Source organism: Microcoleus sp. FACHB-SPT15 (assembly GCF_014849525.1).
Lineage (GTDB): Bacteria > Cyanobacteriota > Cyanobacteriia > Cyanobacteriales > Coleofasciculaceae > Symplocastrum > Symplocastrum torsivum.
Genome location: NZ_JACJNU010000056.1, coordinates 1 through 84,419, shown reverse-complemented (window position 1 = coordinate 84,419; position 84,419 = coordinate 1). Strand labels below are relative to the sequence as shown.

The window sequence follows — 84,419 nt, the reverse complement described above, 5'->3', positions numbered from 1 at the left end:
AATGCGCCTCATCTGTCAATGTCAGTCAGGGTTTGCTCACTCTTAGATACACTAAATTTATCTCTTCTTTTCTTGTTTCGCTATATATTTAGCATACTAAGTACTGAAGAACCATAATTAATTATCAACTATTTTCATAAACTTAATCTTCTCGTTTTAAAATTGCTAAATTCAGAAAAACTATTCATTTAGTTTAATTGATTCAACCCATGGCTTTGGCAATTCTTCTTGCTAAGGCTCAATTGATTGTGCGTCTAACATAGATACGTCAGTGATGCAGGATACTTCCAAGCTAATCAGCATTTTAGTTGCCTGCTTGAGGTAATTCCTTCTTTGTCATCAACAAAAAGCGATCGCGTTACTTTTGTACAATTTCTTAATCTATTTTTTTCTGCAAAAGCTGCTTTGCTCTCAGGACTTCTGAGTCAGTTACATAGTACTGTTGATAGTTGTAGTAGGAGCTAGTTGTATAGCCCTTAACACCGTTAGCGACTACGCCTAAGACCGTCGCATTGGAAACTTTCATCCCATCCAAGGCTTGCATTAGCACTGAGCGGTCAGTTCTCCCTAGTCCTGCAACCATAACCACACCATCAGTGTGGGCTGCTAAAAGTCTTCCATCAGCAAGCCCCAGTGTTGGTGGAGTGTCATAGATAACCAGGTCAAAAACAGCGTGAAATTGTTCCATCAAATACTGCATTTTCCTGGAACATAAAAGTCGAGTTGGATCAGGTGGTAGCTGACCAGCGGTCAATACATACAGGTGATCCCACATTGGCAATCGCTGAATTGCCTGTTTAGCAGTAATTCCAGTCGCAATAACGTTACTTAGCCCCACCTTATTTTCTAAGCCCAAAATCTTATGCACCTGGGGACGGCGCAGGTCAGCATCGACCAAAAGTACCCGTTGACCCATTGCGGCGGCGGCTTGAGCTAGGTGAACGGCGATAGTCGATTTGCCGTCTGCGGGAGTGGCTGAGCTAATGACAATCGAGTGGATTGGCGTATCACTTCCGAGAAAGCGAATATTAGTGTGCAGGGAGCGGAACGACTCTAAGAAGGGAGAAGCTGTGTACCACTGTGGCTTACGGCGATTTTTCTTCTCAGTTGTGGAGTCTTCAGCAGGAACCATTTCTGCTACCGTAGCAACTGGTGTTATCACTTTGAGTTGCTTGTTGTACGGGATAACACCCAGTAGTGGCAGTTTGCTGCGGTCTTTCAGTTCATCGGGTGAGTGGAATACATTATCGAGGCGTTCAACTAATAAAGCGGCTCCTATCCCCAACAACAACCCCGCAACCGCGCCCAACAGGATGTTCCGTTGAGTATTAGGAGACACTGGAAATTGGGGTTCTTGGGGTTTGAGAATGATTTGCCAGGGGAGTGCTTTTTGAGCAACTTCAATCTGAAGACCTTCCCGAAATCCCAAAAAGCGGTTTAAGCTCTCTGTAGCAACGTTGAGTTCTCGTTGTAAATCGGTGTATTGACGCGCAATCACCGGCATCTGTTTTACTTGGAGGTTGAGGCTACGTTCTGCCTGGGCGATCGCATTTTGTCGCACTTGCAAAACTTGTATTTGGTTGGTTGCATCAACCAGTTGCTGAGTCAGTTCTAAGCGAATCGAATTGGGGGAATCATTCGAGACATTAACCTGTGAAAGATTTGCCCCCAGCACCCGTTGGGATTCTTGCTCTAGCAGTGGCAAGAGATTTCGCTGTTCGTTGCGTAGTGCCTGGACAGTTGGGCTTTCTTCGGTAAAGCGTGATAACTCAGTCGCGATCTTAGCTTCAACTTCTTGTAACTTATTGAGTAACTCTTGGTAGCGAGGGGCTTCACTGAGAGCCGCTGTTGCCAAGGCTTCGTTTGGTGATAGACCAAGTTGGGAAGAGATTGTTGTATAGAGGGAGCGAGCTTCTCTTAAACCAACCTGAGTTTGCAATTGCTCCTGCTCAATAGCACTCACGCGAGTTGATAGCTGTTGCGCTTGAGTTTCGGGGTCGAGGAGATTGTTCTGCTGCCGGAATGCTTGTAGTTGTCCCTGAAGTTTGTCTACGCGATCGCGAAGTTGTGGCAACTGACCTTCAACAAACTGAATCCCTTTTTTTAGATTAATTTGCCGCTCTTGAAGCGAGTACCGCAGATAGCCTCTAGCAACCTGATGTAAGACAAATCGAACTTTCTTCGGGTCTGTATCGCGGTAGCGAACTTCCAAAATCTTGGTTTCTGCTAAGCGCTCAATGTTCAGTTCACTACTCCCAATCAAAGAGTCGTAGCTGACATCTTTGTAGTCCTTTTCAATCTCCTCAAGGATAGGAGCCATTAAATTCGGGCTGCGTAAGACTTCAATTTGCGTGTCGTAATCTAGGATAGAACCGGGACTTTCGCTGACACCGGGTACTTGTGTCAGCTTGTCCAAGTTTCCTTCCTCTGTAACCGGCTCTACTAAGAGCTGAAACTTCCCTTCATACTTGGGTGTCTGGCTGAACGTCCAAAAACTGATCGCCGAGGTAACTGCGATCGCCACACCAGCAATTACAACAGCACGACGCCGTACCACACTTACGAGATGGCGCAGATTTAGCTCATCCTGCTCTTTGTCCACAGGTTGAGTCAGGGGGATTGGTGACGGTAAATATAAATGTTTCCCATTCCCATTCCCATTATTAGATGATAACGGCTGTTGAATATTGCCCCTCTCCATCGTGCCCCTCGTCCTTGTGTGTTTGATTGAGAGCTATCAGAAAAATCCGTTTGCTGTTGAATTTTGTATCTGGTATGTACAGGATAGTATACAGAAACTAGATCGATTGGAAACTCCTTTTAATAGGACTGTACTAATAGAGTCTCCAACCCTGCTGATGAATGCGATCGGGAACTTGACTATTAACGACATCTTTCAAAAAGACAAGGGGAAAGGAAGTGTCTCATTCCCTCTCCCCTTTTAGCTTTCCCCTGTTTCCTTCAAGGAGGAAATGCTTAAGCTGACGCTGCCCTAATCACCAGTAATGGTTCTAAATATGCCAAGTATGTTTAAAAAGCTGCCAACGGGATTTAGGGCGTTCCCTAGAGTATCCCCAACGCTGGCAAGGGTATTGCGTCTGATCACAACGACATCATTATTTCGGAGAGTAGGATTGCCTTCCTCATTAATTCCCTGAGCTAAATCCACTGAAATCCGGCGCTTGGAAACAGTTCCATTGTCGTTAAGACGAATCAGATCAACGGAACTCCTACGGGAACGAGGATTGAATCCACCAGCCGCTAGTACAGCTTGATTTAAAGGGGTGTTGGGTGGCACCGTGATTGCTCCTGGAGCTTCAACTTCCCCAATTACGTTCACGACAATTTCATTAGGAGCAAAGCTCGCCTCTGCCAGTTGGCCTGCCTCTGCTGGGTCGAGTGCTGTTGCTGTCGGAATAATGATTGTGTCTCCATCTTGCAAGAGAAAATCTTCATTAAGGTCACCTGAACGTAAGAGTGCCCATAAGTTGATTGGAATCACACGGGTTCCACCTGTGCGGGTAGCGCGGGTGATCGTGATTTCGCGAATATTAGCAAGGGCTGTAATACCACCAGCAACTTGAATTGCCTTAGTCACAGTAGGGGGACCAGCGTCGCCTCCACCAGCACCGACTGCGCCTGTTTCAGAACCTGTGATTGCACCCGTCGCACCACCAGTCCCTACGCCGCCTCCTGACACGGAATAAGGGCCTGGGCGGGCGACTTCGCCAATTATGGCAATATTAACTGGCTCAATTTGTTGTGGAGCGAAACTAGAATCCACCAGTTGACGAGTTTCAGCGGCATTGTAGCTGCCGACGGATGGGATAAAAATTGAGTCACCATCTCTCAACGCAACGTCTTGAGCCAAGTTGCCTTGTAGTAATTCCCAAAGGTTGACGTTGTAGACTTGCTCTGTTGTCGGGGAGGTGCGACGCCGAATTTGCACATCACGAACGGCAGCAGATTGAGTAATGCCCCCAGCTAGGGTAATTGCCTGTGTCACTGTCGGAAACTGTCCTCCAGTTGCCCCAGCGCCACCTCCTCCTACGGCGACGGAATAAGTTCCAGGGCGTTGAACTTCGCCTGCCACCGCGATAACAACGGGGCGAGCTGCTATTAGACTAATTGTGATCAGGGGGCGTCTCACAAAGCGGGCATATTGAGAGGAAATCACGTCTGTCGCTTGTTGAAGCGTTAATCCCCGAACAGATATGCTACCGATGACAGGTAAATTGAGGCTGCCATCAACTAAGACCACATACTCACCGCTATATTCTGGAACATCAAAGACCGCTACTTGAACGCGATCGCCTGCTCCTAGGGTATAGGGTGTTGCAGGAGGTGGACTACCCACTCCAGTTGCTCCAGGTGTTGCCCCAGGAGACAAACCAGGGATTTGTGCCTGGATCGGAGTGGCAACCGTAACGGCGAAAAACGCGAGTAGAGTTAAACTTGCGATCGGTCGATTCATACGTCTTCTTAAACCACTACTCGTCACACCAACTCGACCAACTATCTCAGAACGTCTTTTTGCGCTCACTTTAAACAGTATCCCTTACAGAAATGTTGACTCTCTCTACTCAAAGTCAGGCTAACTTTGGAGAAAGTTCCGGTAGAAGTGTAATGATATAAAGTCCACTAAACTCGTGTAACCTTTGAATAATCAACTCAACTTCGGAAGAGTAGGAAAGGTGATGAGGATAGCGAGATGCACGGGTCATTTCTATCAATTCAACAAGCATATCCGCTACTGGGGATATATTTTAATCGGTTCAATCTTGAGTAGTACTATGCTATCCGCTGCCGCAGGTCTTGCCAATCCTGTCGCAGCGAAGCCAACTAGCACGACTGCCAATGCTAATTATGGGGGTTCACTGGGTCAATCGCTCTTGGATACGATGCTAGGAGCGGAGGCTCTTCGTCCCCAAAAAGCCTCTCCAGGAGGGCAAAAACCTGCAACGGGTACAGCTGCACAACTGGCTCAACGCAGAACTTTTCCTGATATTCAAAATAACTGGGCACGGAGTTTTATTGAAGTCCTAGCTGCACGAGGGGTGATTCTGGGTTTTCCGGATGGTACGTTCCGCCCCGATGAACCAGTAACTCGCGCTCAGTTTGCCGCAATGATTCGTAAGGCGTTTGGACGAGCGCCTGAACGTGCAGGAATCAATTTTGTTGATGTTCCCCCAACTTACTGGGGTATTGAGGCGATTCAGGCAGCTTATCGCACAGGATTTCTGGAAGGATACCCGAATAACATCTTTCAGCCTGAGCAAAATATACCTCGTGTTCAAGTGTTGGTTTCTTTAGTAAGTGGGCTTGATTTGTCTCCACCCGACGATCCCGCAACCGTTTTAAGTACAAACTTTCAAGACGCTCCCGAAATTCCTACCTTTGCCCGCAATAGCGTCGCCGCCGCCGCTCTCAATCAGCTAGTGGTCAACTATCCGGATGTTGCTTTCTTAAATCCCAACCAGGTTGCCACTCGCGCTGATGTAGCGGCGTTTATCTATCAGGCTTTAGTGAACGAGGGAACCCTACCGCAACTTAGTGCTAATGATGTTGCTGCCCAGTACATTGTTGGCTACGAACCCGTTGCAGCACCGCCTACCACATCCCCTGATCAAGTTGCGGATACGCGCCAAGCACTTCTTTTCCCACAACCACCAGTAGAAGAACGCATTAGGCGATTTATTAGAGGAGGGTCAAGTATTGGTACACCAACAGCATTTGGCGCTGAAAGCGGCAACATTTTCTTTGGAGGAACTTATCAGGAGAGAGCGCGTTTTACTGACATAGATGATGGCGCGGCTGTGGTAGGTTTTGGTCTAGGTGATCCAAGACGACTGGTTGCTCTAGAAACGGCAGTGTCAATTTATGACTTAGAGGGCGATACGTTTGAGGATGGTGGCGTTAGCTTCAAGGTGCATCGCTTGTTTCCCGATGACTTTGCGGTGGCAGTCGGCGTAGAGAATTTAATTGAGTGGGGCAATACCGATGGTGGCAGCAGCGTTTACGGTGTTGCGAGTAAAGTTTTCCGCTTACGCCGGGACGCATCTCAACCCCTGAGTACAATCACGGCTTCGGTAGGTGTCGGCGGTGGTCGTTTCCGCTCAGAAGATAATATTGAAGAGGGAGACAAAGACCCTAATGTGTTTGGTAGTGTTGGGGTACGAGTTGCTGAACCCATTACTGTGATTGCCGAGTGGACGGGTCAAGATTTGAACTTGGGAGCCTCAATTGTGCCAATCCGTGGGGTACCCCTAGTCATCACCCCAGCAGCGGCTGATGTTACGGGTACAGCGGGTGATGGTACCCGGTTTATTCTGGGTGTTGGTTATGGGATATCGTTTTAAGTCATCAATTCCGAAGGAAAGTTATGAACATTAAGCATTTTCCTTTACACCTTGGACTAGGTTTTGCCCTAGCCATTGCGGGTGTTGTGTCTCACGCTCCAACAGCACAAGCTCAGTCGGGCAACCAGTCAGATACAACGGGTGCGATTGTTACAACCAGTGATATTGTTAATGGGGCACTCGTCCCCAGTGAGGGGGGTGAGCTAGTCATCGTTTACATCACTCGACCCATTGAAGAGGCGGTTAACGGTGCAGCAAGTTTAGTAAATCAGCAGTTGGCGGCGGGAAATTTACCCGTACTCTCTACTGATACTCCGACTGCAATTCCACTCACGATACAGCAAAATCTAGAAGTCCTCGTGACGGCCAACGGCAATGTTAGTGCTAGTGCGGCTCAGATTGAAAGTGGGTTAGTCAGTGCTGGGGCAGATGCATCTCTTGCAGCAAACTTGGTAGCTAGTTTGCGAGGACTAAATGCTGGTGGGACGGTCGATGCTGCCCAGTTTCAAGCGGCAATTGAGGCTTACAATGCCTTGATTAATGGCAGTCCTGATAGTTTTGTGATTGAGATTCCAGAGGAACTCAGAGCCATTCGTTCTGTGTTAGGTATATTGCTTAATGCTGGTTTGGCACTCAATCAATAACTGGCTCAATTATGAGTTTGATAAACATCGGTTAGTCTCAAGTAAACTCATCGTCATTAGTTACTAACTTTTTACGAAACTAATGACCAGCAAATAGGTGAAACCTTTGTGCCACTAAAATAAACCTATAGTTGTGCTAAGAGATCTCTGAGACTGAATTTCTGTATTTCAAAAGGGTGCGATCGCTTTTCTTGTGGTATCGATTTCGCTTTCATCAGGGCCTACCGATACCCCGCAACGATTCAACTTTACTTGACCAAAATTCTCTAGTTCACTCTATGCCCAACTAAAGTCATATAAGCTACATCATCTCTTAACACAGCCTTGATAAACTCTTCCTCTTGAGGGAAAATCTAACTCTTTCTAGTGATAGAGAAATTATTTGCACTCCCGCTCTAGACTGAAAACGAAGAAGGAATTAATCCAAAGAGCTTCTAGCACACAAGGAGCAAGGGAGGGCAAACTTATGTCATATGTAAATCGTCCAGGGGATAGTATACTCACTGAACCCCCAATCGTTAATCAAGTAGTCGAATATCACGATCGCGTTAGATGGGGTCCGATTATTTCAGGTCTTGTAGTTGCCTTAGCAACTCAACTGATTTTGAGTGCCTTGGGTGCTGCGATCGGCTCAAGCTTCCTTTCAGGTTCAGGTGCCCCTAGATCAAATGCCCCTGGCGTTGGCACAGGTGTAGGGATTTGGTCAATCATCAGTTTGTTAATTTCGCTATTCGTTGGCAGTTGGGTTGCCGCCCGCGCTTGTGGACCGATGAACCGTAGCACAGCGCTTTTAAACGGAGCAGTTCTTTGGGCAACAACCCTGGCACTGAGTTCTTGGCTATTGGCAAGTGGCGTAACGGGTGCTTTTGGAATTGCTGCCTCCAATGCTGGAGAAGTTATCGGCCAAGTTCAACAGCAGGGCGGTGTTAATCTACCAAACAACGCGCCCAACGCACCTTCAGCTGACCAAACTCGTGATATTGCTGGCAATGCAGCTAAAGGATTATGGTCATTTGTGATTGGTTCCTTGCTAGGTTTAGCTGCTTCACTGGCAGGAGCCTCAGCTGGTGCTCGCAAACCTCACGCTCACAGGGTTAGCTAAAAATAGTACATAGGCTGGAGGCTGGTTTTTGCCACCTCTCTTGGCACCTTCTTCAAGGTGCTTTTTTGTTATAGCTATCGCCATAAGGGTTAGGAAAAATTTAATGGCTAAAACAACCACCTACTAGTAATAAACATAAAACCCCTCTGCCTTCTGCCCTTTGCCTTTTGCTATAGTGTTTGCCTTAGTTCAGAAATTCAACAGCAGAGTAATTTTTATAATTCTTAAAAATCGTTTGTTAAGCTTTTCTGGCACATTAATTCTTCCCGATTTTTTTCCGATTTCTTACCCAAATTTTTAACTTATAACCTGTACTCTCATAGGTGTTGGGTTCCAGGAATACCATGAACGATTGTCCATGTTGCTCTACTCGGTTGCTCCGTCATGCTCGTCACAACAGCATTTATTGGTATTGTTCTCGCTGTAGACAGGAAATGCCAGTTCTCGGTGTAGCAAGCAGCAACCTTCACAAAGAGTTTCAGGTTAGAAGAACTTTACATCAGTTCTTGGCTCAAGAAGTCGCAGTGATTGCTGAGTAAAAAGCGATCGCCTTTTACGGTATATCTGTTTTATCAAGCACTATTTCCTAAGTTAGACTTCCATGCTCAAGGGACACGACGAGCAGGATGAAAACTAGCAACAAACAATAAACCTTTTTTAAATTCAGAAAATCAGGAAGTCAGGGACATCGTATTGGCTAGAGTACCTAATCATTATGTAGCGAGAGGCAAAAGAAGCGAACTAACAACTAACAACTACTCCAATGCCCCCCGTACCAAAATCACCGTGCTGTTAACGCCCCGTGCGATCGCTTCTGGAATATTTCCATGTATCACCTTTTGTAAGAGCCCTTCACGACTCGCGCCTAAAACAACAACATCACACTGATCGGCGTGAGCCAGATGAATCACAGCATCAGGCACAGAATAAGAACGTACAGGAATTGTCATGACGCTGGTGTTGAGTTTGTCGCTTAGGTAGTAGGCGGCTTTCTCTAATCCAGTGGTGTCCGGTAAAAGTATAGAAGGAGTAAAAACCTGAGTCACTTTAATCGTTGTCATCGAGTTGTGGGAAGCGAGAGCAGGTAAAAGTTGCAAGGCGTAGCTTGAATTCGGTCCCCCAGCAATGGGTACTAACCAGCGATTCCAGGCAATTGGTAAGGGACAAGCCGCAGCAGATGTCCCATCATCATGTTGTTCTTCCCGATGCCCTAGCTTGACCAACACTAAATCACAGGAAGCTTGCCGAATCAGAGTATCCACAACATTGCCAAAGATACGACCTGCGCTAGTCGGTGGCTCTGCCTTCCATCCCATTAAAATTAGACCAATATGTCGCTCTTTAAGTGTTTCTAGAATCGCTTGAGCCGTATCGTGGGCAACCCGAATTTGAGTGTGAACGGGAATTTCCCAATCTCGCCCCAGTTTTTCTGCCATACGCAGTAAGCGACGACTTTTAGTTGTTTTTACAGATGTCTGAGCGGGATTATGACTGCGAGGGATGGGGATAACCTGGAGACATTCGATTTCGTAATCGCGATCGCGGGCAATTGAGAAAGCAAGTTGTAATAGTATCGGTGCCGTTTGCGGATTAGCCAGAGGAACTAACAAACGCCCTCGTCCTACTGCTGGAGCATGAGTTTGATACACCACGTAAGACGGTTCAGGACGAGACTCGATTTGGTCATCACCACTGAGTTGGTCAGCTTCAGCACGAATAATATCGGCACGGGTGATAATTCCTACTAGTTTCCGACCTTCTATAACGGGTAATCGGCTCAGTTTGTAACGGTTGAGCAAATAGAGAACCTGACTCAATGGGTCAACGGGGATAACCGTTATTGGCTGAGGGGTCATGATTTGTGAAATCGTTGTATCCCCAGGCAACTGGCGCTGGCTTGCATTCGCCAAATCTGTTTGAGTAATAATCCCAACCAATTCACCGTTATCGAGTACCGGAAAACCGCGATGATGGGAGCGGGAAAACGCCCGTACCGCTTCATCCAACGTCATCTGACTCGCCAGAGTTTCAACTTTGGGCTGCATTAAGTCCGAGGCTTTCAATCCCGATAAAGAACCCTTCTCTAATTGTTGAGTAGGCAATGTGTAGCCTTTCAATTCCAAGAGACGCTGATACAGTGAGCCTTTTGCTAACTTATCGGCAATCAGGTAGGAGGTTACACAGCTAATCATCAATGGCAGCACGAGATTGAAGTCTGTTGTCATCTCAAACACGATGACAATCGCCGTAATCGGGACTTTTGAGACAGCGCTAAAAAATGAACCCATGCCTGCCAAGGCGTAACTTGTCGGCAAACCTACTCCCAACAGATGAGATTGAGCAACTCCTACTAAGTAACCCAGCGCCGCACCTAGCACAAGAGAGGGGTGAAACAAACCGCCTGGTGCGCCGGAACCATAGGAAACTAACGTGAGAATAAAGTAGGCAACAAAGGCAACACTTGTGAATTGCCAACTCGCTTCACCCGTGAGTAACAACTCCCGTAAACCGTTGTTGTCTCGGAAGGAAATCGGCAGCAGTGCCACAACACAGCCACAAATCATCCCCGCTAAGCCAATTCGTATGGGTAATCTGAGGTTCAGGCGTTCGTAGAGGGTAAGGCTGGCAAGCAGTCCCTGATTAAACAATGCCCCTAGCAATCCAGCTAAGACACCCAACAACACATAAAAGGGAATTTCTGGCGCACTGAAGCCGCTTGAAAGGTCGGTGAGTTGCAGGTTGAGATCTAAACTCCGTCCACCCAATAGCCGCGAGACAACAGCACCAATGAAAGAGGCAAGAATTGCTGTCCCTAATGTCAGATTTGAGAGGTCACGTAGTAGTTCTTCAACGACAAATAAAATTCCCGCAAGGGGAGCATTAAAACCTGCTGCTAAACCAGCACCCGCCCCGGCTGCAATCATCTGACGTCGGTGATCGGGAGAAGTCGGCACCCAATGACTCATTTGTCCTGCGATCGCTGCACCAATATGAACCGTTGGCCCTTGTCGCCCCAATGTTAGCCCCGCCGACAGGGATAAAATGCTGCTGACTAACTTGACGAGTGCGACTCGTAAATTGAGAGTAATGGGAAACTGAGCGAGTGCGCCTTTAATTTGTGGAATACCACTACCCGTTGCTTCGGATGACAAACGCTCAATGATAAACCCGCAAAGTAGCCCTAAAGAAAGTCCGATCGCGGGTAAGGCTATGCTAGCGGGTAGCAAGAGAGAAGCCTGAACACGCCATGAACCAAAAAGACCAACACTTTGCTTGAGTAAGACGGCAGAGAGTCCAGATACTAAACCAATCAAACAGGCTTCTGCGATCGCAAGGCGGCGCCTCGGTAACAGCCATTGACGAAAGCGCTTGGGAAGGGATACGGGCAATGTTGTCATTTGTCGCTAGCGACAGATAGTAGATGCTGGACAACAGAAATTAGTTGTTGGTTGTTGGTTGTTAGTTGTTGGTGAATATAAAATTTTAACGAGACAACTCCCTAAATGGGTAGGTTTATTTTTGCCCGTTTACTTAGCACCTGAAACTTATAGCAGAAAGCCGTCAGCTTGTCGCGTATCAGCTTTTTTTGTTTTCCTTGCGTAGAGAGCAAGTTTCACAAACCTCCTGCCATACCTCATCTCTCCAGGAAACCGCTATATCCCAGCCAAGCTTATTAGGTTTTTTCATGAGTCTAAACTCATGAGAGACACCAAGGTTTTTAAATCTGGTACTTCCAAATCTGGTTTTCCACTTGCTGAGTCTATCACCTGATTGTCTTGTTTCTCACCTCTGCGGTTAACCCATACCGATGATAATCCCATGCTTCTTGTCGGAATTATGTCATGATAAACACTTTGAGCAATGTGTAAGAGTTTATCTGGAGTGATGCCCATGCGTTGAAGGGCAAACTCAAAATTTTGTCGAGAGGGTTTATAAGATTTGACTTGTTCCGCTGTGATTATCCAGTCAAACTCTACGTCTAGTTTTCTAGCCGTAGCGGCAAATAAATCATCATCGATATTGGAAATAATTGTAAGTTTATAGCTTTTTTTCAGAGCTTTTAGGGCTTCAACGGTATCGGGGAAAGGTTCCCAACCTTTAATTGATTCAGCCAGTGACTCGGCTTCAGCGTCTGTTGGTATAAAGTTCAATCTTTCCCCAAAGGCTTGGACTAATCTTTTAAGAACTTCTCTGTATTTTAAGTAGTCTCCAGATTGGTGAGCCGCTTCAACTTGAGCATAAGCTTCAAGAATTTGCTCATCGCTGAGGCTTACATTATGGTTTGAGAGGATAGGTTTTAATGCCCCTAGAATCCCATTATCCCAATCAATGAGTGTCCCGTAGCAATCAAAACTCAAAACTTCAAATTGCTTAAAGTCTATCATCGGTTTGTTGTATGGCAAAAGGCAGAGGGTTTATTACTAGTAAGTGGTTGTTTGGGCTGTTAAATCTGTCCTAATCTTATAGCGACAGCTATAACTTTTTGGTTATTTGTTACTTGAATTACAGAACTGTTTGGTTGCCAGTTGTTATAAGGATAGTGATTTGTTTTGAGATTTTTTTAGGTTAACATTTCTTTCTCAATGATTTCTCCTACCTAACAACTAACAACCAACAACCAACAACTAACTTCTACCCGTAGTGGAGATTCCTTCTACAATTAGCGATGGCGTGTAGCAAGGACCATTCCAATCGGCATCGCCACCTAGGGCTACCAATTGCTTCAGGACAGTGTAGACATTTCCAGAGATCATCGTGTCTTTCACTCGACCGATGATTTCTCCTTTTTGCACTCGGTAGCCCAACTCAACGTTGACTGAAAACTCCCCGCTAAGTCCAGCACCACCGCCTAACAACTGATCTACAACGAGTCCCTCATCGAGTTGCCCAATCAAGTCACAGAGCGAACCCTTTCCCGGTTGAACCAGCATATTAACTAAGCCGGGACTCGGATAGCTACCCATACCAGGACGAAAGCCATTACCAGTCGTGCTAGTGCCTAGCAGTCGTCCTGTTGTGCGATCGCAATAAAACTGCTGCAATCGTCCTTCTCGAATCAACAAAAGTGGTTGGGTAGGAGTGCCTTCATCATCAAAGGGGCAGCTATAGGGGCCAGTATCTGGTTGCTGAGTGATTGTGAGGGTGTCGGACGTGACAAGCGGGATCAAGTCTGTCAGTAAAACAACACCTTGGGATTTAGCGCGTAACATCTCGCTCCAAGGGGAAGCTCCTTCTAACACTTGTTTCCCATTTAACGCTGACTGAACTGTATCCCAGAGCAAATCAGCGGCTTTGGCAGTTAGTAAAACGGGTACACGAGTACTGGGAGGAGAGACATTTTCTTTTGCCCAACTCAAACGTTGTAGAATTTGCTGAACAACTTTTTCAATCGTCAGCGTCCCTCGCTCAGTCTGACCATCATAGACGCTCAAAAAGTCCTCACCCCGTACCCATTCTGCTCCAATAAAGCAACTCAGGGTTGTGTCGGTGTAATGGCAATCTAAGCCTTGAGAGTTAACCAGACGTGTTGTTTCCTCTTCACATTCCCACTGTCCTGTACACAGGACTTCCGGGTAAGCGTCACGAATCTGAGCGATCGCAACTTTACCCATTTCAACCAAGGCTTCCACTGGCACTGTCTCTCCGAGATCGGGATAGTGATCAGTTCTTGCCCCAGCAAGTTCCACGGGTTCCGGTTCATTGAGATACGTCATGGCGATCGCGCGATCGACCAAATCTTGGGGTTCCACTGGTCCATAAGCAACAGCAAGTCCTGGACGTCCCTCTCGCCACAGCCTAAGGGCTACTCCTTCCGATTGGCTGCTTTCAAGCTGCTTCAGTCGGTTGGCTTCAAAAAACACTGGTCGAGAAAGCGATCGCGACTGATAAACCTCTGCTTGCTTCACCCCTGCTTGAGCCGCTAACTCTAACAGTTGTTCGGCGTGTAGGGCTTCTGGCAAATCGTTAGAACCCATAACTAAAACCTTTTTATCAGTTGTCTGTTCTTAATTGTCCGTTGTCAGGTGTTCTTCTCTCTTAAGTTGAAGGGTAGAGGCTTGTCACTGATTCTAAACGTCAATTACTGACCGTTGAAGCGCTACTTCAACTCTTGCAGCAGCCAAAATCCTGCAAAGGCTTCTGAGGTTGGGCTAGATTGCACGGCAAGAAAATGTACCCGTTGTGCCTTTTCCTTCGCTGACTCAAAGCCTCTAGCCTCATTTAACGTTTGGGCGTCTTTAATATTAGCCAGAATCCAGCTATCACTTTCACCCGTTTCGAGTAACAATCTAGCAACTGGCTCACTCTCAAATCTGACAAACGCAAGCTCTAAGCCTGACATCCAGGCTGCCACGGGAGTTGCTCTGGAGGAAAAAATAATGATGCCGGGAATTCGAGTGTCGGGCGCAAGTTCCATCAGCGAGAGAGGAAACACTTCTCCAAAGGCAATGTCCCACTCATCCATTTCCTCAAAAGCCGCCGCTTCCAAGCTCACAAACGCCCACTTCTGTCCTTCCAAAGCATCCGGTAATGCTTGCGGGGTTTCGGGTTCATAACGGACAAACGAAGATACCTCTGCTGAGGCTTGATATCCAGGCTGGCTGGGGTAAAAATCCTTTGCCCGTTGTTGCAGCCAACGATCTATGGTGTAGGTGCGGCGCGACGCTTGAGCGGGGATGCCCAAATCTTCACAGGCTTTGACGATCATGTTGCTCATCTGACGCCGAAAGAAGCGAATTTTTTCGGGGGGTTGTTTACTTTGAGCGATTGCCTCTGCGATCGCACTTTGCAGCCAAATCGAATTTACCTGCTGATTGGGGCACCAACTGGCATAGCGAAATAACTCCTCAGTGGATTGGCGCGTATCTAAAGGACTCTCACACAGTAAGACTTCCCATACCTTTTTCTGGTTTTCGTCCAAAATCGAACGCGAGTAAAAATCTAGTTCCCAAACGATACCCATGCCACAAAGTTATGCTCTAACCCTTTCCTTAATCATACGGGTCAGTGAGACATGACTTAGATAAGGTAGCAGAGCATCTAAGGTTGGATAATATTGTGCTATGGCAAGCAGCAGTCAGCTTTCAGTGGTCAGCTTTCAGCCAAATAGCTCTGGCTAAGGGTCATAGTCTTCGTTGATGTCCTAATCTATACTTCGACTGCTATAACTTCTGCCTTTAACAATCAAGTAGTAGAATTTGACCCCAAGGTATACCGATGAACAACGGACGAAGTGAAGTCTTAGCGGCAAACGAAGCGTTTTATCGAGCCTTTGAGAAAAAGGATATTGAAGCGATGAGTACTATTTGGTCGCAAGGAACTGGTACTCTTTGTATTCATCCCGGACGTAGGGCACTGCGAGGCTGGAAGGAAATTGAGTCATCCTGGATGCAGATATTTAGAAATACAAAATATATTGAGGTTGAAACAGACATTATTTCTGTGGAACTTCGTGAGACGCTCGCCTATGTCATTTTGACCGAGAAAGTCCTCCAAGCCAGTGGTGGTAGAAGCATTCAGGCAGAGTCAATGGCAACAAATATTTTTGAGTGCATGGCATCTTCGTGGTATCTCGTTCATCACCACGGTAGCCCCCTCATGCGTTAAATATAGCAGTTAGCGGTCAGCTATTAGCTATCAGCTTTTTTGTTTTCCTAACTAAAAGCGCTCTTTCACAGATTTGAGCTGTACCTCATTTAACTGAGAACTGCTATAAGCAAATGTACAAATCGAATTGTTAGATTTAATACTAACAAGAAGGATATTTTATAGCAGCTAGCGTCAGCTATTAGCCATTAGCTTGATTCTAAAGAAGGATTCTTTCAAAGCTGATAGCTGAGTGCTAATAGCTAATAGTTTTTACAGCGGATATCTCGTCTCAACTGCCAATTCTGGCAGTCCTTCAAGTCTTTCATGGGGTTGCTCTTCTTCTATTTGTGGTACACAGATAGTTAAGCCACCCGGAATACACTCGACTTCAACAGGAGTCGTTCCAAGAATTTCCCCATCCAGAACAACTTTCTGAGGTGGCTGTGTTGTTACCTTAATACGCCTTGCTCGCAGGTAGCCGATGTCATCTCTTTCAGCCGCGTCGCCACGAATCGCTGTCTGTAACAGGTGATAAGCTGATGCGATCGCAACCGTCCGATTTGCAGGGGCTACGACAGTTAAATCGAGCAAACCATCATCATAAATAATACCTGCTGGTCCCTGAGCAAAAATTGATGTTGGTGGGGCAGCATTCGCGATTGTCACAGCCGCCGCCGAAACCTTAATCACTCTATCCTCTGTTTCAAGTTCTACTTCAAAGGTTTCAAACTCCCGTAGTTGCTGCACTCCAGCCAATACATAAGCTAGTAGTCCCAAGCGGTTCTTTGCTTCTCGATCCGCTTTTTCGACCATTTCTGCCTCGAAGCCAATGCCAACCAGCAAAACCATTGGTTTTCCGTTACACTGTGCGGCATCAATAACCTTTGTTACTCCCCCTAAAATAGTCTGACACGCCCCTTCAATCGTGTCTGGAATGTTTAACGCCGAGGCAAACGCGTTAGCTGTACCCCGTGAAATGATAGCCAAAGGAATGTTTGTTCCCACTAATGCTTCAGCCGCTGCCGACAGGGTACCATCACCTCCAGAGGCAATAACCATATGGACACCACGGGCTACAGCATCATACGCCAGTTCAGACGCATCAACCTCTGGCGTTGTCAAGCGAATATCTAGGTCGAATTCAGGATCTAAAAGCGCCTGAATTTGCGACAAATCTTGGTCAGGGTCGCTTTGACCAGCAACTGGATTAAAGATAAGGCAGGCAGAACGCTTCATGGTTGGTTGTTGGTTGTTAGTTGTTGGTTGTTAGTTGCAACAAACAAAAAGCGACAACTTATATACGAACTGCTCAAATGCACTCGATATAAGTTTGATGGAATGCTAGTTCATCAATGACTAGCTTTCCTTCGCGGGATACTCTGCCATTCTCACTAAACCCTCCCAACTTTGTCCTACCCATTAGGAAGGGTTTCTCCCGAAGCCCCTGCGGTATCAATAACAACCAACAACTAACTACTCCTCAACCTGACTGATGCGACGCATATTCAAAATATCACTCATTTTTCTGATTTGGCAGAAGCTACTTTCTAGTTGCTTGTGGTCACGAATGTCAATGCACAGGTCGATAATGGCTGGTTTACCTTCTTGAGTTCTGACTTGGGCGTTGCGAACATTAATATTTTGGTCACTTAAGCGTGACAGGATATCTTTAAAGACACCCACTCGATCAATCACTTCCATTTGAATGTTGACAGGATAAGTTTGAGGACGCCCATTATCTGCATCGGTAGGATTCCAGCTAACAGGAACTAACCGCTCTCCGGGTACACTTTCAACATTGGGGCATCCCTGTCGGTGAATTGAAATGCCACGGATGCGAGTGACGGCACCAATAATCGGTTCACCAGGAACGGGATTGCAACAACCTGCAAGGTGATGGAGTAGCCCTTCGACACCAGCAATCGGTTCACCTTTACTACCACCCGTAGAGGGGATTTTAACAACAGGGGTCTGAGTTACGGTCTCTTGTGAATCCGTTTCAATTGGTTGCTTGGCTTTTACAGCTTCTCGCAGGCGATTGACTACGATGTTCAGCGTTAGTTCACCATAACCTAAGGCTGCCAGTAAGTCTTCAACTGTATGGTAGTTACATCGCTCTGCTACAGCCTGCATCGGATCGGATTTTAGCAACGATTCAAAGCCTTTTTTGCCGAGTTCCTTTTCCAGTAGTTCTCGACCACGAGCAACATTTTCTTCTCGATGCGATCGCTTATACCATTGCCGAATCCGGTTCCGGGCGCTGGGTGTCACCACAAAATTTAGCCAATCTAAACTAGGGTGACTGTTTTTCTGTGTAATAATTTCAACGATGTCGCCGTTGTGCAATGGACTATCTAACACGCGCCACTGCCCATTCACGCGCACACCTGCACAGTGGTTGCCGACTTCCGTGTGAATCCGATAGGCAAAGTCTACTGGTGTTGCACCCCGACTCAAGGACACAACATCCCCACTTGGCGTAAATACATAAACATCGTCATCAAATAAATTATCTTTGACGCTGTCCATATACTCCTGAGCATCTTTCAGGTCATTCTGCCATTCCAGCAACTGCCGCAGCCAAGTCAGCTTTTCATCCTCTGCTGTGAAGCGAGTATTGCTAGAACCGCCACTTTCCTTGTACTTCCAATGCGCCGCGATTCCTAACTCCGCAACGTGATGCATTTCCAGGGTGCGAATTTGCACTTCAATCGGACGACCACTTAGACCAATCACACCTGTATGTAACGACTGGTAACGGTTTGGCTTCGGTAAACCAATGTAGTCTTTGAACCGTCCCGGAATCGGTCGAAAGGCATCATGAACGATTGCCAAGGCGCGATAGCACTCTTCCTTGGTTTGCACAATCAGCCGCATCGCCGCAATATCGTAGATTTCATGAAACCCTTTCTGCTGCCGCTGCATCTTTTGGTAAATGCCATACAAGTGCTTCGGACGTCCATTGATATCTATGCACTTGACACCTACTCCCTCCAAGCGATCGCGCAAAATTTCTGTTACCTTAACTAAGCGGTCTTCTCGATCTTGGCGACGCTCGACAACGAGTGCTTGCATTTCTCGGAAAGCCTCTGGTTCCAGATACTTAAACGCTAAATCTTCCAATTCCCACTTAAAGCGACCAATTCCTAAGCGATTGGCGAGTGGTGCAAAGATTTCTCTGGTTTCTAAGGCAATTCTGCGCTGTTTCTCTGGATTCAGGTGTTCTAGCGTCCGCATATTGTGCAGTCTATCTGCCAACTTGACGACAATTACCCGAATATCTGCCGCCATCGCGAGGAACATTCGGCGAAAGTTCTCGGCTTGACGCTCGGTTTTACTAGAGAAGTTAAATTTAGAGAGTTTTGTAACCCCTTCAACGAGTCGCCGCACCTCTACTCCGAACCGGGATTCGATTTCTTCTACCGTGATGTCTGTATCTTCCACAACATCATGTAGGAACCCAGCCGCTATCATCACACTGCTGCCACCCAAATCCCTCAACAACCCAGCAACGGCTACTGGATGGGCAATGTAATGTTCTCCTGAGGCTCGGTATTGTCCTTCATGCAGTTGGTAAGCAAATTCAAAGGCTCGACAAATCAAACTGGTATCATCCGGCACTGGTTTCTCAGTAGCGGGTGAGGCGGCGATTAAGCAGTCTCGCAACCAGCCTGGAACATCAAGATCAAGAGCGGAGGTTGTGGCGGTAGCATTCATAATTTTTTTTGCTAGTGAGTAAAAAATAGATCTGAGAGTTTAGCAGAAGTACTGTGAGAACAGTAGCGTTGCAGAACTATTGGTTGTTCCTTACCTCTTTTAAAGTCGGAAATTTGGTCAAGATGACTGGAGAGGATTTTTAGGTAAGGCTGTACAGGGCACCTGAGCAAAAGCTAGGAGCTTTAGCTGAGGCAACAGTGAGCGCTTTAGACGGTAAGCGCTTATTAAATTGCGATAGGAGCAGGTGCAAGAATGCTAGGAAAGCTCATCTCTTCTTGGTAAACAAAGCTTACTGCAAGGGTTAATCCTTGAAGGCTTGCTTTGCTATTAACCAATCTCCTTTATTAAAAAGACAAAATTCTTTACATTAATTCTAGATCAATGAGAGCCAGAATGTTACAGCCATCACATCAACAACGTTATCAAAAATTTAAACAGGTTTTAGAGGAATTGCACCAAACCGTTATTGCAAAAGATTTCGAGAGTGTAGCACTGCCTGAGCAGTTCCAGGCGGTAAAGCAAGTATTTCTTTCGGAAGTTGCGAGTTTAAGTGCTGATGACTTTGCCGTGGATATTATGTCCCGATGGCAGTCGATTCAGACAGAAATCTACAAGCAGATGCGGCTCTTGGAGACGGATTTGATGCTATTGCAAGCCTCACGGAGTGCTGCAACCACCCAGACTCGGACAGCGAATGTGTGCGATCGCATATCGACTCTGATTCGCTACTGTGAAGCCTTGCTGGAACAGTAGAGCTAACTAGAGTGGATGATGTTCATTGTCGGTTGCTGGCTTCTGTTGCACTTTTGATAAAACGAAACCATTAGCTTGTAGACTCACTAATACTCTAATACTGCCCTCTCGGAGTAGATTAAATAGGAAAATCGGACGTTTTGAGGAAGAAAAATCAGTGCATTGCCCGAAATGTAGAAAAGTAACACTCTTGGACGGCATTTTCGACAACAAGTTTGCCGTAAAGTATTGCGATGAGTGCAAAGGAACCTGGATTCCTGCCAGTGAGTACGAAGCTTGGCAGACACGTCAATCTTACAATCCAGTAGTACCAACGGTACTCTCCAAAACGATTAATGTAGATTTTGTCCAATCTCCCTTCGATGCCAAAGCGGCTTTATGCCCAGAGTGCCAGCGCTATCTATCACGAGCAAAGGTCAACCTGAAGAAACCGTTTTATGTAGAGCGGTGCCTGCAATGTCGTGGAATCTGGTGCGACTATGGAGAATGGGATATTCTAGAACGCCTTGGGCTGCACACCACAATTGAGCAGTTATTTACTAATGAATGGCAGACAAAGGTACGAGAACACAAATTTTCTGAACAAGAGCGTCAAGCAACCGTTGAAAAGTTGGGGAGCGAATTGGCAGCGCGTGTATTTGAACTCGCTGAGTTGCTGGAAAAGCATCCGAATGGAGATTTTGGGGTGGCATACTTGATGCGGCGAGTGTCAGTGAACGCTCAAAGCCCAGATACGAGAATTGAAAAGTAAGTGGTGGTCACTAGGTTAGATCACGTTGAGCAATTTGTGCATTAAGTTGTTGCTTTTTGTCCATTGTCGTTGGCTATTGCAACTAACTACTGACTAAGGACTAAAAATGAGTGAAGCCCTGTTTCGTGTAGAAAATTTGCGGGTGGCTTATCCCCAAAGCCGTTCAGCACCAACGCTCCAATGGGCAGTTGATGATGTTTCGTTCACGCTGGATGCTGGAGAACGATTGGGATTGGTGGGAGAGTCAGGTTGCGGCAAGTCAACGCTGGGACGTGCTGCTATGCGCCTCTTACCAGAATCAACACGAATTGAAGGACGAGTAAGGTTTTCAGGGCAATCGGTTTTTGATTTGACCCCGGCTCAGATGCGTCAGTTTCGTGGGGAAGCCGTGGCGTTGGTGTTTCAAGACCCCATGACTCGGCTTGACCCGTTGATGACGATTGGGGAACATTGCATTGAAACCTTACAAGCGCATCAGCCCCAGCTATCAAGAAGTCAGAGTAAGGAAAGATCTCTTGAGACGCTGGATGCGGTGAAGATTGATGCTAATCGGTGGTCACAGTATCCCCATGAGTTTAGCGGAGGAATGCGGCAACGAGTTGCGATCGCACTTGCTTTATTACTCAACCCGAAGCTGATTGTTGCTGATGAACCAACGACTAGCCTTGATGTTACAGTTGCGGCGCAGATTTTAAAGGAGTTGACACGACTGTGCCGTGAACGAGAAATGGGGCTGCTGCTGATTTCTCACGACTTGGCAATGGTAGGGGAATATTGCGACACCATAGCAGTGATGTATGGGGGGAAGATTGTAGAAAAGGGTGCGGTGGGAACGATTCTCCGGCGACCCCAGCATGAGTATACGCGATCGCTTCTGGAAGCAGCACTCCATATTCAAGCTGTAGACGAGCAACCGTTAAAAGCAGACACTTCAACCTTAACGGCTAACACCTCACCACTATTACGAGTTAAAGACTTAAAGCAGTACTACACTTTAGAACGTAATTTTATTGAGCAACTGGTTTTCAGAAAAGAGGCGACCTACATCAAAGCCGTAGACAATGTAAGCTTTGAACTCAATCCGGGTGAAATTCTCGGACTGGTGGGAGAATCAGGTTGTGGCAAGAGTACGTTGTCCCGTACCATTTTGCAGTTAATTCGCCCAACTTCTGGAACTGTTGAGTTTCTGGGTAAAGATTTAACTCAGTTATCGCGGCAGTCTCTGCGGCAGTCACGGCGTCAAATCCAAATGGTCTTTCAAGACCCCCATGCTTGCCTGAACCCATTGATGACAGTGGGACAAAGTATTGCTGACCCCTTATTTATTCATCAACTGGCGACTCCTGATGAGGCAAAAAGTCAGGTGATAGAGATGCTGGAACGAGTAGGTCTAACACCGACAGATGATTACTATCATCGCTATCCAGGTGATTTATCGGGAGGACAGCAGCAACGAGTTGCGATCGCACGGGCTTTAATTACGCGCCCTAGTCTGCTAATCTGCGATGAACCTGTGAGTATGCTAGATGCCAGCGTCCAGTCGCAGGTGCTGGATTTGATGCTGGAGTTGAAGGCGGAATTTAACCTTACCTATTTGTTCATTACTCACGACTTGTGGCTGGCGAGATTTTTATGCGATCGTATCGCTGTAATGAATAGTGGTCAGATCGTTGAAATCGGTGCTACCCACGAATTATTCACCAATCCCCAACATCCCTACACTAAAACACTACTACAAGCCGCTCCCCTACTGGCGACACAGCAGCCATAAGGTTTTTTGAGGTAGAGAACGGATTGATTATCGAGATATCACCTTCAGGCGTTCTATTTATACACCATTCAGTTTTTGACTTATATATTTAGTTAAAATCTGAGAACCTTTTTTGTTTAAATGAAACGCATCTACAAAATATTCATCTGAAAGCTGTAAGTCAGTGTGGGCATCTATTAGTGAATAGTTGAATTTGCCCAAAATTAATTGTAAGCGTTCTCTATGAGAACTCATATTCTTTTGATTTGAGTCAAACTCACTTAAGTACTCCTGCCGGATTGGGGATAAGACAAACACTAAATTCATACCATTTTGTTTGGTATAGTTGACAAGATTTTCTAAAGAATTATAGCAAGCCTCTTGCTGACTTAGCTGGCTCATGACCTTAGACCATTGTTTTCCTTCCCATCGATCAGGTGGAATATTTTCTTTTGGCACTTCTAGTAAAACCGAGCCACTGGAGTCAAAGTTTAGTGAGTCAAGTGTATTATTCGTTGTTCTTTGTCTCCTGACCTCTAGCATCAAGCCAGGGTCTAGCATTCTCGACAGAGTTTGGTATTTAGCATGGTAGTACACAGCAGCAATACCTGACTGAATATAGTTAACAGCATCCTCCCGATGAAGATTCTTTAAGGATACATAGTGAGCATCCATTTTTTTATTGGGTGAGCAGGACTGAAAGTCAACAGGAGCTGATAAAACTAGCACTGTCTTAGGCTTGCCACTCAAGTCTACAGAGAAGTCAACTAAGTCTTTCAGATCAACCATCTGCAAACCATAAGAAGCAAAGTTTGTGAACGGTATTTGATTACCCTTGGCATCCTTCAAAAGAGATGAATCTATATGATTAACGGCTATGGATGAACCGACCGCAATTAATGAAGAGTTTTTCGGTTTTACATCCTTAAGAAATCTCGCTTTCTCGTCAAAGCTGATGCTAGCAAGAAACTGAGGTGCAGTTAATAATTTACGCTGCTCTAGAATCAATGACAGCAAGATGATAAAAACAGAGAAAACCGCAAAATTGATAGTGATGAGTCGGTTATATGCTTTAAAATTTTTCGCTAGTTTTTTCATGGTTAGAAATCGAAGTACAAAAATTCACTATGGGTTACAGACAAAACCTTGAGAAGCGTAAAAAAGGTAACGAGGCTGATCAAAAAGCTAGTCAAAGAAGTGGGGTGCCATTGTAACTTCTGCCATAAGCGATCGCCCCAACCTGAAGATGTACCAACCGACGGTTGATTGAGAACTGGCTTGTACTGAGACAACCATTGCTGAGTGTTGGGAGTGAACCAAGTAATTAATAGTAGAGAACCAATCCAGAGAATTACTTCTGTAGAGCTTGCTTTGAGATTTAGCATTAAGCCATCAAACTGCACGCCCCAACTTTGTAGAAAGGCTAGCTTCGTTGATAGGGAGGATGGCAATGAAATACTGTTGGCACCGCTCATTGCCTTCAAAATTGCGATCGCAGGTGCCATGCTCTCTGCTCTAAAGAAAACCCATGCAACTACGACAAAAATAAATGTCACAAAGCAACTTAACCCCCGACTCCACCAGTGACTCTTTTTCAAATCATGTCCCAGCGATTTCCGGAACGAACGCCATTGATGATTGACGACTAAGCCGAACCCATGTAATCCACCCCAAAAGACAAAATTCCAACCTGCACCATGCCACAATCCGCCCAGCAGCATGGTAATCATCAAGTTCGTATTGCGTTGTAGTTCTCCCTTACGATTACCACCCAGAGGAATGTAGAGATAATCTCGCAAGAAGTTAGAAAGAGTGATATGCCACCGCCGCCAAAAATCGCTAATGTTCACCGCTTTATAGGGCGAGTTAAAGTTGACAGGTAGCTTAATCCCAAACATCCGGGCAGCACCAACTGCCATATCGGAGTATCCAGAAAAGTCAAAGTAGAGCTGCAATGAGTAAGCTAGTGCCCCAACCCAAGCTTCAAAGAATGTAATAGGTAAACCCTGAGTTGCAGCATTAAACACAGGGGTAGCATAGACAGCAACACTGTCAGCAAACATGACTTTCTTAAATAGCCCCATTGAGAAAATCGTGATGCCTACTGCCATATCTTCCTGGTTAAACTGATAAATTGAGCGCTGCGTAAACTGAGGCAACACCTCTTTGTGATGGACAATTGGACCAGCAATCAGTTGGGGGAAAAAGGTAACGAAAAGGCAGTAGTTAAGAAAGTTGTATTCTTTAGTTTCTCCTCGATAAGCATCCACCAAATAGGCAACTTGCTGAAAGGTAAAAAATGAAATACCTAGAGGCAGAATAATCGTCTTCAGATTAAAAGCTGTGCCGCTTAGGTCGTTAACCGTATCAACGAAAAAATTAGCGTACTTATAGTAAGCAATCAAACCTATATTTACTGCAATGCCTAAAGTCAGTAGCAACTTTTGGTTAATAGGTAGTGTGAAGCGCTGGCTTAGGGCAGAACCCACAGCATAGTTGAACAGCAGTGAGAAAATTAGTAATCCTAGATAAACTGGGTTCCACCAACTATAGAAAAATAAAGAAGCGGCAACTAACCATAATATTGCTAACTGGAAATAACCTCGTCTACCAATCTGGAAAAAGACAAAAAGAGTGACTGGTAAAAATAAAAAAATGAATTGAGGAGAATTAAATAGCATGACAGATAGCTGTGTTCGGGTTGAATAACGCTGTACTCGGTAGTTTTGCAGCACAAACTTTTACAGGGCAAACCTGCAACGCCAGATGGCGCAACAATGCCAAAAATACTAATGAATGCTAAATAGTCACACTCGGATTTTGGCTGATTATGATTAAGAGATACAACGCGACTTCAGGATTGCTCTTTCATTCCCATCTACCTAAGGCAGACTAGAGAACCCTAAATCTCAGTTTAAAAACAGTTAACTACGCTACTGTTTTTAAACTCTCTCATCAGACAAACCTGTTTCAAAAGGAAATGCCCTTTATTCCCTTTCAGCTCAGTGTGATTATTTAATAGTTTGCAAATATTTAAGTAATGACGGCTAAGCTTAGGGTGGAGTCTCTCCCACATCAGCCAATTCATTGAAGTTCACCATCGGGGCAAACAACTTAGCACTTCCCCGATTCTTGTGACGGCTTTCCTGTGTCCAGTTCCTTTCTTCTATTGTGTCCACACTTCTAGAGACTGCACCTACAGTTTCGGCTACTGATTAACAATAGTTTTAGCACAAGGTTAACTGAAGTCAAGTTTCTTCAGTCAAGCTTCATCGAATCTTAATTTAGGCTGATTAAAGCTTACTAAATATAAATTTCTTGTAGAAGGATTTTGTTAAGAGAATATAAAAGCATTCCAAGGCTAAAGAAGGATTACGAGTATTTGGCTGAAGCAGGGTGTAGAGTTGCGGCAATCCTCGTTGACTGGCCCAAGTGGAGGCACAGGAAGTGCAACCGTTACTCTCACTCTTCTTCAAGACCTAATTCCAGTTCTCTTTCTAAGCATTGGCGTTGAGCCATCTCTATTCGTAACTGTTCCTCCATTTGTCTTAATTGGGCATTTGCCTGACTTAACTGTTCAGACAGCTTTGCAACTTCAGCTTCTAGTCGCTCATTATTCTTTTGTAAACGTGCTTCTGATTGCTGTTTCTCAATATTGTCATGGAAGACGAGAACTGCTCCCAGGATTTTGCCAACCTCATCTTTAATCGGTGCCGCACTGTCATCAATTGGAATTTCAGCGCCATCCTTGGTTACAAGTAAAGTATGGTTTTCTAAACCAACAGTAATACCTTGTTGGAGTGCCAACAGTACCGGATTCTGTACAACCGCTCGTGTTTTTTCGTTGATTGTTTGGAAAACCTGAGTTAAATCATTACCAATAACTTCTTCTAGGCTCCAACGGGTAAGCGCTTCAGCTACCGGATTCATAAAGGTTACTAAGCCTTCTGTATCAGTTGTAATTACAGCATCACCAATACTTTTGAGCGTTGTTGCTAACCACTGCTCTCTTTCCCGTAACTGCTGCTCCATTTGATACTTATAGAGAGCTACTTCAATCGTCGTGCATAAATCCCTTGCCTCAAAAGGTTTAAGGATATATCCATAGGGTTCTGTAAGTTTGGCACGATTGAGAGTTTCGTCGTTGGTATAAGCAGTTAGATATACAACTGGGAGATGAAAAAGACGATTAATTTCTGCTGCTGCTTCGATTCCATCAACGTTTCCGTCTAGTTTGATATCCATTAGGATTAGGTCAGGTCTAGTTTCTCCTGCCACTTGGATTGCTTCTTCTCCAGAAGAAACAGTTGCGACAACACTGTATCCAAGTCCTTGCAATCGGTTTTGAATATTTAAGGCAACAATGCCTTCATCTTCAACAATTAACAGTCTCGCTCTCACAATGATAATCTACTTTGTTCTAATCTTTGATAACAGGAAAGCTCACACAGAATCTGCTTCCTAGGCTGTTGTTAAGTTCAACTTTACCCTTGATTTGTTTCGTTAAAACATGGACTAACTGAATACCTAGTGACTGTGACTGCTTTAGATCCCAATCCGGAGGAAACCCAACCCCATTATCTTCCACAATGAGGTTAAACTGCTGTGTTTCATCAGCAAACATACTAATGCGAATTGTGCCTGATTGATTATTAGGAAAGGCATGTTTGAGAGAGTTCGATACTAACTCATTAACAATTAAACCGCAAGGAATAGCCGTATCAATATTTAAAGTTACTTCATCAAGGGTTAATTCTAAGGTAATCTTGTCTCGATTGAATTGATAAGCTTTAAACAAGTAATTTGTCAAGCTTTCAGTATATTCAGCAAAATTAATTTTAGCAAAATCTTGAGATTTATACAATTTCTCGTGAACAAGAGCCATTGACTTGACGCGGTTCTGGCTTTCCCGAAATATTTCTAGCGTCGCTTGCTCCTCAATTTGTTGCGACTGCAAATCGAGCAAACTAGAAATGACTTGTAAGTTATTTTTGACTCGATGATGAACTTCCTGAAGTAAGACTTCTTTTTCTTGTAGTGATGCTTGAATCTGTGCCTCTGCTTGCTTTCGTTTTGTGATATCAATTCCAACGATAACAGCGAGAGAGTTTTTACAGTACTTCTGAGCAGCAACTAAATAATTTCGGATTGAGCCATTGATTTGCGCTTCAACAACTTGACTACTCGTTTGAGCTGATTCCGAAATAAATTGAGCCATGAACTTAGCTAAGTCAGGGCTGTTTTTCAGAAATTCTAATTCTTGCCCAATAAATCTATCAGGGGACAAATTGAAAGCATTAGCCATATATTGATTGACACCCAGATATTTTCCTTCAGAATTAATCCAGGCAACAAATCCAGGCATAGCATCCAAAACAGCTCGCAATTGCTCCTTGGCTTGTTGCAATTCTGATTCCATTGACTGAAGCGTATTTGCATCAGTCACTACGGCAAAGCTACCTTTGGCAAAAATTGTATTGGGGTAAAGATTAAATACTGTTTGCAAAAATTCTTGTTGAGCTTTGAGTGATTCCTGTACCTTCTGCCGCTCAGCTATTTCTTGCTTAAGTAGCTGATTCATCTGTGTAAGTTCAGCCGTTTGCTCAAGTACCTGTTTTTCCAGCCGAGCCTGAGCATCCTGTAAACTTGAGTGTGCCTGTTTATGCCCACAAGTATCTTGAATCATTATGAGTACATACCGAGGCAAGTCATTAGCATCACAGACAAGAGTAGCTGATACATTAGCCCAGATAAGACGACCATCTTTTCGGCAGTATTGCTTTTCCCAGTTGCAGTGAGTACGGTTTCCTGCCAGTATTTCCTGGAATATTTTAGAAGTCTCGCCTCGGTCGTCTGGATAAGTCAGTTCAATAAACGAAAAGTTTTTAAGTTCTTCTGCTGTGTAACCAAACAGTTCTTGAAAACTCTGGTTCGTTTGGCTAAGCATTCCTAAGGGACTAATAAGTGCTATGCCAGTTGAAGCAAATTTAAATAGAGTTTGAAATTGCTGTTCGATTTCCCATAAGGATTCTGTCATCTACTTAATGATTGATAAACTAATTGACACTTGTTGTATATTTCGCTACTTCAAAATTTTTAACCTTAATTCTTCGCAATTTAGACCAAAACTCTAAGGAATTAATTTATAGGTAGCCGTGTAAAATAAAATAAAATTTAGCATGTTTATCAGGCTTGGCACTTGCCAGCCTATCGTAGCTTGATATAGCCGCAAGATTTGGAGTATCCCCCCGATTATGTTGCGTCAACCCAATAAGGGCTGGAATCCCTCGCACTGGGCGAGTTGGAAACCTTTCGGTATTGGCGAACAATACCCGAATAACTACTGGGAAGTCTTTAGAGCGGCTTGGATGAGCCGAGACCAATTGCCTTATGCTTGGGAAATTCTTAATAAAGGTGTCTGTGACGGTTGCGCCTTAGGGACAACTGGGATGAAAGATTGGACAGTTGATGGCATTCATGTCTGTAATGTTCGGCTACGGCTGTTGCGGATGAATACGATGCCAGCTTTTGATGCCCACTTGTTAGAGGAGGTTTCTCAACTCAAAGGGAAAAAAAGTGCTGAACTCCGTGATTTAGGGCGACTGCCCTATCCAATGATGCGGCAACGGGGGGAGAAAGGCTTCCGTCAAGTTAGCTGGGATGAGGCTTTAGATGTCATAGCATCTCGTATCCGTGCGTCCTTACCTAATCGACTCAGTTTCTACATTACCAGCCGGGGCACTGTCAACGAAACCTACTACGCTACTCAGAAAGCTGTTCGGGCAATGGGAAGCAATAACATTGACAACGCTGCCCGCATTTGCCACTCTCCGAGTACGGCTGGACTGAAAGCGGCATTAGGTGCAGCCGCTACCACTTGCTCTTACAAAGACTGGATTGGTACAGATTTATTAGTTTTCATTGGTTCCAATGTTGCTAATAACCAGCCCGTTACGGTCAAGTATCTACATTGGGCAAAAAAAGCGGGTACTCGAATTGTCGTCATTAACACCTACCGGGAACCAGGAATGGAACGCTACTGGGTGCCTTCAATTCCTGAAAGCGCTCTTTTTGGCACCAAATTTGCAGAAGACTTCTTCCTGGTGAATATGGGCGGGGACATTGCCTTCCTGAATGGCACTGTCAAACATATGATTGATAATGGCTGGGTAAATCAATCGTTTATCGATCGCTACACTACAGATTTTGAGGAACTAAAAGCCTCACTTGCTGTCCAGTCTTGGGAAGAATTAGAGCGTATCTCTGGGGTAACCCGCGAGGAGATGTATGCCTTTGCCAAAATGGTCGGTGAAGCTGACAAAGCTGTGTTTGTTTGGAGCATGGGCATTACCCAGCATGAGTGCGGCGAAGACAACGTGCTATCAATTATCAACCTTGCCTTGACGAAAGGATTCGTGGGCAGAGAAGGGTGCGGCTTGATGCCGATTCGGGGACACTCTGGCGTACAAGGAGGGGCTGAGATGGGCTGCTACGCCACTGTCTTACCCGGTGGTAAGCCGATTACGCTAGAGAATGCGGCAAAACTGAGCGAACAATGGGCCTTTGAAGTACCCACCACTCAGGGTTTGATTGCTTCGGAAATGATTGATGCTGCCTATGAGGGACAACTGGATGTGTTGTTTTCGGTAGGGGGCAACTTCCTAGAGGTTTTGCCGGAACCTGATTATGTGGAGGAGGCACTAAAGCGTGTACCCCTGCGGGTTCACATGGATATTGTTCTTTCAACGCAGATGCTTGTGGAGCCAGAGAATACAGTAGTACTGCTACCTGCAACAACGCGCTACGAAGTGCCAGGAGGAGTTACAGAAACCAGCACTGAACGACGGGTAATTTTCAGCCCGGAAATTCCTGGACCTCGGATTGGAGAGGCGCGTCCAGAGTGGGACGTGTTTATGGAACTGGCTGAGCGCGTGCGACCGGATTTAGCAAATAAGCTTGGGTTCGATAGTACGTCTGCAATTCGCCAAGAGATTGCCCAGGTTATTCCTCAGTATGCCGGAATCCAGCACTTAAAGGAAGCAGGCGACCAGTTTCAGTATGGAGGAGCGCATCTATGCTTTGGCTGGAACTTCCCAACACCGGATGGGAAAGCGCATTTTGCAGCCTTATCTCCATCCCAACGGGAATTACCAGAGGGCTATTTCCTGGTAGCAACGCGCCGAGGCAAGCAGTTCAACAGCATGGTGCAAGAGCGCAAGGATGCGATTACAGGAGCGGTGCGAGAGGCCGTGCTGATGAGTCAGGTTGATGCAGAACAGTTGGGATTAAAGGATGGCGATGCGGTAATTCTGAGGAATGACTTGGGAGAGTTAAAAGGGCGAGTATACATTGCACCCATTAAACCAGGAAACTTGCAAGTGCATTGGCCGGAAGGGAATGTGTTGCTGGATAAGAGTAAGCGTTCTAAGGAAGGAGTTCCAGACTACAATGCATTGGTGCGTCTAGAAATAAGCTAATCAGCCTCCTCGGCAAGATTACTCAAGAGTGCGATCGCATTTTTTACCTTTTCCCCCCGGAGTCATGATTCAGGCGGCTCGAAGCACTTTTGCGATCGCTAAATTGTACTTTGACAACGAACTGTGTCACATTGGGAAGACTCAGTCGATTGCACTCCTCTTGTATTCTGGAAATTGGCACTGTTCATGCAACTCGTCATCATTGGTGCCGTCGGCAACCCTTGCCCAGTAGTAGAGAAAATCTGTGCTTGACCTAAAGCAAATTCGGGAAAATCCACAAAACGTCCAAGAACGATTAGATAAACGCGGTGTTGGTCAATATGACCTTCAGCCAATTCTGGCTCTCAACCAACGTCAACGGGAACTAGAGACACAACGAACTCAACTGCAAGCCCGCAGTAACGAAATTGGTAAACTGATTGGTCAAAAAATCAAAGCAGGTAGCGCTCCTGATGCGCCAGAACTGCAAGCGCTTCGGGACGAGGGCAACCAAATCAAAGCGACTCTCAGTGATTTAGAACCGCAGGAAAAAGACCTAAAAGCGGAGATAGAAGCCCTCCTATTACCCCTGCCTAACTTACCCAGCGAATCAACACCCGTTGGCAAGAGTGAAGAAGAAAATGTAGAAGTGCGGCGTTGGGGTGACGAATTCATTCCCCAAAATGACAAGATTCTCCCCCATTGGGAAATTGGAGAAAAGCTTGGCATTCTCAACTTTGAGCGGGCGGTGAAGATTGCTCAAAGTCGATTTGTGACGTTAATCGGTGCGGGGGCTGCCCTAGAACGAGCGCTAATTAGCTTCATGCTCGACAAGCAAACGGCTGCGGGTTACGTGGAAGTCATGCCACCACTTCTTATCAACAGCCAATCCCTAACAGCTACAGGGCAGTTACCCAAGTTTGCGGAAGAAAGCTTCAAGTGCGAACCTGATGATTTATGGCTTACACCTACCGCTGAAGTCCCGCTAGTTAATCTCTACCGAGATGAAGTTTTAGAGGCATCTGAGTTACCTATCTATCACTGTGCCTATACACCCTGTTTTCGCCGGGAAGCGGGTAGCTACGGACGAGACACGCGAGGACTGATTCGGCTCCATCAATTTAATAAAGTTGAACTGGTAAAAATTGTCCATCCTAGTAAGTCCGAAGAGGAGCATCAAAAACTGGTTCAGGATGCGGCGGCGATTTTGGAAGCCTTGAAACTACCCTACCGGATTATGGAACTGTGTACGGGGGACTTGGGCTTTGCTGCTGCCAAAACCTATGACTTGGAAGTTTGGCTACCCTCGGCTGGAAAATATCGTGAAATTTCTAGCTGCTCAAATTGCTTTGATTTTCAATCAAGACGGGGCAACATTCGTTTCAAAGAAGCTGGCAAAAAGGGAACACAGTTGGTTCATGCCCTGAATGGTTCAGGATTAGCAGTTGGGCGAACAATGTCAGCAATTCTAGAAAACTATCAACAACCTGATGGAACGGTGAGGATACCGGAAGCGCTTCAACCCTATCTAGGACGCGAAGTCTTGTAAAAGCTGACTGCTACTTGCCATACCAAGGAGGCAAGCGGCTAGCTGGCGACAGACCGTACAATGAAAAAACGCAAGCTATCGTTACATTAAAAAACACTTATGTCAATTTTGGCGGCGATCGCAGTTTTGGCGATTTTGATTGTAGTCCATGAGCTGGGTCATTTCATGGCAGCTCGTCTTCAGGGAATCTACGCCAATCGCTTTTCCCTGGGATTTGGTCCAATCCTCTGGAAGTACCAAGGGCCAGAAACTGAGTATGCTATCCGTGCCTTTCCTCTAGGCGGTTTCGTTGGTTTTCCAGATGATGACCCCGATAGCGATATTCCTCCTGATGACCCGAATTTGCTACGCAACCGCCCGGTTTTAGACCGAGCGATTGTTATTAGCGCTGGTGTCATTGCCAACCTGATTTTTGCTTACTTCCTCCTTGTCACACAGGCAGGAACAGTTGGGATTCCTGGCTTCAACGAAGCGGGTGTTCTGATTCCTCAAGTTGCCGCAGAAAGTAGTGCTATCGCCCAAAAAGCAGGTATTAAACCCGGCGATGTTGTTTTAGCCATAGATGGTCAAGATTTGGGGACAGGTTTAGAAGCGACGGAGGCACTGAAAAAGACGATTCAGAAATCTCCGAACCAACCCCTAGAGTTGACAGTTCAGCGAAATCAACAAAGCCTGTCAATTACGGTAAAGCCAGAACCAGGACAAGACGGTAAAGGGAGGATTGGTGTGCAGCTTGCTCCCAATGGCACGATTGTGCGTAAGCGAGCCAGTAATATTTTGGAGGCTTTCAGCACCGCAGCCGAAGAATTTGAGCGTGTTGCCCTTCTTATCGTTCAAGGTTTTGGGCAACTGATTAGTAACTTTGGCGAAACGGCTGGACAGGTTTCTGGCCCTGTCGAAATAGTTCGGATTGGGGCAAATGTTGCTCGTTCAAATCTTGCCGATCTTTTCCAATTTGCTGCCCTGATTAGCATCAACTTAGCAGTTATTAATATCTTGCCCTTACCTGCCCTTGATGGCGGTCAACTGGCGTTCTTGCTAATTGAAGGGGTTCGGGGTAAACCTTTACCGCTTGAAATCCAGCAGAACATTATGCAAACTGGACTGGTTCTATTACTGGGTTTAGGTATTTTCTTGATTGTTCGAGATACAGCTAACCTAATTCCTACAAGTTGGGTACAAAACTTGTTGCAGTAGGAAAAAAGGACATCTACGCGATCGCCCATGAGTATCACCCGTAAATGGTCTGCTAAGCAACAACGGGCTTTGGAGATTCTAATTCGTCTGAAGCGACTTTATCCCGAAGCGCCTTGTACGCTGAACTACGAAACGCCGCTACAGTTATTGGTGGCAACAATCCTCTCAGCGCAATGTACTGATGAGCGGGTAAACCTAGTAACTCCAGAATTGTTCCGCCGCTTTCCCACTGCAGCTGCTTTCGCGGCTGCTGATGTGGAAGAAATTGAAACCTTGATACGGTCTACGGGGTTTTATCGCAACAAAGCGAAAAATATCCAAGGGGCTAGCCGCATGATTATGGCGGAATTTGGGGGTGAAGTGCCAAAACGGATGGAAGAACTCCTGAAGTTGCCTGGGGTTGCCCGTAAGACGGCGAATGTGGTGCTTGCTCATGCCTATGACATTCATGAGGGCGTTACTGTAGATACCCATGTCAAACGTCTCAGTCGGCTTCTGGGCTTAACTGAACAAACCGACCCAATTCGCATTGAGCGAGATTTGATGAGACTCTTGCCTCAACCGGAATGGGAAAATTGGTCAATTCGGCTGGTTTATCATGGTCGAGCGACTTGTAAAGCGCGAAAACCAGAGTGTTATGCTTGTGCCTTGGCGGATTTATGCCCTAGTGCTGGCTTAGCTAGCGCAACGCCTGTGGAGGCAGTTCTTGTAGAATCTCCCACCGTTGTCCCTGCATCTGGGTGAAGCCATCAGATATCATAGAAAATGCTGTCTTTATTGAAGACTTAAGGATTCATGGCTAAAAAAAGTATGATTGAGCGCGAGAAAAAGCGCCAAAAGCTTGTTGAGAAGTATGCGGATAAGCGCGAAGCGCTCAAAGAAGAGTTTGAAAATGCGACGAATCAACGCGATAAGCTAGAAGCTCATCGTAAACTGCAACAACTGCCACGCAATAGTGCCCCCACGCGGGTGCGTAATCGTTGCTGGATGACAGGACGTCCTCGTGGTTACTACCGGGACTTCGGACTCTCTCGCCATGTGATGCGGGAATGGGCACACAAAGGTCTGTTGCCAGGGGTTGTCAAGTCTAGCTGGTAGTTCCTAGTCATTAGTCAAAAAGCCAATGTGACCCATGACTAATGACTAATTACCACAGCAACGGTCAATACCGAGGCTGTCTAAGAGTAAGTCACTCACAGCATTTGCGATCGCAAACTCGCTGTAAAAGCTTTCTCGAAAGTCAAACGCCTGCATCTCTGTAAGAATTGCAATCACCAACGCTCCCAAATCGTTTTCGCCTTCCATCCGCTGGCGGACAAAGATCTGAGCTGCCCGTTGAGCAATCTGTTGATTAACAGGTTCTGGAATAAACTCTTGATCAAGCCAATTGGCAAGCGCGACTCGCAACCATTCACCTTCCTGCTGAGCATTCTGGGCAGGTGGGAGCGTAATCGGTGGAATAGGTTCAGGCATAAGGACAAGGTAACAACAAGAGAGGTCTTGGCATCATTCTAGGTGCCATAGGCATTGAGCAGAGGGCAGGGGAAGCAGGAGAAGTAAGCTAATTGGATAATATACAAAAGCGACTCCAGTGCTGAGTTCAGTTGATGATAATTGACATTCCTGCTCTAATCCAGGGGTACGCCCAAGGCTACTTCTTAATGGCAGATGATACGGGTGATTTAGGGTGGTACTCCAGTCGGACACGCACACTAATTCCCTTAGATGAGCGATTTCGTTACCCAAAATCACTGCGTCGAGTCCTGAACCAGGAGCGCTTCAGCATCGCGATTAACCAAGACTTTAAAGGTGTCGTTGCTGGTTGTGCAGATCGAGATTCTACCTGGATTTCTGCTGAACTCCAAGAGATTTATTGGGCACTCTACAAAGCAGGCTGGGCTTATAGCTTTGAGACTTGGCAGGGGGATCAGCTTGCAGGAGGAATTTTAGGAATAGTGATTGGTGGAGCTTTCATTGGTGAATCAATGTTCTACCGGATTCCTGAAGGCTCAAAGGTAGCAATGGTCAAGTTGGTTGAGCAACTACGACGCAAGGAATTTATTCTCTTTGATGCTCAGATGATGAACCCGCACTTAGAGCGGTTTGGGGCTTGTATTGTTGATGATGAGCAGTATCAATCTTTGCTACAGCAAGCCTTACAGCGGCAATGTTCTCTTGAGTAAGACTAGGCAATTCAAAATACTGACTATTTTATGTGCAAGTCGTACAGAATGTGCCTACAGCCTCGGAAAACCACTGATTCTGCTCCATCAATGCCATATGACCACCTGGCTTTATGGTCATTAGTTCAGCTTGAGGCAATTGGGCTTTCATCCGAATGCTGGCTGGGGGAGTAGTGGCTATGTCTGAAGCGCCGCAGACAACTAGCACCGGAACATTGATTGTTGAGAGTGTCCTTGTTTCCTCGTAATTGAACATTGCCAGTGTGCCACGAGCGAGAACTCCGGGCGATGCAAATGCTGATAACAAAGATGAGAAATCCAGTTGACCGCGTGTTTCCGTACCCTTAAATCCAGAAATCTCTACGCTGATGTGCAGCGAACCATTGAGATAGCTTAGCCAAGTCATTAGCCAAAAGATGGGAGACAGCAAAATGGTCAGGTACAACAGCGGTTCGAGTAGTGGCTTCTGCAATGTGCGTAACAAACCGCTTAATATCGAGGTCTTTACCGGATTAGTGTAGGTAGTATCTACGAGGATTAAGCCAGCTACCCGATGCCCTAACTGTTCAGGAAACAGCCGACAGAATGTCAGTATAATCATGCCACCCATGCTGTGTCCGAGTAGGATAACAGGTTTGTCTCCCGCGATCGCAACAACGGCTTCTAAATCTCGCGCATATTTTTCGAGGGAGTAGTCTTTGTTTTTCGGCTTACTAGATTTTCCTAATCCTGGTAAGTCCCAAACAATTACCCGAAAGCGATCGCATAATTGTCGCTTGGCATAATACCAAACAGTACTGTTCGGTCCCCAACCATGTGAGAGGATAATCGGTTGTCCATCTTCTGGCCCATAGAACTCCACCTGAAGCACACTACCATCTGGTCGTGGTATCCGTTGCACAGTACCAGAGCGTATGCGCTTGGGTTCATCAACTCCTTTGCGGCGCAGAAGTGGCAAGCTGATAAAACGACCCGCAAAAGACCACAGAACCATTACTAGTCCTGCGATTAAGTAGTGCCTCCCCACCAGTTCCCCTTCGTACCACTCATAGAGAATGTAAATCCCTCCACTAAGTATGCTGAGGGACAATAGTCCCATCAGCCACATCATGAGGAAATTAAGGGGCATGAACTGCATGAGCCGAAACCTTTAGCGTAGGATATTTGCTGCGTTGTCTTCCAGTGTCATACCGAGGTTAGACCACAGCTAGCTCAATAGCAAGTAAACTCCTCTAGCGGGTTCTCCTTAAAAGGGTTTAATAAGTGAAAACAGTTGAGTTTTTATCTTACCTTCGTAGCTTAGATATTCAGGTTTTTGTTGAAGGCGATTGCAATCTGCCTCTGGAGGAGGTTCGTCTTCGTTGCAATGCTCCTGAAGGAACTCTGACACCAGAAGTGCGTGCAGAAATACAAGAGCGCAAAGCAGAGATTATCTCCTTTCTTAGAGCAGCGAATCGTACTACTAGCCAAACTCCTATATCCCTTTTACCGATACCGCGTGATAGAACCCTTACCCTTTCATACGCTCAACAACGGCTGTGGTTCCTTGACCAGTTGGTTCCTAATAATGCCTTCTATAACACCCCAGCAGCAGTACGTCTTTCTGGTTCACTCAACTTAGCGGCACTAGAACAGACTTTCAATGAAATCGTGCGCCGTCACGAAGCTTTACGCACTACTTTTGTAACGGTAGATGGGCAACCTGTTCAAGTAATTGCCCCAACCTTAACCTTATCCCTACCAGTAGTAGACTTGCAGCACTTTCCAGAAGCCGAACGAGAGAATGAAGTGCAACGGCTAACCAGCGAAGCAGCTCAACGTCCGTTCGATTTGTCCAAAAGTCCGTTGCTGCGCGTCACACTCTTGCGACTGGATGAATCAGAATACGTGCTACTGCTGATTTTGCACCACATTGTCTCCGATGGCTGGTCTATGGGGGTGCTGATTCGGGAGATAGCTACCCTCTACACGGCTATCAACAGCGAGAAGCCCTCCCCCCTCCCCTCGCTACCTATTCAGTATGCAGACTTCGCTCACTGGCAGCGTGAGTGGTTGCAAGGGGAAGTGCTAGAAACGCAGCTAGCTTACTGGCGAAAGCAGTTGGACGGCATTAGCGTGCTGAATCTCCCAACTGACAAACTGAAACCAGCCGTTCAAACCTATCGGGGTGCAACGCAATTTCTGCAGCTACCGAAGCACCTGAGCGAGGCATTAGAAGCCTTGAGCCAAAGGGAAGGCGTAACTTTATTCATGACGTTGCTGGCAGCGTTCCAAATCTTGCTACACCGTTACACGCAACAAGAGGACATTGCGGTAGGTTCTCCGATCGCTAATCGTAATCGCAGTGAAATTGAAGCGTTAATTGGTTTTTTTGTCAATAGCTTGGTGTTGCGTACTGACTTATCAGGAAACCCAACATTTCGGGATGTTTTGAGTCGAGTGCGAGAGGTAGCACTAGGAGCCTATGCTCACCAAGATTTACCCTTTGAGAAGCTGGTGGAAGAACTGCATCCAGAACGCAACTTGAACCAAAATCCTCTATTTCAGGTGGTATTTGCCCTACAGAATGCGCCGATGGAAGCGCTAGAATTGCCTGGACTAACGCTAAGTCCACTGCAATTTGTTGATACAGGGACAACGCGGTTTGATTTGGAGTTCCATCTGTGGGAGAGAACGCAAAAGAATGGATCAGGGGTAGATAGCGCAGATGGTATCAGCGGTTTTGTCGTGTACAGCACTGATTTATTTGATGCTGCGACGATTACCCGGATGCTAGAGCATTTCCAAACACTACTAGAGAGCATTGTTGCCAACCCAGAAGAACGAATTGCAAACTTATCACTATTAAGTGAAGCAGAACGTCATCAACTGTTAGTTGAATGGAATAATACTCAGGTAGATTATCCCAAAACTCAGTACATCCATCAGTTATTTGAGGCTCAGGTAGAGAAGAATCCTAATGCGATCGCACTAGTCTTTGAAGATAAACAACTCACTTATCAGGAGTTGAACAGCCGTAGTAACCAACTTGCCCATTATTTACAGAAACAAGGCGTTGGTGCAGACGTTTTAGTCGGACTTTGTGTAGAACGTTCTATAGAAATGATCGTGGGGATGTTTGGCATCCTTAAAGCAGGAGGAGCCTATTTACCCTTAGACCCTAGCTATCCCTCCGAACGCTTGAGCTTTATGCTTGAAGATGCTCAGGTAAAAATTTTATTAACTCAAGAGCAGTGGGTGGAGCAATTGCGATCGCCTAATTCTCAGGTCATCTGTTTAGACAAAGATTGGGAAACTCTTGCCCAAGAGAGCGAAGATAATCCTACCAGCAACCTTACAGTAAATAACCTAGCTTATGTTATCTATACCTCTGGCACTACAGGAAAGCCTAAAGGGGTTCAAGTTGAACATCGTGGATTATTGAATCTCATTTTTTGGCATCAACAAGCGTTTGCCGTTTCACCACTTGACCGTGCTACACAAGTTGCAGGACTTGCGTTTGACGCTTGTGGTTGGGAAATTTTTCCTTACCTGAGTGCAGGAGCTAGCCTCTATTTCCCCAATGATGAAATTAGGCGATCGCCTGATAAACTCCAAGACTGGATAGTATCAAAATCAATAACAATTAGCTTTTTACCAACACCTCTAGCAGAAAAAATATTGTTATTAGATTGGTCGAAGAACACAGCTTTACGACTATTACTCACAGGCGGAGACAAACTACATCAGTATCCCTCAGCTTCCCCTCCTTTTCAGGTAGTGAATAATTATGGACCAACTGAGAATACAGTAGTTACAACATCTGCCTTGATTCCTGCTATAGACGCAGTAGGGGTGTCTAGCAATACGCCCATAGCACCTGCAATTGGTCGTCCCATTGCCAACACTCAAGTTTATATCCTCGATAAGTATTTTCAACCTGTACCAATAGGCGTTGCGGGGGAGTTGTACATTGCTGGTGATGGACTAGCACGAGGTTATCTAAACCGCCCTGAATTAACAGCTGAACAATTTATTCCGAATCCTTTTAGTAATAAACCAGAAGCACGTCTTTATAAAACAGGTGATTTAGTTCGTTATCGAGTAGATGGGAATCTTGAATTTTTAGGTCGCCTTGATGAGCAAGTTAAGATTCGCGGCTACCGCATTGAGTTAGGAGAAATTGAATCCGTACTGAGTCAGCCTCCGGCAGTGCTGCAAACAGTAGTGCTGGCTCGTGAGGATGTACTGGGTGAAAAACGCTTAGTGGCTTATGTCGCGCTGAATGCTCAAGAGAGCAGCCTTCAAGAGCCGATGCAAGAAACGCAATTGCAGGACGAACAAGTATTGCAATGGCAGATGCTCTACAACGAAACATACAACCAACCTGCTGCTGATTCTGATCCAACTTTTAATATTGTGGGCTGGAATAGCAGCTACACTGATCAACCTATTCCAGTAGAGCAGATGCGAGAGTGGGTGAACAACCAAGTCTCGCAGATTCTTGCTTTGCAACCCAAGCGAGTGCTAGAAATCGGCTGTGGTACAGGTCTATTATTGTTCCGGATTGCGCCCCACTGCACTAAATACTGGGGAACAGACTTTTCGCAGACATCACTCAACTACATCCAGCAGCAGTTGGCACAATTACCTCCTGTAAAGTTGCTCCAAAGAATGGCGACTGACTTTGAGGGAGTGGAGGCAGAAGCTTTTGATGCGGTTATTCTCAACTCTGTTGTGCAATATTTCCCCAGTATTGAGTACCTGGTGCGCGTGCTAGAGGGAGCCGTAAAAGCGTTAGCTGCTGGTGGCTTTATTTTCATTGGAGATGTGCGTAGCCTCCCCCTGTTACAACCGTTTCACGCCTTAGTGCAACTGCATCAAGCAGAACCCTCCTTAACTCGTGAACAGTTGCAGCAACGGGTACAACTACAAATGTTCCAGGAAACGGAGTTAGTGATTGACCCAGCCTTCTTCAGGGCATTAAAGCAGCATTTTCCCCAGATTAGCAATGTACAGATTCAACTAATGCGAGGTCGTCATCACAATGAGTTAACTCAGTTTCGTTACAATGTGATTCTTCATATTGGAGCTGAAACTGACCCCCCCAGCCTCCTCACTAAAGCTCCGGCTTGCCAAGGGGGGAGCAAAACAGAGTTGCTCAACCCTCCTTTTCTAGCGGAACAGACGGAAGCACAAGGATTAGACTGGTGCAAAGATAACCTGACAGTAGCAAAGGTGCATGAATTGTTGGTTCTTAACCAACCAGAGAAGCTAAGTATCTCTCGTGTGCCTAATGCACGGGTGATGGCAGCAGTTAAAACGGCAGAATGGCTATCGGGTGCAGAAGAATTTAGAACGGTAAGTCAGTTTCACAAAGCCTTGCAGGAACTCCAGGATTTGGGAGTGGAACCAGAGGATTGGTGGGCAATTGGTGAAGAACTACCGTATCGCGTTGAGATTAGCTGGTCAGATTCCGGTACTGATGGACGCTATGATGTTTCGTTTGTACGCTGCCAAGCTGATAACCAAGGAGAGGGAGAGACTTCTCACCCCATACCAATTGGGTTAGACAATCACACATTTCATACCCCCCCCCTTGTAAAGGGGGGAGCAATTCAAGAAAACCTATCAAACTTAAACCAAATTGGTATCATCCCCCCATCACCCAATCCCCCCATCTCCCTATCTCCTTTAGTGGCACCGGCGAAACAAGCGCATCCCTGGCGTTCTTATGGCAACAACCCGTTGCAAGCGAAGGCAGCGCGTAAGTTGGGGAACCAATTGCAGATTTATTTAGCCCAAAAGCTACCTGAGTACATGGTGCCTTCAGCTTTTGTTGTACTGGAGTCGCTGCCTCTAACGCCTAATGGCAAAGTGGATCACAGGGCACTACCTACACCTGAACTAGTCAAGCTAGAGGTGTTAGGGAGTTATGTTGCGCCTCGGACACCCGTTGAGGAAGTATTGGTGAAAATTTTTGCTGAGGTTTTGGGACTGAAGCGTGTGGGTATCCACGATAATTTCTTTAAATTAGGTGGTCATTCCTTACTAGCGACTCAGCTTGTCTCCAGAGTACGTGATGCGTTTGGGGTAGAGTTGCCTTTGCGGAGTGTATTTGAGGCACCTGCGATCGCACAACTCTCTAAAGTAGTTGAAAGCTTGAGAGATAGCTCAGCTCAAACTAAAGCCCCAGCCTTAGTACCAATTTCTCGTGAGGCTCGACGGATAAAGTTATCCTCGTTGAACAAAGAAAGCAAGTAAAATTAAAGCAAGGTAAACAAGGATGAAGCTGGGAGACATTGTTAGCCGCGTTGTTATTGATACCCGCAAGCTAACTGAGTATGCTCTCAACCCAGACAACCCGGTAGGTGCCAATAAAGCATTGATGTTCCAGCGTCATCTAGGTTTCACAAGAGACAACTATGATTCATTGCTAGAACAGATTTCGACCAAAGCGCCTACCTCGGAAGCGATTTTACAGCGTACTGATGAACATGGGCAACACTATCGCGTAGATTTGGCAATAATTGGAACAGAAGGACAGCAAGAGGTTGTTCGCACAGGTTGGGTAGTGGCACCTGATAGCGATTGGGCAAGATTGGTGACGCTATATGTACGGAAGCAACAATGACTGAGCCAGAACTATTTGATGTAATTGAATTGCTTGTAGACTTGCCAAAGTATAACCTCCGCTCAGGAGTCCAGGGTGCGATCGTGGAGTGCTACCCCGATGGTACCTATGAGGTGGAGTTTAGCAATAAGGACGGAGAAACTCTAGCCCTTTGTGAGCTAAAGTCTGAGCAATTCATTGTCTTCTGGAAGGCTAAAACCAAAACCATGTTGTCAATCTCAGAGCAGATTGCAGGTGTGATTGCCCGTCTATCTGAGGAACGTAGGCAGGAAGTATTAGACTTTGCTCGTTTCTTATATCAGAAGTAGTGTATTGTTTGGGCGTGATCGCACGATAAGCGATCGCGCGGAATGGACAGCCAAGCTTGGATATCTGGCAAGAAGAACTAGCGATCGGCAGTACTCTACCAACTCTACCCCTGTGGTTACGCGGTGAGATTTGCTTGCCAGTTGACTTGGCAGCAACCTATGAGCGCACCTGTCGAGAGCAACGGATTACAGTGAGCAGTGCTTAATTTTTTCAGGGTAGAGTACAGTTTCTTAAATGCGAGAGAAAATTCTCTACGGAGAGCGACGTCCCAATCCAAACTCGCCTGGTGGTCTTTCTAATGAACTGAGAGGCGCACACTCACCCAAAATTAAAAGCCGTTCCGATTTCGTCGTTGATGTTATTTGCAACAACCTAGATGGCACAACAACGGTCAAGTTGATAAAAGTATTTCCCGATGGAAACGTCTCCAGGAAAAAGAAGTCTACCTTGGCACCGGATACTTGGAGCGATGACAAGATTATGGATACAACAGACCAAGTAGCCAGTACTCCCCCTATTGCCATCCGTTTGTCGGATCTTGCAACTTTGCATCAGCAAACTGTCGATGGCGTAGATTGGGTAGTAATCAAGGATTCTTTAGACAATGTGATTTCTTCTTACCCCACGGGCGGCAATCCGACTAATTTCTGAGGCAGTGGTACTATGACGACTTTTCAAGAGTTAGATGCGTATTTAAGCCAAGAGTTTTCGGATGACTATTGGTATGATGATGCGAAGTTCTACGCTTGTGAGCTAGTTAAACAGCTAACAACAGACGATTGGAATGCTCTCAAGTATTCTTGGCGAAATCGCCCAAAGCATTGGCAGGAGCGTTGTGCGGAGATTCTCGATTGGGGAGATGCACGTCAGGCAGTTCCACTACTGCTGGAAATGATTCAAGTGGAAGATGACGAGTTGACCCTGACGGTAGCTGATTCCTTGAGGTCAATAGGTATAGCTGAGCTAGATTTACCTGTAGGTGCGGATGTCTTGTCACGTTTGCAAGCCCTAGCACATTCAGGTAATGTTGCTAAACTCATCATCAATCAGTTACTGAAACAATTAGAAGTAAAGGCGTATCGCAATTTTTTAATTGAGGTATTGCAAGCAACCCAAGATAGCAACGGCGACCAGCGAGTGGTGTACCCACTGTTGCAGGCGAACCTGGACAAGCTAGATAATAACTTTGCTCAAGCGTTGCGAAGCTGGGCGACAGCTACCTTGTCGGAATTAGAGGCAGAGCAAACACGACGCACCGCAGTAGCTATTGGCAATTTCAGCAACCTGATTCGGGAGTTCCCGAAAGGTCACCGAGCCAGCAATCTGGAAATTGCTATTACAGGCTATGAAGTCATTGCCACAGTTTTTACCCATCAAGCCTTCCCCGACCAGTGGGCTACCACACAGAACAATCTAGGTAATGCTTATTGTGAGCGTATCAAGGGAGAGAGGGCAGAGAATATAGAAGTGGCAATTCGCTGTTTTTCTTCTGCATTGGAGGAATACACCCGCCAAGCCTTTCCCGAACAATGGGCTGTCACCCAAAACAATTTGGGTAACGCCTACCTTAACCGCATCAAGGGAGAGAGGGCGGAGAATATAGAAGTGGCAATTCGCTGTTTTTCTTCTGCGTTGGAAGAATACACCCGCAATACCTTTCCGCAGGACTGGGCTATGAGCCAAAACAATCTGGGCGCTGCCTACTTTAACCGGATTCAGGGAGAGCGGGCAGAGAATTTGGAAACAGCAATCTACTGTTTCTCTGCTGCGTTGGAGGTACGTACTCGTGAAGACTTTCCCGAACAATGGGCTGCCACCCATAACAATCTGGGCAATGCCTACAGTAACCGTATGCGGGGGAAGAGAGCAGAGAATATAGAAGTAGCCATCCGCTGTTTTTCTTCTGCATTGGAGGTACGTACTTGTGAAGACTTTCCCGAACAATGGGCTGCCACCCACAATAATCTGGGCAATGCCTACCTTAACCGTATTCACGGCAATAGGGCAGAGAATTTGGAAGTAGCAATCCACTGTTTCTCTGCTGCGTTGGAGGTACGTACCCGTGAAGCCTTCCCTGAAGACTGGGCAGATACCCAAAACAATTTAGGTGTTGCCTACCTTAACCGCATTCACGGCAATAGAGCAGAGAATTTGGAAGCAGCAATCCACTGTTTCTCTACTGCGTTGGAGGTACATACCCGCCAAGCTTTCCCTCAAAACCATGCAAAAGCCCAATTCAACTTCAACCTAGGTCTTGCCTACCGAGATGCCCAACAGTTCTCCAAGGCTTACAGTGCCTTTGCCCTCGCCATCGATGCTGTGGAATTCCTACGCAGTGAGATTGTCTCTGGCGATGAAGCTAAACAAAAACTAGCTGAAGAATGGAATCCGCTTTATCAAGACACAGTGGAAGTTTGCCTAGAACTGCATGACTACACTGAAGCCATAAAATACGTCGAACGCAGTCAAGCGCGCAACTTAGTAGAACTCCTTGCCAAACCTGAGCTTTACCCCGAAGGAAGCATTCCCACAGAAATCCTCAATGAACTCGATCATCTACGTGAGGAAATTACCCACACCCCTCAGCTGATAGACATGGAAGTAGAGCGTAGGCGGCGGGGAATTTTGACTTGGAAAAGTGCCTGAGGTTATTCTTGAGAATTTGCAGCAATCCAAGCCGATGTAGTTATTACAAGTGTAATAACGAAGGAGCAGTACAATGGCAACACGCTTAAACGACCAGTTCAGAAGCTTATGAGCCAGCATCTTGCCGATGACTCCTGCACGGCGGCTGACGAAAAACTCAATGATTTAGAAGAATTAGAAGAAGCAGATGTCTTTGTCTTCCCGGCATCCTTTGCCCAACAACGGTTGTGGTTTCTCGATCGCCTCTTCCCAGGCAATTCTTTCTACAATGTGTCCGCAGCATTTCGCCTATCAGGTTCGCTCAACTCAGCAGCGCTAGAGCAGACGTTCAACGAAATCGTGCGTCGCCATGAAGCTTTGCGTACCACCTTTAGGATGCTGGAGGGGCAACTTGTTCAAGTAATTGCTCCTTCCTTAACTATCCCTCTGCCATTGGTCGATTTTCGCTCTCTACCCCCAGCCAAACAGGAAGCTGAAACTCGACGACTGGCAACCGAGGAGCGATCGCGTTCTTTCGATTTATCCTCCGAACCGCTACTGCGAGTCATGCTCCTACAGCTAGACTCATCAGAACACGTACTCCTGCTGAATCTGCATCATATTGTCTGCGATGGCTGGTCTATCGGAGTCCTACTTCGGGAACTAGGAACACTTTACACAGCTTTTGCCAACAACCAACCATCACCCTTACCGGAACTGTCCATCCAATATGCCGACTTTGCCGAGTGGCAACGCGAATGGCTACAGGGTGAGGTTCTAGAGACTCAGTTGGCTTACTGGAAGCAGCAACTAGACAATCTCCCCCTACTGAATTTACCCACCGATCAACCTCGTCCTGCTACTCCAACCTACCGAGGGGCAACACAATTTCTAGAGTTACCAAAAAACCTGGGTCAGGAACTAGAGGCACTTTCGCAGCGCCAAGGAGTGACTCTATTCATAACTCTCTTAGCGGCATTCCAAACTCTACTCTACCGCTACACGCAGCAAGAGGATATTGTCGTCGGTTCTGCGATCGCCAATCGCAATCGCCAGGAAATAGAAGGGCTAATTGGTTTTTTTGTCAATAGTCTGGTGTTGCGTACCAATTTATCAGGCAACCCAACATTTCTAGAACTCCTAGACAGAGTACGGGAAGTCGCGCTAGGAGCCTATGCTCATCAGGACTTACCCTTTGAGAAGCTGGTTGAAGAACTGCATCCAGAACGCAACCTGAGCCATCATCCCTTATTCCAGGTCGCCTTCAGCCTCCAAAACACGCCCATCAAGGCGCTAGAGTTACCCGGACTAACTCTCTGGCTACTGCATTTCGATAACCCAAGCGCCAAGTTCGATCTAGAGTTCCACCTGTGGGAATCGCCGGAAGGTCTTAGAGGACAGGTAACTTACAGCACTGATTTATTTGATGATGCCAGAATTACCCGGATGCTGGGACATTTTCAAACGCTGCTGGAAAGTATTGTCGCCGACCCCCAGCAACGCCTTTGTGACTTGCAACTTTTAACAGAAAGTGAACGGCATCAACTGCTAGTAGAGTGGAATGACACCCAGGCTAATTATCAGAAGGATTTGTGTATCCATCAGTTGTTTGAAGCTCAGGTAGAACAGACACCTGATGCCATAGCCTTAGTCTTTGAAGACGAACAACTCACCTACCGAGAACTCAACAACCGCAGCAACCAACTCGCCCATCACCTGCAAAAACTAGGGGTAGAACCAGAAGTTCTAGTTGGTATCTGCTTGGAGCGTTCTATGGAAATGATAGTGGGCTGCTTAAGTATCCTCAAGGCAGGCGGAGCGTATGTGCCTTTAGATCCCACCTATCCTCAAGAGCGTCTTAACTTCATGCTGGAGGATGCTCAAATATTCATCTTACTTACTCATTTGGTTTTAGCCCCCCTTTTTAAGGGGGATCGAGCAAAATGTAGCGAACAGCAGAATCAGTTATCCGTAGTTTGCCTGGACAAAGAAGCAGATGCAATTACCCAACAAAGCCAGGAAAACCCAATCAGTAGCGTCACACCTAACAACTTGGCTTATGTCATCTACACTTCTGGCTCGACTGGAAAACCCAAAGGTGTTCTAGTACAGCATCAAGGGTTGTGCAACTTATCTCAGGCTCAGATTCAGACTTTAAACCTAAGCACTTGTAACCGCATCCTGCAATTCGCCTCTGTGAGTTTTGATGCCTCGATCTTTGAAATTGTCATGGCACTCTTAACTGGAGCAACACTGTATTTAGCAAAGAAGGAATCCCTTCTACCAGGGACAGCCCTAATCCAACTGCTACGCGACAGAGCAATTACCCACGTCACACTTCCGCCTTCCTTGTTAGCCGTTCTACCTGCACAAGAACTTCCTGAACTGCGGACGATTATCTCTGCCGGAGAAGCCTGTTCTACCGATATCGTAAAACGCTGGGCTTCAGGTCGTCGATTTTTCAATGCCTACGGCCCAACTGAAGCAACTGTTTGGTCTACCGTAGCGGAACTCAGTGACGGTAGTGGGAAACTATCTATCGGTCGTCCGATCGCTAACACACAAGTTTATATACTGGACTCCTACCTACAACCTGTACCTGTCGGCGTTCCGGGAGAACTGTATATCGGTGGTGATGGACTAGCACGAGGTTATCTCAACCAGTCTGAGTTAACCACACAGAAGTTTATTCCTAATCCTTTTAGCCACAAACCTGAAGAGCGCCTTTACAAAACAGGTGATTTAGCTCGTTACCGACCTGACGGTAACATTGAATTTTTAGGTCGTATTGACGAACAGGTAAAGATTCGCGGCTTCCGCATTGAGTTGGGGGAAATCGAGACGGTGCTAAATCAGCATCCGGATGTGAAAGAGGCAGTTGCGATCGCAAAAGAAGACGTATCTAGTAACAAGCGTTTAGTAGCTTATGTTGTCCCAAACCAAGAGCCGTTACCGACGGTAGGGGCGCAAGGCTTTGCGTCCTCACTACGCTGTTTCTTAAAAGAGAAGCTGCCAGAGTACATGATGCCCTCCGCTTTTGTAATGTTGGAGGCTTTGCCACTGTTGCCCAATGGTAAAGTAGACCGTCGTGCCTTAAAGGGGCTTAGTACAGATAAGACCGAATTAGCGGAAGACTTTATCGCTCCCCGTACTCCAATGGAGGAAGCGATCGCAAAAATTGGGGCTGAGGTTCTGAAGTGCGATCGCATAGGAGTTCGTGACAACTTCTTCGAGTTGGGAGGTGATTCACTTTTAGCTGTCCGCCTCATGGCTCAGATTCACGAGCAGTTTGAGCGAGAGTTCCCGCTATCTGCCCTCTTCTTAAATCCTACAGTTGAAGGTCTAGCAAGTGTTCTAGGGCAAGAATCAGATACTCTGCCTTGGTCTCCTTTAGTTCCCCTTCAGCCTGCTGGTTCAAAGCCACCTTTCTTCTGCGTTCATCCAATCTTCGGTACTGTCTTTCCTTATTATGAATTGGCCTATTGTTTAGGATTTGACCAACCCTTTTATGGGTTGCAGCCTCTAGGACTGGATGGAGAACAACCTCCCTTAACTCGCATTGAGGACATAGCTGCTTACTACATCAATTGCTTGCGTAAAGTTCAGCCGTCTGGCCCCTACTTTCTCGGAGGCTGGTCTTTTGGGGGTTTAGTTGCTTTTGAAATGGCTCAACAACTGACGAGAGGGGGGCATCAGGTCGCTCTACTCGCTCTACTGGATACCCTTGCTCCAATTCCTGGCAACATACCTTCCTTTCGGGAGGGCTTCAAGTTTCTTCTGACCACAGCAACGCGCTCAATTTGGTCATTTTTACTCGACTATTTTTATTTAATAACTGCTTCTAACAAACACCAAACTAAGAGTTTCTTGCCGAGTTTTACTAATTTTAATAAGCTTTTTCAGTGGCTTGGAAGTAGTGAATCCTTGTCCTCGTTTTGGGGAAAAGCCGCTTTAGCTAACCTCATCCCTCAGGAGTCTAGAGAGCGAATACTGAGCGAACTAAACATTCGCCCTATACTTCGTGTCTACCAAGCGAACACCCAAGCCAATCTCAACTACGTCCCACAGATCTATCCAAACCCAATTACTCTTTTAAGAACAAGTGGTGAGTCTAGTACTGCTCATAAAGACTCAACTTTAGGCTGGAGTCAGCTAGCTAAAGGAAAAGTGGAAGTTCATCAGGTTCCTGGTAATCACCTAACAATGCTAAAGAAACCCCATGTTCAGGTTCTCGCTGAACAGCTAAAAATTTGTATCAACAAGGCCCAGGCTGAGGCTATTCGCTTAATCAACTGAAGAGTCTACCAACACTGTGTATCGTTGTAGTAATTTAATATACATGCCTGAAAACAAGCTCATCACGCTTTTAAGCGATTTTGGCTTGAGCGATGTCTATGTGGGAGTGATGAAAGGTGTCATTGCTCAAATCAATCCGGCTTTGACGGTTGTAGATTTAACGCACCAGATTCCACCTCAAAACATTGCGGCTGGTCGATTTAGCTTAATGAATGCTTACCCTTACTTTCCAGGTGGGACGGTGCATATTGCCGTAGTCGATCCAGGGGTAGGAAGTTACCGCAGAGGAGTAGCTATCCAACTTGATGCTGGCTTCTTGGTCGGGCCAGACAACGGGTTGCTTAGTGGTGTTTTGATCAAAAATCCGGTAGTTGCAGCGGTTGAACTCACAAACCCTCAATACTGGCGGACACTATCACCCAGCACTACTTTTCACGGACGAGATATCTTTGCTGCTGTAGGAGCGCATCTTGCCAGTGGTATTTCGATAGAACTGTTAGGAGAGGTGATTGACCCAAAAACTTTGGTGCAACTGGGCATTCCTGAACGGACACTAACGCCTACTAGTGTCACAGGTTGCATCCAATATATCGACCATTTCGGTAACTTAGTGACCAATATCCCTGCGGCTGATGTCGAAGGAAAAACTTGGTCAGTCGCGGTTGGTACCCACATGATCCCAGCTAGCCAAACCTATAGCGATCGCAAACTAGGAGACATTGTTGCTCTAATTGGTAGCCACGGTTGGCTGGAAGTTGCCGTTAACGGGGGTAGTGCCCAGTCTGAGTTGAAGCTAGACACGGGTGTGATCGTGCAAGTTCTACTCGCTTAAATTTATACCGTTGTCGCCTTAGTAAACCCAGATTGGCGGCATTAACAAGTCACCAGCTCGAACAAGACCACCAGTTATACTGAAGACACCTGTAACTACTACAAAGTTAGTACCACAACAGGCTTATTATCTTTTGCAGTTTTAAGAGCGTTGCTCTTTTGTTAAATCTCTTCTTCCAAGAGACTCAATTCTGTACGATTGAGTTGGGTATTGTAGCTTTTTCTTAAGAGTACCCAAGAGGTACGATTAGGAAAGATTACTGCCGTCACGAGGCTAAAAGTTTTTTAAGAGATTCAACACTTTTACAGCAACCAAGGAAAATCAACTATGACTCAGCTTATACAATCTGAACCAGAATTTTACCAAGGGCAATTTGGCGACTTTACGATTACCGAAAGCGATCGCACGGGTGTCATTATCTACCGAGCTGGCTTAGCCGTAGCCGCTCTGAGCTTCGCCGTCGGTACCTGGCTTGTATTATCCCTGGGTGATACCCCAGGCGTAATGAGGATGCTAACTCTCCTGTATGCCGTGTTCAGTTTAGCGCTGGGTGTTAGTTTAGTTACTATTCACATCTATCTTGCCGCCCTACACCGGACACTTCAACTCTTTTGGATTATCGGGAGTCTAGCCGCGATTGTGTTAGCACTTTCTAGCAATGAATCACTTGCCTTATCCGTTTACAACCACCCGATGACTCTTTTCGGAGTTGGCTTTACGTTTGCAGCTTTGACAGGTATTTATTTCAAAGAAGCTTTTTGTTTCAACCGTCTTGAAACAAAGTTCCTCACTCCGTTAGTTCCAATGCTGTTGTTGGGGCATCTTACTGGTCTTTTACCGATGATTGGAGAGCAGCTTCTACTGGGGATTTGGGCAATTTTGTTTGTCGTCTTTGCTCTGCGTAAGGTCATGCAACCGATTCCTCCTGATATTGGTGACAAGTCAGTCTTTACTTACCTCAAAGAAAAGCGTACTGCTCATTCATAAATTACTAGGAGGGCAGATGAGCTTGCAAAGGAAAGTGGCAATTGTTACAGGTGGCGGACAGGGAATCGGAAAAGCGATCGCTTCATCGTTTTTGAAAGAGGGGCTGAATGTTGCTATTGCTGAAATTGATGAGGACGCTGGGAAAGAAACAGAAGCAGAATTTCAGCATTTAGGTTCAATTCAGTTTATTCATACTGATGTCTCCAATGAAGATTCAATTAAAAACTTGATTGGTGAAACCGTTAAGAAATTTGGTGGCATTGATGTATTAGTGAATAATGCTGCGATCGCTAATCCAAAAAATCCACCCATTACAGAATTAAGCTTAGAAGATTGGAATAAAACAATTTCTGTCAATCTTACAGGAGTATTCCTTTGTACTAAGCATTCTGTACCTTATCTCAGAAAAAATAAAGGTACAGTAATTAACATTGCTTCGACAAGAGCTTTAATGTCAGAGGATAATACCGAAGCCTATTCCGCCGCTAAGGGTGGAATTCTATCATTAACTCACGCTCTAGCTATCAGTTTAGACTCAGATATTCGAGTCAATTGTATAAGTCCGGGATGGATAGAAGTGAGCGATTGGCAAAAGCAAGCCAAACGACTCCAACCCGAACTGACAGAACAAGACCATCAACAACATCCTGCTGGTAGGGTAGGGAAACCAGAAGATGTCGCTTCGCTGGCTGTCTATCTGGCATCTCCGGAAGCCGATTTTATCACGGGTGCAAATTTTGTCGTTGATGGCGGAATGACCCGGAAAATGATTTACCTGTGAAATTAGAACGATTACTAGAGTTCTTTTGCCATGTCTGGGGTACCTTCGACTAGGCAGTTAATCTGTAATGTGAACAACAGTGCGGTATAACTGGGACAACCCATCTTAAGCTTCCTTAGAGTGCTGATTCAGTAGTTGGAAAAATGGGTAAGGTAATGCTGACCTGAGGTGGTGATGTGATGGTGAGTGAAAACAATAGATTCTCCCTATTCCCCACCTTTATAAAAACAAGATTTTAGGAGCGGTTTTTGCAGAAATATTGAGCTATATTTAATTCATTTATAAAGTTGAGCGACTAACCGTTTCGTGTGCTAGTTGGAAAACCTTCTTCCAGAGTAAAAGGATTATTAGCCGGATGATTAAAAAATCATAGAAACTGGCTTTGAACAATTAGCGATACACAGCGTTGAGTTCTAGTATTTTGAGTTTAACAAGTTCCGAATGCTGCTGACCAAGAAATTCATTGAGTAAAAGGAGGTACTTTGTAATATGTGCAGAGTCGGGAAACTAGGTTGGAGTGATTGCGTCATGAACATCTTAAATGGGGCTGGAACCCTTAAAGCGTGTCCAAGCTGAACGATGAGGAAGATACAGCTATTCACAACGGTCTCAGGTGGCGCTACTTCAACACAACTGCTTAGAAAATTATCATGGGGATTTTAATTGTCACGACTTACCTGATAGCCGGACTTTCCCAGGTGTCGCTACCGTCTCAACCAGTGCCAGAATTGAAAGGGGTACAAGATAGGCTTTTATTCTCCTCAAAGCCTAATATTTTACCTCCAGAGTCATTTGAAGTGTTTCCGCCACCGCTAGGGGAAATCATTGAAGAGCAATGTCAATCCGTTCCGACAGGTGTAGGTATTCCCGGATTTCAGCCAGGAATTGTGAAAAATGATGTAATTCGGATGCTGGGTGCTCCTACTGGTACATCACGCGGCTACTGGCCAAATACCCGTGCCGTATTTTATGAATTAATTCCTGAGCAGGTAAGTTTGGGCTTTCTGTTTGACCAATACTCTGAACGGATTCGTCAAACGGAGGCATCCTTCCAAGCTGGGGTTGGTTCTGACATGATGTTGCTGACACTCAACGGAATGCTAGGCTGCAAGCTCAATGAGCAAATAGAACAAGGATTACAACAAGTACACCAAGGACAGACACGCCAGTACTCTTTTCAACTACATTCCTTGAAGGGTCTAATTCAACGGCAAAAAAGCGATCGCATTTATATTGGAATTTGGGAAGCAGACTTACACTAAGTACACTGTGAAGCACTCTAGAAGAGATTTGTGCCACAGTACACCTGTTCTTCCAAACTTTCCTAATTCTGTGCAAATTTATCTTGTTAAGGGTCGCGTTTACTCTCGTAGGCGTAGCTCTAACTTGGGTGAATTCGATTTTTTGTAGTTTGTACAGTACCCTCTTACATAAGTTCTAAGCTATCACGCCTTTAAATTGGGTATCAGTAGCGACCAAGTTGTTTACATTACAAGAATTCGGCAATTCTTGACAATCAGGTTTAAATGACGAACAGCTTAATGCGTTTTATCTATCGGCGAGAAACCTGGGTGCTAACAATTCAAGGATGGATAGTCACTCTCGTAAGTATCACGACTTTAATGGTATTTCTCCTCAACTATATACATCCGTTCCTTGCACCGACTTCTCCGATTAAGGCAGATATTTTGGTTGTTGAAGGCTGGGTACAAGACTATGTAATTAAAGATGCAATCCAGGAATTTAGAAAGGGTGGCTACAAAAAAATAATTACAACAGGCTTACCTATAGAGCAAGGATTTTACCTTGCTCAGTACAAAAATTTTGCTGAGCTAGCAGCAGCGACTTTCATTGCCCTCGGTTTTGAGCAAGATCAACTTATAGCGGTTCCAGGACCAAGCGTTGTGAGAAATCGCACGTCTGCTTCTGCTACGGCGCTACGTCAGTGGTTAGCCAACTCCGATTTGACAGTAGATTCAATCAATCTTTATAGCTATGATGTCCACGCCCGAAGAAGCTGGCTAATTTTCAAGCAAGCGCTTGCTCCTGAAATCAAAGTAGGCGTGATTGCTGCTAAACCCCTCAGTTATGATCCAAAACATTGGTGGGTTTCTAGCGAAGGGGTACGGTCAATTATTTCGGAAACAGTGGCTTATCTTTACGCACGTTTGATTGATTGGAGACGGTAAGCGCTTCGCCAATGAGGTGATGGGAGAAGTTCTCACTTCATTGCTCTTTTCTTATGAATTGAATTATGAAAGTCCACCAATACACGGCAGTTTTCAGTTAGATGAGGTACAACTCAGGTGTGTGAAACTTGCGTAGAGAGCAAGAAAAACAAAAAAGCTGATAGCTGATAGCTGACGGCTTTCTGCTATTAAAGACGCTGGTGCATTAGGAGGGGAAATTGGTAGAAGAACGTGCCTACTGGCTGGCTTGGTCACAAGTTGACCGTGTAGGACCTGTGTTAATCAGGCGTCTACAACAACACTTTGGAACTCTTGCAGAAGCTTGGAAAGCAAGTGCTACTCAGCTAGGGCAAGTTGAAGGCTTTGGGTATCAAAATGTCACAAGGATAACAGCAGCGCGATCGCAAATCAATCCCGAACAACTGCTAGAACAGCACTCCGTAAAAAACCCTAATTTCTGGACACCTGCTGATGCCGACTATCCCCGTTTACTGCTAGAAATTCCCAGTCCACCTCCAGTTTTATACTATCGAGGACAGGTTCACCCCCAGGAAAATCATGGAATCACTCCTATGGTGGGCATTGTTGGCACCCGCGAACCGACAGAATACGGTAAACGCTGGACACGAAAAATCAGCACGGCTTTAGCGAAGCATGGTTTTACAGTCGTTTCCGGAATGGCAGCAGGAATTGATACGAATGCTCATCACGGATGTCTCAGTGCTGGTGGACGAACGCTAGCTGTTCTTGGCACTGGCATCGATGTTGTCTATCCACCGCGTAATTTGTCTTTGTATGAGGAGATACAGAAACAGGGACTAGTCATCAGTGAGTATCCAGCAGGTAGCAAGCCAAATCGGGTTCATTTTCCCCAACGCAACCGCATTATTGCAGGATTGAGCCGTGCCGTTTTGGTGATGGAAGCACCTACAAAGTCTGGTGCATTGATTACGGCGGACTTTGCCAATGAGTTCTGCCGCGATGTCTACGCACTACCAGGTTCCTTGGATAACGAGCAAGCGTTAGGCTGCTTGGGGCTTTTGAGCAAGGGCGCTCATGTGATTTTAAATGAAGGTCACTTGTTGGAAATGCTAGGGGCAATCCCAAACCTTGACACAGTGGTACAGCTACCCCTATTTGCACAAGAACAATCCGCCCCAATCCCTCAGTTGGAACCAGAGTTGGCAAAAGTGTTGCAGTCGGTTACTTCAGAACCTACCTCATTTGATGTCGTTGTGCAGCAAGCGGGAATGGACGCGGGTTCAGTTTCTAGCGCCCTGTTGCAGCTAGAACTAATAGGGTTAGTCTCTCAATTACCAGGAATGCAATATCGACGATGTTGAGATGGTTTAGAAACAAGAGTAGATTGGGTGCGTTAGTACTACTGGCGTTGACAGCAACGATAATGGTTTTTCTTTCTGGCAGTACACAACCAGCAAACGACTCCTTGCGTTTTTTTGCACAAAAGCGGGGAATTGGTATAGGGGCGGCAGTGGCGATACGACCGTTGCGTAAAGATTCGAGCTATCGAACTGTGTTGGCGCGTGAATTCAACATGCTAACACCAGAGAATGTCATGAAGTTTAAGCCAATCCATCCCGAACGCGATCGCTATGATTTTGTTGCGCCTGATACCTTGGTTGACTTCGCCAAAAGACATGATATGCAAGTGCGTGGTCACACCCTGGTTTGGTATCAAAGCGAACCCGACTGGTTAACTGCAAACAAGTGGACACGCGAGGAGTTAATGACCATCCTCCGGGAACATATTAATACCGTCGTTAGCCACTATCGAGGGCAACTCGTCGCTTGGGATATGATGAACGAAGCGATCGCAGATAATGCCTCGCTACGAGATACAATCTGGCTCAAAACAATTGGGCAAGACTATATTGAATTAGCATTTCGCTGGGCGCATGAAGCTGACCCCAAAGTTCGCTTATTTTACAACGACTACGACAGCGAAGGTTTAGGTGCAAAGTCCGATGCCATCTATGCTTTAGTCAAGGACTTGCGGCAACGTGATGTCCCAATTCATGGTGTCGGTTTACAGATGCACGTCAGTATTAACAACCCTCCCAATCCAGAAGATGTAGCAGCAAACATCAAGCGCCTCAATGACCTCGGATTGGAGGTACAAATTACAGAGATGGATGTCAGAATTGGCAGTGGCACCGAGAACTTGGAGCAACGACTTGCCCAACAAGCCGCAGTTTACCGGAATATGATGCGGGTCTGTCTAGAAGCGGAAAACTGCACCGCTTTTGTGGTGTGGGGATTAAGCGATCGCCATTCCTGGATTCCTAGCCATTACAATCAACCCGATTTACCGCTAATCTTTGATAAGTCGTTCCGCCCAAAACCAGCTTATGAAGCCCTCATAGAAGAATTGCAAAGGATGTAGACCAACTTCAATAGTGGGCTAGATACGGAAAACCGCAGAAGAAAATAGTGCTATTTCTGAAATCGTCGCCTGATCAGCATTAGCCCTCCGAATGCGATCGCTCCTGCAACGGCAAAACTTCCCCATATTTGCACTGGCTGACTGACTCCCTCTGCTATGTGATTATCTGGGAGTTCGTCAGGATTCGTCTTAATGTAAGGACTTTCTCTAGTCCCACTTGGGCCTGATGCCACTGTGACAGTGTAGTTCATCTTAAAGGGTCGAAAGCTTGCGCCAAGTACAGGAGTTCCAGTCAACTCCAGCTTATAGGCTCCTATCTTCGGAAATATAACGTTCGCCCCTGGAATGCCTTGATACTGCTCTGCTGATATGGCTTTTAGAGCAGGTTCTAACAACGGGGAAGAGCCTTCTGTATGAGGTTCAGGGTAAATAGCGAGTTTGCAATCACATTGATTGAGTGGGAGAATCTGCCCACCTTGGCGAGTGAGGGCAACCCAAACTCGTGCTGGTTCCCCAGCTTTTGGATTGTGATTGGGTTCAACGTGCCAAGTACCAGCCACATCTCCCGATACCTCAATTTTGTGAGCAAAGGCAGGCGGGGCAAGCAATCCTAAACAAACTAACCATCCGAAGGTTCTACTCAGGCTTAATCGGTCGGGCATACAACCTTTGTGAAGATATAGGGTAACCGAAATCAATCACAGCCACAGTAGGATTTCTGGTCACAAGGCAAGAGAAAATTACCCATTTCTACCTAGATAGTAGTGTGTTCAATGCCAAATTTATCGTGCAACTCCATCGCAATTCTAGAGAGGAACCAATGAGCGTGAAGTCCATGTTTATGGTCATGCATCATAACTAATACTTCATTACCGTCATCAAACTACCTGATTACTTTGGATACACTCCCGATACCAATCGAAACTTGCTTTCGGAATACGCTTTTGTGTAGCGTAATCTATATAGGTGATACCAAAGCGTCGGTCGTACCCCCAAGCCCACTCAAAATTATCCATCAGACTCCACAAAAAATAACCTTTGAGTGGATACCCCTCAGTAATCGCTCGATGGGCTGCCTTTAAGTGCTGCCGCAGGTACATAATTCGGTCAGTGTCGAACACCTCACCCTTGACATTTACCTCATCTTGCGCGGCACAACCGTTTTCTGTAATCAGCACTGGTAAATCCGGACGCCCAACCGTCTCACTCAGATGACGAATACCCCAGTAAAGGCACTCAGGCACAATATTCAGCCAGGGCATATGCATCCGGGGGTAGCCTTTAGGGAACTCAAGAAATTCATAGCCTAATTCGTTATCAGCCGCCCGGACATAAGTGCCAGAGTAGACGTTAAAACCCAAAGCGTCTAAGGGTTGATGAATTGTCTCCAAGTCACCTTCTTGAATATCCGGCACATTCGCTCCCAACTGTTCCAGTAAAGCGGAACTATAGGCACCTGTTAAAGCTGGAAAAATGATGCCACCATTCTGCCCACAAGTGGGGAAGGCTTGTTTAGCTGCTGCCACATGAACGGGAGACTCGTTGATGGGAATGGTTACTGCAAGGTTATCGACTAATGCCACTGAACAGGGAACGGGCGAGGCGTTGCGAATCGCTTGACAACCCAAACCATGAGCAAGCAGGGCGTGGTGAGAGGTTTGCCAGACTTCTTTGACGGAGTTAACACGCTTTCCTGGTGCATGGGGGGGTTCTGTGTCAACGGCGTAACCCATGTGAGTGAAGCAGGAAATTTCGTTGAGAGTCATCCAATGGGTAATGCGATCGCCTAACCGACTAACAACGGCTGTAACATAGTCCGCATAATCAAATGCCATCTCCCGACTCTGCCAGGAACCATATAAATCTTCCAGTGCTTGAGGCGAGTCCCAGTGAAACAATGTGGCATGGGGAGTAATATCATAATTCCGTAGACAGTCAACTAAGCGTTTATAGAAATCCACTCCTTGTTCATTAACTGCCCCACGACCGTCCGGTACGATGCGAGGCCAAGCAATGCTAAAGCGATAATGTTTAATGCCTAGTTGTGCCATTAGTTGCACATCTTCTTCATAGCGATGGTAATGGTCACAAGCAACCGCACCTGTATCACCATTAAGCACTCGTCCGGGTGTAGCGCTAAAGGTATCCCAAACACTAGGTTTACGACCTTCTTCAATCCCCGCCCCTTCAATTTGATAAGCAGCAGTTGCTGCTCCCCACAGAAAATCCCCTGGAAATTGGTAGCTGGTCATAGACAATTTTTGCTTAAATTAGCGTGTGGAACTGGCTTGCAAGATTGTGTTTGATCCAAAGAACAAGATTACAAAAAGTACCGTTTCTTTTACTTGTGTTTTGCAACAACTGGGTTATCGTCAAGCTCAACTTGCCAAAAGCTTTGAGGAATTTAGAGGTGTTATAAGCATCACCTACAGATAAGGTTATATATATCTCACTCTAGGCACATACGATATAACTAAAGATAACCAAGTCTAGGATGTAAATTGAGCCGAGCCGCACGTTAGTATGCCGAATCATTTTGTGTACATCATTATGGATAGCTGTCGTTATGATAGCTACCAGGCTGCATCAACCCCCAACATGGATAAGCTCGGATTATCTGAGCGTCGATACAGCTATGCTTCTTGGACTTCCCCTTCCCACTACGCTCTCCTGATGGGGATGGTTCCCCATACAAGTCCTCGTGGTGTCTTTGCCTCTGAGGTATATAAGAAAGAATTCGCTAAATGGGTAGATAGGCTAGGAATTCCTAATTTATCTTTCAAAACCTTTGTTCCTCAACTTTCTTTACCTAAAGTTCTGAAAGACCAAGGGTATCAAACAATTGCGAGGGTTTCTCTGCCTGTTCTTAATCAATTTACTAGTATTAACAAATACTTCGATGAATTTGTGCTGATGGCAAATCATAATGATTTTGCTACGATGGTGAGTGAAATAGAATTTCCTGACCAAAACCCAAGATTTTATTTTCTGAATTTGGGTGAAACTCATTATCCCTATATGCTCGAAGGTGAAGATTTACCTCACATCTCCGGAGTTCATGGGGTATTTAATAAAATGGATGAGTTCTTATTACATGGAAATAAACAAAAAGAAGATACATCCTTTTTTGATCAGGAGGAAATGCAACGTTTACACAAACAGCAAATTAAATGTGTTGAATACATAGATGATCTATTGGGAACGCTCTTTAGTAAATGTCCTCCCAATACCCACATCATCGTAACCGCCGATCATGGCGAATTATTCGGAGAAGACGGTTACTTTGGTCATGGGCCAGTCATGCATGAAAAATGTTTTGAAGTACCTTTTTTAGAGGGGCTGCGCCCCTAAAATCTACTCAAATTTCCTCATTAGTAGGAGATCAGGGAATTTAGATATTTAGATTTAGTCTACTTCCATCTTGATAAAGCGCAACTCTTGCAGCCTTGCTAACACTTTCGAGACGCTCTCTTCTAGACTTTCTAAATCCGTTCTGCATTCTACTTCAGGATTCAGAGGGGATTCATACGGATCATCAATCCCTGTAAAGTTCTTTATCTCCCCAGAGCGCGCTCTCTTGTATAGCCCTTTCACATCTCGTTCTTCGCAGACTTCCAATGGGGCATTGACATAAACCTCAACAAAGTTGCCAATCTTTTGGCGCACTTCTTCTCGAATTTCCTGGTAGGGCGAAATTGCTGAAACTAGCACTATAACTTGGTTCCGAGTCAGTAGATTCGCGACAAAACCAACACGTCGAATATTTTCGTCTCGATCTTCTTTGCTAAATCCCAAACCCTTAGTTAAATTCTGGCGTACAACATCTCCGTCTAAAACCTCGACTTTGTAGCCGTGAGACGTTAGCGCTTTCTCTACGGCTCGGCTAATCGTAGTTTTTCCGGCTCCACTCAAACCAGTGAACCACACTGTCACACCTGGCTGCTTATATTCCATTGCTTGCTCTAACTTTCTGGATTGCATTTGCCTACTTTGGAGAATTTGCCCTACTTAGTCTTGCTTGTGAACATCCTTGATGAAAACTTTAAATACGGCATTGATTTAGTAAAGTTTCGTAAAAAAATTGCCGACATTGCATGAAAGTTCTGTCCTCTGGTGAAAGTTAAATACATCTTTCTATTTTTGTTCTAAAAAAACCATACTGATTAGAGATTGACGGTTTCTGCACTTAGGCATATAATCCTGACCCTATCAAAATCCTCCTCAAGCTTTAGAGATCGACACAAATGCATTCATTCAACTGTTTTTCACTCAGTCCTATCGAGCTGGCTCATCCTGGTATTGCTGTAGCGACAAGCCGGGCTGGTGGGATTGGCGTGCTAGATCGGGAATTTTGCAGCGATCGCGATTTAGAGAAAGCGGCTAGGAACTTAAACAAGGTTTTAGAGCTAGTTGATGAGCGTGATGCTGTAGGGTTACGGCTACGGGCAGAACAAATTGATCGAAGCAAGACGCTACTCTCTCAACTCACAGCACGCCCGCATTGGTTAATTCTGTGTGGGTGGAACCCGCAGACGCTAGAGAAAGTCGTCGCCTCTCTTCCAACCGCTCAGTCCCGGAGAATTTTGCTGGAAGTCACAGCGATTGAGCAAGCATTAGCCGTGCCGTCACTTGAGGAGATTGATGGGTTGATTGCCAAAGGGCATGAAAGTGGTGGCTGGGTTGGTGAAGATTCAGCATTCCTACTCACCCAAAAACTTGTGGCAAGACAGCCAAAGCCCGTCTATGTACAGGGTGGCATTGGCATTCATACCGTAGCCGCCTGCCGTGCAGCAGGAGCCTCTGGGGTTGTATTGGACGACCAATTATGGTTGATGCCCGAATCCGCACTCCCTGGCGAGTGGCAACGCTACCTCAGTAACTTGAATGGTCAAGAAGCAATTGTTATTGGTGAGAGACTAGAGGGGAACTGCCGCGTTTTATCTCGCCCAGGCTTCCAGGCGATTTCGGCTTTACAGAAACTGGCAGAACAGTTAGAACTTGCTGATTTTGGATTGGAATCGGCGGCTAAAGTCACGAAATCTCATGACTCCAACGAAACTTCTAATCAGCCAAAATTTCAATGGCAGCAACAAGCTCAATCCTTAATTGGCTGGGGAACTCCTGGAAGTTTAGCCTGGCCGATGGGACAAGCCGTAGGGTTAGCTGTTTCGGTACGCGATCGCTACAAAACCACAGGCAGATTTGTACAAGCACTGCTCAAAGCCAGTGTAGAACACATTCAAACAGCTCAAGCTCTGCAACCGCTTCAATCAGACGCACCGTTAGCCATTTCTCACAAAACAAAATATCCCATCGTCCAGGGGCCGATGACTCGCGTCAGCGATAGCGCTGAGTTTGCCCAAGCTGTTGCCCAAGGCGGGGGTTTGCCGTTACTGGCATTAGCGCTAATGCGGGGTGGGCAAGTCCGTGAACTGTTACAGAAAACGAAAGAACTACTAGGCGATCGCTCTTGGGGAGTTGGTATTCTTGGTTTTGTTCCCCAAGCTGTGCGAGAAGAACAACTAAAAGAAGTCCGGGCATTCAAACCTCCCTTTGCTTTAATTGCTGGCGGACGTCCCGATCAAGCCGCACAAATGGAAGCCGAAGGCATTGCCACCTATATCCATGTCCCAGTTCCCACCTTACTAAAACTGTTCCTTGAACAAGGCGCACGACGATTTGTCTTTGAAGGCAGAGAATGCGGTGGACATGTTGGTCCCTTGACCAGCTTTTTGCTTTGGGAAAGCATGATTTCCACCCTTTTAGAGGAAGTCCCCGCAGGTGCCGAACGTGATGTCCATGTTCTGTTTGCAGGTGGCATTCATGACGCCCGTTCTGCCGCGATGGTAAGTGCAATGGCAGCGCCCTTATTAGAACGCGGGATGCAGGTTGGTGTATTGATGGGGAGTGCCTACCTCTTTACCGAAGAAGCTGTCTCTTGTGGAGCGATTGTTAAAGGTTTTCAAGCACAAGCGATCGCGTGTACCCGTACCATCAATCTAGAAACAGGTCCCGGTCATGCCAGTCGCTGTGCTGTCACGCCTTTTGCAGAAGAATTTTACGCCACTCGCAGACAGTTAATCGCTAGTGGCACTTCCCCGGAAGAAATCAAAAATACCTTAGAAGATTTAACGCTGGGACGCTTGCGAATTGCCTCTAAGGGCTTGATGCGTAAGGGCAATGAAATCAACGCCGTTGAGGAAAGCCAACAAATTACCAATGGCATGTACATGATCGGTCAAGTGGCGACGGTACGGAATCAAGTTTGTACTGTTCAGGAACTGCATCAGGATGTCTCTGAGGGCAGTACCAATTTGATCGCTAATCTTGCTGTTGACTCTGAAGAACCTGATAAAGAGGTCACTCAACCTTCTGATATTGCAATTATTGGTATCTCGACCTTACTTCCCAAAGCCAACGATCAAGAACAGTTCTGGGAAAACATCCTCAAGAAAATAGATGCCATTACAGAAATTCCAGCCTCGCGGTGGGATTGGCGTCTGTACTATGATCCAGACCGCAATGCTCGTGACAAAGTTTACTCCAAATGGGGTGGGTTTCTCGATGACGTAGCGTTTGACCCGATGCGTTTTGGCATCCCACCGAAGTCTCTCAAATCGATTGAACCCTTGCAGTTGCTCACACTCGAAGGGGTACGACGTGCCTTAGACGATGCGGGGTTAGCGGCGGGTGACTTTGATCGAGAGCAGACTTCGGTAATCTTAGGTGCAGGTGGTGGTGCGGGAGACTTAGCGCAGCAATACGCGGCACGTTGTGAGATTCCTCGATGTGTTGATGCCCCCTCTGAAGAAGTCTGGGATCGTTTACCAGAGTGGACTGAAGAATCCTTTCCCGGTGTACTCCTGAATGTAATTGCGGGTCGAGTAGCTAACCGTTTTGATTTGGGTGGGTCAAACTTTACCGTAGATGCAGCTTGTGCTTCTTCCCTAGCCGCGATCGACTTAGCGGTTAAGGAACTGGAAAGTGGTCGCAGCAATCTCGTAATTGCTGGCGGTGTAGATAGCGTCCAGAGTCCGATGACCTATATGTGTTTTAGTAAGACTCAGGCTCTATCTCCGCGTGGGCGATCGCGTACTTTTGATAAGAGTGCTGATGGAATTGCCATTAGCGAAGGAATTGCCATTCTTGTATTGAAGCGTTTGGCTGACGCAGAACGGGATGGTGACCGAATTTATGCCGTTATTAAATCTGTCGCTGGTTCCAGTGATGGTAAGGCGCTAGGAATGACCGCACCCCTCCCAGCCGGACAGATGCGGGCAGTCAAGCGTGCTTACACGAAGGCTGGCTTCTCACCTAATACGCTAGGACTGTATGAAGCGCACGGTACTGGTACAGTGGCAGGTGATCGAGCGGAATTGGAGACGATTGTTAGTACATTGAAAGCCGATCAGGCAGCCAGTAATTCCTGTGCGATCGGTTCGGTTAAGACGATGATCGGTCATACCAAATGTACTGCTGGTGTAGCCGGTCTTGTTAAAGTTGCCAAGGCGTTGCATCACAAAGTCCTGCCTCCTCATTTTGGTGTTGATACCCCACTCGATGCGATCGCTGACCCTCAAAGCCCTGTTTATCTCTTAAAAGAAGCTCAACCATGGTTGCGTCACCCCGATTACCCACGTCGAGGTAGTGTCAGTGCGTTTGGCTTTGGTGGTACCAATTTCCATGCTGTGCTGGAGGAGTACCAAGGAAGTTTACAAGAACCCGTGTCGGGTTCTAAGGCTTGGCCGTATGAGCTAATTGTTTTACGTGCCGAAAACCACGAAGCATTAGCCAAAGATGTGCGAGTCCTCAGTGAGGCGTTACAGGCGGGTGCCGAACCAAGACTTCGGGATTTAGCCTATAGCTATGCGAAACTCTCGATTGAACGCTCTCATTTGAACATTTGTTTGAGCCTTGTTGTCGAAAACCTGCAACAACTCAAAGAAGCGTTAAGCCTTGTTGTCGCTCATTTAAATAGTCAAACCCCAGCCTCCTTACCTCCACACATCCAACTAGGACAGGAAGAACAATCTACCTCTACTCCCTTCTCACGCCGTATTGCCTTTCTCTTCCCTGGACAAGGCGCACAATACCCAGAGATGGCTCGTGAAGTCGCATTGTACTTCAAGGAAATGCGTGAGTCTGTGGAGTTGGCTACTTGTCAGCTACGCCATCGCCTCCCCAAACCACTAGGTCAATATATTTATCCACCTAGTGCCTATTCAGACGCGGCACAAGAGTCGAACCAACAGCTACTAACAGATACTCATATCGCTCAACCAGCAATTGGTGCGGTGGAAGCAGGTTATTTGGACTTGCTCAAACGTCTTGACCTTGAAGCCGATATGGTAGCGGGACACAGCTATGGTGAGTATGCTGCGTTGCACGCAGCAGGGGTTTTGTCAAGAGAAGCGTTCCTTAAGCTTTCTGAAACCAGAGGCAGAGTGATGTCTACTGCCTGTGCGGCGGCTGACGGTGCAATGGCGGCGGTTCAAGCGACTCGTGAAGAATTGCTAGCCCGCTTAGATGGGGTTGGAGGTGTCGTTCTTGCCAATCACAATGCACCCTTGCAATCTGTTATTTCTGGGGAAAAACAGGCCGTTCGACAAGTTGTTGATGCGCTGAATGTGGCTGAAATCATGGCACGGATGTTGCCTGTTGCTGGTGCATTTCATTCTTCTTTAGTTGCCTCTGCACAGGTGTCATTATCAGGCGCGATCGCTTCTGCACCCATGCAGACTCCAAAAATTCCGGTTTACGCTAATTCCACCGCCCGTCCCTACGCCTCAGAAATTGAGGCAATCCGTCAGCAATTGTCCAAACACCTACTCTCTCCTGTAGAGTTCGTCGGTCAAATTAATGCGATGTATGCAGATGGGGCGCGAATTTTTGTTGAAGTTGGTCCCAAGAGCATTCTGACTAAGCTGGTTGGTCAAATTCTGGCTGGTAAAAACCATACTGTTGTATCCCTGGATGGTCAGGGTGGTGGATTGAAAGGTTTCCTGCTAGCTTTAGGAACTTTGATCACACGCGGCGCTGGTATCAAACTCACAGCCTTGTTTGAAGGGCGTGATGTCCAGTCGCTAGACTTGTCTCGGCTTGTGGAAGTGACCCGTAAACCAGAGTTACCCCGTACAGCTTGGCTGGTCAACGGTGGTAATGTTCGACCCCATAGTGAGGTTATTGGTTATACAGGAAAGTTTCCCCCCCTAACTCTTGAAACGGCGACACAGGCAAAGAAAGAGGTAGCACAAAAGGCTTTACCTCCTATGAATAATGCCCCTGCGCCTGTACATCAAGCCCCAAAGCCTTCTTCTACACCTGTACATCAAGCCTCAAAGCCTTCTTCTACACCTGTACCTCAAGCCTCAACACCTTCTTCTACAAATTCCGCAATTCAACCTACGAAACCGCTACCGATGTCAATGTCAACTCCTCAGAATGGTGCCTCTCGACCTGCTGTTCCTCCAGCTTCACGCCCCAATCATCATGCTCCAGCTTCAGGAGACGCAGCATTAGAAGCCTACCTTTCCTACCAAGAAACGATGCGTCAATTCTTGCGGCTACAGGAACAGGTAATGCAGCAATTTCTCAGTGGTGGTCAACAAGGGCAGATTATTCCTCCACCTCCAGCCGTAACCCCTGCACCCAGAAGACCTGCTTATCAACCAAGTCTGTCTAACGGCAAACATAGTAATGGAAATGGCAACGGCAACAGTAATGGTGTAGCGAAGACTCCTGGGATAGACACGCAAAATTTTGTACCGTTACAGACACCAACAGCCGTACAGCCTTCTCAACCTGTAACACCCCCAGTCGTGGCAGTCGCTCAGGCGGTGGAACCTGTACTCCCCTCACCACCAACTCCTTCCCCATCTCCTCTTCTAGATCGAGCTAGCTTACTCCAAACTCTCTTACAGTTAGTAAGCGATCGCACAGGCTATCCAACAGAAATGCTGGGCTTAGACCAAGACTTGGAAGCCGAACTAGGGATCGACTCGATTAAGCGGGTAGAAATCTTAGGCGCACTCCAGAAAAGTCTGCCGCAACCGATGGCAGGTAATATTCAAGAGCAAATGGAAAGTTTGACCCGTGTCAAATCCCTCAATGGCATGGTTGACCAGTTGCTCTCAAAGCTGCAAGCCCCTGCACCAACCCCAACCCAACCTTCACAGACTACGGCTGTTGGAACACAAAGCCTTGCCTCCCTACCCGATAAAACGAACCTGACTCAAACCCTCTTACAGTTAGTAAGCGATCGCACAGGCTACCCAACAGAAATGCTGGGCTTAGACCAAGACTTGGAAGCCGAACTAGGGATTGACTCAATTAAGCGAGTAGAAATCTTGGGCGCACTCCAGAAAAGTCTTCCGGAAGCCTTTGCTTCCAGCGTTCAGTCCAAAATGGAAAGCCTGACTCGTGTCAAATCTCTCAACGGTATCGTTGACCAGTTGTTAGAGATTTCCCCAGCCGCACCGGCGACTCAGGAGGAAAATAGCCTGGGAAAGTTGACACCCGGAGCGAGAGCATTGGGCGCTACGTGATGCAAGCTATTCAGGAAACCTTACCTGAAAGTGAGTTTATTACTCCTAAGGGTTTGTTCCTGATTACGGAAGATCAGCTCTTTGTCGCCTCCTATGTGGCAGATAGCTTGCGGCAAATGGGAGCAGCAAGTGCGATTGTACCGACTTCCGCCTTACACTCACCCCAAGAGTTAGCTGAGGTGGTGGCTCAACAACGCCAAATCTACGGTTCTATTGCTGGAATTATCCACCTTGCCCCGCTTGCGGCTATTCCTTTCCCAAGTAACCTATCAGACTGGCGACAATACACTCAAATTCAATCCAAAAGTTTGTTTCATCTGACACAGTTATGTGCTATCAACCTACAACAGCAACAATCTGGTCGGGTACTTGCCGCTTCTTTACTAGGTGGTTATTTCGGTCGTAATAGTTACGACGTAGGTTTACCCACAGGCGGTAGTAACAATGGGTTTCTAAAATCTTTAATTACTGAACTGCCTGATGTCCATACCAAAGCTGTTGATTTCGATTCCAGCTTATCCCCCGCCTTGATCGCTCAGCACATTGTTCAAGAGCTACTGATGCCAGGAGGTCGTGTAGAAGTCGGCTATCCTCAAGGAACTCGCACGATTTTTCGTACAGTTCCTGCACCCTTAACGACAACAGCAACACAGACACAGCTAAGCCCCTCTGCTGATTGGGTTGTCTTAGTAACTGGGGGGGCGCGTGGGATTACTGCTGAAATTGCTGGGGATTTGGCATCCTTGGGTGTGAGATTAATCCTAGTTGGTCGCGCAGCAGAACCGACAGCAGAAAAGGCGGAAACGGCTGATATTGAAGATGTTGGGGTATTGCGAAAGGTGCTGGTGAATCAGGCACGGGAGCAAGGAGAAACCCCGACACCTGTACAGATTGAGCGTCAACTCCAAGGATTATTGCGCGATCGCACAATTCGCCGCAACCTGGAACAGTTTAGACAAACTGGTGCGAAGGTTGAATATCTGCCTGTTGATGTCAGAAACGCTGAAGCCTTTGGCGCACTAATCGATGGGATTTACACTCGCTACGATCGTCTGGATGCGGTCATTCATGGTGCAGGCATCATCGAAGATAAGCTTATCGCTGATAAGAGTGCAGAATCTTTTGAGCGAGTCTTTGATACCAAAGTAGACAGCACGTTCATCCTCAGTCGCCATTTACGACCGGACTTGCTCAAGCTATTTGTCTTATTTAGCTCAGTTGCTGGTCGCTATGGCAATCGCGGACAGTCTGACTACGCGGCTGCCAATGAGGTTATTAATCGCTTGGCTTGGCAACTCGATCAAACTTGGACTAAAACCCGCGTCGTCGCGATTAACTGGGGCCCTTGGGACACGACAGGGATGGCATCGGAAGGAGTGAAACGTCAGTTTAGAGAACGTGGTATCATTCCCATTGCCTTGTCAGCAGGTCGTCAGTTTTTTGCCGAGGAACTGCGTTACGGACGCAAGGGGGAAGCTGAAGTGATTGCTGGTGAGGGGCCATGGGAAGCCTACGAAACTGAAAAGGGTCAGTTAAAAGGACAACAAAAGTCTTCTTTTCAGCTAAACAGTTTCGTCTTCTTATCCTCCCAACCCCAGATTCAGCCGAATAGCACGGTTAGTTTAGAGCATACTTTCTCCCTCACGAGTGACCCTTATCTTTATGATCACCGCTTGGATGGAAAACCTGTCTTGCCTGCTACCGGGGCGCTGGAGTGGATGGCAGAATTTGTCCAAGCGGCTTGGTCAGAATGGACGGTGACAGAAGTTCGTGACTTAAGAGTGATGCGAGGGCTAGTGCTAGACACTGATGCAGGGCGAAAAGCCTTATTTAGTGCTAGAGCATCGAGTCATGCTGACTCGGAATCCTTGCAGGTTGCTATCGACATTTTAGATCCGGAGAGTAAACTTCCCTTTTACCGCGCTTCGGTTATCCTCCGCCCTCAGTTGCCGGAAGCGCCTTCTGTTTCATTACTGCCATTGAGTGCAGGCTCTAGCTTGGACATCACAGCCGCTTACCGAGACTATCTCTTTCACGGGTCTAGGTTCCAGTTAGTGACTGCTATTGATCGGTTGTCAGAGCAAGGGTTAGATGCGAGGGTAATGCCTTGCCAGCCAGCAGACTGGTTAAACAATAAAGCGTTACACTCATCCAGCCATTGGTTATTTGACCCTGGATTAGTCGATACTGCCCCCCAACTAGCCATCATCTGGAACCGTGTACAACGAGGGACAACACCTCTCCCCTCAAGATTTGGTTCCGTTGCCCGCTATGGTCAATCTCCCCTCAACGGACAACTGCAAGTCGCTTTCCGCGTGAAGCCACTTACGAGCGATCACAGCTTGGTATACGATGCAGTTTTTCTTGATGAACTTGGTAAGGTACATTTGCATCTGCAAGATGTGGAAAGTACTTGTAACACAGCACTTAATCGTTTGGCGAAGCAACCATGAGTTTAGAGAACTCACCCACTGATATTGCAATTGTCGGGATGTCGGCTTTATTTCCTGGCGCGAAAGATTTACGCGCCTACTGGCAAAACATCCTTAATAAAGTTGATGCCATTCGGGAGGCACCCGATAGCTGGGCAGAACCCTATTTTGAGCCGGATTCTACGGAAAATGACCGACTTTACACCCGGAAAGGGGGATTTGTCGGGGATTTAGCCCACTTCAACCCGATTGAGTTTGGGATAATGCCGAATTCAGTGGATGGTGGCGACCCAGACCATTTTCTTGCCCTAAAACTGGCACGGGATGCGCTTGCCGATGCGGGTTACATTGAGCGCCCCTTTAATCGTGAACAAACAGGTATCATTCTGGGGCGTGGCACCTATATCAACCGTGGCTTTACCAATCTCCTGCAACATGGGATGGTTGTAGACCAAACCTTAGACTTACTTCGCCAAATCAATCCGGAACTTGATCAAGATACCTTGGCTAAAATCCGTAAAGAACTGAAAGCGGCGCTACCACCCTTTTCTGCTGAAATGGCACCAGCAATGGTACCTAATGTGGTCACTGGGCGTATTGCTAACCGTCTGGGTTTGATGGGGCCAAACTACGTGATTGATGCGGCGTGTGCCTCGTCTTTGGTTTCAATTGAATTAGCGATTAAAGAGTTATTGAGTCATCGCTGCGACATGATGCTAGCGGGAGGAACACAAGTTCCGACACCGCCCCAGTTGCACATGATTTTCTGCCAGCTTAAGGCGTTGTCTCGTACCAATATTCGTCCTTTTGATCAATCAGCAGATGGAACCTTCCTCAGCGAAGGTATAGGAATTGTCGTTCTGAAACGACTGAATGATGCAGTGAGAGATGGCGATCGCATTTATGCTGTCCTTAAAGGTGTCGGTAGCTCCAGTGACGGCAAAGCACTGGGATTGCTAGCTCCTCGTTTAGAAGGTGAAGTGCTTGCTCTACAACGCACCTATCAAGAAAACAGCATTGATCCAAACAGCATTGAGCTGATTGAAGCACACGGTACTGGGATTCCTTTAGGCGATCGCACTGAAATCCAATCTCTGGGCCGGATGTTTGGCGAACGTCAAGGATTGCTTCCTCAGCGAGCATTAGGCTCAGTGAAATCGATGATTGGTCACTGTACCATTGCCGCCGGAATTGCAGGCATCATCAAAAACGCCCTTGCCTTATACCACAAAATCTTACCTCCAACCCTTTGCGACCAGGTTAACCCAGCCCTGGAAATCGAAAAGACTTCCTTCTACATCAACAACGAAACTCGACCTTGGATTCATGGCAACCCAGTAACACCACGCCGTGCGGCAGTTAATGCCTTTGGATTCGGGGGGGTGAATGCCCATGCTGTTCTAGAAGAATATATGGGGATTGACCAGACGCAAGCTGTCAAGCACCTCAATAATCAGTGGTCTACAGAACTTCTAACCTTCTCTAGTAATGGCCGACAAGCCTTGCTTGATTTGCTCAACAACGTACAGCAAATCCTACAAGCTAATCCCACTCAACCTCTAGCTAACCTTGCCTATACGCTTTCAACCCGTACCTCTGGCACCCATCGCTTAGCAATTATTGCCAAAGATGTTCCGGACTTACAGACGAAACTCAATCTTGTGGTTGAGAAACTAAAAGATGCTGCTCGAACCCGTCTGCAAACCAGAAGTGGAATTTATTATGCCGAGTCCAAGCCAAAGGCAGATCTTGGTAAGATTGCTTTCCTCTTTCCTGGCGAAGGAGCGCAGTATCCTAATATGCTGGCAGACTTGTGTCTATACTTCCCTCAAGTCCGCGCTTGGTTTGACTTTCTAGATGAAATCTTTGCCGGAGTTAGAGAGCATCCGCCAAGTCGCTTTATTTTTCCACCTCCGACTGGCTTAACCGAAGTGCAACGCTACCAGGTTACTGAGGAATTATATAGCTTGGATGTTGCTACAGAGACTGTGTTTACCGCCAGCATGGCTTTACACGAACTCCTGAGCGATCTGGGAGTTCAGTGCGATGTCATGGTCGGTCATAGTACCGGAGAGAATACTGCCCTAATCGCCTCAGGAATTGTTAAGCTCAGCGAACAAGCACAACTAAGGGCAAAAATCCATCATCTCAACCGAATTTATCAGGATTTAGAAGCCGCAGATAGCATTCCCAAAGGTGTACTCCTGAGTGTGGGTGCGATCGAGTCAAGTTTGCTCAAACAGCTTGTTGATAACTTCCAAGGAAATCTCTATTTAGCCCTTGACAATTGTCCAAATCAGTCAGTCCTCTTTGGCAGTGAAAGCGATATTGAACAAGCGATCGCTCAATTAGGTGAGTGGGGTGGTATTTGTACCCGTCTACCCTTTGATCGGGCTTACCATACTCCTCTGTTTGCCAAGGTCAGTGAGGCTTTGGGTGATTATTACGATACGCTTGATGTTGGTTCTGGTCATACTTGCCTTTACAGTTGCGCTACCACTGAAGCATTTCCATCTGAACCAGAAGCGATTCGTACCTTAGCGCTCAAACAGTGGTCAACACGAGTGCGTTTTCAAGAAACCATTGAAAACCTCTACAACGAAGGAGTCAGAACCTTCATTGAAGTTGGGCCGGGTGGCAATCTCACGAACTTCGTCAATGACATCCTCCACAAACGCGATCATCTTGCTCTATCTAGCAACACACAACGTCGTTCTGGTCTAGAACAAATTCAACAACTGCTATCCCAGCTTTTTGTGAGTGGTACAGCCATTAATTTTGCCCCTTTATATGAGCATCGGGAAGTTACCCAAATTAATCTAGATGCCTCCGTCGCCATTGAAGCTAGCCAGCAAAAAGCACAACCTGTTTTGGAGCTAACCATGCCGGTAATGCGTCTACAGCCGGATTTTGTGCAAACCCTACAAAACAAGAACAAGCGTCCTACAGAACAACCAGCCAACCCGGAACCTGTTGTTGCTCTGGAACCACAAGCCATCCCTGCTGAAAACGAACAACTCAGCAGCCCTTCTATCCCAGTTCAATCTGTAATCAATAGTATTCCCTCTGTTCCATTTGCACCCTCTCCTCCCCTGCTAGCCTACGACACGCCTGAACAAAACGTAGAAACAGTAGACTCTCGTCTATCTATCGTTTCGGCTCACTTTGACTTGATGCAAGAATTCCTTGCCAGTCAAGCACGGGTAAGCGCCAGTCTGTATGGTGCTACATACAACGATGTTGAAGGAAACCCCCTAGCTGCTGATGATTTTGCGATCGCGCCCTTAACTGAGGAAGAAGCTTGGCCGCTATTAGGTCAAATTATTGAGCAGGACACTGAGCTTTTACACGCTCAACGCTACTTTGACATGGAGCATGATCTATTTCTTCATGACCATACCCTCGGTGGTACCCATGCGCTACGCGATTCTACGCTGTCTCCCCTCCCGGTGATTCCCTTTACCGTCAGCATGGAAATTCTGGCAGAGGCAGCCGCTTGCCTATTCAACGGCGAGAAATGGGTTACAGGAATTTACAATGTTCGCAGCTACCGTTGGCTTGCCCTTGAACAAGGTTCTCTTGTCTTAGATATCCTTGCCAAAGTACAACCCCAACCTGCTGATAACACTTGGGATGTTCATGTTCAACTGTTCCAAGCTGGCAATACTGATGCAGCAAATCCTCAATTAGTCTTTGAGGGCTATGTGAGACTCTCCGATGAACTCCTCCCCTCTCCAACTCCCACCACCTTCAACCTGGATAGTCCTGAAGCATCGCACTGGTCAGATGCAGAACTTTACACTGTCGGGATGTTCCACGGCCCTCGCTTTCAGGGGGTTAAGCACATCCGCCAAGTCGGTCAGCAAGGGATTGAAGCTGATTTACAGGTAACGGCGATTGATGACTTTTTCAGTCAGTGCCAGCGACCTGTTTTTCAGATTGATGCGCCTTTACTTGATGCGGCGGGTCATCTGGTCGCTTATTGGCTAGCGCAATCAATTGGTGTTCAGTTTCACACCTTCCCCTTTCAGGTTAAAGCGTTTCATCAATATGGAGTACCGTTATCTCCCGGTCAAATGGTCTTATGCCGGGGATGGATGGGATTTACTAGCGATCGCCAAATTGAGTCGGGTTTTGAGTTTCTGGATGAGTGCGATCGCGTTATCGTCAGGCTGGAAGGGTTCCTGGAAATCTTCCTAAATGTTCCAGACGAATATCACCAATGCCGCAACTTTACCCACACGGCTTACATATCCAAACCCTGGATGCAAGCAGAAACAGGACTGGTATGCCGACGTATTGACCCTTTCCCTAACCATTTCCTTAATGAGTTAGGTGGCGTTATCAAGCACGTTATTGCTCACTTGATGCTAACAGCTCAAGAACGGGAGTTTTGGTATGGATTACCTGAAAAAGGGCCGCGACGTAGTGATTGGTTGTTAGGTCGAATTGCCGCTAAGGATGCCTTACGTCAGTGGGCTAAACAATCCTTCAACTTGGAACTGTCTCCGATAGATATCCAAATTTTACCGACACAACTAGGTAAGCCTGTCGTACAGTGTCCAGCCTTAGAAAGCGTCGGTTCTTTACCAGATATTTCTATCAGTCATAGTCAGGGCTATGTTGTTGCTGCTGTCACTAACCAGCCCAATGTTCGCCTTGGTATTGACCTAGAACGTCTTGACTTAACTCATGTTGATGATTGGCTCACTAGTGTCTTTACTGAACAAGAACTGAAACTATTGCCCCATTCCAATAAAGCGACTATGGTAGGGCTGTGGTGCGCCAAGGAAGCGGCAGCAAAAGCTAATGGTACGGGGCTAGAAGGAGTACCTAATCAATGGGCTATTACTCATTATTCAATGGATAGCCATCAAGTGAATGTGTCTCATAATAAGGAGTCTTTTAATGTAAAACTTTGGTATCAGGATAATGCAATTCTTGCAGTATGTCAGTCCTAGTAAAGTTCCCATAAATCAAGCCTAAAGCCCAGGAAAAAAATGGTTTTTCGTGCATTCAACACTCATTCATCATTGTTTTTGTAATATCAAGAAGATCCAGATAAAGCAAAAATTGTTATAATGCACAATTTTAGTACTTGGTAAATACTGATAAAAGGTAAACCTTATGCAGCTAACAGAAAACCAGATTGAAGCAACAATTATAGACATTCTTAAGGACATGACCCAAGACTGGGATTTGGACTTGAATGAGAAGATTAGTCCGGAAACCCAGATTGTAGAAGATCTAAGCTTTGCATCAGTTGATATTATTCATTTGATTGTCTCTATAGAAGAGCATTACAAACAAAAACTAGGATTTCAAGAATTGGTTATGCGTAATGGTCGATACATTGACGACATCACTGTCAATGAATTTGTCGAGTTTGTTTCTGCCAAACTTAATGGAATTAGTTAATGACTAAGACTCTTTTTATCGGACTAGACGGTGCTACATTTACCGTTCTTAATGAAATGACCCGTGACTTGCCAGATTTTGGCGTCACCATGCCGTTCCTTAAGCAGTTTATGGAAACAGGAGCACAGGCAAAATTGCTTTCGACTCCCAATCCCTTGACGCCTCCCGCTTGGGTTTCGATCATGACGGGTCGGACTCCTGGAAATCATGGCGTTTATGATTTCATCCGTGCTGAGGAAAAAGGAAACGAAGTTTATTTCACTCTCTCTGACTCCAGAGATATTCGCACAGAAACGATTTGGTCAATCGCTAGCCGTCAAAATCGCACCGTTGCCGCACTCAACTTCCCCTTAACTGCGCCTCCTCGGTCGATTGCTGGTTCCTTAGTGCCTGGGTTTGTGCCGTGGAAGCATCTGCGGCGGAATACAACCCCTCCCGATTTGTACGATAGGCTCAAGGAAATCCCCGATTTTGACCCGAAAGAGTTGGCTTGGGATTTTGACCGAGAGAAACAACTCTATGAGGCGATGACGGAGGAGGAAATTGAAAACTGGATTCGCTATCACATCCCTCGTGAAGAACAGTGGTTCCGTATTGCTGAAAAACTTCTACGAGAAGATCAGCCTGATTTAATGGCGGTTCTCTTCGATGGTGTAGACAAACTCCAGCACCAAGCCTGGGTTTTTCTTGACCCAACTTTGCTACCCTCAAATCCCTCGCCCTGGCAAAAACGGATGCGTGAGATTTGTATTGGGTATTTTCGGAAGCTTGATACCTACATTGAGAAATTAGTGGAACTGGTTGGGCCGGAGGCTCAAGTGTTCATGGCATCCGATCATGGCTTTACAGCCTCCACGGAAGTTGTTAGGATTAATGCCTTTTTGGCAGAGAAAGGCTATGTCACCTGGAAAGAAACAGATGACACTCCAGCCGCAAAGAGACGTGAAGCTAGTACGTTTGCCTATTTAGATTGGGAAAAAACCCTAGCTTACTGCCGAACCCCTTCGAGTAATGGCATTACAATTCGCGTTGCTCAAAATCCTGGAGATCCAGGGATTAAACCCGAAGAGTATGAAACCTTCCGGGAAAAACTGATTGAAGACCTAAAAAGTCTGAAAGACGAGAACACCGGGGAACCAATTCTTCGAGCGATTCATAAGCGCGAAGATGTCTTTCCGGGTGGTGCAATGAATGAAGCACCTGACCTAACTTTGGTACTTCGTGATTATGGTTTTGTTTCGATCAAGAATACTCAGCCTGTGGTGGAACCGCGTGAAGTTGCGAGTGGCACCCATCATCCTGATGGGATTTTCTTGGCAGGGGGGTATGGAATCAAGTCAGGGATGAAAGGAGAACGGCAAAATATTGTCGATGTTCCGGCAACCTTGATTTATAGCTTAGGCTTACCGATTCCGGAGGATTTAGAAGGCAATGTGGCAGAGAATTTCTTTACAACAGAGTGTTTGAAATCAACTCCTGTTGTCATCAAATCAACAACTTCACTTGAAAAAGATACAAAAGACGAAGTTGAAAACATCAGTGACGATGAAAAAGACAAAATATTAGCTCAGTTACAAATGCTGGGCTACATGGAGTAAATAAGTGCCAACAGCTTGTTTGAAAACGGTTGATTTGCACTATCTACAACTGGGAGAGCAAAACAGTCAAAACAGCTTTCCCAGTGATTTAGTCATGGTGCATGGGCTTGCAGCAAGCCTAGGATTCTGGAGCTATACAGCATCAGTTCTTGCTCAGACTAATCGGGTAACACTTTTTGATCTGCGTGGTCATGGGCGGAGTTCAATGCCTCAATCTGGCTATACGCCTCGGCAAATGGCAGAAGATCTCAAGGAATTGCTGGATTATTTGGGAATACAAACGGCTCATCTTCTAGGACATAGCTTTGGGGGGTCGGTAATCTTACAATTTGCTCATTGCTACCCAGAACGTGTTGAAAGCCTTATTTTTGCAGATGTACGGCTAAGATTATTGCAACCTGAGCAAAGGCTGCGTGACTGGCAACACTGGCAAAAATTTCAACCATTATTAAACAAGCTTGGCATTGAACTTGATGAAAACGATAGGGAGTCAGGCTATCAACTACTAAAAGAAATTGCAAAGTTACAACTAAATACACCAGAAGGTGAAGGCTTTTTACATAAGCTTCCTTCACCTTTTTTTGGTAAAGGAGGAAAGCGAACAGCATTACGTTGGTTGAAGTTATTGGAGACAACTACAGCGCCGTCCGATTTCTTAGATAGCGGTAGCATGACGTTAACGCAACTACAACAGATGCAGAAACCAACCCTTGCTATCTATGGAGAGTATTCACAGGCAATGGTGACTGCCCTTGCCCTCAAACGTCTGTGGCATCATGGTCGTTTTGAGTTTGTTCCACAGGTGGGACATTTTTTCCCAATCTCTCAACCGGAAAAATTAATCATTCCAGTTCAGAAGTTTTTAACTCAGACGAAGAGTCCGGACAGCCAAGGGTACTTGACCATCACACCAGCATTACTAAATTCTGGTGGGATTGATACACCAGGATTGCAGTAGGGTGAGCATAATCATTATGTTATTGCGAGTTAGTGGCGAAATCGGAGGAGTCGGTCACGCCACTGGTGGAGGATGAAGTGTCTGTACATTCTTTGATTGAGATTGATCTGGTCTGTTGTTGATGTTACAAGACCCAATGTTTCGTAATCCGGTAGCAATTAGCTTAGGTGCGATCGCAGGTGCCTTGAGTCGCTACTACCTTACCTTGGGGTTTGCTCAAGCGTTTGGTACAAGCTTTCCTTATGGCACTTTTTTTATTAATCTTAGCGGCTGTTTGGCAATGGGTTTTTTTGTTACCTTGACTTCAGAACGAGTGATGACAATTCCCCCAGACGTTCGCTTGATGGTTACTACTGGCTTTTTGGGTGCATATACGACCTTCTCGACCTACAGTTTAGAGAGTGTTGTCCTGTTTCGCCCTGCCTTGGGCAATAGCTTCGCCTTACGCAGCTTTATAGTCGCCAGTCTATATTGGGCAGGTAGTGCAATACTAGGAATAATTAGCCTTGAACTAGGAGTCATCTTGGCGAGGTTGGGGCGGACTTGAGTTAGTAATTTTTATATAGCTCCTAGGCATAAATCCTTACATCGATAATCCAAAACCCCCTAGACTTAATGCAAGACTCAATATAGGACTGAATAGGAGGGCTTGCCTTGACCGAAAACCAAATTCCCCTCCAGACAATCTCACGTACTGAGCTTCGACAGCTAGTACGTGCCCAGCTGCAAATGTTGCTGGAGCAAGGGAACCTCCAAGGGGCTAAGCAAGTGCTGGTACCTGTACAACCAGTGGACATTGCTGATGCAATTGAAGGATTGCCAGAAGCGATGCAAGTGATTGCTTTTCGCTTATTATCCAAAGCTGAGGCAATCGAGGTTTATGAGTATCTTGACTCTAGTGTCCAGCAGGCATTGATTGAGGAATTCAAGCGTCAGGATGTCCTTGACATCGTAGACAAAATGTCTCCTGATGACCGAGCACGCCTGTTTGATGAACTACCCGCAAAAGTTGTCCGGCGTCTGGTTGAACAACTTAGCCCAAAAGAACGCCAAGCGACAGCGTTGTTATTGGGTTACGAAGCGGACACAGCAGGGCGGATTATGACGCCTGAATATATCTCACTCAAGGAAACCTTAACGGTTAGCGAAACGCTGGAGCGAATTCGCAGTTTAGCAAAGGTGACTGAGACTATTTATTACCTCTATGTCACTGATGCATCACGCAGTCTGAAAGGGATTGTCTCCTTACGTGAATTGGTAACTTCCCAGCCGCAGCAGACGCTGGATGAAATTATGGCTCGTGATGTAGTCTGTGTTCACACGGATACTGACCAAGAGGACGTGGCACGGCTAATCCAGCGTTATGACTTTCTGGCGGTGCCAGTCGTTGATAGGGAGCAGCGTCTCGTTGGTATTGTCACAGTTGATGATGTCATTGACATTTTGGAGAAGGAAACAACAGAGGATATCTACGCCTTAGGGGGTGGTGTGCAGGCGGGAGGTGACAATTATTTTCAAACGAATTTAATCACGGTTGCCCGTAAACGGGTTGTTTGGTTGTTCGTCTTGCTGCTTACCAATACAGTCACAGGGACCATTATTCGATCGCAAGAAGCAATCTTGCAGGAAGTCGTGACACTGGCGGCGTTTATCCCTCTACTCGTTGGCACTGGGGGAAATGTTGGCGCTCAGTCCTCAACGGTGGTGATTCGCGGCTTGAATACCGATGAAATTCGTGATATGGGGGCACTTCAAGTCATCTTGCGAGAAGGGATGGCAGGAATCCTGCTGGGGACAATCCTGGGAACAGTAGCAACACTTTGGGGTTACTGGCTTCAGGGGGATTTTCTTGTCGCACTGGCGGTGGGGATCAGTTTAATCGCGATCGCATTTCTCGCCTCTATTGCGGGTTCGGCACTGCCCTTTGTATTCCGCTCCTTGGGTTTAGATCCAGCGCTGATGTCGGCACCGTTCATCACAACAGCCGTTGACGTATTAGGTGTTTTGATTTATTTCAATGTTGCTAAGTTGGTTTTGGGGCTTTGAGCGTATGGTTAGACCTAAACTTAAGGGTTAGTTGTTGGTTGTTGGTTGTTGGTTGTTAGTGGATTTTCTTGCTACTAACTACTAGCACTACCAAGAGCCAGTTTTGAGTTAGTTCTTATAGCGTTGCGAGTCAGAGCGGTTAGATGTTGAATCACCGTCTACAGATTGCAGAGTATGTATTCATGGCTGGCTCAGTGATTGGCTGGATTGTGGCGATCGCATCCGGACAGCTCATCTATGCGGCGATACCAACGTTAGTAGCTCTGCTGCTGAACTTGATTAATCGCCTACGCTTGGAACAACGCCTCAGACGGCGCCTTAGTAGCGTGATGGCTCAAGTGTATCGGCAACAAGAAGAAAACCAAATTTTACAGGAACAGCAAATCAAAAAAGAAATCGCTTCTCTGCCCACTCAGTTTCCAGGCTTGTTTTCCCAGCTAGAAGCCCATAACGCTCAACCGGATGATTTTCAAGTTGCTCAACTTAAGGCACAACTCGCAAATTTAGAGCAATCGCTCAACAATGTGGTTCAATACCTCAACAGTGCAGTGCTACCCGCAAGAGTTGAGAAGTTAGAAAAAGCGATCGCCGACTCTACCGCAGAAATTGCCCGGATTCATCGCCAATTGCCTGATAGCTGGAAAAGCCGAATGGAGGAGATTGAACGGCAACTCCAAGCTAATCCGCCTGAAGAAGCGCCAACACCACCCGCCAAAGCCGTTAACCAACCCTCACTCTTTCCCACGAATCCAGAGCCTGCACCTGTAGAGACGCAAATCTCATCCCCACCATTAACAGAATCTGCACATGTAGAGACACAATCTGTCTCATCCGCACCACTAACAGAAGCCGTACCTGTATCACAACCAAATTGGAGGCACTTACACACCCTGACAGGACATTCAGACTGGGTTAGCTCTATTGTCATCAGCCCGGACGGAAAAACCCTTGTTAGTGGCAGTTTCGACAAAACAATTAAGCTCTGGGAACTAGCGACAGGAACGCTCATTCGCACACTCTCAAAGCATACAAAAGGGGTTCTTTGTCTTGCACTCTGTTCCGATGGGCAAACCCTTGCTAGTGGCAGTTTTGATGAGACAATCAAGCTGTGGCGTTGGAACACAGGAAAATTAAAAAAGACTCTAACGGGTCATAGTGGCTCCGTTCGCTCACTAACAATCACACCCGATGGTGAGACTCTCATTAGTGGCAGTTTTGACGAGACAATCAAGCTATGGCAGCTAAATACAGGGAAATTCCTGAGTGATGTCGCACAAAATGCTGGAGCTGTAGCTGCGATCGCTCTAACCCCAGATGGACAAACGATTGCCAGTGGTGGTAGCGATGGAATTATTACTCTGCGGCAACTGAATACGACAGAATCCGAAACTGCATCGGCATTTGCCCTTACCCTCACAGGTAATGTGAGTTCCATTTGCTCATTAGCGATTAGTCCAGATGGTGAGACAGTTGCAGCAGGTTGTACCGATGGCAATGTAAAATTCTGGCAGCTTGGTACTGGAGAACTGCTGAATGCTCTCAACGTTCATTTAGAGCCAGTGATGTCAGTAGTTTTTAGCGTCGATGGCGAAATCCTAATCACTGGTGGCGCAGACGGTACGATCAAGATTTGGCAGCTAAAAACAGGTCAACAATTGGCTGTTCTCACTCATGATTCGGCAAGTTCAGTGATGTCAGTGGCAATGAGTCCTGACAGTCAGCTCATCGCTGGAGCTGGTGCGGATGGCACTGTTAAAATTTGGCAACGAGAATAAGGTGCCAATTACCATGTCAAACAATCGTCGCTGGCTGGACATTGCAGAATACGTCTCCATTGGTAGCGCAGTAGTCGGCTCAGCGATCGCGTTTTTTTCCCAACAAGCGATTTATGGTTTAGCACCAGTTTCTCTCTCGCTCTTGTTGAATGTCATTAACCGTCGTCGCTTAGAACAACGTTATCAGCAAAGTTCTGGCGTTAGCACTCAAGTACAACAGTTAAGGAGTGCCATCAATTCACTAAACGTGGCTAACACTCAGTTGAAAAAAGACGTTCAAAATCTTGTACCCAGCCAAGAATTAACTTCTATTATTTCAACGGTTGAGGAGCTTAAAGAACGGCAAAATGGATTGCGCCTCTCCATTGTGCCATTACAATCTCGTGTGGATGACTTGATTGAGCAATTCAACAAGCGTCCTGAATTAGAGCAGATTGAGAGTTTAGTGACTGTAATCACCGCACTCCGACAATGTATTGATGAACTCCCTCAACCAGAGCGATTACAGCCGCACTCAGCAGAACTTCAGCAGCAATTGGAGAGTGGTTTAGTAGGGTTAGCAAATTACTCGGAACGATTAAAACAGTTGGAAAATGCGATCGCGCAAGTGCAACAGCAGTTACTTGAACTCCAATAAGGAATCCACAAAACCTTAGACTTTTTGCATAAATCCTGCTCAGGGCAATCTTTTTTGCGATTTTGGCTAACCTAACTTCAGCCTAGAGTACACTTTCTGATTCTGGAGCAACAATCTCGCCTTCTGTCTTAATCAGATTATCTTGGTCAGTAATCAAGTCACTTAACTCAGTAATTTTGACACCCATCCCATCGCAAGCTTGCTTCAGTTCTTGACTGAAGGTTCTGAGGTCTTGACCATAACCACACAGTTCGGCTGCTGTTTCAATTCCCTGCTTAGCATTAGCTTTTGCACAATCAACTAATTCCAGACCTTTCAAGGGTGTGGGGGAAGCCATAATGTCTGATTTTCCTGTCTTGAAGATAACCGTAGCTTAGTCGATATGTGGCGTTGACCAATCTATCAGTAGTTAGAAACACTCATATACGTTTCTGCCAGTATTGGTAGATTGTATGAGCAAGGGTGACGACACCAGTAACGATCGCTGATTCATCCACTTCAAATTGCGGGTGGTGCAGGGGATAGTTTTGTTTATCTCGGAAGCCAACCCCAAGGCGGAACATCGTACCGGGAGCGTGTTGCAGGTAAATGGAGAAGTCTTCTGAACCTAAAGAGGGTTCGGGTAGAATTTGAACGCGATCGCTTCCCCATGCTTCTTTTGCTGATGCCTCCAATAGCTGAGTTAAGGCTAAGTCATTTTGGACTGAAGGCACTCCCCGTCGATAGTTGATCTCATAGCGAGCGCCGAAAGTATTACAAACACTTGCGACAATGCTCTCAATCCATCCTGGGAGATCGGCATGAGTATCGGGATGAAGCGATCGCACGGTTCCCGTCAAGCGCACTTGGTCAGCGATTACATTCGGGGCACGTCCACCACTAATCTGCCCAATTGTCAATACCATAGGGCGTAGTGGATTCTGAGTGCGGCTAATTGCCTGCTGTAGTGTTGTAATCACCTGTGAGGCAATCCAAATTGCGTCAATTGCCTCATGAGGACGCGCACCGTGACCCGATTCTCCCATGATGATGATTTCCAAGTCATCCGCCGCTGCCGTCAATGCACCATAGCGAATCCCAATGGAACCAGCAGGAATCGAGGGAAAAACATGAACACTGAAGATCGCACTAACATCATTCATCGCCCCATCTTTCACCATCCAATTGGCCCCTTGGGCAATCTCCTCGGCGGGTTGGAACAAAAAGCGAGTATTACCTGGGAAGACTTCACCGAGTTGAGACAGTACCATTGCTGTACCTAAGCCGACTGTAGTGTGGACATCATGACCACAGGCGTGCATGATTCCTTGCCGACGTGAGGCGAATTCAACAGAAGTGCGTTCAGTAATCGGTAGAGCATCCATATCGGTGCGGATTGCTACTAACCTTTCATCTGTGAGACCAACTAGCTCTCCGATGAGTCCTGTTTTCCCGACTGCCTCTTGCACCACAATGCCGCAGGAAGATAGCACACCAGCAACATAGGCGGCTGTCTGGTGTTCCTGACCACTCAACTCTGGGTGAGCATGAATATGACGCCGGATTTCAATTAGGCGAGGCTTCAAGGCTTCGGCTAATTCTTTGATACGGGAGAGCATAGAGTTGTTATGAGCGTTACTTAACAAATCTTCTCCAGTATCGTCCAGATAACGGGAATAATCATGTATGTGTCGGGGCTTGTAAGTATAAACCTCCCAGGGAAAAGGCTTAGGGCTAGCGATTGTTAAACAATACGTAGATCTACATCGGGGTGAGATTACGGTGGAGAGTGTTGTTGGCAAAGGTACGACTTTTACAGTTACGTTGCCATTAAACTGAAGTTCCCCCATACAGATGTACTGTTTAGTAAGCAAGAGCTTGCTCTGCTTGAGATAGAGATATCGTTCCCGTCAGCTTTGTACCCATGTAGTTTTAGATTTTCTTAAGC

General features: G+C 46.3%; 60 protein-coding genes and 1 pseudogene. 41 read left to right on the top strand and 20 right to left on the bottom strand.

The annotated features are described in order from the left end of the window. Positions 1-376: 376 nt before the first annotated feature. A complete protein-coding gene (locus H6F98_RS22615) occupies positions 377-2,701 on the bottom strand; it encodes a polysaccharide biosynthesis tyrosine autokinase (protein WP_192220966.1) in 2,325 nt (774 codons plus the stop codon). Positions 2,702-2,992: 291 nt separating this feature from the next. Beyond that, complete coding sequence (locus H6F98_RS22610; RefSeq protein WP_313929922.1) at positions 2,993-4,543, bottom strand: SLBB domain-containing protein; 1,551 nt, start codon at positions 4,541-4,543, stop codon at positions 2,993-2,995. A 154-nt stretch (positions 4,544-4,697) separates the two neighbouring features. Here H6F98_RS22610 and H6F98_RS22605 point away from each other — a divergent pair, with 154 nt between their 5' ends. The 4 genes from H6F98_RS22605 to H6F98_RS22590 all read left to right on the top strand — a co-directional run bounded on the left by H6F98_RS22605 (position 4,698) and on the right by H6F98_RS22590 (position 8,644). Next, on the top strand, positions 4,698-6,359 hold the full coding sequence (locus H6F98_RS22605; RefSeq protein WP_192220965.1) for an S-layer homology domain-containing protein: 1,662 nt from the start codon (positions 4,698-4,700) through the stop codon (positions 6,357-6,359). 23 nt (positions 6,360-6,382) lie between these two features. Further along, positions 6,383-7,003, top strand: coding sequence for a hypothetical protein (locus H6F98_RS22600; RefSeq protein ID WP_192220964.1), 621 nt, complete (start codon positions 6,383-6,385; stop codon positions 7,001-7,003). Between the two features lie 466 nt (positions 7,004-7,469). After that, positions 7,470-8,105: a hypothetical protein gene (locus H6F98_RS22595; RefSeq protein ID WP_192220963.1), complete on the top strand. Its 636-nt coding sequence runs from the start codon at positions 7,470-7,472 to the stop codon at positions 8,103-8,105. Positions 8,106-8,449: 344 nt separating this feature from the next. Beyond that, positions 8,450-8,644, top strand: a complete 195-nt coding sequence (locus tag H6F98_RS22590; protein ID WP_192220975.1) for a hypothetical protein — start codon at positions 8,450-8,452, stop codon at positions 8,642-8,644. Between the two features lie 216 nt (positions 8,645-8,860). Here the strand turns inward: H6F98_RS22590 and H6F98_RS22585 are convergent, their stop codons facing one another. The 4 genes from H6F98_RS22585 to H6F98_RS22570 form a co-directional block, all read right to left on the bottom strand. Beyond that, entirely contained in the window at positions 8,861-11,503 is a 2,643-nt protein-coding gene (locus H6F98_RS22585; RefSeq protein ID WP_192220962.1) for a chloride channel protein, read from the bottom strand. A 285-nt stretch (positions 11,504-11,788) separates the two neighbouring features. After that, complete coding sequence (locus tag H6F98_RS22580; RefSeq protein WP_192220961.1) at positions 11,789-12,490, bottom strand: haloacid dehalogenase type II; 702 nt, start codon at positions 12,488-12,490, stop codon at positions 11,789-11,791. A 240-nt stretch (positions 12,491-12,730) separates the two neighbouring features. Further along, positions 12,731-14,080: a TldD/PmbA family protein gene (locus tag H6F98_RS22575; protein ID WP_192220960.1), complete on the bottom strand. Its 1,350-nt coding sequence runs from the start codon at positions 14,078-14,080 to the stop codon at positions 12,731-12,733. 122 nt (positions 14,081-14,202) lie between these two features. Continuing rightward, positions 14,203-15,066 (bottom strand): Tab2/Atab2 family RNA-binding protein, encoded by an 864-nt coding sequence (locus H6F98_RS22570; RefSeq protein ID WP_192220959.1) that lies wholly within the window; start codon positions 15,064-15,066, stop codon positions 14,203-14,205. Positions 15,067-15,320: 254 nt separating this feature from the next. On the opposite strand from H6F98_RS22570, the gene H6F98_RS22565 reads away from it, so the two are divergent. Continuing rightward, the gene (locus H6F98_RS22565) at positions 15,321-15,710 is read left to right on the top strand and encodes a nuclear transport factor 2 family protein (protein WP_192220958.1); all 390 of its coding nucleotides are present in this window, start codon (positions 15,321-15,323) and stop codon (positions 15,708-15,710) included. Positions 15,711-15,962: 252 nt separating this feature from the next. On the opposite strand, the gene H6F98_RS22560 is transcribed toward H6F98_RS22565, so the two are convergent. Beyond that, on the bottom strand, positions 15,963-16,928 hold the full coding sequence (locus H6F98_RS22560) for a YegS/Rv2252/BmrU family lipid kinase (RefSeq protein WP_192220957.1): 966 nt from the start codon (positions 16,926-16,928) through the stop codon (positions 15,963-15,965). A gap of 237 nt (positions 16,929-17,165) precedes the next feature. Then, positions 17,166-19,409, bottom strand: coding sequence for a bifunctional (p)ppGpp synthetase/guanosine-3',5'-bis(diphosphate) 3'-pyrophosphohydrolase (locus H6F98_RS22555; RefSeq protein ID WP_192220956.1), 2,244 nt, complete (start codon positions 19,407-19,409; stop codon positions 17,166-17,168). A gap of 393 nt (positions 19,410-19,802) precedes the next feature. Here H6F98_RS22555 and patD point away from each other — a divergent pair, with 393 nt between their 5' ends. The 3 genes from patD to H6F98_RS22540 all read left to right on the top strand — a co-directional run bounded on the left by patD (position 19,803) and on the right by H6F98_RS22540 (position 22,684). After that, positions 19,803-20,162: a heterocyst frequency control protein PatD gene (gene patD / locus H6F98_RS22550; RefSeq protein ID WP_192220955.1), complete on the top strand. Its 360-nt coding sequence runs from the start codon at positions 19,803-19,805 to the stop codon at positions 20,160-20,162. A gap of 157 nt (positions 20,163-20,319) precedes the next feature. Beyond that, entirely contained in the window at positions 20,320-20,913 is a 594-nt protein-coding gene (locus tag H6F98_RS22545; protein WP_192220954.1) for a zf-TFIIB domain-containing protein, read from the top strand. Positions 20,914-21,019: 106 nt separating this feature from the next. Next, positions 21,020-22,684 (top strand): ABC transporter ATP-binding protein, encoded by a 1,665-nt coding sequence (locus tag H6F98_RS22540; protein ID WP_192220953.1) that lies wholly within the window; start codon positions 21,020-21,022, stop codon positions 22,682-22,684. 57 nt (positions 22,685-22,741) lie between these two features. Here H6F98_RS22540 and H6F98_RS22535 read toward each other — a convergent pair whose 3' ends face one another. The 5 genes from H6F98_RS22535 to H6F98_RS22520 form a co-directional block, all read right to left on the bottom strand. Continuing rightward, positions 22,742-23,761, bottom strand: a complete 1,020-nt coding sequence (locus H6F98_RS22535; protein WP_192220952.1) for a hypothetical protein — start codon at positions 23,759-23,761, stop codon at positions 22,742-22,744. Between the two features lie 2 nt (positions 23,762-23,763). Continuing rightward, on the bottom strand, positions 23,764-25,398 hold the full coding sequence (locus H6F98_RS22530) for an MBOAT family protein (RefSeq protein WP_313929921.1): 1,635 nt from the start codon (positions 25,396-25,398) through the stop codon (positions 23,764-23,766). Between the two features lie 318 nt (positions 25,399-25,716). Further along, a complete protein-coding gene (locus H6F98_RS34200; RefSeq protein WP_277927607.1) occupies positions 25,717-25,842 on the bottom strand; it encodes a hypothetical protein in 126 nt (41 codons plus the stop codon). Positions 25,843-26,125: 283 nt separating this feature from the next. Further along, positions 26,126-27,064 carry a response regulator gene (locus H6F98_RS22525; RefSeq protein ID WP_313929920.1) on the bottom strand — a complete coding sequence of 313 codons (939 nt, stop codon included), beginning with the start codon at positions 27,062-27,064 and terminating at the stop codon, positions 26,126-26,128. 19 nt (positions 27,065-27,083) lie between these two features. Then, positions 27,084-28,700, bottom strand: a complete 1,617-nt coding sequence (locus H6F98_RS22520) for a histidine kinase dimerization/phosphoacceptor domain -containing protein (RefSeq protein WP_192220951.1) — start codon at positions 28,698-28,700, stop codon at positions 27,084-27,086. A gap of 217 nt (positions 28,701-28,917) precedes the next feature. On the opposite strand from H6F98_RS22520, the gene H6F98_RS22515 reads away from it, so the two are divergent. The 6 genes from H6F98_RS22515 (at position 28,918) to rpsN (ending at position 34,963) form a co-directional block, all read left to right on the top strand. Next, positions 28,918-31,140 carry an FdhF/YdeP family oxidoreductase gene (locus H6F98_RS22515; protein WP_192220950.1) on the top strand — a complete coding sequence of 741 codons (2,223 nt, stop codon included), beginning with the start codon at positions 28,918-28,920 and terminating at the stop codon, positions 31,138-31,140. A 28-nt stretch (positions 31,141-31,168) separates the two neighbouring features. Continuing rightward, positions 31,169-31,372, top strand: a complete 204-nt coding sequence (locus H6F98_RS22510) for a hypothetical protein (RefSeq protein WP_192220949.1) — start codon at positions 31,169-31,171, stop codon at positions 31,370-31,372. A gap of 12 nt (positions 31,373-31,384) precedes the next feature. Continuing rightward, positions 31,385-32,668 (top strand): serine--tRNA ligase, encoded by a 1,284-nt coding sequence (gene serS / locus H6F98_RS22505; protein WP_192220948.1) that lies wholly within the window; start codon positions 31,385-31,387, stop codon positions 32,666-32,668. Between the two features lie 99 nt (positions 32,669-32,767). Further along, positions 32,768-33,865, top strand: a complete 1,098-nt coding sequence (gene rseP / locus H6F98_RS22500) for an RIP metalloprotease RseP (protein ID WP_192220947.1) — start codon at positions 32,768-32,770, stop codon at positions 33,863-33,865. Between the two features lie 27 nt (positions 33,866-33,892). Continuing rightward, entirely contained in the window at positions 33,893-34,609 is a 717-nt protein-coding gene (gene nth / locus H6F98_RS22495) for an endonuclease III (RefSeq protein WP_192220946.1), read from the top strand. 51 nt (positions 34,610-34,660) lie between these two features. Further along, positions 34,661-34,963 carry a 30S ribosomal protein S14 gene (gene rpsN / locus H6F98_RS22490; protein ID WP_192220945.1) on the top strand — a complete coding sequence of 101 codons (303 nt, stop codon included), beginning with the start codon at positions 34,661-34,663 and terminating at the stop codon, positions 34,961-34,963. Positions 34,964-35,008: 45 nt separating this feature from the next. On the opposite strand, the gene H6F98_RS22485 is transcribed toward rpsN, so the two are convergent. Then, a complete protein-coding gene (locus H6F98_RS22485) occupies positions 35,009-35,338 on the bottom strand; it encodes a hypothetical protein (protein WP_192220944.1) in 330 nt (109 codons plus the stop codon). Positions 35,339-35,472: 134 nt separating this feature from the next. Between H6F98_RS22485 and aat the strand changes: the two genes are divergently transcribed. Then, entirely contained in the window at positions 35,473-36,048 is a 576-nt protein-coding gene (gene aat, locus H6F98_RS22480) for a leucyl/phenylalanyl-tRNA--protein transferase (RefSeq protein WP_192220943.1), read from the top strand. Between the two features lie 28 nt (positions 36,049-36,076). On the opposite strand, the gene H6F98_RS22475 is transcribed toward aat, so the two are convergent. Continuing rightward, on the bottom strand, positions 36,077-37,186 hold the full coding sequence (locus tag H6F98_RS22475) for an alpha/beta fold hydrolase (RefSeq protein ID WP_192220942.1): 1,110 nt from the start codon (positions 37,184-37,186) through the stop codon (positions 36,077-36,079). A gap of 125 nt (positions 37,187-37,311) precedes the next feature. Here H6F98_RS22475 and H6F98_RS22470 point away from each other — a divergent pair, with 125 nt between their 5' ends. From H6F98_RS22470 to H6F98_RS22400, 14 genes are all read left to right on the top strand, one after another. Further along, the gene (locus H6F98_RS22470; RefSeq protein ID WP_313929919.1) at positions 37,312-42,291 is read left to right on the top strand and encodes a non-ribosomal peptide synthetase; all 4,980 of its coding nucleotides are present in this window, start codon (positions 37,312-37,314) and stop codon (positions 42,289-42,291) included. Between the two features lie 22 nt (positions 42,292-42,313). Further along, positions 42,314-42,661 carry a DUF6883 domain-containing protein gene (locus H6F98_RS22460; protein WP_192220941.1) on the top strand — a complete coding sequence of 116 codons (348 nt, stop codon included), beginning with the start codon at positions 42,314-42,316 and terminating at the stop codon, positions 42,659-42,661. Continuing rightward, positions 42,658-42,969: a DUF4926 domain-containing protein gene (locus tag H6F98_RS22455; protein WP_192220940.1), complete on the top strand. Its 312-nt coding sequence runs from the start codon at positions 42,658-42,660 to the stop codon at positions 42,967-42,969. The genes H6F98_RS22460 and H6F98_RS22455 overlap by 4 nt, the downstream gene beginning before the upstream one ends. 56 nt (positions 42,970-43,025) lie before the next feature. Beyond that, positions 43,026-43,175, top strand: a complete 150-nt coding sequence (locus H6F98_RS22450; protein WP_242058652.1) for a hypothetical protein — start codon at positions 43,026-43,028, stop codon at positions 43,173-43,175. Between the two features lie 29 nt (positions 43,176-43,204). Next, positions 43,205-43,621: an EndoU domain-containing protein gene (locus H6F98_RS22445; protein WP_192220939.1), complete on the top strand. Its 417-nt coding sequence runs from the start codon at positions 43,205-43,207 to the stop codon at positions 43,619-43,621. Positions 43,622-43,633: 12 nt separating this feature from the next. Next, positions 43,634-45,616 (top strand): tetratricopeptide repeat protein, encoded by a 1,983-nt coding sequence (locus H6F98_RS22440; protein ID WP_242058651.1) that lies wholly within the window; start codon positions 43,634-43,636, stop codon positions 45,614-45,616. 108 nt (positions 45,617-45,724) lie between these two features. Then, entirely contained in the window at positions 45,725-49,891 is a 4,167-nt protein-coding gene (locus H6F98_RS22435; protein ID WP_192220938.1) for an amino acid adenylation domain-containing protein, read from the top strand. A 43-nt stretch (positions 49,892-49,934) separates the two neighbouring features. After that, positions 49,935-50,723: an S-adenosyl-l-methionine hydroxide adenosyltransferase family protein gene (locus H6F98_RS22430; RefSeq protein ID WP_192220937.1), complete on the top strand. Its 789-nt coding sequence runs from the start codon at positions 49,935-49,937 to the stop codon at positions 50,721-50,723. A 327-nt stretch (positions 50,724-51,050) separates the two neighbouring features. After that, entirely contained in the window at positions 51,051-51,710 is a 660-nt protein-coding gene (locus H6F98_RS22425; protein WP_192220936.1) for a DUF2301 domain-containing membrane protein, read from the top strand. 16 nt (positions 51,711-51,726) lie between these two features. Then, on the top strand, positions 51,727-52,491 hold the full coding sequence (locus tag H6F98_RS22420; RefSeq protein WP_192220935.1) for a glucose 1-dehydrogenase: 765 nt from the start codon (positions 51,727-51,729) through the stop codon (positions 52,489-52,491). A 650-nt stretch (positions 52,492-53,141) separates the two neighbouring features. Beyond that, entirely contained in the window at positions 53,142-53,753 is a 612-nt protein-coding gene (locus H6F98_RS22415; RefSeq protein WP_199348821.1) for a hypothetical protein, read from the top strand. Positions 53,754-54,017: 264 nt separating this feature from the next. Beyond that, positions 54,018-54,680 carry an ElyC/SanA/YdcF family protein gene (locus H6F98_RS22410; protein WP_242058650.1) on the top strand — a complete coding sequence of 221 codons (663 nt, stop codon included), beginning with the start codon at positions 54,018-54,020 and terminating at the stop codon, positions 54,678-54,680. Positions 54,681-54,898: 218 nt separating this feature from the next. Beyond that, positions 54,899-56,023, top strand: a complete 1,125-nt coding sequence (gene dprA, locus H6F98_RS22405; RefSeq protein ID WP_192220934.1) for a DNA-processing protein DprA — start codon at positions 54,899-54,901, stop codon at positions 56,021-56,023. Between the two features lie 62 nt (positions 56,024-56,085). Beyond that, the gene (locus tag H6F98_RS22400; RefSeq protein WP_206759668.1) at positions 56,086-57,084 is read left to right on the top strand and encodes an endo-1,4-beta-xylanase; all 999 of its coding nucleotides are present in this window, start codon (positions 56,086-56,088) and stop codon (positions 57,082-57,084) included. Between the two features lie 50 nt (positions 57,085-57,134). Here H6F98_RS22400 and H6F98_RS22395 read toward each other — a convergent pair whose 3' ends face one another. Together H6F98_RS22395 and H6F98_RS22390 are read right to left on the bottom strand one after the other, a co-directional pair. Further along, entirely contained in the window at positions 57,135-57,746 is a 612-nt protein-coding gene (locus H6F98_RS22395) for a hypothetical protein (protein WP_242058649.1), read from the bottom strand. 216 nt (positions 57,747-57,962) lie between these two features. Continuing rightward, a complete protein-coding gene (locus tag H6F98_RS22390) occupies positions 57,963-59,336 on the bottom strand; it encodes a GH1 family beta-glucosidase (protein WP_192220932.1) in 1,374 nt (457 codons plus the stop codon). 271 nt (positions 59,337-59,607) lie between these two features. Between H6F98_RS22390 and H6F98_RS22385 the strand changes: the two genes are divergently transcribed. Continuing rightward, positions 59,608-60,435 carry a sulfatase-like hydrolase/transferase gene (locus H6F98_RS22385; protein ID WP_192220931.1) on the top strand — a complete coding sequence of 276 codons (828 nt, stop codon included), beginning with the start codon at positions 59,608-59,610 and terminating at the stop codon, positions 60,433-60,435. Between the two features lie 54 nt (positions 60,436-60,489). Here H6F98_RS22385 and cysC read toward each other — a convergent pair whose 3' ends face one another. Then, positions 60,490-61,065 (bottom strand): adenylyl-sulfate kinase, encoded by a 576-nt coding sequence (gene cysC, locus H6F98_RS22380; protein ID WP_242058648.1) that lies wholly within the window; start codon positions 61,063-61,065, stop codon positions 60,490-60,492. Between the two features lie 263 nt (positions 61,066-61,328). On the opposite strand from cysC, the gene H6F98_RS22375 reads away from it, so the two are divergent. From H6F98_RS22375 to H6F98_RS22330, 10 genes are all read left to right on the top strand, one after another. Beyond that, positions 61,329-67,628: a type I polyketide synthase gene (locus H6F98_RS22375; RefSeq protein ID WP_192220930.1), complete on the top strand. Its 6,300-nt coding sequence runs from the start codon at positions 61,329-61,331 to the stop codon at positions 67,626-67,628. Then, positions 67,628-70,081: an SDR family NAD(P)-dependent oxidoreductase gene (locus tag H6F98_RS22370; RefSeq protein ID WP_192220929.1), complete on the top strand. Its 2,454-nt coding sequence runs from the start codon at positions 67,628-67,630 to the stop codon at positions 70,079-70,081. Before H6F98_RS22375 ends, H6F98_RS22370 begins: the two co-directional genes overlap by 1 nt. Further along, positions 70,078-75,021 (top strand): type I polyketide synthase, encoded by a 4,944-nt coding sequence (locus H6F98_RS22365; protein WP_192220928.1) that lies wholly within the window; start codon positions 70,078-70,080, stop codon positions 75,019-75,021. Before H6F98_RS22370 ends, H6F98_RS22365 begins: the two co-directional genes overlap by 4 nt. A 166-nt stretch (positions 75,022-75,187) precedes the next feature. Next, on the top strand, positions 75,188-75,478 hold the full coding sequence (locus H6F98_RS22360) for an acyl carrier protein (RefSeq protein WP_192220927.1): 291 nt from the start codon (positions 75,188-75,190) through the stop codon (positions 75,476-75,478). Beyond that, entirely contained in the window at positions 75,478-77,076 is a 1,599-nt protein-coding gene (locus H6F98_RS22355) for an alkaline phosphatase family protein (protein ID WP_192220926.1), read from the top strand. Before H6F98_RS22360 ends, H6F98_RS22355 begins: the two co-directional genes overlap by 1 nt. 4 nt (positions 77,077-77,080) lie before the next feature. Beyond that, positions 77,081-78,034, top strand: a complete 954-nt coding sequence (locus H6F98_RS22350; RefSeq protein ID WP_192220925.1) for an alpha/beta fold hydrolase — start codon at positions 77,081-77,083, stop codon at positions 78,032-78,034. Positions 78,035-78,155: 121 nt separating this feature from the next. Beyond that, positions 78,156-78,581, top strand: a complete 426-nt coding sequence (gene crcB, locus H6F98_RS22345; RefSeq protein ID WP_192220924.1) for a fluoride efflux transporter CrcB — start codon at positions 78,156-78,158, stop codon at positions 78,579-78,581. A 107-nt stretch (positions 78,582-78,688) separates the two neighbouring features. Beyond that, entirely contained in the window at positions 78,689-80,080 is a 1,392-nt protein-coding gene (mgtE, locus tag H6F98_RS22340; RefSeq protein WP_192220923.1) for a magnesium transporter, read from the top strand. A gap of 143 nt (positions 80,081-80,223) precedes the next feature. Further along, positions 80,224-81,855 (top strand): WD40 repeat domain-containing protein, encoded by a 1,632-nt coding sequence (locus H6F98_RS22335; RefSeq protein ID WP_192220922.1) that lies wholly within the window; start codon positions 80,224-80,226, stop codon positions 81,853-81,855. Continuing rightward, entirely contained in the window at positions 81,824-82,492 is a 669-nt protein-coding gene (locus H6F98_RS22330; RefSeq protein ID WP_192220921.1) for a hypothetical protein, read from the top strand. The genes H6F98_RS22335 and H6F98_RS22330 overlap by 32 nt, the downstream gene beginning before the upstream one ends. An 82-nt stretch (positions 82,493-82,574) precedes the next feature. Here the strand turns inward: H6F98_RS22330 and H6F98_RS22325 are convergent, their stop codons facing one another. Next, complete coding sequence (locus H6F98_RS22325) at positions 82,575-82,829, bottom strand: hypothetical protein (protein WP_192220920.1); 255 nt, start codon at positions 82,827-82,829, stop codon at positions 82,575-82,577. A gap of 82 nt (positions 82,830-82,911) precedes the next feature. Further along, a complete protein-coding gene (locus H6F98_RS22320; protein WP_192220919.1) occupies positions 82,912-84,090 on the bottom strand; it encodes a M20 family metallopeptidase in 1,179 nt (392 codons plus the stop codon). A gap of 106 nt (positions 84,091-84,196) precedes the next feature. On the opposite strand from H6F98_RS22320, the pseudogene H6F98_RS22315 reads away from it, so the two are divergent. Then, positions 84,197-84,310: pseudogene (locus tag H6F98_RS22315) on the top strand (ATP-binding protein); the annotation flags it as partial. Positions 84,311-84,419: the final 109 nt, after the last annotated feature.

What these genes read in the sequence shown, in the direction of transcription:
- H6F98_RS22455 (WP_192220940.1), top strand. Translation starts at nt 42,658, where the DNA reads ATGACTGAGCCAGAACTATTTGATGTAATTGAATTGCTTGTAGACTTG.
- H6F98_RS22415 (WP_199348821.1), top strand. Translation starts at nt 53,142, where the DNA reads ATGGGGATTTTAATTGTCACGACTTACCTGATAGCCGGACTTTCCCAG.
- rseP (WP_192220947.1), top strand. Translation starts at nt 32,768, where the DNA reads ATGTCAATTTTGGCGGCGATCGCAGTTTTGGCGATTTTGATTGTAGTC.
- H6F98_RS22590 (WP_192220975.1), top strand. Translation starts at nt 8,450, where the DNA reads ATGAACGATTGTCCATGTTGCTCTACTCGGTTGCTCCGTCATGCTCGT.
- H6F98_RS22535 (WP_192220952.1), bottom strand. Translation starts at nt 23,761, where the DNA reads ATGAAAAAACTAGCGAAAAATTTTAAAGCATATAACCGACTCATCACT.
- H6F98_RS22475 (WP_192220942.1), bottom strand. Translation starts at nt 37,186, where the DNA reads ATGCAGTTCATGCCCCTTAATTTCCTCATGATGTGGCTGATGGGACTA.
- H6F98_RS22585 (WP_192220962.1), bottom strand. Translation starts at nt 11,503, where the DNA reads ATGACAACATTGCCCGTATCCCTTCCCAAGCGCTTTCGTCAATGGCTG.
- H6F98_RS22520 (WP_192220951.1), bottom strand. Translation starts at nt 28,700, where the DNA reads ATGACAGAATCCTTATGGGAAATCGAACAGCAATTTCAAACTCTATTT.
- H6F98_RS22605 (WP_192220965.1), top strand. Translation starts at nt 4,698, where the DNA reads ATGAGGATAGCGAGATGCACGGGTCATTTCTATCAATTCAACAAGCAT.
- H6F98_RS22365 (WP_192220928.1), top strand. Translation starts at nt 70,078, where the DNA reads ATGAGTTTAGAGAACTCACCCACTGATATTGCAATTGTCGGGATGTCG.
- H6F98_RS22330 (WP_192220921.1), top strand. Translation starts at nt 81,824, where the DNA reads ATGGCACTGTTAAAATTTGGCAACGAGAATAAGGTGCCAATTACCATG.
- H6F98_RS22325 (WP_192220920.1), bottom strand. Translation starts at nt 82,829, where the DNA reads ATGGCTTCCCCCACACCCTTGAAAGGTCTGGAATTAGTTGATTGTGCA.
- H6F98_RS22615 (WP_192220966.1), bottom strand. Translation starts at nt 2,701, where the DNA reads ATGGAGAGGGGCAATATTCAACAGCCGTTATCATCTAATAATGGGAAT.
- H6F98_RS22595 (WP_192220963.1), top strand. Translation starts at nt 7,470, where the DNA reads ATGTCATATGTAAATCGTCCAGGGGATAGTATACTCACTGAACCCCCA.
- crcB (WP_192220924.1), top strand. Translation starts at nt 78,156, where the DNA reads ATGTTACAAGACCCAATGTTTCGTAATCCGGTAGCAATTAGCTTAGGT.
- H6F98_RS22575 (WP_192220960.1), bottom strand. Translation starts at nt 14,080, where the DNA reads ATGGGTTCTAACGATTTGCCAGAAGCCCTACACGCCGAACAACTGTTA.
- rpsN (WP_192220945.1), top strand. Translation starts at nt 34,661, where the DNA reads ATGGCTAAAAAAAGTATGATTGAGCGCGAGAAAAAGCGCCAAAAGCTT.
- H6F98_RS22570 (WP_192220959.1), bottom strand. Translation starts at nt 15,066, where the DNA reads ATGGGTATCGTTTGGGAACTAGATTTTTACTCGCGTTCGATTTTGGAC.
- H6F98_RS22395 (WP_242058649.1), bottom strand. Translation starts at nt 57,746, where the DNA reads ATGCCCGACCGATTAAGCCTGAGTAGAACCTTCGGATGGTTAGTTTGT.
- H6F98_RS22485 (WP_192220944.1), bottom strand. Translation starts at nt 35,338, where the DNA reads ATGCCTGAACCTATTCCACCGATTACGCTCCCACCTGCCCAGAATGCT.
- H6F98_RS22580 (WP_192220961.1), bottom strand. Translation starts at nt 12,490, where the DNA reads ATGATAGACTTTAAGCAATTTGAAGTTTTGAGTTTTGATTGCTACGGG.
- nth (WP_192220946.1), top strand. Translation starts at nt 33,893, where the DNA reads ATGAGTATCACCCGTAAATGGTCTGCTAAGCAACAACGGGCTTTGGAG.
- aat (WP_192220943.1), top strand. Translation starts at nt 35,473, where the DNA reads ATGATAATTGACATTCCTGCTCTAATCCAGGGGTACGCCCAAGGCTAC.
- H6F98_RS22445 (WP_192220939.1), top strand. Translation starts at nt 43,205, where the DNA reads ATGCGAGAGAAAATTCTCTACGGAGAGCGACGTCCCAATCCAAACTCG.
- H6F98_RS22360 (WP_192220927.1), top strand. Translation starts at nt 75,188, where the DNA reads ATGCAGCTAACAGAAAACCAGATTGAAGCAACAATTATAGACATTCTT.
- H6F98_RS22400 (WP_206759668.1), top strand. Translation starts at nt 56,086, where the DNA reads ATGGTTTTTCTTTCTGGCAGTACACAACCAGCAAACGACTCCTTGCGT.
- patD (WP_192220955.1), top strand. Translation starts at nt 19,803, where the DNA reads ATGTTACAGCCATCACATCAACAACGTTATCAAAAATTTAAACAGGTT.
- H6F98_RS22555 (WP_192220956.1), bottom strand. Translation starts at nt 19,409, where the DNA reads ATGAATGCTACCGCCACAACCTCCGCTCTTGATCTTGATGTTCCAGGC.
- H6F98_RS22320 (WP_192220919.1), bottom strand. Translation starts at nt 84,090, where the DNA reads ATGCTCTCCCGTATCAAAGAATTAGCCGAAGCCTTGAAGCCTCGCCTA.
- H6F98_RS22560 (WP_192220957.1), bottom strand. Translation starts at nt 16,928, where the DNA reads ATGAAGCGTTCTGCCTGCCTTATCTTTAATCCAGTTGCTGGTCAAAGC.
- H6F98_RS22390 (WP_192220932.1), bottom strand. Translation starts at nt 59,336, where the DNA reads ATGACCAGCTACCAATTTCCAGGGGATTTTCTGTGGGGAGCAGCAACT.
- H6F98_RS22410 (WP_242058650.1), top strand. Translation starts at nt 54,018, where the DNA reads ATGACGAACAGCTTAATGCGTTTTATCTATCGGCGAGAAACCTGGGTG.
- H6F98_RS22370 (WP_192220929.1), top strand. Translation starts at nt 67,628, where the DNA reads ATGCAAGCTATTCAGGAAACCTTACCTGAAAGTGAGTTTATTACTCCT.
- H6F98_RS22435 (WP_192220938.1), top strand. Translation starts at nt 45,725, where the DNA reads ATGAGCCAGCATCTTGCCGATGACTCCTGCACGGCGGCTGACGAAAAA.
- H6F98_RS22565 (WP_192220958.1), top strand. Translation starts at nt 15,321, where the DNA reads ATGAACAACGGACGAAGTGAAGTCTTAGCGGCAAACGAAGCGTTTTAT.
- H6F98_RS22355 (WP_192220926.1), top strand. Translation starts at nt 75,478, where the DNA reads ATGACTAAGACTCTTTTTATCGGACTAGACGGTGCTACATTTACCGTT.
- H6F98_RS22420 (WP_192220935.1), top strand. Translation starts at nt 51,727, where the DNA reads ATGAGCTTGCAAAGGAAAGTGGCAATTGTTACAGGTGGCGGACAGGGA.
- H6F98_RS22430 (WP_192220937.1), top strand. Translation starts at nt 49,935, where the DNA reads ATGCCTGAAAACAAGCTCATCACGCTTTTAAGCGATTTTGGCTTGAGC.
- H6F98_RS22440 (WP_242058651.1), top strand. Translation starts at nt 43,634, where the DNA reads ATGACGACTTTTCAAGAGTTAGATGCGTATTTAAGCCAAGAGTTTTCG.
- H6F98_RS22335 (WP_192220922.1), top strand. Translation starts at nt 80,224, where the DNA reads ATGTTGAATCACCGTCTACAGATTGCAGAGTATGTATTCATGGCTGGC.
- H6F98_RS22375 (WP_192220930.1), top strand. Translation starts at nt 61,329, where the DNA reads ATGCATTCATTCAACTGTTTTTCACTCAGTCCTATCGAGCTGGCTCAT.
- H6F98_RS22600 (WP_192220964.1), top strand. Translation starts at nt 6,383, where the DNA reads ATGAACATTAAGCATTTTCCTTTACACCTTGGACTAGGTTTTGCCCTA.
- H6F98_RS22540 (WP_192220953.1), top strand. Translation starts at nt 21,020, where the DNA reads ATGAGTGAAGCCCTGTTTCGTGTAGAAAATTTGCGGGTGGCTTATCCC.
- H6F98_RS22425 (WP_192220936.1), top strand. Translation starts at nt 51,051, where the DNA reads ATGACTCAGCTTATACAATCTGAACCAGAATTTTACCAAGGGCAATTT.
- cysC (WP_242058648.1), bottom strand. Translation starts at nt 61,065, where the DNA reads ATGCAATCCAGAAAGTTAGAGCAAGCAATGGAATATAAGCAGCCAGGT.
- H6F98_RS22460 (WP_192220941.1), top strand. Translation starts at nt 42,314, where the DNA reads ATGAAGCTGGGAGACATTGTTAGCCGCGTTGTTATTGATACCCGCAAG.
- H6F98_RS22515 (WP_192220950.1), top strand. Translation starts at nt 28,918, where the DNA reads ATGTTGCGTCAACCCAATAAGGGCTGGAATCCCTCGCACTGGGCGAGT.
- H6F98_RS22385 (WP_192220931.1), top strand. Translation starts at nt 59,608, where the DNA reads ATGCCGAATCATTTTGTGTACATCATTATGGATAGCTGTCGTTATGAT.